This window comes from Bradyrhizobium sp. 27S5, assembly GCF_037217225.1.
GTDB lineage: Bacteria > Pseudomonadota > Alphaproteobacteria > Rhizobiales > Xanthobacteraceae > Bradyrhizobium > Bradyrhizobium septentrionale.
Window position 1 is genome coordinate 57,672 of record NZ_CP147716.1, and the last position, 101,983, is coordinate 159,654.

83 protein-coding genes and 15 pseudogenes (1 of these 98 running past the window's edge) are annotated in these 101,983 nt (G+C 61.1%); 60 read left to right on the forward strand and 38 right to left on the reverse strand.

Annotated elements, in window-relative coordinates; genetic code table 11:
* The 8 genes and pseudogenes from WDM24_RS43750 to WDM24_RS43785 all read left to right on the forward strand — a co-directional run.
* Positions 1 to 4,345 (forward strand): annotated as a pseudogene (locus WDM24_RS43750) (helicase-related protein) (it extends 756 nt beyond the left edge of the window).
* A 255-nt stretch (positions 4,346 to 4,600) separates the two neighbouring features.
* A complete protein-coding gene (locus WDM24_RS43755; protein WP_176396341.1) occupies positions 4,601 to 6,277 on the forward strand; it encodes a ParB/RepB/Spo0J family partition protein in 1,677 nt (558 codons plus the stop codon).
* A gap of 90 nt (positions 6,278 to 6,367) precedes the next feature.
* Positions 6,368 to 6,844: a hypothetical protein gene (locus tag WDM24_RS43760; RefSeq protein ID WP_176396342.1), complete on the forward strand. Its 477-nt coding sequence runs from the start codon at positions 6,368 to 6,370 to the stop codon at positions 6,842 to 6,844.
* Positions 6,841 to 7,707, forward strand: coding sequence for a DUF7007 domain-containing protein (locus tag WDM24_RS43765; protein WP_176396343.1), 867 nt, complete (start codon positions 6,841 to 6,843; stop codon positions 7,705 to 7,707). Before WDM24_RS43760 ends, WDM24_RS43765 begins: the two co-directional genes overlap by 4 nt.
* Positions 7,708 to 7,710: 3 nt before the next feature.
* Complete coding sequence (locus WDM24_RS43770; RefSeq protein WP_231169175.1) at positions 7,711 to 8,157, forward strand: hypothetical protein; 447 nt, start codon at positions 7,711 to 7,713, stop codon at positions 8,155 to 8,157.
* Entirely contained in the window at positions 8,154 to 8,480 is a 327-nt protein-coding gene (locus tag WDM24_RS43775; protein WP_176396344.1) for a hypothetical protein, read from the forward strand. Before WDM24_RS43770 ends, WDM24_RS43775 begins: the two co-directional genes overlap by 4 nt.
* 392 nt (positions 8,481 to 8,872) lie before the next feature.
* A complete protein-coding gene (locus WDM24_RS43780; protein WP_176396345.1) occupies positions 8,873 to 9,460 on the forward strand; it encodes a hypothetical protein in 588 nt (195 codons plus the stop codon).
* Between the two features lie 296 nt (positions 9,461 to 9,756).
* Positions 9,757 to 10,683 (forward strand): ArdC family protein, encoded by a 927-nt coding sequence (locus WDM24_RS43785; RefSeq protein WP_029083790.1) that lies wholly within the window; start codon positions 9,757 to 9,759, stop codon positions 10,681 to 10,683.
* Between the two features lie 136 nt (positions 10,684 to 10,819).
* Here the strand turns inward: WDM24_RS43785 and WDM24_RS43790 are convergent, their stop codons facing one another.
* Entirely contained in the window at positions 10,820 to 11,104 is a 285-nt protein-coding gene (locus WDM24_RS43790) for a hypothetical protein (protein ID WP_156928855.1), read from the reverse strand.
* A gap of 241 nt (positions 11,105 to 11,345) precedes the next feature.
* Between WDM24_RS43790 and WDM24_RS43795 the strand changes: the two genes are divergently transcribed.
* A complete protein-coding gene (locus WDM24_RS43795; RefSeq protein WP_029083789.1) occupies positions 11,346 to 11,657 on the forward strand; it encodes a DUF736 domain-containing protein in 312 nt (103 codons plus the stop codon).
* Between the two features lie 355 nt (positions 11,658 to 12,012).
* Here WDM24_RS43795 and WDM24_RS43800 read toward each other — a convergent pair whose 3' ends face one another.
* Positions 12,013 to 12,516: a type II toxin-antitoxin system YhaV family toxin gene (locus WDM24_RS43800; protein WP_176396346.1), complete on the reverse strand. Its 504-nt coding sequence runs from the start codon at positions 12,514 to 12,516 to the stop codon at positions 12,013 to 12,015.
* The gene (locus WDM24_RS43805; RefSeq protein ID WP_338832692.1) at positions 12,513 to 12,854 is read right to left on the reverse strand and encodes a type II toxin-antitoxin system PrlF family antitoxin; all 342 of its coding nucleotides are present in this window, start codon (positions 12,852 to 12,854) and stop codon (positions 12,513 to 12,515) included. Before WDM24_RS43805 ends, WDM24_RS43800 begins: the two co-directional genes overlap by 4 nt.
* A 205-nt stretch (positions 12,855 to 13,059) precedes the next feature.
* On the opposite strand from WDM24_RS43805, the gene WDM24_RS43810 reads away from it, so the two are divergent.
* Positions 13,060 to 13,338 (forward strand): DNA -binding domain-containing protein, encoded by a 279-nt coding sequence (locus WDM24_RS43810; RefSeq protein ID WP_166107013.1) that lies wholly within the window; start codon positions 13,060 to 13,062, stop codon positions 13,336 to 13,338.
* A gap of 266 nt (positions 13,339 to 13,604) precedes the next feature.
* Here the strand turns inward: WDM24_RS43810 and WDM24_RS43815 are convergent, their stop codons facing one another.
* From WDM24_RS43815 to WDM24_RS43835, 5 genes are all read right to left on the reverse strand, one after another.
* Positions 13,605 to 15,944: a S8 family peptidase gene (locus WDM24_RS43815; protein ID WP_338832694.1), complete on the reverse strand. Its 2,340-nt coding sequence runs from the start codon at positions 15,942 to 15,944 to the stop codon at positions 13,605 to 13,607.
* Between the two features lie 7 nt (positions 15,945 to 15,951).
* Positions 15,952 to 16,923, reverse strand: a complete 972-nt coding sequence (locus WDM24_RS43820; RefSeq protein ID WP_224497188.1) for an AAA family ATPase — start codon at positions 16,921 to 16,923, stop codon at positions 15,952 to 15,954.
* Between the two features lie 198 nt (positions 16,924 to 17,121).
* A complete protein-coding gene (locus tag WDM24_RS43825) occupies positions 17,122 to 18,258 on the reverse strand; it encodes an RHE_PE00001 family protein (protein ID WP_414645825.1) in 1,137 nt (378 codons plus the stop codon).
* A gap of 284 nt (positions 18,259 to 18,542) precedes the next feature.
* Positions 18,543 to 18,938: a type II toxin-antitoxin system VapC family toxin gene (locus WDM24_RS43830; protein ID WP_338832696.1), complete on the reverse strand. Its 396-nt coding sequence runs from the start codon at positions 18,936 to 18,938 to the stop codon at positions 18,543 to 18,545.
* Positions 18,938 to 19,183, reverse strand: a complete 246-nt coding sequence (locus tag WDM24_RS43835) for a type II toxin-antitoxin system VapB family antitoxin (RefSeq protein ID WP_166293522.1) — start codon at positions 19,181 to 19,183, stop codon at positions 18,938 to 18,940. Before WDM24_RS43835 ends, WDM24_RS43830 begins: the two co-directional genes overlap by 1 nt.
* 126 nt (positions 19,184 to 19,309) lie before the next feature.
* Here WDM24_RS43835 and WDM24_RS43840 point away from each other — a divergent pair.
* The 9 genes and pseudogenes from WDM24_RS43840 to WDM24_RS43885 all read left to right on the forward strand — a co-directional run.
* Positions 19,310 to 20,379, forward strand: a pseudogene (locus WDM24_RS43840) (hypothetical protein); the annotation flags it as partial.
* Between the two features lie 12 nt (positions 20,380 to 20,391).
* Positions 20,392 to 20,609 (forward strand): annotated as a pseudogene (locus tag WDM24_RS43845) (integrase); the annotation flags it as partial.
* 1,401 nt (positions 20,610 to 22,010) lie between these two features.
* Positions 22,011 to 23,225 (forward strand): plasmid partitioning protein RepA, encoded by a 1,215-nt coding sequence (repA, locus tag WDM24_RS43850; protein WP_338832697.1) that lies wholly within the window; start codon positions 22,011 to 22,013, stop codon positions 23,223 to 23,225.
* Positions 23,222 to 24,241 (forward strand): plasmid partitioning protein RepB, encoded by a 1,020-nt coding sequence (gene repB, locus WDM24_RS43855; RefSeq protein ID WP_338832643.1) that lies wholly within the window; start codon positions 23,222 to 23,224, stop codon positions 24,239 to 24,241. The genes repA and repB overlap by 4 nt, the downstream gene beginning before the upstream one ends.
* A gap of 197 nt (positions 24,242 to 24,438) precedes the next feature.
* The gene (gene repC / locus WDM24_RS43860; RefSeq protein WP_338832644.1) at positions 24,439 to 25,671 is read left to right on the forward strand and encodes a plasmid replication protein RepC; all 1,233 of its coding nucleotides are present in this window, start codon (positions 24,439 to 24,441) and stop codon (positions 25,669 to 25,671) included.
* Positions 25,672 to 25,773: 102 nt separating this feature from the next.
* Positions 25,774 to 26,193, forward strand: coding sequence for a hypothetical protein (locus WDM24_RS43865; protein WP_148221661.1), 420 nt, complete (start codon positions 25,774 to 25,776; stop codon positions 26,191 to 26,193).
* Between the two features lie 507 nt (positions 26,194 to 26,700).
* Positions 26,701 to 26,883 (forward strand): hypothetical protein, encoded by a 183-nt coding sequence (locus WDM24_RS43875; protein ID WP_338832645.1) that lies wholly within the window; start codon positions 26,701 to 26,703, stop codon positions 26,881 to 26,883.
* A 716-nt stretch (positions 26,884 to 27,599) separates the two neighbouring features.
* Complete coding sequence (locus WDM24_RS43880) at positions 27,600 to 27,911, forward strand: DUF736 domain-containing protein (RefSeq protein ID WP_338832646.1); 312 nt, start codon at positions 27,600 to 27,602, stop codon at positions 27,909 to 27,911.
* 62 nt (positions 27,912 to 27,973) lie between these two features.
* Positions 27,974 to 28,117 carry a hypothetical protein gene (locus tag WDM24_RS43885; RefSeq protein ID WP_338832647.1) on the forward strand — a complete coding sequence of 48 codons (144 nt, stop codon included), beginning with the start codon at positions 27,974 to 27,976 and terminating at the stop codon, positions 28,115 to 28,117.
* A gap of 18 nt (positions 28,118 to 28,135) precedes the next feature.
* On the opposite strand, the gene WDM24_RS43890 is transcribed toward WDM24_RS43885, so the two are convergent.
* Together WDM24_RS43890 and WDM24_RS43895 are read right to left on the reverse strand one after the other, a co-directional pair.
* A complete protein-coding gene (locus tag WDM24_RS43890; protein WP_338832648.1) occupies positions 28,136 to 28,441 on the reverse strand; it encodes an HU family DNA-binding protein in 306 nt (101 codons plus the stop codon).
* A gap of 105 nt (positions 28,442 to 28,546) precedes the next feature.
* Positions 28,547 to 28,807 (reverse strand): WGR domain-containing protein, encoded by a 261-nt coding sequence (locus WDM24_RS43895; RefSeq protein ID WP_338832649.1) that lies wholly within the window; start codon positions 28,805 to 28,807, stop codon positions 28,547 to 28,549.
* Positions 28,808 to 29,400: 593 nt separating this feature from the next.
* On the opposite strand from WDM24_RS43895, the gene WDM24_RS43900 reads away from it, so the two are divergent.
* The 9 genes from WDM24_RS43900 (at position 29,401) to WDM24_RS43940 (ending at position 38,367) form a co-directional block, all read left to right on the forward strand.
* Complete coding sequence (locus WDM24_RS43900) at positions 29,401 to 30,162, forward strand: ParA family protein (protein ID WP_338832650.1); 762 nt, start codon at positions 29,401 to 29,403, stop codon at positions 30,160 to 30,162.
* Entirely contained in the window at positions 30,152 to 31,129 is a 978-nt protein-coding gene (locus tag WDM24_RS43905) for a ParB/RepB/Spo0J family partition protein (RefSeq protein WP_338832651.1), read from the forward strand. The genes WDM24_RS43900 and WDM24_RS43905 overlap by 11 nt, the downstream gene beginning before the upstream one ends.
* 424 nt (positions 31,130 to 31,553) lie before the next feature.
* On the forward strand, positions 31,554 to 32,072 hold the full coding sequence (locus WDM24_RS43910; protein WP_338832652.1) for a MobC family plasmid mobilization relaxosome protein: 519 nt from the start codon (positions 31,554 to 31,556) through the stop codon (positions 32,070 to 32,072).
* Complete coding sequence (locus tag WDM24_RS43915; RefSeq protein ID WP_338832653.1) at positions 32,069 to 33,145, forward strand: relaxase/mobilization nuclease domain-containing protein; 1,077 nt, start codon at positions 32,069 to 32,071, stop codon at positions 33,143 to 33,145. Before WDM24_RS43910 ends, WDM24_RS43915 begins: the two co-directional genes overlap by 4 nt.
* An 84-nt stretch (positions 33,146 to 33,229) precedes the next feature.
* The gene (locus tag WDM24_RS43920) at positions 33,230 to 33,970 is read left to right on the forward strand and encodes a DUF2971 domain-containing protein (RefSeq protein WP_338832654.1); all 741 of its coding nucleotides are present in this window, start codon (positions 33,230 to 33,232) and stop codon (positions 33,968 to 33,970) included.
* Positions 33,942 to 34,814, forward strand: a complete 873-nt coding sequence (locus WDM24_RS43925) for a DUF262 domain-containing protein (RefSeq protein ID WP_338832655.1) — start codon at positions 33,942 to 33,944, stop codon at positions 34,812 to 34,814. Before WDM24_RS43920 ends, WDM24_RS43925 begins: the two co-directional genes overlap by 29 nt.
* Before the next feature lie 78 nt (positions 34,815 to 34,892).
* On the forward strand, positions 34,893 to 35,666 hold the full coding sequence (locus WDM24_RS43930) for a hypothetical protein (protein WP_338832656.1): 774 nt from the start codon (positions 34,893 to 34,895) through the stop codon (positions 35,664 to 35,666).
* A 221-nt stretch (positions 35,667 to 35,887) separates the two neighbouring features.
* Complete coding sequence (locus tag WDM24_RS43935) at positions 35,888 to 37,243, forward strand: anti-phage deoxyguanosine triphosphatase (RefSeq protein ID WP_338832657.1); 1,356 nt, start codon at positions 35,888 to 35,890, stop codon at positions 37,241 to 37,243.
* Positions 37,244 to 37,254: 11 nt separating this feature from the next.
* Positions 37,255 to 38,367: a DNA methyltransferase gene (locus tag WDM24_RS43940; RefSeq protein WP_338832658.1), complete on the forward strand. Its 1,113-nt coding sequence runs from the start codon at positions 37,255 to 37,257 to the stop codon at positions 38,365 to 38,367.
* Here the strand turns inward: WDM24_RS43940 and WDM24_RS43945 are convergent.
* Positions 38,364 to 42,614, reverse strand: a complete 4,251-nt coding sequence (locus tag WDM24_RS43945; protein ID WP_338832659.1) for a DEAD/DEAH box helicase — start codon at positions 42,612 to 42,614, stop codon at positions 38,364 to 38,366. The two genes, WDM24_RS43940 and WDM24_RS43945, sit on opposite strands and share 4 nt — an antisense overlap.
* A gap of 1,235 nt (positions 42,615 to 43,849) precedes the next feature.
* On the opposite strand from WDM24_RS43945, the gene WDM24_RS43950 reads away from it, so the two are divergent.
* Positions 43,850 to 45,259, forward strand: a complete 1,410-nt coding sequence (locus tag WDM24_RS43950) for a DUF2130 domain-containing protein (protein ID WP_338832660.1) — start codon at positions 43,850 to 43,852, stop codon at positions 45,257 to 45,259.
* Positions 45,260 to 45,495: 236 nt separating this feature from the next.
* Here WDM24_RS43950 and WDM24_RS44625 read toward each other — a convergent pair whose 3' ends face one another.
* Positions 45,496 to 46,107, reverse strand: a complete 612-nt coding sequence (locus WDM24_RS44625; RefSeq protein WP_414645823.1) for an XRE family transcriptional regulator — start codon at positions 46,105 to 46,107, stop codon at positions 45,496 to 45,498.
* Between the two features lie 21 nt (positions 46,108 to 46,128).
* On the opposite strand from WDM24_RS44625, the gene WDM24_RS43965 reads away from it, so the two are divergent.
* The 11 genes and pseudogenes from WDM24_RS43965 (at position 46,129) to istB (ending at position 61,800) form a co-directional block, all read left to right on the forward strand.
* Positions 46,129 to 48,816 (forward strand): AAA family ATPase, encoded by a 2,688-nt coding sequence (locus WDM24_RS43965; protein WP_338832662.1) that lies wholly within the window; start codon positions 46,129 to 46,131, stop codon positions 48,814 to 48,816.
* A gap of 27 nt (positions 48,817 to 48,843) precedes the next feature.
* The gene (locus WDM24_RS43970) at positions 48,844 to 49,173 is read left to right on the forward strand and encodes a hypothetical protein (RefSeq protein WP_338832663.1); all 330 of its coding nucleotides are present in this window, start codon (positions 48,844 to 48,846) and stop codon (positions 49,171 to 49,173) included.
* A gap of 591 nt (positions 49,174 to 49,764) precedes the next feature.
* Positions 49,765 to 52,212, forward strand: a complete 2,448-nt coding sequence (locus tag WDM24_RS43975) for a TerB N-terminal domain-containing protein (protein WP_338832664.1) — start codon at positions 49,765 to 49,767, stop codon at positions 52,210 to 52,212.
* Entirely contained in the window at positions 52,209 to 53,540 is a 1,332-nt protein-coding gene (locus WDM24_RS43980; RefSeq protein ID WP_338832665.1) for an ATP-binding protein, read from the forward strand. The genes WDM24_RS43975 and WDM24_RS43980 overlap by 4 nt, the downstream gene beginning before the upstream one ends.
* A complete protein-coding gene (locus tag WDM24_RS43985; protein ID WP_338832666.1) occupies positions 53,509 to 55,749 on the forward strand; it encodes a DEAD/DEAH box helicase in 2,241 nt (746 codons plus the stop codon). The genes WDM24_RS43980 and WDM24_RS43985 overlap by 32 nt, the downstream gene beginning before the upstream one ends.
* A gap of 301 nt (positions 55,750 to 56,050) precedes the next feature.
* Positions 56,051 to 56,848, forward strand: a complete 798-nt coding sequence (locus WDM24_RS43990) for a type IV toxin-antitoxin system AbiEi family antitoxin domain-containing protein (RefSeq protein ID WP_338832667.1) — start codon at positions 56,051 to 56,053, stop codon at positions 56,846 to 56,848.
* Positions 56,835 to 57,755, forward strand: coding sequence for a nucleotidyl transferase AbiEii/AbiGii toxin family protein (locus WDM24_RS43995; RefSeq protein ID WP_338832668.1), 921 nt, complete (start codon positions 56,835 to 56,837; stop codon positions 57,753 to 57,755). Before WDM24_RS43990 ends, WDM24_RS43995 begins: the two co-directional genes overlap by 14 nt.
* A 226-nt stretch (positions 57,756 to 57,981) precedes the next feature.
* Entirely contained in the window at positions 57,982 to 58,272 is a 291-nt protein-coding gene (locus WDM24_RS44000) for a WGR domain-containing protein (protein ID WP_338832669.1), read from the forward strand.
* A 128-nt stretch (positions 58,273 to 58,400) separates the two neighbouring features.
* A pseudogene (locus WDM24_RS44005) lies at positions 58,401 to 59,125 on the forward strand (ISNCY family transposase); the annotation flags it as partial.
* Positions 59,126 to 59,428: 303 nt separating this feature from the next.
* Entirely contained in the window at positions 59,429 to 60,961 is a 1,533-nt protein-coding gene (istA, locus tag WDM24_RS44010; protein ID WP_422389058.1) for an IS21 family transposase, read from the forward strand.
* On the forward strand, positions 60,958 to 61,800 hold the full coding sequence (gene istB / locus WDM24_RS44015) for an IS21-like element helper ATPase IstB (RefSeq protein ID WP_176535476.1): 843 nt from the start codon (positions 60,958 to 60,960) through the stop codon (positions 61,798 to 61,800). The genes istA and istB overlap by 4 nt, the downstream gene beginning before the upstream one ends.
* A 447-nt stretch (positions 61,801 to 62,247) precedes the next feature.
* On the opposite strand, the gene WDM24_RS44020 is transcribed toward istB, so the two are convergent.
* Positions 62,248 to 62,592: a hypothetical protein gene (locus WDM24_RS44020; RefSeq protein ID WP_166308656.1), complete on the reverse strand. Its 345-nt coding sequence runs from the start codon at positions 62,590 to 62,592 to the stop codon at positions 62,248 to 62,250.
* Between the two features lie 689 nt (positions 62,593 to 63,281).
* Here WDM24_RS44020 and WDM24_RS44025 point away from each other — a divergent pair.
* Positions 63,282 to 63,527, forward strand: a pseudogene (locus WDM24_RS44025) (IS21 family transposase); the annotation flags it as partial.
* Positions 63,528 to 63,830: 303 nt separating this feature from the next.
* On the opposite strand, the gene WDM24_RS44030 reads toward WDM24_RS44025, so the two are convergent.
* The 5 genes from WDM24_RS44030 to WDM24_RS44050 all read right to left on the reverse strand — a co-directional run bounded on the left by WDM24_RS44030 (position 63,831) and on the right by WDM24_RS44050 (position 67,064).
* Positions 63,831 to 64,496 carry a hypothetical protein gene (locus WDM24_RS44030; protein ID WP_166217296.1) on the reverse strand — a complete coding sequence of 222 codons (666 nt, stop codon included), beginning with the start codon at positions 64,494 to 64,496 and terminating at the stop codon, positions 63,831 to 63,833.
* The gene (locus WDM24_RS44035; RefSeq protein ID WP_207841029.1) at positions 64,493 to 65,086 is read right to left on the reverse strand and encodes a histidine phosphatase family protein; all 594 of its coding nucleotides are present in this window, start codon (positions 65,084 to 65,086) and stop codon (positions 64,493 to 64,495) included. The genes WDM24_RS44030 and WDM24_RS44035 overlap by 4 nt, the downstream gene beginning before the upstream one ends.
* Positions 65,087 to 65,893 carry a CbtA family protein gene (locus tag WDM24_RS44040; RefSeq protein WP_338702102.1) on the reverse strand — a complete coding sequence of 269 codons (807 nt, stop codon included), beginning with the start codon at positions 65,891 to 65,893 and terminating at the stop codon, positions 65,087 to 65,089.
* 42 nt (positions 65,894 to 65,935) lie between these two features.
* On the reverse strand, positions 65,936 to 66,145 hold the full coding sequence (locus WDM24_RS44045; RefSeq protein WP_166308653.1) for a CbtB domain-containing protein: 210 nt from the start codon (positions 66,143 to 66,145) through the stop codon (positions 65,936 to 65,938).
* Positions 66,146 to 66,473: 328 nt separating this feature from the next.
* Positions 66,474 to 67,064, reverse strand: coding sequence for an ABC transporter permease (locus WDM24_RS44050; RefSeq protein WP_176535528.1), 591 nt, complete (start codon positions 67,062 to 67,064; stop codon positions 66,474 to 66,476).
* A 415-nt stretch (positions 67,065 to 67,479) separates the two neighbouring features.
* Here WDM24_RS44050 and WDM24_RS44055 point away from each other — a divergent pair.
* A pseudogene (locus tag WDM24_RS44055) lies at positions 67,480 to 67,665 on the forward strand (transposase); the annotation flags it as partial.
* Here the strand turns inward: WDM24_RS44055 and WDM24_RS44060 are convergent.
* Positions 67,621 to 68,016 (reverse strand): annotated as a pseudogene (locus tag WDM24_RS44060) (site-specific integrase); the annotation flags it as partial. The pseudogenes WDM24_RS44055 and WDM24_RS44060 sit on opposite strands and share 45 nt — an antisense overlap.
* Before the next feature lie 1,006 nt (positions 68,017 to 69,022).
* Between WDM24_RS44060 and WDM24_RS44070 the strand changes: the two are divergent.
* The 3 genes and pseudogenes from WDM24_RS44070 (at position 69,023) to WDM24_RS44080 (ending at position 71,220) form a co-directional block, all read left to right on the forward strand.
* Entirely contained in the window at positions 69,023 to 69,322 is a 300-nt protein-coding gene (locus WDM24_RS44070) for a hypothetical protein (protein WP_176535512.1), read from the forward strand.
* Positions 69,323 to 69,464: 142 nt separating this feature from the next.
* A pseudogene (locus WDM24_RS44075) lies at positions 69,465 to 70,740 on the forward strand (IS256 family transposase).
* Positions 70,741 to 70,953: 213 nt separating this feature from the next.
* A complete protein-coding gene (locus tag WDM24_RS44080; RefSeq protein ID WP_173644004.1) occupies positions 70,954 to 71,220 on the forward strand; it encodes a hypothetical protein in 267 nt (88 codons plus the stop codon).
* Between the two features lie 1,079 nt (positions 71,221 to 72,299).
* Here the strand turns inward: WDM24_RS44080 and WDM24_RS44085 are convergent.
* From WDM24_RS44085 to WDM24_RS44110, 6 genes are all read right to left on the reverse strand, one after another.
* Positions 72,300 to 74,093, reverse strand: coding sequence for a di-heme-cytochrome C peroxidase (locus WDM24_RS44085; protein ID WP_338832670.1), 1,794 nt, complete (start codon positions 74,091 to 74,093; stop codon positions 72,300 to 72,302).
* 625 nt (positions 74,094 to 74,718) lie between these two features.
* On the reverse strand, positions 74,719 to 74,940 hold the full coding sequence (locus WDM24_RS44090) for a hypothetical protein (RefSeq protein ID WP_176396393.1): 222 nt from the start codon (positions 74,938 to 74,940) through the stop codon (positions 74,719 to 74,721).
* A 1,055-nt stretch (positions 74,941 to 75,995) separates the two neighbouring features.
* On the reverse strand, positions 75,996 to 76,208 hold the full coding sequence (locus WDM24_RS44095; RefSeq protein WP_207841036.1) for a hypothetical protein: 213 nt from the start codon (positions 76,206 to 76,208) through the stop codon (positions 75,996 to 75,998).
* Between the two features lie 626 nt (positions 76,209 to 76,834).
* Positions 76,835 to 77,095, reverse strand: coding sequence for a hypothetical protein (locus WDM24_RS44100; protein ID WP_338832671.1), 261 nt, complete (start codon positions 77,093 to 77,095; stop codon positions 76,835 to 76,837).
* 285 nt (positions 77,096 to 77,380) lie between these two features.
* Positions 77,381 to 77,611, reverse strand: a complete 231-nt coding sequence (locus WDM24_RS44105; RefSeq protein WP_224944563.1) for a hypothetical protein — start codon at positions 77,609 to 77,611, stop codon at positions 77,381 to 77,383.
* 203 nt (positions 77,612 to 77,814) lie between these two features.
* Positions 77,815 to 78,435: a phasin family protein gene (locus tag WDM24_RS44110; protein WP_176396395.1), complete on the reverse strand. Its 621-nt coding sequence runs from the start codon at positions 78,433 to 78,435 to the stop codon at positions 77,815 to 77,817.
* 2,987 nt (positions 78,436 to 81,422) lie between these two features.
* Here WDM24_RS44110 and WDM24_RS44120 point away from each other — a divergent pair.
* The 3 genes and pseudogenes from WDM24_RS44120 to WDM24_RS44130 all read left to right on the forward strand — a co-directional run bounded on the left by WDM24_RS44120 (position 81,423) and on the right by WDM24_RS44130 (position 85,282).
* Positions 81,423 to 82,283, forward strand: a complete 861-nt coding sequence (locus tag WDM24_RS44120) for a tyrosine-type recombinase/integrase (RefSeq protein ID WP_338825483.1) — start codon at positions 81,423 to 81,425, stop codon at positions 82,281 to 82,283.
* Positions 82,284 to 82,303: 20 nt separating this feature from the next.
* Entirely contained in the window at positions 82,304 to 83,530 is a 1,227-nt protein-coding gene (locus WDM24_RS44125) for an IS91 family transposase (RefSeq protein WP_338832672.1), read from the forward strand.
* 415 nt (positions 83,531 to 83,945) lie between these two features.
* A pseudogene (locus tag WDM24_RS44130) lies at positions 83,946 to 85,282 on the forward strand (IS701 family transposase).
* A gap of 76 nt (positions 85,283 to 85,358) precedes the next feature.
* On the opposite strand, the pseudogene WDM24_RS44135 reads toward WDM24_RS44130, so the two are convergent.
* Positions 85,359 to 86,693: pseudogene (locus tag WDM24_RS44135) on the reverse strand (IS1182 family transposase).
* A 424-nt stretch (positions 86,694 to 87,117) separates the two neighbouring features.
* Between WDM24_RS44135 and WDM24_RS44140 the strand changes: the two are divergent.
* The 4 genes from WDM24_RS44140 (at position 87,118) to WDM24_RS44155 (ending at position 89,001) form a co-directional block, all read left to right on the forward strand.
* Positions 87,118 to 87,312, forward strand: coding sequence for a cold-shock protein (locus WDM24_RS44140; RefSeq protein ID WP_371821856.1), 195 nt, complete (start codon positions 87,118 to 87,120; stop codon positions 87,310 to 87,312).
* Positions 87,313 to 87,385: 73 nt separating this feature from the next.
* Positions 87,386 to 88,114: a hypothetical protein gene (locus tag WDM24_RS44145; protein WP_224944560.1), complete on the forward strand. Its 729-nt coding sequence runs from the start codon at positions 87,386 to 87,388 to the stop codon at positions 88,112 to 88,114.
* A 15-nt stretch (positions 88,115 to 88,129) separates the two neighbouring features.
* Entirely contained in the window at positions 88,130 to 88,798 is a 669-nt protein-coding gene (locus WDM24_RS44150) for a hypothetical protein (RefSeq protein ID WP_224944558.1), read from the forward strand.
* Entirely contained in the window at positions 88,753 to 89,001 is a 249-nt protein-coding gene (locus tag WDM24_RS44155) for a hypothetical protein (RefSeq protein ID WP_224944555.1), read from the forward strand. The genes WDM24_RS44150 and WDM24_RS44155 overlap by 46 nt, the downstream gene beginning before the upstream one ends.
* A gap of 169 nt (positions 89,002 to 89,170) precedes the next feature.
* On the opposite strand, the gene WDM24_RS44160 is transcribed toward WDM24_RS44155, so the two are convergent.
* Positions 89,171 to 89,392, reverse strand: a complete 222-nt coding sequence (locus WDM24_RS44160; protein WP_176396401.1) for a hypothetical protein — start codon at positions 89,390 to 89,392, stop codon at positions 89,171 to 89,173.
* Between the two features lie 633 nt (positions 89,393 to 90,025).
* Between WDM24_RS44160 and tnpB (WDM24_RS44165) the strand changes: the two are divergent.
* A pseudogene (gene tnpB / locus WDM24_RS44165) lies at positions 90,026 to 90,298 on the forward strand (IS66 family insertion sequence element accessory protein TnpB); the annotation flags it as partial.
* On the opposite strand, the gene tnpC reads toward tnpB (WDM24_RS44165), so the two are convergent.
* The 4 genes from tnpC to WDM24_RS44185 form a co-directional block, all read right to left on the reverse strand.
* The gene (tnpC, locus tag WDM24_RS44170; RefSeq protein ID WP_176534836.1) at positions 90,274 to 91,752 is read right to left on the reverse strand and encodes an IS66 family transposase; all 1,479 of its coding nucleotides are present in this window, start codon (positions 91,750 to 91,752) and stop codon (positions 90,274 to 90,276) included. The pseudogene tnpB (WDM24_RS44165) and the gene tnpC sit on opposite strands and share 25 nt — an antisense overlap.
* A gap of 122 nt (positions 91,753 to 91,874) precedes the next feature.
* On the reverse strand, positions 91,875 to 92,231 hold the full coding sequence (tnpB, locus tag WDM24_RS44175) for an IS66 family insertion sequence element accessory protein TnpB (RefSeq protein ID WP_176529066.1): 357 nt from the start codon (positions 92,229 to 92,231) through the stop codon (positions 91,875 to 91,877).
* On the reverse strand, positions 92,228 to 92,686 hold the full coding sequence (gene tnpA, locus WDM24_RS44180) for an IS66-like element accessory protein TnpA (protein WP_176396411.1): 459 nt from the start codon (positions 92,684 to 92,686) through the stop codon (positions 92,228 to 92,230). Before tnpA ends, tnpB (WDM24_RS44175) begins: the two co-directional genes overlap by 4 nt.
* Before the next feature lie 171 nt (positions 92,687 to 92,857).
* On the reverse strand, positions 92,858 to 93,118 hold the full coding sequence (locus WDM24_RS44185) for a hypothetical protein (RefSeq protein WP_338832674.1): 261 nt from the start codon (positions 93,116 to 93,118) through the stop codon (positions 92,858 to 92,860).
* On the opposite strand from WDM24_RS44185, the gene WDM24_RS44190 reads away from it, so the two are divergent.
* From WDM24_RS44190 to WDM24_RS44200, 3 genes are read left to right on the forward strand one after another with little or no spacing between them, the layout of a single operon-like run.
* Entirely contained in the window at positions 93,117 to 93,431 is a 315-nt protein-coding gene (locus WDM24_RS44190; RefSeq protein WP_224944552.1) for a recombinase family protein, read from the forward strand. The two genes, WDM24_RS44185 and WDM24_RS44190, sit on opposite strands and share 2 nt — an antisense overlap.
* Positions 93,347 to 94,057: a recombinase family protein gene (locus WDM24_RS44195; protein WP_338832704.1), complete on the forward strand. Its 711-nt coding sequence runs from the start codon at positions 93,347 to 93,349 to the stop codon at positions 94,055 to 94,057. Before WDM24_RS44190 ends, WDM24_RS44195 begins: the two co-directional genes overlap by 85 nt.
* Positions 94,054 to 95,208 (forward strand): zinc ribbon domain-containing protein, encoded by a 1,155-nt coding sequence (locus WDM24_RS44200; RefSeq protein WP_338832675.1) that lies wholly within the window; start codon positions 94,054 to 94,056, stop codon positions 95,206 to 95,208. The genes WDM24_RS44195 and WDM24_RS44200 overlap by 4 nt, the downstream gene beginning before the upstream one ends.
* Here WDM24_RS44200 and tnpB (WDM24_RS44205) read toward each other — a convergent pair.
* From tnpB (WDM24_RS44205) to WDM24_RS44215, 3 genes and pseudogenes are all read right to left on the reverse strand, one after another.
* Positions 95,194 to 95,388: an IS66 family insertion sequence element accessory protein TnpB gene (tnpB, locus tag WDM24_RS44205; RefSeq protein ID WP_207841044.1), complete on the reverse strand. Its 195-nt coding sequence runs from the start codon at positions 95,386 to 95,388 to the stop codon at positions 95,194 to 95,196. The two genes, WDM24_RS44200 and tnpB (WDM24_RS44205), sit on opposite strands and share 15 nt — an antisense overlap.
* Complete coding sequence (locus tag WDM24_RS44210; RefSeq protein WP_166294297.1) at positions 95,385 to 95,552, reverse strand: hypothetical protein; 168 nt, start codon at positions 95,550 to 95,552, stop codon at positions 95,385 to 95,387. The genes tnpB (WDM24_RS44205) and WDM24_RS44210 overlap by 4 nt, the downstream gene beginning before the upstream one ends.
* 32 nt (positions 95,553 to 95,584) lie before the next feature.
* Positions 95,585 to 95,848 (reverse strand): annotated as a pseudogene (locus tag WDM24_RS44215) (transposase); the annotation flags it as partial.
* Positions 95,849 to 95,905: 57 nt separating this feature from the next.
* Between WDM24_RS44215 and WDM24_RS44220 the strand changes: the two are divergent.
* Positions 95,906 to 96,121 (forward strand): annotated as a pseudogene (locus WDM24_RS44220) (IS110 family transposase); the annotation flags it as partial.
* Here WDM24_RS44220 and WDM24_RS44225 read toward each other — a convergent pair.
* Positions 96,089 to 97,793: pseudogene (locus WDM24_RS44225) on the reverse strand (recombinase family protein); the annotation flags it as partial. The pseudogenes WDM24_RS44220 and WDM24_RS44225 sit on opposite strands and share 33 nt — an antisense overlap.
* Here WDM24_RS44225 and WDM24_RS44230 point away from each other — a divergent pair.
* Positions 97,777 to 98,052 (forward strand): hypothetical protein, encoded by a 276-nt coding sequence (locus WDM24_RS44230; protein ID WP_207841041.1) that lies wholly within the window; start codon positions 97,777 to 97,779, stop codon positions 98,050 to 98,052. The pseudogene WDM24_RS44225 and the gene WDM24_RS44230 sit on opposite strands and share 17 nt — an antisense overlap.
* A 77-nt stretch (positions 98,053 to 98,129) precedes the next feature.
* Here the strand turns inward: WDM24_RS44230 and WDM24_RS44630 are convergent, their stop codons facing one another.
* Together WDM24_RS44630 and WDM24_RS44235 are read right to left on the reverse strand one after the other, a co-directional pair.
* Positions 98,130 to 98,339, reverse strand: a complete 210-nt coding sequence (locus tag WDM24_RS44630) for a transposase (RefSeq protein WP_234633927.1) — start codon at positions 98,337 to 98,339, stop codon at positions 98,130 to 98,132.
* Between the two features lie 303 nt (positions 98,340 to 98,642).
* A complete protein-coding gene (locus tag WDM24_RS44235; protein WP_338702136.1) occupies positions 98,643 to 98,852 on the reverse strand; it encodes a transposase in 210 nt (69 codons plus the stop codon).
* Positions 98,853 to 99,691: 839 nt separating this feature from the next.
* Here WDM24_RS44235 and WDM24_RS44240 point away from each other — a divergent pair.
* Positions 99,692 to 100,474 carry a hypothetical protein gene (locus tag WDM24_RS44240; RefSeq protein ID WP_338832676.1) on the forward strand — a complete coding sequence of 261 codons (783 nt, stop codon included), beginning with the start codon at positions 99,692 to 99,694 and terminating at the stop codon, positions 100,472 to 100,474.
* Positions 100,475 to 100,490: 16 nt separating this feature from the next.
* A complete protein-coding gene (locus WDM24_RS44245) occupies positions 100,491 to 100,700 on the forward strand; it encodes a hypothetical protein (RefSeq protein ID WP_176396403.1) in 210 nt (69 codons plus the stop codon).
* Between the two features lie 245 nt (positions 100,701 to 100,945).
* On the opposite strand, the pseudogene WDM24_RS44250 reads toward WDM24_RS44245, so the two are convergent.
* A pseudogene (locus tag WDM24_RS44250) lies at positions 100,946 to 101,962 on the reverse strand (IS256 family transposase); the annotation flags it as partial.
* Positions 101,963 to 101,983: the final 21 nt, after the last annotated feature.

The following is a 101,983-nucleotide window of genomic DNA, read 5'->3' on the forward strand; positions in this document are numbered from 1 at the left end:
TTCGATCTCGCCGTCGGCAATCCGCCGTTCTCGGACCGAACCGTGCGCTCGGATCGCGCGTACGGGTCGATGGGCCTCCGGCTGCACGACTATTTCATCGCGCGAGCAATCGACCTCGTGAAGCCCGGCGCCCTCGCCGCCTTCGTCACGAGCTCCGGCACGATGGACAAGGCGGACGCCTCGGCGCGTGAGCACATCGCGAAGTCGGCCGATCTGGTCGCGGCCATTCGCCTGCCCGAGGGCAGCTTCCGCGCCAGCGCCGGCACCGACGTCGTCGTCGACATCCTGTTCTTCCGCAAGCGCAAGGTCGGCGACGCGGAAGGCGACCTGTCGTGGCTCGACCTCGACGAGATCCGGCCGGCGGCGGAAGACGAGAGCGCGATCCGCGTGAACCGATGGTTCGCGCAGCGGCCGGATTTCGTGCTCGGCGCGCACGCGCTCGCGTCTGGTCGCTTCGGCGAGGCCTACACCTGCCTGCCGCGCGAGGATGAGGATCTCGAAGCGGCGCTCAAAGCCGCGGTCGGCCTTCTTCCGGAAGGCGTCTACGACGGCGAGCCGGAGGTGATTGATCCCGTCTTGGAAGAAGCCGGCGATCCATCTGACGGCGATTGGCCTGCCGATCGCCGCGTGCGCGAGGGCAGCTACTTCTTCGACAAGGCCCACGGCTTGATGCAGGTCGTCGACGGTAAGCCCGTCGTGGTGAAATCGCGCAAGGGTCGCAGCGCCGAGGGCATCCCGGAAAAGCACGTGCGCATCATCAGGAAGCTGATTCCGGTCCGCGACGCCGTGCGCGAGGTGTTGAAGGCGCAGGAGCTCGACCGGCCCTGGAGGGACGCGCAGGTCAGGCTGCGTATCGCCTGGTCGAACTTCGTTCGGGACTTCGGCCCGATCAACTTCACGACGGTCTCGACCGCCGAGGACGAGGAGACCAGCGAGGTGCGCGAGACGCACCGCCGGCCGAACATGCAGCCCTTCCTCGACGATCCCGACTGCTGGCTCGTCGCCTCGATCGAGGACTACGACCTCGAGACCAACACCGCGAAGCCCGGGCCGCTCTTCACCGAGCGGGTGATCGCGCCGCCGGCTGCCCCGGAAATCGCCAGCGCGGCAGACGCGCTCGCCGTCGTCCTCAACGAGCGTGGCCACGTCGACATTGACCACATCGCCGAGCTGCTGCACCGGGACCGCGACGACGTCGTCGCCGAACTCGGCGGCGCCGTCTTCCGCGACCCAGCGGACGGCTCGTGGCAGACGGCGGACTCCTACCTGTCGGGACACGTCCGCGAGAAGCTGAAGGCTGCTGCCGCGGCGGCCGCGCTCGACCCCTCGTACGAGCGCAACGTCACGGCGTTGCAAGGCGTGCAGCCCGCAGACCTCAAGCCCTCTGACATCACCGCGCGTCTGGGCGCGCCATGGATTCCGGCAGTCGACGTGGTCGCCTTCGTCAAGGAGACGATGGACGCCGACATCAAGATCCATCACATGCCCGAGCTCGCCTCCTGGACCGTGGAGGCACGTCAGCTCGGCTGGATGGCGGCCGGCACGTCGGAGTGGGGCACCGACCGCCGGCACGCCGGCGAGCTTCTCGCCGACGCGCTGAACAGCCGCGTCCCACAGATCTTCGACACGGTCAAGGACGGCGACAGCGAGCGCCGCGTCCTCAATATCGTCGACACCGAAGCCGCCAAGACCAAGCTGCAAAAGATCAAGGACGCCTTCCAGCACTGGATCTGGTCCGATCCAGACCGCACCGACCGCCTTGCGCGCGTCTACAACGACCGCTTCAACAACATTGCGCCGAGAGCTTTCGACGGCTCGCACCTGAAGCTTCCGGGCGCCTCTGGCGCTTTCGTTCTTTATGGGCACCAGAAGCGCGGCATTTGGCGAATCGTCTCGGCCGGCTCGACCTACCTGGCGCACGCGGTGGGCGCCGGCAAGACCATGACGATGGCCGCCGCCGTCATGGAGCAGCGCCGGCTCGGCCTGATCGCCAAGGCGATGCTGGTCGTGCCCGGCCACTGCCTGGCGCAGGCCGCACGCGAATTTCTCGCGCTCTACCCGAACGCCCGCATCCTCGTCGCCGACGAGACCAATTTTACCAAAGACAAGCGGCACCGGCTTCCTCGCGCGCGCTGCGACCGCGACCTGGGACGCGATCATCATCACGCACAGCGCGTTCCGCTTCATCGCGGTGGCCTCAGCCTTCGAGCAACAGCTGATCCAGGACGAGCTGGAACTTTACGAAACCCTGCTGACCAAGGTCGAGAGCGACGACCGGGTCTCGCGCAAGCGGCTCGAACGGCTGAAGGAAGGCCTGAAGGAGCGGCTGGAGTCGATTTCGACCCGCAAGGACGACCTGCTGACGATCTCCGAGATCGGCGTCGACCAGATCATCGTCGATGAGGCGCAGGAATTCAGGAAACTCTCCTTCGCGACCAACATGTCGACCTTGAAGGGCGTCGACCCGAACGGTTCGCAGCGCGCCTGGGACCTCTACGTCAAGTCGCGCTTCATCGAGACGAAAAACCCAGGCCGCGCGCTCGTGCTCGCCTCCGGCACGCCGATCACCAACACGATCGGCGAGATGTTCTCGGTGCAGCGCTATCTCGGCTACGCGGCGCTCCTCGAGCGCGGGCTGCACGAGTTCGACGCCTGGGCGAGTACATTCGGCGATGTCACGACCGAACTTGAGCTGCAGCCCTCCGGCAAATACAAGCCGGTGACGCGCTTCGCCACCTTCGTCAACGTGCCCGAGCTCATCGCCATGTTCCGCTCCTTCGCGGACGTGGTGATGCCGGAGGACCTGCGTCAGTACGTGAAGGTGCCGGCGGTGTCGACCGGCAAACGGCAGATCCTCACCGCAAAGCCGTCGCCGGCGTTCAAGCGCTACCAGACCCTGCTCGGCGAGCGCATCAAGGCGATCGAGGAGCGCGACCGCGCACCGGAGCCCGGCGACGACATCCTGCTGTCGGTCATCACCGACGGCCGCCACGCTGCAATCGACCTTCGTCTGGTTGTTCCGGATAGCGACAACGAGGCCGACAACAAGCTGAACTTGCTTGTCGGCAACGCCTTCGGCATCTGGAACGAGACGGCCGAGAGCAGCTACACGCGCACGGATGGCAAACCCTTCGAGTTGCCCGGTGCCGCGCAGATGATCTTCTCCGATCTCGGCACCATCAGCGTCGAGAAGAGCCGCGGCTTCTCCGCCTACCGCTGGATCCGCGACGAGCTGGTCCGCCGCGGCGTGCCACCGGGCGAGATCGCCTTCATGCAGGACTACAAGAAGTCGGAGGCAAAGCAGCGCCTGTTCGGCGACGTGCGCGCCGGCAAGGTCCGCTTCTTGATCGGCTCGTCCGATACGATGGGCACCGGCGTCAACGCGCAGCTTCGGCTGAAGGCATTGCACCACCTCGACGTGCCCTGGCTTCCGTCGCAGATCGAGCAGCGGGAGGGCCGGATCGTGCGGCAGGGCAACCAGCATGACGAGATAGACATCTTCGCCTACGCGACCGAAGGCAGCCTCGATGCGCAGATGTGGCAGAACAACGAGCGCAAGGCCCGCTTCATCGCTGCCGCGCTTTCCGGCGACACCTCGATCCGTCGGCTTGAGGACATGGGAGAGAGCCAGGCCAACCAGTTCGCCATGGCAAAGGCCATCGCGTCGGGCGACCCGCGCTTGATGCAGAAAGCTGGCCTCGAAGCCGACATCGCCCGGCTCGAACGGCTGCGGGCTGCGCACATTGACGATCAGCACGCGGTGCGGCGGCAGATGCGCGATGCCGAACGCGACATCGAGCTCTCCATCCGTCGCATCGGCGAGATCGGCCGGGACATCGAGCGTCGTATCCCGACCGCCGGTGACGCCTTCACCATGGCGGTGACGGGAGATCCTCATGTCGCGCGCAAGCTCGCCGGCCGCGCGCTGATGAAAGAGATCCTGACGCTGGTGCAGCTTCAGCAGGAAGGTGAGACCGTCATCGCGTCGATCGGCGGCTTCGACGTCGCGTACAGCGGAGAGCGCATCGGCCGGGACGGCTATCGCTACACCACGATGCTGCTGCGGACCGGCGCCGAATACGAGATCGAGTTGCCGGTGACGGTCACGCCACCCGGTGCGATCGCTCGCCTCGAGCACACCCTCGATAACTTCGAGGGCGAACGGGAGCGCTACCGCCAACGCCTGGCCGATGCGCGCCGACGGCTTGCGTCTTACGAGTCCCGCGATGGCGGGGACTTCGCCTTTGCCACCGAGCTTGCCGAAAAGCGCCGGCTGTTGGCCGAGGTGGAGAAGGCCTTGGCGGAGGACAGCGAAAGCGCTGGTGAGCTGGCCGCGGCCGCATGAAAAAAAATGAGGAGAGAGGAAGGGAGAAGGCCCGCTCGCAGATCGGGCAGGCCGTCGACGCTGGCGCTCAACCGCCGCCTGCGCGATCCCTGCCCGTCGCCCTGCGCAGGGCTTTGCCCCGCTGGGCCTGCCGGCCAGGGATGCTCGGCCGCAGTTGCACCGGCCCGTCCGCTCCGCAGGGCCCAGGGGTGTCTTCGGGAAGAAGACGAGAGGTGGCCGGCAGCGCCGGTCCGCAACCCCACAAGGAGCCTTCCCATGCAACTCATCAAGGTCGATCCGCGCGCGCTGAAGGAGAATGCCGACCGCATGCGTCAGACGAAGTCGACGCCCCAGGCTGACGCCCTGCTGCTGGCCACGATCAAGGCCGTCGGCATCGTCCAGCCGCCGGTGATCACCCCGGACACGGGCGGCGGCAACGGCTACGTCATCAATGCCGGCCACCGCCGCGTGAAGCAGGCGATCGCCGCGGGCCTCGAGGAGATCGACGTGCTCGTCGATGAGGCGGCGAACGACAACGGCGCCATGCGCTCGATGGTCGAGAACATCGCGCGCGAGGCGCTGAACCCGGTCGACCAGTGGCGCGCAATCGAGCGTCTGGTCGCGCTCGCTTGGACGGAGGAGGCGATCGGCGTTGCGCTCGCGCTGCCGGTGCGTCAGATCAGGAAACTACGTTTGCTGGCTAACGTGCTGCCGGCGATGCTCGACCACATGGCCAAGGGCGACATGCCCGACGAGCGACAGCTCCGCACGATCGCTGCCGCATCGCTCGACGAGCAGAAGGAGGTCTGGAAGAAGCACAAGCCGTCGAAGGCCGATCCGCAGGTCTCGTGGTGGAGCGTCGCCCAGGCGTTGCAGAAGACCCGGATGTTTGCTCGTCACGCCAGCTTCGGCGACGACCTCGCGAAGGCCTACGGCATTCATTGGGTCGAGGATCTCTTCGCTCCCGCCGATGAAGATAGCCGCTACACCACAGAAGTCGAGGCTTTCCTCGGTGCGCAGCAGGAGTGGATGACGGCCAACCTGCCGAAGAAAGGCATTATCGCCGAGACCACCAACTACGGCGAGGTGAAGCTGCCGCCGAAGGCCGAGCGCGTCGACGGCAAGCCGGTGAAGTCCAACTGCACGGCGATGTATCTCGATCGCGACGGCCGCGTACAGACCGTGCACTACCGCATGCCTGCCGCGAAGAAGCCAAAGGGTAAGACCGGCTCAGGTTCTGACAACGCTCCGGACGATGTTGGCGAAGTCTCGAAGCCACGTCCCGACGTGACCCGCAAGGGCATCGAGATGATCGGCGACTACCGCACCGACGCGCTGCGCGAGGCGCTCAGCCGCGCGCCGATCGAGGACGACACGCTAATGGCGCTGCTGATCCTCGCCTTCGCGGGCCAGAACGTGTCCGTGACGACGGGAAGCGGCGGGAGCTATTGCGGCCACAGCCGGCTTGCGAAGAACGCGGCGGCACTGTTCGACGGCGCCGGCAAGCTCTCCTTCGACATGGACACGCTTCGTGTCGCGGCGCGCACCATGCTGGTCGACGTATTCTCGTGCCGGGAGAACGCTACTAATAGTGGCATCGTCGCCCGCGTCGCCGGCGCGGTGGTCGGCGCGGACACCTTCCTGCCGAACATGGGCACGGAGGACTTCCTCTCGTGCCTGTCGCGCACAGCGCTCGAGGCTTCGTGCAAGGACACGCCCGTTTTGCCGCGTCAGCGCGTGAAGGACACGCGCGCCGCACTCGTTGAGCATTTCAAGGAAGGCCGCTTCGTCCATCCCGCAGTGCGCTTTGCGCCTGACGCCATGAAGCTTTCGCAATGGTTGTCGTCGAGCGAGACGACGGCAGACGCCGACGAGGCTGACGAGGACGCCGGCGGCATGGGGGATGACCTCGCTGACGAAGAAACCGAGGCATTCAGGGAGGCGGCGGAATAGAGGAACGCGCCATTTTTTCGAACGATCCACCGCCGCCGGCCCAGCCGGCGGCGGTTTTGTTTCCACGCACATGCAAATAAGGAGGACACGATGTCCGCGCACACGATCTTCGACAACGCACCCATCGGCTCGATCGTCGCCTGGTCCGACGGAACGCCGCAGCCGCCGACGCGCTTCAGGAAGAAGCTCGCCGCCTGGCAGTCCAGCAACAGCAGGGGCCGCCTGATCCGAAAGCAGGGCGGACGAGGCGTCGCCAATGTCTCGCTGTCGGCCTGTTTCACCCTGCACGAGGTCGACTATGGCGCCGGCGGCGTCATCGCCATCCGCGTCCACCGGACGTTTTCGCTGGAGTCGAAGCTCCACTTCACCGTCATCGAACGTCCGGCCATCGGCTCGGTCCGCGTGCTCGACCGTGCCGGTGATGACGCCGAACTCATCCATCTCGCCACGAATGAGGCCGACGCGAAGGAGTGGCTGACGCGCCACGGTTATCCGCACGCAGTGCTGGAAGAAGTGACGGCCGACGAGGCTGGCGCCGACATCATCGAGGGGAGGACCGCGGCATGAACGCGTCATTTCCCGTATCCGACAAAGCCCGTGGGACCCCAGGCATCTCTTTTGGCCGCAGCGCGGACGGCCTCCTCGTCGCGCTTGTCGGCGAGACGGCTTTCGCCATGGCGCCGGCCCGTAACGGGCAGCATTATCTCGTCACAGCTTGGCGCATGTCCCGTCCGATGGGCGAGTGGACGCGCGGCGATTTCTACGGACATTCCGGCGAGCTCTCCGACGAGGCGGCGTTTCGTAACGCTGTGCTCGAAAACGCCGAGCATCAACGCGAGCGCAGGATGCTCGGTCGCGTCGAAGTCCATTCGCGCGACCACACGCCTTGGGGCGCCTCGCAGGGCGCGACCGTCTACGCTGAAGGCGTTACGGCGCATTCCACGGCTGGTCACGGTGGTTTCAAGCTCTCGGCCGAGCAAAACAGCAAGGTCCACCCCCTGCTGCGCTCGAAGGGCGGCTGGTACGAGGAAGATGCCGAATGGGCGATCGTGGCGATCACCTTCCCGCATCCCTTCACGGCGTTCGAACGGCGTTGCGCCGAGAGAACGATCAAGGACAGTTGGCCGGACGCCTGGGAAACGATCTTCGGCGCGATCCTCAAGCCGGGCGAGTCCTACGAAAAGGACCGCCGCGCCTTTGAGCAGGCGCACGCGCGGGACTGGATCGTCGTGTCGGCTATCACCTCGAAGCACGCGCCCGGCTTCGTCGAAACTGTCGCCACGCCCGGCGGCAAGCGCGGACCGGGGACTGAGGAGCGTCGCTTCCTCGTCCCTTCCGACGAATATCAGATGGGCCGCTTCGGCTTCGTAATCGACGAGGCCCGCCATCAGCTCTACGGCGGCCCCTCCGACTTCGTCGGCTGGAGGTGACCCATGCCCTGGCGCCTCATTGCCAAAGCCGTCGGCTGGCGCGCGGCCACTGACGAGGATGGCGAAACGCCGGTCCTCGTCGTCTGGCATCCGCGGCTCAGACGGCATTTCACCGGCACCGACGCTTGGAGGCGCGCCGCGCGCATATCCATCCACGCGCCGAAGCCCTACCCGGCTGAACAGAAAGGAGATCCAGCCATGAAGGCCTACCTCTGCACCGTCAATCTCCTCGTGCACGCGCACCATCATCCCAAGAGCGCCATCGCCGACGGCCTCGGCTGCAACCTCGCGCCTGACATGCACAACCACGCCGGCGCCAATTCGGCGCTCGTCGACGGGGCGGTCTCCGGCGACGACATCGCCTCATCCATCGCCGCTGTCTCTCTCCCGGACGACTGCATGCCGGACGAGTCCGCGTCCCCCTTGTGGCCTGTGGGGACGGAGCGATGATCGAGCCCCAGGATCGACGTCTCCTCCTCACGCGCATGGAAGCCGCGCAAGCCGAGACGCAGCGCCATCTCGGCGTCATCGAACGCCAGATCGCGGCACGCGCCGAACGGCTGACGATCACTGACCGGGCGAAGCGCCGGCAGCACGGCCGGAGCGCATCGAGCTGGACGAATGCGGATGTGCGGCTGTTTCAGCAGCATGTCGCGGAGCTCGCCTTGGCCCGTCGCGGCGAGATCGACGCTCTGACGCGCAAGCTCGATCGGCAGGAGACGGCGATCGCCGAGTTTCGAACGCGTCATCGCGTTTCCGCTGCGTGGCGGTGAGAGGCGAAGGACCCACCAATTGGAAGCGCGAGCCGCGCGCGAACACTTCATGTCGAGGCGGAGAGTTCAGCGGGTTTGGTCCAACCTCTCACGGTTTCGGGGGCGTGCTGACCCTTGGCCGTCACTCCCTCGGTTTGTGCTGCGGTCTGAACCGGCCGCGATCCGCTTCAAGGGCAAGTCGCGAGGCGATCGGCGGCCGCCGTCTCGCGATGGGGGGCCGCGTTCTTCGCAGGCCTGAAGGCCCCGCTCGCCCGCAATCCACCCATGCTCGCCTTGGCAGCCACCGCCCCCTGAAGCGGCCCGCTGAAGCCGGTTCTGGTCGACCGCACCCGAGGGAGCGACGGACAAGGGCCCGATCGCTTCCCAAGGCGAAACCGAGAAAGGATCTCATGATGACCAAGACCGCCCGCTCCCCCCGCTCCTCCGCCCGTGTCGTCCCGCTCCGCCGCGGCACGACGCTCGAAATGGTCCGCCTCGTCTGCCCCGACTCCGCACAGACATTGCGCATCTCCGAGAGCTTCGGCCTTGCGGTCCTCGACAGCGAAGGCATCCGCGACTTGCACGAGCGGCTCGTCATTGAGACCGCCGACGCACTCAAGGATGGCCTGAGTGAACGCGCCATGCAGATCCATCTGCAACGGATCGTCGGTGCTTATGTCGGGTCGGCCCACGGCGCCGGCCAGTTCTATACCCGGGCCGTCACTGAAGCGCGAGATGCGACCGCCAAGCTCGCCAACGACAGCCGCGATGAGGACCTCGATGGTCCGGTCGGTTTCGATAGCCAGGCACAGCGCAAGCGTGAATTCGCCGCCGACATGGGCGCGCAGGCTCACGCGCTTCGCATGGCCGCCGAGGGCGCCGTCGCCGCCTACGAACAGGTCGTGGGCGAGACCTGGAAGCCTTTCGAGCGTCCCGTCGACAACACGACCGACACCGTCGGCCGGAAAGCGGCCAAGGCGCAGATGTCGGCGTTCGACTGACCGCCGGCGCGGGGCCTCGGCCCCGCGCCTCTTCCACTGCCGCCACCTGATGGGCCGGTCCGCGAGACCGGCCCTTTTTTGTGTCGCCGCTGCAACAAAGGAAGCCGCCTCCGGTGCCCCTCGCCGTCGCGGGCCCCTCCCGGGCCGTGGTCCTGCGCCGGACCCGATGTCCGCGCAACGGCTTCGCCGTCCTTCGCGCTGCTTCGGCCCTTCGGGTGCGCGGACTTCGAGCCCGGCGGTGGCGGACCCCGCGAGGGGCCGCGATGGGCGCGGCCTCCCGAACGGAGGTTATTATAATGAGCAGGAACAGGGAAAAGTCGCGAGGCGACCTGTACGCCCGCATCACGGACCGCATCATCGCCGAGCTCGAACGCGGTGTGCGCCCCTGGGTTCAACCCTGGACCGCCGCGAATATAGCGGACCGCATCACCCGACCGCTGCGACACAACGGCCAGCCCTATACGGGCATCAACGTCTTGCTGCTTTGGTCAGAAGCCATCGCGCGCGGCTTCTGCTCGCCGATCTGGATGACGTTCAAGCAGGCCAGCGAACTTGGCGCGCATGTCCGTAAGGGTGAGACCGGCAGCACTGTGGTGTATGCAAGCCGCTTCACCAAAACGGAGACCGACGCTCACGGCGACGAAATCGAACGGGATATCCCCTTCCTCAAAGCCTACACCGTCTTCTGCGTCGATCAAATCGATGGCTTGCCCGCGCATTACTACGGTCGGCCGCCCGTCGTCACATCAACGATCGAGCGCAACGCGCACGCCGACGCTTTCTTTGCCAACACCGGGGCGATTGTTCGGCACGGCGGCTCGATGGCGTTTTACGCGCCTTCGTCCGATCATATTCAGATGCCGCCGATCGAAAGTTTCCGCGACGTGGCCTCCTATGTTGCCGTCAGAGCCCATGAGACCGTGCATTGGACCGCTCCCGCTCACCGCGTCAATCGCGATCTCAGCCGTTACGGCAAGGATCGGAGCGAACGCGCGCGCGAAGAATTGATTGCGGAACTCGGCAGCTGCTTCCTCTGCGCGGATCTCGGGATCTCTCCCGAACTCGACCCGCGGCCGGATCATGCGAGCTATGTCAAGTCGTGGTTGGAGGTCTTGTCGAATGAGAAGCGCTTTATCTTCTCGGCTGCCGCGCATGCGCAACGCGCCGTCGCTTATCTGCACGACTTGCAGCCCAAAGCAGCTGACGTCGAGGAGGCAGCATGATGAGCGCACAGCGTGATTGGGGCCGGCGCGTACCGGCCCGCACTTATCCGGCGATCAGCGCAGGGACCGCGGCCCCTTTGCTTGGCCGCCACGTCGAGGCCCCTTTATTCCTCATGCTGCGCGACCTGACAGGGATCTAGCTTCCTTCGAGGGCGGCCGCCGTTCTGGCTTTGCACAGGTCGTCGGCTTTGCCGAGCAAATCTCGTTCGCGGCCTGCGGGTTCACTTTGCGGGTCGCGTGATTCTTGACGGCTGAGCAGCGTGCTTACCTTCCGGGTTCGGGCCTCGACCAGCAAGCTTGAGGAATTGTCAGATGTGCGGTGAGCGGTGATCGGGTTCTTTCCTCGGTCAAGGTTTCGATGATCGCAGTTCGTGTTCTTGGCCGTTTCTTCTGGCACACCCACGTCGTCCTTGATTGGCATGTCTGACCGAAGGGCGGCGTCGCTTAAGCGCCGCCTCGCTCTTATCCCCGCAACAGCCGGTTACGACTTTCTTCCCCTGGACCGCTGCGCGTCCATTCCTCGCGCAAGACAAGAAAGTCGTGCCCTGGCTGCCCTCTACTGCGTGCCGGCCCCTTCGGGGTGCGGGTCGACCGCCTCCGGTCTGTCGCCAGCCATCGAGGCCGCGATGGGCGCGGCCCGGAAACTGAAAAAGGACACCACAATGGCGACCATCGGCACCTTCACCTCGACCGGCAACGGCTTCACCGGCACGGTTCGCACCCTCGCCCTCAATGCCAAAGCCAAGCTGGTGCGGGTCGAGAACCCCTCCGACAAGGGACCACACTTCCGCATCTTCGCCGGTAATGTCGAGCTGGGAGCGGCTTGGCAGAAGACCGCCAGGGACACCGAGCGCGATTACCTCTCGGTCAAGCTGGACGACCCGAGCTTCCCGGCTCCAATCTATGCCACCCTGATTGAGGTGGAAGGCCAGGAAGGTCTTCAGCTCATCTGGTCCCGCCCCAGCCGGGACTGAGGGCCCGCGAGAGCGGCCTCGCCGAAAGGCGGGGCCGCGTCTGCATTGACACCAGCAGATGTGCGCACGCTCAGGGCCTCAGGCGCGGGTATGGAGCTGTTTAGCTTATTGCTACGAGGGTATGAACCGACCAGTTTGAAACTCGAGGCCAAAGTCGTAGTTGGAATACGATAACGAACATTAATCTAAGCGAGGAGAGTGAGCTTTATCGATCCCGCACCAGGAGCACGATTAGCCCTGCGAGGCCTAGCTCCGCGACGAGATCCTGCGTCGCGTCGGGGTGGCGAGTTGCTCCGCGACCATCCGCCGAGCCGCCCAAACCTCAGCGAACGCTCGGTTGCTGGCCGAGCGAGAGCTATGTCTTGGGAGCGGCGCGAGCCAGCCGTTGCTTCGCCGAATCTGCGCTCGCCGCCGCGAGCAGGTCCGGCCAGCTGTCGGGCGGATTGCCGCGATTGAGCATCCTGCGAAACGCCGCGTAGGCGTCGTCGGCGCTCTCATAAGCGCGCAACGTCGTGTCGTCATTGACCCAGGCCAACACTATCACCTTCGCGTCCGCGGACTGCTGGTAGCGAAAGAACAGCCGGAACTGCTGTAGGAATTTTGCCCGGAACCAATGCTTGTACGCGTCGCCGAGCGTGCCGCCCTGGCGGTAGGCGTCGCGCGTCGGGTCGCTCGGAATGTCTTCGAACGCGACCTTGAGAACGGCTGCGAGTAGTTTTGTAGCGCGCTTCTTCTTGTATCCTTGCGGGTCTTTCTTCCGCGCTTTTTCGACGGCGCCGATCATTGCCTCAAGCTGGTCGAGAAACAGCGGGTGCGCGTAGATCGTCCAGCCGTTGATTTCGAGCGTTTCGTCGCTCACGCCTCGTCATCCGCAAGCGGCGCGTCGAGATCGACTTTAACGCCCTTGACCAGGTCCTTGCCGCGGGACACGAGTGAGCGCGGCACCGGCCGAATCCGCGACGGCTCATTCGCCATGTCGCGCGCGAGAAGCGAGAGAAACTTGCCGATCACGGGATCGCCATCCTCGACCTGGGCCACTTTCTTCGCGATCACGACGGTGCCATCCGCAAGCGCGCGAAACACCACCTGATCGTGCTTGCCGAGCGCGAGCATCTTCCGGATTGCCGCGGGCACGGTCGTCTGGCCACGCTCAGTGATGGTGGCGGGGATTTCGAGAATTTCAGCCGTTTTCGCCATGGCCGGCTCCGGGGGTCGCACACTCTTCGATGTAATGCATTTGCATTGTATGTCAAGCCGCCACCGGCGCGATCGAGACACAGCAGCAGCCAGGGCGCCCGGGGATGCCGGTGATGCACCACGTGGTGCGCATTTGGGATCTATTCGCCGGTGCAGCATCTAGCCTACGCTCCGGTCGCCAGAATCTCGCCCGCGAAAGTCGCCCATGCAGAAGCCCCTGCTTGACCAGGATGTCGCCGACGAAGCACCGACCGCCTCCGTTCTGACCGGCTATGACGAAGAGCACCTGGTCACCTACCTGCGCCTGCTCCATGCCGAAGCCGACGGCGCCGATTGGAAAGAGGTTGCGCGGATCGTGCTGCACCTTAATCCGGCCCAAGAGCCTGAGCGTGCTCGGCGCGCCTGGCAGACACACCTAGCTCGCGCTCGCTGGATGACTGAGTACGGCTATCGGCATTTGCTTCGCGGCGGGGCGCCGCATTGATCGCGTCTGGGCCTGCCACCTGCTCGAGCAACGCGAAGTCAGCAAGGCCGCGGCCTCAATCAAGGGGATCAAGTCTGAGTTTGACGTTTCACGTTGGCAGCGGCTAATGCCGGTGCATCGTGTCGGCATGCTCTTGTCTCGCCGTTTCCTGCGGCAGGCTTGCGGCGATCACGCGTTCGAGGATTGCGCGTCGCTCGCTCGGCCCCTCGTGGCGTCTCGCTATCCTTGAATTCCACACCGAATTGTTTAAGCATTCCGCCGGTGCGTCACGCCTGAAGACGCAGCCGCTGCCGCACTCTTTCGTAGAGCTGCACTTCGGCCTTCTGCAAGAGTTCGATGACGACGGCGAATTGCTGCCGATCGACATGGGTGGCCCAGCCGCTTTCGCAGCGCACGACAAGATAGTAGCTATCCCCATAGTCCTCGATGCCACGTTTGAACGTGACGGTGGCGGATTGGACGGTCCCCTTCTCCCTCGCCTGGGGACCGGGAACGAGATTGCAATTGTATCTCCCGGCGAGCTCCGGAAATGGACCATCGTCCTGCTCGCGCTTTCGGTAGTGCTCGAAGATCAGATCAGGTTGGCAGCCCCGAATCAGCCGGAAGCTCATGCCGACACCTGCATAATCGGTTCGCGTGTGTCGCACCGGTGGATCAAACGCCAGCGTCACGCGAATGCAGCGTTCCCCATTTCCCGCTTGAAACGCTTCGGGAATTGGAATGCGATAGACGGCAAAATGGTCGAGGGCGAGCTCGTCTTCTGCGTAGAGCGTGACGCGCGCGTCGTCGGAGAAGGCCGCGCGTTCCAGATCGACGAGGCCGTGCCCGCAGATCGCGCGCGTCGCGTCCACACCAAGCAGCTGAAGCCGCTCCTGGGCTGGCTGCGGGATTTCCGCGGAACCCACGATGAGCGCGCGCACCAGATTGGCTGAGGCATGCGGGAAGCGCGTCAGGATCTGAGCGGCGCTGAACGCAACTCGTGGGGCGGCATAGGATGTGCCCGAACCCGCCGTGAACAGGCGATCAAGATAGCTGTGATACAGCGTCAGGACGCCAGCGCTGCCGACATCCTCCCCGCCCCGCAGACGCGCGACGATGGGGTCGAAGATCAGCGTGCCGCCAATCTCGACCACGTCAGGCTTCGTGGCCCCGCCAGGCCCCGGTCCGATCCGGGAAAACGGCGCCGGCTCGTGCAGGAGCGTGATCGGGCGCACGCCCACATCCTCGGCCCGATCCGGATCGAGGCCCTCGCCATGCGCGAGCGCGCCGACGGTGATCACATTCAATGCGCCCGCGGGCTCGAAGAATCGATTGGCGTCCTCCAGAAGATAGCGCGGATATTCGGTCACCGCCTGTTCCAGGCGATTGCCGCCTCGCGGGCTGCGGTTTCCGGAGGAGACGATGATGACGACATCGAGCTCACGCGCCAGTTCATCGAGCGTGGCCGCCCACGTCCCCACCTTGCCGCCGTCGAAAACGCGTCGGCGGTCGGCCAGGGCAACGACGAAGATCCGACAGCCGAAGCGCAGGTTCAGCGTCGTGATCGCCTCGCGCATCTGGGCGGGCACGAGGCGGCGATCGTCAAAGTCACCCCGGTCGTTCACGACCTTCGCCGCACAGATACGGGCGCCGCGTTGCAATGCGCCGACGGCAAGCTGTGCGCGCAGGTCACCAAACGCGGCGACGCCGGCGACCCGGGTGCCGTGACCCCAAACGTCCGCCGTGCCGAGATCGGCGGGAACGCCGATCGCGCCGGCGACAATATCCGCCAAGAACGGGTGATCGTTGACGCCGCTGTCGATGATGCCGATGAGCGGCGCGTCCTCGGCAAGCGCGTTCAGCGCGGGAGCATCGGCCAGCGTCAGGTCGAGCGCTTCCGCCGTCGTCACATCCGGCGCAGGTGGCAGATCGATCGTCGCCACCTCCTCGATTGTAAGTAGGGTGCGAATGAGTTCGCCCGTCAGGCGCGCGCGAAACATGCTGATCGAGGGACCGATGTAGCGATCCAAGACCTCACCGGCCCGGGCCTCGACGTAACGGATGACCTCCTCGATCTTGCGTTCCCGCAGACGGCGCTCGCCAAGGTCCCAAAGCTCGATATCGACCAGGTAGGATGTTTGGGGCACAAAGTCGTTGAGGTCCGCAAACCCTTCCTCCTGAAAGCGCGAACCAATCCGGTCCCGGGGTTCGACTGACCCAATGCTCTCGATTCCTGCCACGAAATTGTTGTACGGCGCATGCTTCTGGCCGGGCGGCGCGCCGCGCTGGTAGGCATCGAGGCGGGCGCGGAAGTCCTGCATGTCTTCGTTCGAAGCGAACAGCACGAGCGTGCGGTCTGCATCGCTCGACAAGACCGTAAGCCCCAAACGCTCCCAGTCCTCCTCAAGGAGGGCGCCCGTCATTTGCACGCGCAGGATCAGAGAGGGATCGACGAATTCAGGCTTGCGCCGGCCTCTCTGCGCCTGCGTCGCCGCATTAAGTTCATCGCGCAGTTTCGTGCTGTGCTGGTCGCGATCGCGTGCCGGCGGAGGCCCGCCGCCGCCGAGCTTGCGGCGCTCGAACTGTTCGGGCAGCCGGACAAGCTCAAGATGATCGTAGCGTGCCACGATGCGCCTAGCTCGTCGGCGCGAGGCGAGACTGTCCTGCTCGGCGCCGCGCCTCATCTTCCAAGGCGCGATTGAAATCGCGTTCCTGCACCTGCTTGCGGCGGTCGATGATCATCGACTTGACCGCCTGCGTGCAGACCCGCTCGATCTCGGCGTAGGAATAGCCTTCCAGCGCCGCGGCATGCTGCATCGGATCGAAGGCGAGGGCGACATTCTTGAACCTCAACCGCAAGAATCGCCCGATCATCGACCGGCCAGGTTTGTCGAACCAGACGACCTCGTCGAACCGCCGCCAGACTGCGGGATCGAGCGATCGGTCCAGGTTCGTCGCGGCGATCAAGAAGCCCTTCGGCTGGATATGGTCGATGAACAACAACAAGCTGTTGACGACGCGGCGTAGCTCATTGTGCTCGCTGCTGTCATCGCGCGAGCGCGCCAGCGCGTCGAATTCGTCAAAAAACAGAACGCAAGGTTGCTTGCGGGCGAACTCGAAGATCTTGCGGACATTGCCGGCCGTCTCGCCCAAGTAGGACGAGATCAGCCGGTCAAGCTTGACGAGGAAGAGCGGTAGTCCAAGCTCCGCGGCGAAAATCTCCGCGCACAGCGTCTTGCCGCAGCCCGGCGGCCCGCAGAACAGCAGTTTCGAGCGCACCTTGAGGCCGTGGCGCCGGATTTCATCGGCGCGGCGAAACTCTTTGACGAGGCCAAGCAGTACGCGCACGTTCGTCGCGCCCAGGACGATGTCGTTCCGGCTGTGGCGTGGCTCAACCCGCTCGATAAAATCCGCCGCCGCCTCGGGAAACGGAATGAGGGGCGCGAGCGCCTTGGGACCGCTCGGCCGGCTCGGGCCAGCCTCGAGCGTCTTGCGCAGGCTGCGCGCCAGAACGCGATTATTCTTCTTTTCCTCCTCGTCGATGATTTGCTCTGCCACGGCGCGGAACTCATCGTCCCGACCGTAGCTGGCCAGCAATTTCTTCATCAACTCCCCGCGGGCCATGGCTCTGCTTTACTTTCCCCTGTGGGACGAATCATAACCTCAATCGAACCGTTTCACGATGGGGTTACTGCCCGATTTAAACAACGCAAATGGCCGACGGGTGGCCACAGATGGCAAATTGGATGTCCGAAAGACATATACTGACTTCGGACAAACCCGATCCAACCAGCGCGCGCCTTTTCAGAGAATCCCCCACGCCCGGTAGCGTCCCCGGCCGGTCGCCTCGCGGAGGCCGAGCTCCGCGACGAGGTTTTGGGCCGCACGGGGCGTGATCCCGAGCTCTTCGGCGATCATGCCGGCCGAGACGATCGGCCGGGTCAGCACGTAATCGAGGAGCGCCGGCAGTTTTGAAGTGGTGCGACGGCCGGCGAGTTTGCGGGTGAGCAGGTTTCTGGTCATCAGCCAGCGGTCGTGGTCCTTGCGGCCGGCCTCGGCCGCGGCCGTCATCGCCTCGAGCTGCACCGCGAGCCGTGCTGCGGCGTCGCGCGGCCGCCGGCGCTCACGCGAGATGCTTTTCAGCCCGGCATGCAGGCACGGTAGATGCCAGCGTGTCTTGCCGCGCGCGCGCAACACGCCAGCTGCGAGCAGGCGGCCGAGCCAAGGCGTGTGCTCGAGCGGTTCGATCGCGTCCCAGGCATCCGCGGCGATCGCCGCCGCCAGGGTCGGCGGCAGGGTGCGGGTCTCGTCGACGACGGTGCGCCAGTCGTCGAGGCGGCCGTCTTCGTCCCAGTCGGGATCGTAGACGAGGGAATCCCGCTCCGGCCGCGACCGAGCCTCGTCGGCGAGCCTGCGCTCCGCCCTGGCGTTCGCGGCATCGACCGCGGCGAGGGCGGCGGCCAGATGGGGATCGGTGTTGATGGCATCAAGCGGCCCTTCGAAACCCACCTCCTCCCGCTCCGCGTCCTCGTCGACCCCAAGACTTCCCTCGACTTCCTTCCGGTTGCCCGTCCCCTCCTCTCGCTCGCTCCGCCCGCGGAGGCCAGCGAGCCCGGCAACGGACTGCGCCCAATCGGGCTTCGCCTCGGCGATGCGCCGACGGGCGCGCAGCACGGCATGAGCCCGGGTCAACTCGTGGGTCGGGGCGCGGACGTCCATGCCGGCGTCGTGGAGGACAAGGTCGTCGAGGTGGACAAGTTCGCCGTCGAGCCACAGACTGGCGCAGGAGTCGGCGAAGTGCATCCGGCTGATCGCGCCGTCGCGTATTGGGCTTTTGGCCAGCCGCTCGTCGAGGCGGGCGAGCGCATCCTCGGCGGCGGCGAGCGGCCCGGCGAGCTGGGCCCAGGGCAGCGGTTCGGGGATTTTGTAGCTGGGCAGCAAGGCCTTGATAACCTTAACAGGAAGCGGCGAACGGAAGCTAACACAGCTTTGGCTTCCGTCATAGCGGGGCCTGTTCCCGGCCAGTCCTCACTATCGATAACCACCCCTTATCGATTGGGTTGGACGTCACGGCGCAAATCATTGATTCTGAGCTCTGGGAGCCCCGGACATCGCATCGTCTGGGCATCCGATCGGCCTTTGAGCCCGCCATGCTGAGGCGCTTTGCCCTTCCGGAAGACAAAGTCCCCTGCCCTTCCGGTTGCAGGGACGGCCTGGCGGCTGCCTCAGGCGGCCTCGATGTCGGTCTGCGGAAAGTCGCCGCCCTTGAACATCAAGGGCTGGCCCAGATGCCGGGCACAGGCATAGGCAAAACAGTCCCCGAAATTGAGGCTCGCCGGATGCCGGCCCTTGCCGAACCGGTCGAAGGCGTCGAGCGCGATCCGTGCCGTCTCCGGCGGCACCGCGACCACGGCGATCTCCATCAGCGCGAGATAGTCTTCGACCGCCTCGGTGGCGGCGCTGACCGAAAGTCTCAACACGCGCGCCACCGCGACCGCCGCCTCCCACACCGCCAGCGGCGAGGTCAGACGCGTTCCGGTCTGCTGCAGGCGGGCCAAAAGCTCGCGCGCCTCGTCCTCGTCGGTCAACAGCGCAGTCAGCGCCGAGGCGTCGATGAACATCAGGTGTCCTCATACAGGCTGTCGCGGAACGCCTTGTCGGCGGGCTGGCCCTGCTCCGGATTGCCCTTGGCGCGCAGATCCCGGCAGAACTGGACGCCGAGGTCGACCAAAGACGGCTTGCCCTGCTCGCGCTCGAGCTCATGGGCGAGTGCCGCGTGCACGGCTTCGGTGAGGCCGATTTTTTTCAGCGCCGCCACCTTGCGGGCCAGCGCATCGGTCTCCGGGTTCTTGATGTGGAAAGCCATGCGCATTCCTCTAGATCGTACCGTGTATCCGTATATATCACCTCGGATACACAGAAGGAAGGGCCGGTTGCCGCTAAAGCGCGCGGCCCTCGCGGCGTGTGAGGTGGCTTTTATGGTTAATGGTCAATGAACGCCTCCCCTCTCCGTCTCCCTCACGCTGGTTCCATCGAGGCCGTCTTGGCAGACCTCGATCCGGCCTCGGCTGACGACGCCCTCGTCCCAGCCCTCGCCCACGCCTTCCCAGGCTTTCAGTTCAGCGTCGCGCGGATCGACGATGACTACTGGCGCGACACCCGTTCGGTAATTCGACCGGATGGCACGCGGATTGGCGAACTGCGGCCCTGGATGACGGCGGCGCTCGCCAAGGACGGCGGCGCTATCGCCGCCTGAAAGAGACGGACCTGCAGATCACGGAGTGGCGCGGCACCAGCGCGTTTGTCTTCGCGCCGACCGGGCCAGGCGCAGCCGACTATGTTCAGGTCGCGCTCGGGCGAGAAATCGAATGGCGGGCCGGCCCTATCGTCAATCCGAACTACCGCCCGTTTGGCCAAGAGGAACTGCTCGATCCGAGTTGGCCCCGCACCGATCAGCCGCCTCAGTCGGACCGCCTGGCCGGTCCGGTCTATCGCCTCCTCGGCCGAGCCGGCGGCGCGGTGATCCACGTTCGCAGTTTTCTCGATCGTTGCGGCCGCATCGAACGCGAGAAACGCGAAGCCAAGCGGCCCGAGATGGAGGGGCGTGTCATTCGCGAAGTCGGACCTTGGGGGACGCGCGAAACCCCGTTTCTCGAGACGGTCCCCGACTGGTTCGACTACGCGCCTCGGGAGCTACGATTCTTTCGGGACTGGGAGGACTCGAGCGCCAGGCCGCATCGCGTCTTCGAACATTGGGCGCTCGATGTCCGCGATTATACGCACAAGGGAGAGCGTGAAGTCGGCTTTGTCCCCCGGCCGCTGCAGCCGCTGGCCGAGCGCCTCGCGCCGCCAAAGGAGGCGTCCATTCATATTCTGATGGACCGGATCGAGGCCGTGGACCGCGAGATCGGCCTGCCCTTCGGCTGGTTCTTCCTGATGACCCACGGCCACTGGGTCGATCCCGACGTCGGCCTGGCGATTGCGCAAGGCCTGAAGGAGCAGCGCGTGCGCCTGCCCGACCCCGATGCCCGCGTGCTGCTGCGCTGGGCGGATCGAACTTACCGAGCAACGCCGGTGAACGACATCACCTCCCGCGCGCTGATCTCCGACCCCGAAACCCGGCGGGCGCTGCAGCTCGATTCGCTCTCGGCGATCCTGCCGATGGAACGGCGCGACCGGCTCGCTGAGCTCCTGACCGACGATGACGTCGAAACGCTCAAGCAGCGCGCGAGGGCATGGGCGAGAATAGTCTGCGGGCGCTGGCCTTGGACCTCGCCTATCTCGAAGCTTGGCGCGAAGCTCGTCCGAGGCCGAATTTTTGAGGTTAGCATTTTATGAATGCCACCCGTCCTCTTTGGTGCTTCCCGCGAGCCTGTGCTGAATGGCATTGGGAGCCAGCGCAACAGGGAGATGTTGTCAGCTGACAACATCCATCCCAGGCAAGCCCCCTGTTGTCAGCTGACAACAACCTCTTCCCGGGGTGCTGTTATCTGGCAAGAGTTCCGCCCGTCGATGTCGCTATGTTGGAGTGGCTCGCAGCTCGGACCTCGGCGGATTTCCCATCGGGCCGAGGCTCGGTGCGGCTGCTTTGCTGCTTGCTATCCAAAGGAGCGACTGGCCTTCGGCACTGGGCGCCTCGTCCTGTTGAACTCGACAAGGACCGTCCGCCGCGAGGCGGGTCTTCCCAATGTCGCATGTGATGGCCCCATCTCTAACTCCAGCGATGCCGCGCCCCTGCGTGCGAATGGGCCGAACCAAGCGCATCTCAAGCTTGGCGATGGACGTCGCCTCGGCCGACTGTCCGAAGCCGGGCCAAGTCACTGCCATTACGATTGAGCCGGGCGAGGCCAGTTCTCTGCTGCTTGGTCGTGCCCGGCCGAGGTGGAGAACCGAGTCCAGGTAGCGGTCGCGGTCGCGAACGGGATGGCACCCAGGACCCGCCGTTGGCGGCACGCGGGGGAACGCGGCGTCGCCGCGGAAAGTCCCCCGTTGCAAGAAGCGTTTAGTCAGCGTCGTGAATTCGCGAGGCTCCGGCGACTATGGTATTATAATACCAATGGAAGGTTGCCTCGAATATCCGCTCGCCGCTCGCCGGGCGGGGCATGTTCAGCAGATCCGGACCGAAGCATCGACAGCGTGTTTGCCCGGCGGGGGTACAGCGTAGGGCGAGGAAGCCCTCGATTCATCTGCGACGGCTCGGGAATAGCGAGCCGTCGTTGCCGACTCTTCGCCCGTCCAACGTGGGCGCCGAAAGGCCCGTGTCGCTGACGAGGCGGCTGAAGCGGGCTGACAGGGGCTGGATGCAGCGTGCCACCGTCAGCGGTGAATAATGTCGCGGCGGCGCGCTGGCAAGAGTGGGGGAAGGGGGGACGGTTCGGAGCACTTTGCGGAGCTGCGCGCGAGGATCTCTTTGATCCGAGACGATGCACAATGGCGGCACCTTTCGATGCAGCGGCGGGAGCGGGGGGGGCCGACTCATGCTAAAGTAGAGTTCGGCCGGGTCGCTGGAGGCTTTGTTGTCAGCTGACAACAGCCGCACGACGCACCGAAAAATGCCGTCGCTTGTCGTCAGCGCGCCATTAGGCGTTAACAACTCGTTAACCCTTTAATTCTTGCTCAAATCACAGAATCGTGGCCATCTCTCAAGACGGAAATCAGGCGTCTGACGCGCAGAAACCGTTTTGAGAAAGCAAATGCCGAGCCTAGCGGAACAATCGGTTACCATGAGCGAGACTGCGTCGGCGCGGATCACTCGCCACGCCGGCATTCTTTCCGGCCAGCTTCGCTCGCTCGCTACAACGCTTTTCCCGCCTTCAGCCAGCAAGTCTCTCCGCTCGTTCACCTCAGGGGAGGTTGCGCGAATTGCCCGCGTCTCCGACGGCTACCTTCGACAGCTCTCGCTCGACGGACTCGGACCGACCCCAGCGACCGGACTTGGGGGACGCCGATCCTATACCCTGGCTCAGATTCATGAGTTGCGCGCGTATCTAGCCACGGCGCGGCCCCGAGAAGCGTTGGACTTTCTCCCGCGCCGCCAGCCGGACGACAAGCTCCAAATTATCACCGTCGCGAACTTCAAGGGCGGGTCCGCCAAGACGACGACGGCATTGTATCTTTCCCAATACCTTGCCCTTGCCGGCTTCCGGGTCCTTGCGATTGACCTCGATCCGCAAGCGTCGCTCTCCGCAATGTTCGGGTACCAGCCCGAGTTTGATATCGGGGCGAATGAAACTCTCTACGGTGCCATCCGGTATGACGAGCACCGCCGGCCGATGCGCGACATCGTCCGGCCGACCTACTTTGACGGGATAGGTCTTGTTCCTGGCAATCTCGAGCTGATGGAGTTCGAGCACCACACGCCTCGCGCAATGATCGAGCGGCGTGAACGCGGACACGACCTGTTCTTTCGCCGCGTCGCCAGCGCCATCGACCAGGTTGCCGACGACTACGACGTCGTCGTTATCGACTGCCCACCCCAACTTGGTTACCTGACCATGGGCGCGCTAAACGCGGCCACCGCGATGCTCGTGACCATCCATCCGCAGATGGTCGATGTCGCATCCATGAGCCAATTTCTCCTCATGACGTCGGATCTCATGTCCGTCATCGAGGAAGCCGGCGGGCGACTCGACCACGATTTCATCCGGTACGTCATCACGCGTCACGATCCCAACGACGTGCCCGAAGCTCAAATCGTGGCCCTCCTTCGTAATCTCTTTGGATCGGATGTGCTCCAGGCCACTGTTTGGAAATCGACTGCAATCGCCAATGCTGGCCTCACCAAGCAATCACTTTATGAGCTGGAGCGCGGCGCGGTAGGGCGGGGTGCCTACGACCGCGCGTTGGAATCAGTCGACGCGGTCAATGCCGAAATCGCGCAACTTCTTAAGAAGGTGTGGGGTCGATGAGCAAACGTACTGACACTATCAAGAGCCTTTTCACGGCCCCGCAATCAAGCACGTTGTCAGCTGACAACGTGCCCGCTGCCTTGCCGCGGGTCTCGTCGGGCTCGGTTCGCTCGTTGAAGGATTCTTTTTCCGAAGTCGAGAAGGAGAACGAGGAGCTTCGCGAAAGAATCGCATCTGGGGCTGTGATCCTTGAAATCGACCCTTCGCTTATTGATCCATCACCTTTGTCCGACCGGTTTCGCGACAATGACGATAGCTCATTCGAAGCACTCAAACAGTCGATCGCACAGCGTGGCCAAGAGGTGCCCATTCTCGTTCGGGAGCATCCTGAAGCAAAAGGGCGCTATCAAAGCGCCTATGGTCATCGCCGCGTCCGCGCCACGCGCGAACTAGGTATTTCCGTCAAAGCGATCCTGCGATCGTTGTCAGATGAAGCGCTTGTCGTGGCGCAAGGACTCGAGAACGCACCACGCGAGGATTTAAGTTTCATTGAGCGCGCCAGCTTCGCGATGCATATCGAAGATGCCGGGCATAGCCGGTCAATCGTGCAGGATGCGTTGTCGATCGATCGGGCTGAGGCATCGAAACTTCTTGCCGTCGCTCGATCGGTTCCACCCGAAGTCGTTCGAGCAATCGGGAAGGCTCCGAAAGTTGGCCGCGGCCGCTGGCAGTCCTTCGCTGAATTACTCAAGGATGCCGCGGCGCTCAAACGTGTCCGAGCGGCGATCGCTGACCCGAAATTTGCAGAGCGAGAAACCGACGCTCGATTTCTCGCAGCATTCTCAGCGGCAAGCCGTCCATCTCCCGCAGGGACATCGAAGGCACCGGACGAGAAGCCAGTCTTTTCCGCATCCGGGGACAAGATTGCGCACGTGCGTCAGGTCGAGCGCGAATTGAAGCTTACCATCGACAAGAATGTCTCGGCGACATTCGCGGCATTCCTTGTGGAGCAACTCCCGGCCATCTTCGACGCGTTTTCCAAGACGAGTGGTGGCCAGGAAACTACCGAGGTCTGACGGCCTCGTCCCGTAAACACTAACCAGGAGCAGACAAGGGAAAAGAAAAAAGGCCCCCGAAACGGAGTTCCGGAAGCCTTCTCTTCAAGTTTGGCGACTGACAGAGAATCACTTTCGCGAATCGCAGTCAAGAGTTTCTACGCGATTTTATCGCCGTTTCGGCGAGCAGGTTTTCTTTGCCCAGCTGAGGCAAAGACATGCAGTCACACTCCCCAACGACGCCCTTTGGGCGGCGATCGCTGACGCTTGCCCACGTGGCAAGCCAGATGGTCGCAACGGAACGTCCTCCCGAAAAGATCGTGCACAAATGGAAGATCTTCCACGCCATCTGCACGGCACGGCCGCGCCTTGGGGTATCGGAGCGTTCGCTCTCTGTATTGAACGCGCTCCTCACCTTCCATCCCGAGACCGCGCTCACCGGGGACGATGATTTAATTGTCTTCCCCTCGAACCATCAACTCACTCGGCGGGCGCACGGCATGCCGGCATCGACGCTTCGCCGTCACCTTGCTGTGCTGGTCGACGCGGGGCTGATCGTTCGGCGCGACAGTCCGAACGGCAAGCGGTATGCGCGAAAGGACAACGCCGGCGAAATCGAGCTTGCCTTCGGTTTCGATCTGTCGCCGCTCGTCGTGCGATCGGAGGAGTTTGAGCGCCTGGCGGCCGATATCGAAGCCGAGGCCCGCGCCCTCAAGCTCGTGCGCGAGCGGATCACGCTGTGCCGGCGCGACATCGCGAAGATGATTGCAACTGGCATCGAGGAAGCCGTGCCGACGCGAAGGGGAGGGCAGGGGCCTGCCGATTGGCAGGTCGTGCACGCCGCCTTCCGTGCGATCGTCGACCAGATTCCGCGCACGGCCACGCGCCAGCAGCTCGAGCCGATCGCCGATGAGCTGTCTCAACTCGCAGACGACGTGCTCAATCTTTTGGAAGCGCACATCAAATCCAAGAATCCGAGCGCCAATGAGTCCCATTCTGAGCGCCACATACAGAATTCAAAACCAGACGCCCCTATTGATCTTGAACCTGTCCTTCGAGAAGGCAGGGCGGCGGGAGCTGAGCCCAAACCTCAACCGTCACGAGTCGGGGAGGGGGCGTATCCGTTAGGAATGGTCCTGAGTGCGTGCCCCGACATCGTCGATTATGCGAAGGGTGGAGTTTCGAACTGGCGCGATTTCCTCGCTACCGCGGCCGTTGTGCGATCGATGCTGGGCATCAGCCCGAGCGCTTGGGAGGAGGCGCAAAAGGTTATGGGCGAGGTGCCCGCAGCCATCGTCGTCGCGTGTATCCTTCAGCGTGGGACGGCGATCAATTCCGCCGGCGGGTATCTGCGCGGTTTGACGCGAAAAGCCGAGGTCGGCGAATTTTCGCTTGGCCCGATCCTGATGGCGCAGATCAATTCTCGTCGGCGAGACAAGCAGCGGGCGTGAGGCGATGAGGCGCCTTCCCAGACCTTGCCTTTTTCGTGTGATCGAACTACCCGCACAGCCCGGCTGCTGCGTGTCGACGCAGAACCGTTCGGAGAGATCGTCATGGCAAAACACCCTCCAATTATCCTCACGCCGTTCTTCCAGCCTCGTGATGAAGGCGCCGCGGAGCAAGGGATGTACGTGGCTGGGTTCGCGGACGAGGAAGGCGAGGCCTGGGGCACGCTGATTCCGTTGGATGCGGAGGCGGTCGAGCGCGCCGTTCTTGGACATCAGTCGTTCACGGTCTGGTGCAACTCCGACGGTCGCATTCAACCGCAGCCGAGCAGCGATAGTCTGTTTGAAGAACTTCTGGAGAAAGGCCAATTGAAGGAGACGCCCCTCGATGAGCTCGTCGCCGAAGCGATCGAGCAGGGCAAGAATGAACCCAATGATGACATCCTCGATATGTTCGAGACCCTACACGAGCGGCTAGTGCGAGCCGAGGGCATGGTCGCTGACGAGATCGCGCGGCGCAGGCGATGACTCCTCGCGCCACGGTCAGCAGGGTTCAGTGCTGTAGGGCCAGCTTGTACTAACGCGAGCACCGCGACCGCGGGCGGCCGACACCCGGACCGGTCGGCGAACACTCGTCGCGGTCGATGAAAATATAGAAGACCGATGACCGGGCCGCGCGCTGACAGTCTTAAGCTTCGCCGGAGCCGGAAAACAGCGCCGTCGGTGGCGTCGCGCGGCGGCGGGAGGGTCCGACCGCCCGGGGCTCCCGGTCTGCTCTTGAGATCGTATCGCTGGGCCAGGTCGAGTGGCCGCCGCTTGGTGAACGGGTCCGCGTTCTCCGCCAGATCGCGGGCCCGCTGCGCGAAGCCCCTGTAAAATTCTTCCACGACGCCACCCCCGCAACATCACTGAAAATCGGATTTCAGTGTGAGACGCGCTCCGCGTCAAGCGGTCTGGTGCATACGGACAATTTTCGTCGATCTACTTGTGCTCGCGGCGCACGCGGAACTAAGCTGGTCCCGGCAGGCAAAAACCATGACTCCGCTCTACCTCAGCCGGAAGCTGTGCCCGAAGTGCAGTAAGCCAATGACGGCCGTGCCGGACGACGTCGCGCCCGGCCGGCCGCGCTACGTCTGCTCGGTCTGCGAGGACGATCCGCTGCGCGATCCCGCCGCCCGGAAGTGGGCGGAAAGCCCGCTGCGAGCGCCGGCCAAATAACGTTCGAGTTTGAAATCGAGCCCGGCAGCCGGATTGCTGCAAAGCCGATTGTGCTCACAACCCTCTCCAACGCTGTGGAGTTGCAACCCGAACGCCCAGCTTCGTTCCATCGCGCGTGCCGGCGGAATCGTCCCGGCCTCGGAGGCCGGTATGTCCAGCGAGGCTACCATCTGTTTCACGGCTCGCAGGGCGGTCGGTCGATGGATGCGGAGGGCGGGGTTGCATCCACATGGCGAGTACGTTGCCAGCCTCGTTATCGATCTTTGCGATCGCGAGTTCGACAGGTGCGCCGACGTTGCTGACAGCGACGGTTTCCATTGCGGGTGATGACGCGGCGCTTAGGTGGCCTGCTTAAGTTGAACTACGTTTCGCTGCGACGCCCGTTGCCTTGAAGATGCGAATGGCCGAACCGACTAGGGCCGCCTGTCTTCATTCCGTGTGTTTTCGCAACGGGCGCACCCATCTGCGTCCTCGATAGAGGCTGGTCTGACCGAAGGCCGATCCCGCTTTGCGGGCTCTCGATCTTGTCCCTGCAACGTCCGTCCTCGACTTTCTTCCCCTGGCGCTGCGCACCATTCCTCGCGGTCCAAGAAAGTCGCTGCCGGCCGCCCTCCATTTCATTTCGGCCCTTTGGGTGCAGGTCGATCGCCTCCGGTCTCACGACCGCCATCGAGGTCGCGATAGGCGCGGTCCGAGAAAACCAAGGGAACGAGACAATGGCTACCATCGGCACCTTCACCTCCACGGGCAATGGCTTCTCCGGCGCCATCAAGACGCTCAACCTCAACGTCAAGGCAAAGCTGATCCGCGTCGACAACCCTTCCGACAGGGGCCCGCACTTCCGCATCTACTCCGGCAGCGTCGAACTGGGCGCCGCCTGGCAGAAGACCGCCAAGGACACCGAGCGCGACTACCTCTCCGTCAAGCTGGACGATCCGAGCTTCCCGGCTCCGATCTACGCCACCCTGATTGAGGTCGAAGGTGCGGAAGGCCTCCAACTGATCTGGTCGCGGCCGAACCGGGACTGAGGCTCCAGAAAGTCGGCTCCGCCGCAAGGCGGGGCGGCTTTCCTTCTACCGGAGATGCGATCATGACCGTCGACACCATTGAAGAATTGCGCGCCGAACTGCGCGAATGCGTGTTCACGCCAGCGGAGCGCAAGGCGCTCGAGGTCGAACTGGCCGAACTCATCCGTCAACGCGACGAAGCGCTCGTAGCCGAGGAGGCGGCATAAGCCCCCTCGTCTTGCATCTTACGATGCAACGTCGTTAGGGATCGTTCCTCTGTTGAGACTCTCCTTTATGGCTTTGGCGGGCGTAAAAGTCAGCTTCCTGGAAGCTGCGATCGCAATCGTTGCGCCGGTCGATGGATTGCGGCCCTCACGAGCGGGGCTATCCTTGACCTTGAACTTGCCGAACCCGGGAAGGCTCGTCTCGGCTCCGCTCACGGCCGCATCAGCGATCGCCTTGAACACGGTATCGACGATGGTTTTTGCCTGAACCTTTGTCAGGTCGTTCTCGGCTGCGATCTTTTCCGCGATCTCATTGGCAGTTGTCATGGGACGAGCTCCGTCTTGTTTCGATTTTGCTCGTCTGACATCAAGGCCGTGGAACAGATAGAGCCGGCATCACAGGCAGAGCCGGAATCCCGAAAAATTGTCAGACTATGACGGTTTTTTGTCCGCGACAGTATAACCGCGCCTCCGCTTGGCACGCTCCAGGCGTACGAACGCTACGACCGCCTCCGCACTGCCATCGAAGGTCTGCACCATGGTCTTGCCACTCGTGCCGATCCGGCCCCAATTGCGGATCAGCGAGATTTCTCCAAACAAGGTGGGCTGCGTGGACAGCGCATAAAACCGCCGCATATTGCGCGCCGCATCGATGCGGCGCAGATGAAGCGGTTCTGGTTCGGGTTTTGGCACGGACAGATTCTCGCTTCCCAGGGAAGCGGCGTCCAATGAGTTTTATGAATCGACCGGGCAGATCGATTCATTTTATCGATAGGTCAATTGCGCCGGAAACCCGCGACCCGTCCTATTTGCCGGATTAAATCTTTCCTCGATCTAGACTTCGCCATCGGGACGCGCGCGTCGTAATGCCTAACTTGCAATTGCGCCGGTCCTGATCACAACGGCCGCCGCAAGAGATCGGCTCTTAATTCCGGCGGCCCTTACAGCCTTGCCTGCTTGGGCGAGCCCTTCGGGGACGGCTCTACTCGCGCCGCCGCGGCGACCCTCCCGGAGCCCACAAGCGGTCTCCGCGCCTTCGCGTGACGATCCTCTCGCGACCGCGGCGCAGAGCGCCCAGGAACGAGCACAGTTCCAGTCTCGCGTCTCAGAATTTCCCTCGATGGCTATGGCTGACCTGACTCTTCTGGCAGGGGATTCGTCGGGTGAATTCCGGGATCGTTCCAGTGATCGGATTCGCAACCGCTGTTGGTTCAAACCAACATCCGCCACGACATGTTGGACGAGGAAATGCCGCCCGTGCCGTTAGACCCATTTGGGACCTTAAGATGAAGACCATTGTCATCAACAATCAAAAGGGCGGGGTCGGCAAGACGACGCTTGCTGTGCATTTGGCCTGGTTCATGGCGGAAGCGGATCTCCGCGTTCTCGTGATCGATGTTGATGCGCAGAGCAATGCGTCAGATACGTTGAGGCACTATGCCGGTTCAACGTTAGCCGCGGATCTGTTCAAGCCGGGGATGCGGGTCGTACCTCGGGAAGACGAAGGCCTAACGCTCGCGCCGGCCGACAGCTCGCTGACTGATCTCGACCGCAGCAATGCGGCCGCCATAACGACTCTGCAAGAGAACCTCGCTATCGCGTCGGATCAGTTCGACGCCTGCGTGATCGACACGCCGCCATCATTGGGACTGCGCAGCGTCGGCTGTTTGGTTGCGGCCTCCCATGTGCTTGCTCCTATTTATCTGGAGGACTATTCGATCAAGGGCGTCAAAGGTCTGATGCAGACCGTGATCGGCGTGCAGAGGCGCTATGGCCGCCAGGATACGAAGTTCCTCGGGTTGCTGCCTTCGAACTTCAACACGAAGTCGCCCCGTCAAAGGGCGCATCTTGAGCAACTCTTGCGCGAGGCTGGCAAATACGTGTTCCCGGGCCAGATCGTTGCAAGGGACGGCTACGCTGAGGCCGTCGCCGAACGCCTGCCGGTCTGGAAGCTGAAGCGCCGCTCTGCGCAGGAGGCTGGTCGAGAAATCCGCGAGGTTCTCGCCAAGATCGTCGCGCAAATGGACGAGCCGACACATGGCGCTTGATCTCAGCTTTAAGCAGCTCATCGACGCCGCGGAAGATGGTGCTGCAATCGGGCAACCGACTTGCATCTCCATCGACCGTATTGACGAAGATCCGCACCAGCCCCGTCGCAGCTTCGACGAACAGAAGCTCGAGGAGCTTGCGGAATCAGTCCGTCAGCATGGCGTGCTGCAACCGATCGTGCTGCGGCAAGCGACGGTGGAAGGCCGATACGTGATCGTCATGGGTGCGAGGCGGTATCGTGCTGCTAAGCGCGCCGGGCTCCGTGATATCCCGGCTTTCATTCATGCCGTTGGTTCTGCGGATCGTTACGTTCAGATGATCGAGAATATCCAGCGCGATGACCTCAATGCCCCCGAAATTGCGGCGTTCATCGCGGATCGCTTGGAGCAGGGTGACAACCAAGCTGACATCTCGCGTAAGCTCGGCAAGCCCAGGGACTGGGTGTCTCGCTACGCGTCGGTCCAGAGCATGCCGGAATTCCTCCGGTCGAAGCTTACCGGCTCATCAATCCGTGCTGTGTATGAACTCTACCAGGCTTGGCGCGAACAGCCCAACGCCGTCGAGACCATATGTGCAGCGCAGGAGAGCTTCACCGATGCACACGCCCGTCAACTGGCCCGCAAAATTCGCACCGAGGTCCGCGGTTCCTCCGCTGTCGGCGAGGGGCCCCCTAGAGTTCAACCGGCACGAAGTCCGATCGTACCGCAAGTGGCATTGCGACCCATGGAGAGAGACCGCGTGACGGCGATCGCGGAAAAGCCTCCCAACTCTCCGGTCGATCGGGCCGCGCGAATGAGCCCATCACTGACGATCAGAGTGCGTCACCGGGATCGCACGGGCTGTCTTCTGGTCAATCGACTCGCGTCTCAAGGCTCACGGCACGCAGTACTGTTGGTTGATGGCGCGGAGGAGGCGGAGGAGGTTCCAGCATCGACCATCACAATCGAAGAGATCCTTTTCGCATGAAGCTGGTCTTAAACAGCCTCCTCAGAAACACTGCTACAGTTGGTGCGCCGGTGGAGCGGATTTCCCATCCGAAGGATGGCGCGTTAGCGCAGCAGCCGGAGGCCGAACGCGCCCCCCACAGCGCTGTAGAGAGGCCGGAGGCTGCTGGAAAGCCGCGGTCCACATGCTCGGTACCAATGTTGCCGATCTCCACGCGCGGGGTTCGTGAAGTACCAGCATTAGGGCCGATGGCTGCGTCATCCCCGGAGGAATTCTCCGCATCGATCGCCGGTCAGGTTGGATCTCACTTGCAGCAACTGCCGGGCTTTGAGTGCCGAGCATGTTGGTTTGAACCAACATGGAGGGGGTGGAAGGATTCGCGTTTTCTAGTGCAGGATAGGCTTCGCGCCAGCGATGTATTACATCGCGATTGGGATTGGAGTGCATGGCTCTGATCTCGCTTCGCGTCTCCGACGAGGTCGCGGCGGAGTTCTCAGCTTTTGCTGCGACCCAGGGCGGTAAGTCCGCGCTGCTGCGGCGTCTCATTGCTGATGCATTAGCGGCGCCAGCGCCGCGGATCTTGGCGTTGCCGGTCGGGCGGCCGGAGAAGGTGACGGTGCGATTTCGCGAGAGCGAGATGCGGCAGCTCGCGGAAGTTTCACATCAGCGTGGCATGACCCGAACTGGCTGGATCGTTGCGCTGGTCCGCTCACGATTGGGGTCGCCAGTGCAGCATTCCCCGAACGAGCATGAAGCGCTTCGCGCGATCGTTCGCGAGCTCAACCGGATCGGCGGTAACATCAACCAGATTGCGCGTGCCGCAAATACCAGTCTGCTGCAGGGCAGGGCGGTTGAGGTGGATCTGTCCGCAATTCAAGAGGCAAAATTGGTCATTGAAACTGAGCTTGCGCGGCTACGTGATGCGCTGCACGGGTATGCGGATTATTGGGACGGAAGGCGATGAGTCGGCGCTCATCCCCTCGGCCGGCCGACCTGGCCCCCGAACTTCCGCCGATCTCGTATGTCTGGGAAACGCCCAATCGACGCCCGAGGCGGGCCGAGTGGGACATCCCCGATCCGGCCGCTCCTGGCCGCCTCACGCCGGCGATGCGCGCAAAACTCGAGCGCGTCGTGCGCCGAGCACCAGAGGTGATGGTCAAGATCACTGGCCGCACCAAGGACGTAGCGCATCTCAGATCGCACTTGGCATACATCACGCGAAACGGCGAACTCGATGCGGAAACTGAGCAGGGCGCAATGATGACGGGTCGGGCCGGATTGAAAGATCTGCAGCAACAATGGGAGGATGATGCCGGTCTCGACGACAAGCGCCGCCGTGATGGATCACTTTCGATCAACATCATTCTGTCGATGCCGGCCGGGACCGATGCGGTCGCTGTCAAAGATTCAGCTCGGGCATTTGCTATCGAGACGTTCGGGGGCAATCACGACTACGTCTTCGTCCAGCACCTCGACGATAAGCATCCCCACGTCCACTTGACCGTTCGGTCGCTGGGCCATGACGGCAAGCGCCTGAACCCCCGCAAGGCGGACCTTCAGGTCTGGCGGGAACGGTTTGCTGGCGAACTCCGGCTTCGCGGGATCGCGGCGGAGGCAACGCCGCGTCGAACCCGCGGACGGGTTAGAAAGGCCGATCGCGGGGCGGTGCTCGCTTTGCGCAAACGAAAGATTGCGCCGGAGGTCGATCGGCTGGCGCGGGAGGAAGTTCTCCGTGAGGTGAGGGGAGGCAAGCCTACGGAACGACCCTGGGACGCCCGGATCCGGTCACGTCAGGACGCAATCCGGCAGCGATATCTCGATTACGCGGCCGAGCTGCAGCGCTCTGGGACGGCGCGCGATGACGCGCTCGCGCGACAGATCCGTCAATTCGTCAACGACATGCCTACCGTCGAAACCCGTCGGGATGCGCTGAACAACGAGCTTTCGGAGCTTGCCAATACCCGCCGGCGCGACGCGGAGCAGAGCGTCAATGCCGACCAGCGCGGCGATACGCGAGGCGACGAACGCAGCAAGTAGCCAACCGCGGGTCTGGGCCGGAAATCGGTCAACCACTTTGGGACTATGCCGTGCAACCTTCGATTCGCCTGGAATATATCCCAGTTGCTGCTCCAGAGCGACCAGGGCCTGGCGGGCTACCTCCAATGTCGTCGTGGCCTTGCTCAAGGCGTCTCACGCTTGGTGTGGTCTGGCTATGCCGAGAACCCCAAGGGCATTGCCATTCGGATCGAGCTCAATCTCGCGAAGGATTCCAAGTTTCAGCTATTCAAGCCAGTGGTCTACCGCGAGAAGCGGCCTCCGCTTTACGACGACACGCTGGAATTCAGCGCGGGCGGCTTGTTCGGCAATCTTGAGGCCAGATGCCGGGCCGCGCTCGACAAGATTGCCTATGCGAAGACCCTGGCCTGGCAGCATGAGGGTGAATACCGCCTCGTCATTCCCTTGAATCAGCGCGAGGAGCCGTGGAACACGTTGGCTTATCATCCCGAAGAGATTACCGAGCTCTATCTCGGCGCAGCCATAACAGACGCCGACAAGCAGGACCTCGTCGCCAAGGCGAAGGGACTCAACCCGAAAATCGCGGTGTTTCAGGCGACGCGGGACGGATCAGCTTCGACGGGGTATGACGCTGCGCTTGCCCGCCCCACTCTTCGATCAAGGGGCGACGGGGAGCCATTGTTCACGGGCATAAACGGCAAATTCGCTGTTGTTTGCAGGTCCAGGGGCTTGAAAGATGTGAGGCCCGCAGGCCACACTAATAGGTTGAGATACCAAAGAGCCCGGGGGCCATTAGCCCTCGCTTCGGGGGGAGCAAATGAGTTACAAGCCAAGTTCTCTATTTAGGCTGATTGAAGAACTCAATCGCAGCATTTTTCTGCCGCACATCCAGCGCCCTTTCGTTTGGGAAGAGGACCAAATGCTGCGGTTGTTCGACAGCTTGATGCGCAATTACCCGATCCAGACTTTTCTATTTTGGCGCACCAAGGATGAGATCAAAGCACGCAAGTTCATGGAGCGTGTCGAGTGGGACGCCGACCTCAGCGACTTCTACGACCCCGGCAAGAGCAAGAAGGATGTCGAAAAGGTCTTTGTCCTGGACGGGCAGCAGCGGTTGCAAACGCTCTACGCGCTGTTTTGCGGCGCAATAACCTCGGTCGACAATCGAAGGGCGGAGGCCTACTTCGACATTACGAGCGGCATAGTCCCGGATGATCGCGGGTTGTTGCACCGGGTTCAGTTCTCGGCTGAGCCGCTTCAGCTTCCTTGGTACCGCGTTGCCGACGCAATCGCTCGAGACGGACAAAGGAACTCAGAGGAAGTCGCTGACCGCATTAACACTTCCATGGATAACCTGAACGCCACGGCCCCGCCGGATAAGCGGGAATCGCCTCCGCAAGCGAAGGAGCGGGAGAAGCGTGTGCGACGGAATTCCGGGCAGTTGCTTTCCTTGCTCCGCGAAGAAAAGCACTTCTGGATTCAGGAACTCGACGGCGTCGCGAATGAGTATCCCTACGACAGGATTCTCGACATCTTTGTTCGGGTCAACTCGGGTGGAACGAAGCTCGATGCCTCCGATCTCATGTTCGCGGCTATGAAGGAGGCGTGGTCGGATATCGAAGAGGTCATCGAGCAGACGACCGAGATGCTGAACGGGACCAATCTGCAATTCGATAAGACTTTCCCGTAAAAATGCCTTCTGGTGGCGCATGGGCGGGGCGCAGAAGCATCGCCCGAAAAATTTACTGGGCCCGATGGTGATGCGTTGATGACCGCCATCAACACGAACTGGGCGAAGGCGGAGCAGGCATTTCAGGAATTGCGCGACTTCCTGAAGAACGACCTCAAGATTTATGCCGACAAGGTCATTCGAAGCTACAACAGCTTTATTCCGCTGTTTGACTTCCTCTACAACAACCCGAAGCCGAATGAGGCGACCCGCACCTTGTTGAAGGCCTACCATTACAAGGCGCAGCTATTTGGTTGGTATTCGCAAGGCACCGACACGGTCGTGAATGCGCTTCATACGATTGTCGGAAAACCAAGCGAGGGTAGCTTTCCGATGACGGAAGTTAAAGAATATTTTCGCAAGCGAGGTTCTGCGACGGAGCTTACGCGCGCCCACATGAACGAGACACGCTTGCGATTCATTCTCCTGAATCAGGTTTACGTGGATCAAATGGGCACCTCTCCTTTCGACGTGAAATTCAAGGGCAACGATCCGCACGTCGATCACATTTACCCGCAGAGCATGCTGCGATCGAAGATGGGGTTATTGAGCGCGGACATTAATCACCTCGGCAATCTTCGGTTCATGGGCGCGACCGACAATATCCGCAAGCGCGCCGAATTGCCCGCCGAGTATTTCACACGCATGAAGTCGGGAGGGATGGATATCACTAAGCACCTTCTTTTGCCGGACTATGCCAGCGATCCCAAGAAGCTCGCATTCGATGTCGCGTCGTACAAGGAATTCAGGGATCTCCGTTTTGAGCGGATGTGGGACATTCTGTCGACGACGACAAACCCCGAAGTCTCGTGATCGACGGGCCTCTTGACCGGGATGCCCCGGCCTGCCGTTGACGGGCGGCGTTGCAGGCCTAACCAAAGGCAGGACAAGGCCTCACCCACCGGAAAGACAATTTGGGTCGGAATTCCGGTTGGAAGACGTGGGAGGACACATTACTGTTGTGCGGGGACACGGGTGCGTAAACGAGCGGTCCACGCGATCGCTGCCCCGTCAGGGTTGGGGAATACTAGAGAATGACAAGCACACAGGGGGATTGGAGCGAACGCCGGAGCGGATGGCAGCAACAGCCGGAAGACCGCCGGAGCCCTTCGGACGTGGATTACGCGCGCATCGTCCATTCGGGATCGTTCCGCCGGCTTCAGGGCAAAACCCAGATTCTGAATCTTGGAGACAGCGACTTCTATCGCACTCGCCTCACTCACTCGCTTGAAGTGGCGCAAATCGCGGGGAGCATCGCCAGGCAATTCGACGGCATATATGCGTCTCACCCAGCGCACCCGCACATTCCTCCTTTGAGCCTCATCCAGTCTGCGGGATTCAGCCACGATCTGGGCCATCCGCCATTTGGGCACGGCGGCGAAGTTGCTTTGAATTACTGCATGCGGGACGCGGGTGGCTTCGAGGGAAACGGTCACACCCTGCGAATCTTGGCTCGTCTTGAAAATTTCTCTAAAGCGCACGGCTCAGATCTTAGCCGGCGGGCTATGCTCGCCGTGCTGAAATACCCGGTCCCGTTCAGCCGCGCGGCTAATCCGAAGATTGTACCAGCCCTGTATGAGGCTGCGACCTCGATCCGCACGCTCAATACGAAGGTGTGTAAGCCACCCAAGTGCTACTTCGACGCTGAGAGTGACGTCGTCGAATGGATATTGAAGCCTCTCAACGGGGCCGACCGCGATGAATTCACGGTATGCAACGCAGTCGCCGAAGAGCACGGCAAGCCGAAACATAAGTCCTTTGATTGCAGCATCATGGATGTATCCGATGACATTGCCTACGGCGTACACGACCTCGAAGATGCGATTGCGCTCGGACTGATCCGTGAGAATCACTTTCGCGAGCACGTCTCCGAAGCCGACAGCGCCCCCTTCCTTGACGCGCTGAAACAGAAATATCCGGGAGAGGCCGATAACGACGTCTATGATCACTTCGTCGATCAACTCTATGGAAGCGGAAAGGAACGCAAACACTGCATAAGCCGATTAGTGCATCACTTCGTCACGAGCGTTGAGATACAGACGATTGATGTGTTCAAAGAGCCGCTCATTCGTTTTCGTGCAGTTCTCCCGGCCCCGCAAGATCGCTTTCTATCCGCACTCCAAAATCTTGTCGTTGAGAAGGTCATTCGGACCCCGAACGTCCAGCATCTGGAGTTCAAAGGCCAGAAAATGGTCGTTTCCGTGTTTGAGGCCCTCTGTTCAGACCCCGACGCGCTTCTCCCCGAGGACGCCCGTCAGGCCTACACTGACTCCGGCAAGGATCAGCGCGTTATCTGCGACTACGTCGCCGGAATGACGGATAGCTTCTTACTAAAGACGTACGATCGCCTGTTCAGCCCGCGCATGGGCTCCGTTTTTGACAAGCTTTGAGCGGGCGCAAAATGTCTTCTGCACTCGCGTACAATAAAGAGTTCGCATTCAATGCGATCTGCCCATACTACACGATGTTCCCGCTCGAATATCCGATGAAGATCATTCGGAAACATCGGGAGGATGATCCTGTAATCGTCGACCCATTCTGCGGCCGCGGCACGACCCTGTATGCCGCGCGCCGCCTTGGCTTCACGTCGTTCGGGTTCGATACGTCTCCCATCGCAGCTGCGATAGCGCAGGCCAAGCTGGCAAGTGCGCGGCTCGATGATATTGTTTCCTTGGGGCGGGATCTCGTGAGTACGCCATCATCGAAGATGCCTGACACGCAGTTTTTCAAGCGTGCCTTTTCCTCAAAGACGTTGAAGCAATTGTGCCGCCTGCGCGAAGGGTTGCTCGCCGAGTCTCGGCCCACGCATGAAAGCGCCATCCTTCGCGCCGCCGCCCTTGGTTGCCTCCACGGACCACTGGTAGGTGGCGATAGTCCAAGCTATTTCTCAAATCAGATGCCGCGGACATTCTCCTCGAAGCCGGCCTACTCGCTGAAATTCTGGCGCGAACGTGAGATGTTGCCCCCGGATGTCGACATCATGGACGTTATCAAGAAGAAGCTGGCGCGCATAAGCGATCTAAGCAGCGATCCCTTCGGTCGGCTCAGCAACGTCAAGTGTTCCGACGCGCGTATCGCAGCCTCGTACCGTAACATCCAAGATGCGTCACTGGTTATAACGTCGCCCCCATATTACGGAATGCGGACTTACGTGCAGGATCAATGGCTCCGCATGTGGTTTTTGGGCGGAAGTGAAGATGTTGATTATTCGGTCGACGACCAGATTTGCCACTCAGGTCACGATGCATTCGTCACTGACTTGGCCAAGGTCTGGAAGAATCTCTCTAAACACTGCCAGGACGGAGCCCACCTCTACGTGCGCTTCGGCACGCTTGCTTCCGCGAAAAGCGACGCAAAGGTTCTGATGCGTCGATCGATCGAGGAATGCGGCGAATGGAAGTTATTGTCCGTTCGTAGCGCCGACACGGCCCATGCTGGAAAACGGCAAGCCGACTATATGGGGCAGGACTCCACCGCTGCCGATGAGTTCGACTTTCATGCCATCTTGAACTAGTGCCAGCGAAGTTCCGCAGTTCTCGCAGTCTTGCCGAGCGCGATTGAAAGGACCTTACGCTTCCCACAAAATTCCTCAAGATATGATTTGAGCGCGATTGAAGTTTCCGCGGCCTTCTGATCCGTCGGGAGGTGGTACGCCAGCGATTTCGGCATAAGGATTATGCACTTGGCCCGCGCGCGTGACACGGCAACATTGGTCCGTTCGAGCTGCAATAAGAATTGCTCCTCGCCTTCGATAATTTCGGTATCGCCCACGCCATAGGAAACGATAATCGTGTTTCGTTCGCCGCCCTGGAATCGCTCCACGGTGTCGACGGCGGAAAACACGATTTCAGGATCGGCAGCTGGAAAGAGCTCGCGGAGCTTTCGAAGGACGAGTGCCTTTTGCGCCTTGTGGGGCGTGACAATTCCGAGGCCTTCCTTGAAGAAGGCTTCGTCTGTGAAATTCGTAAAGGCTTTCTGCGTTCCGTCATCAAGTTCCGCGGCCATCGTCTGGCGCAGCACATAGGCAAGGCCGGCAACAAGCCCGGCTTCAACCTCGTTGGCTTGGGAGGATGTCGGATCGTCATGGATAAGCGCGGTCACGCGTTTCTCAGGCAAAAGGAGCCCTTGATAAGCGCTCGTGCTCGGTAGAGTTGCTGGAAGTTTCGCGATAACCTGATCCATTGCGTGAAGGATGCGCAAATCCTTCTTTGGCGAGTGCGCGGTCAAAGCCGCTGGATAGTCGAGAGAGCGCGCATATTCGACGAGGTCTGCGTTGGAGCGATAATTAATGAGAAGCGGAACGGGCGAAATTCCAAACCGCTTAATCAGATAATTTTGAATGCTGTCGACCAAATACTCGGCATTCTTTGGCGGCTCGAGGTGCTGAATCGGAGGCATTTGCTTATGATCGCCTGCGACAACGACTTGCGCCTTCGGGCGCATAGCAGCGAGTGGGCGCAAAGCGAGATTCAGTGGAACCTGCGAGCTTTCATCAAGGACGATGAGATCGAATACAGGCCTGAGAATCGCGTCGGTCACATCACGCGTCAGCTGATCCACGATATGAGCGGTCGTTGCCACAATCACCGTTTTCTGGTCGTCTACAATGCTCGCCAAAAGCTCCGCATATTCGGCCGAAGCGTCGTCCCGGTTCACTGCTTTGAGATTGAGGTGGGGGACAGAAATGTCGATGTCGGCGGGCTTCCTTGTTCGAGCATAGAGCCAAAAGAAGTCACAGGCCGCCTTTTGGTCGCTCGCGAGATTGCGTGCAAGTCGAAGCGAGAGTTCTTCGACGGCCCGGTAGTTTGGCCCGGTCAAAAGTATCTTGCGGACTTTCCCTTCGCGAACGATCGCGTGAAGAAAGGCCACGAGTGTTTCAGTTTTGCCAGTGCCTGGCGGGCCCCAGACAATGGCCAATCGCTGGGTCGCGCACGCCCGGACGGCCGCTATCTGGCTTGTATTTAGGGGATGCTCATTTGAAGTGCTTGCAAAGGACGCCAATGCATCTGCGGCTTTGGCGTCGCGAACGGCCTCGCTAGCCACTTTATTACCTTGCCAAAGAATATCCGCGGCTGGTGTTACTGCATCAGTTCCTTTCTTCAGCTTTTTAGCTGCCGTGGTGCCAAGAGCGATTAATGCCTCTTTTGCGGGCGTCGCAATGCCGGGATCGCCGATGGCCTTCAGGATGGAGGTTACCGTGGGGGAATCGTCGTACGGCGCTCCTTCAAGAACGTAGAGGTGGCCCTTCCCGAACGGGATAACGCCCGACTTCATCACGGCCGCAAAAGCCGGCTGGAATTCCTTCCGGCGCGGAGCAATACGCAGAGTGATACGCTTTTTCGCCCGCTCGAACTTCTGGATGAGGACCAGGATCACGGTATGCATGGGGACGTACAAATTGTCGTCTTGGACCGTCAGTCCGAGGGACGCTGCATGCCGCAAGGGGAAGCCTGGTTGGTCAACGATGCCAATCGTGCAGTAATCGCCTTCTTCAATTTTAGCTTCGGTCGAATCGTCACTAACTTCAAATTCGTACTGGTTATTGCCAAGGTCCTCGACGAGAGAGGTCAGGATAATTGCTTTGTAAGATGCTTCGAGCCATTCGGGACGTGTCAAAAAGGCGTTCAGCCGCTCGGTGCGCACTACGGCGCTGGAGACCCGCGACCAGCGATCCCACAACTTTGAGTCGTAGGCCACGCCCTGCAGGCCCAACGGGATCGACATATTTAGTGGGGGAGCATTGCCTTCGATGTTCGCCTTCAAGTCCTCACGAAGCCGAGCCGTGATGCTCGCGAGAGCCCATGTATGGGCCTTGAGTACCGTTTCGTAGCGCTGAACGGCCTCCGTCACACTCTTTGGCTGGCCAAAAATGCGGACAGTTCCGGTCGTCGTTTTCCAAATCTCAAAAATCCGCTCGCGTGGAATGCCGTTCCCAAGCGGTTCGACATAGTAGTTATCGACCTTCCGCGGCGCCATCCGAGCGTGGGAATAGTGCTCGGCGGTGCCCAGCAGCGTTGCCGCGAAGCGTTGTGGCAGGCGCACCGACGCCGTGACGATTTCGCGGATGAATATGATATTCGGGCAGATCGCATCGGACTTTTCCATAATTTCATCGGCGGGAAATATCCACGCGAGCGCGCGCTGAGCTCGATTGGGAAGAGTCAATATTTCGAGCAAGTGGCGGCTAAAGGCGTTGCACAGTTCTTCATATTGCCGGAGCTCCCAAAAGCAGATCTGCGTCCTGACTGATCCGAATCCCTGCGCAGTAAAGAGCTTCTCGGACTCCTCCATCCAGCTTCCGAGCGTTTCAATGAACGATGAGAGCGCGGCCCATTCAGCAACCAGTTGGTCTTTGTTGATTGCGAATGCGGCCTCTCCAAATGATTTGAATGAGACGGGCTCGCCGCCTTCCACGGGGAATTTCTTCGCATAAGGCGCAAACAAAATTCCCCGAACCGCGACACCCGTCAGAAAGCCGGAGCCGGCATCGAAGTTGACGACGATGTCGTATTCGGCGTTTCGACCTCGGGCGAGGCCTGCCACTTTGGCTTTCTGATCCACCGTTACGGCGTTCTTCGAGATAGCGCTCGCCCGTGCTCCTATCTGCACACGATCCTTTTTCAGGAAAGCATGTCGGCGAAGCACGTCGGCTGAAGCGTCTATATCGACCACATTCGCAACCGTCTGGTGCCCACCGCTATGGAGAACGCGGCTCGCACCACGGCTGAGCGAAGGCATTTTTGAAAGGTGGTCGGTTGTCTCTGCGTTATGAAAGCAATAGTGCGTAGGATTGGCCGCAAAAACCTTCTTGTCCTCGACGGAGAGCCAGTTGGTGTTACCCAGCCAGTCACATGAGCCGCATCGCGGGTTGACATGATAGTCAACCGCGGCCCAGCCCTTTGCGTCCCCAACGCCGAGCACGCGCGGAAGATCTTCTACAAAAAACTTCCGTACGTTCGGCATGTAAATTAGGTAGGTGATCAGTCCTTCTTCGAGGTCCTTCCTCAGCGCATCAAGGCGTTTTTCGTGATCCTGTCCGTCCTTGGTGGCCTTCAACTTTGTGAACTGAGGCATTTCGACGTGACGCCATAGGTAGACGCGGTCAGATACGAAGAATCGTTTTGATAATTCGGCGCCTTCGGTTGACAGCCAATTGGCAAGGAAGATTGCGTAGAGACATACTTCCGCCGAATAACTAGCGTTTGCCTCCGTTACATTCTTCAGGTCGATGACACAAAGCGCCATCCGTCCGTCGCCGTCCTGCAGGCGACGGCGCTCGCCCGACGGCAATATTTCGTACTCGTTTGCTCGTCTCTGATCGGCGAAAATGATGTCGGGACGGAGCCCTTTGAACGCTGGAATGATAGCGGCGTGCTTGGGTGGCACACCGATGTTCGTGAAGAAGGCGTCTCTGAATTGCTGGGGCTCGAAGGCCGGTTGAAGGATGAGCGTCGGCTTCTTCACCGCCGCCAAAGCCGCCTTGAGCGGGACCGGCTTTTTCCCGCTGTCGGCGTGCGTTACGTGATTGGGTAGCGCCGTAGCAAGAATGTCGTATTGCTCGTTTTCGAACGCCACGCCCGACGCAGTGATGAATTGTACGCCCGGCCTTGATTTTAACGGGATCGGTATGCCTGCTGCTGCGAGTACCTTCGTTTCATCTGAAAAGAGTGAGAGATATAGTTCTCGATCACACTGCGTTCGCAGGAACATCGAAAACGTACTTTTCGAAACGAGGCGAGTTGGCAAATTTTGGAACGCCATTAAACAAATTCCTCGGAAAGCGGAGATTCGGACGGTGGCCGAATCCCACGCGACACAATATAGGCCCAACCTGCAATTGTTGGGAAAATCTAGCGCAACTGCCTGAGAATTCTTGAGAAAATTTGGCCTTTCGTTTCGATTTTGCACCGCAAACCAGCCTTAAACGACTGACGACCATCGCAAAATCCCCGGCTCGACCTTCAGCGTTTTGGTATGGGGTCGGGAGTGCTCACCCCTCGGATCAAAGTCCCTAACTTTATCGCTACGCCTCCTTAGAGAACGCCAAGTACCGAGCCGATGGCTCCAGGAACTGCTGCAACTCCGGTTAGCGCAGCGGCCGCGCATTTAGCCGTGAGGATTCGTTAAACGCGACGTGTCCACTCATTACGTGTAGCTCGGGAATGTCTGTGATCGAAGCTGCTGGGACTTGGATTGAGACACGGCTTGCCTTCAGCAGCGGCAATAGCAGCACCTAAGCCGGCAATAGCAAAGGCAATAGCGAACCCGTGGGCAATGCTTCATTCGAACCTCGTTTGAGCAGGAGCACGCGAAGCGGGTTGCCGCCATCCGGGCCGAGGTCTAGGCTCTGGAGAAGAAATCGCAAACCGAAGACGCTCGCTGGGATAAGGAGAAGGAGCGGCTGAAAGCTGCGCTGCGGCGAGCGCGGGGCTAGTTTCTATGGCGGGCCGACGCGTGAAGTCCCTTCAACCCTTTCGGTAATCTAGGACGCGTGCCGCGCCTCGTTCACGATGGCGCGGTCCCGTCGATCGCCAGGAGCGAGCTCCATGACGGCCCGATATAACTCGGCCGGTATGGTCAGATGACTCTCCAGGGGCTTGTTGGCCCTGCATCCAGCCATGGTACTCACACTCGTGGATCGCGCCTGCCTCCTGCAGCACAGCTATCGCCCACCCGCGTACCGTGCGGGTCGCCGTCCGCCTCTCCTTGGTCATCAGCATCAAGATCGTTCCTCAGCGGGACGAATCCTTGCAACCCTCGATTCGTTCCGGCTACAAACACAGAGCTGGGATCCCAGATCGTCGGGACGGATGCCGTCCCGCCCGTTTCTGAAAGTAGGGGATTGCCAAGGCAAAATGCGCACAACCGACTGCTTCTGGCTTGACCCACCAAACGGGCGCGTTCTAATTTTGTTCTGATGGCAGGCAGGCTGATTCCGCCAGCTCGTAGCCACGTTTTGAATAACAACAGCCGTTGACCCGATGCGGACAGGAAACATGCGCGAGATCATCTGTCCCCACTGTGACAAGGCCTTCAAGGTCGACGAGTCTGGTTACGCGGATATCCTGAAGCAGGTCCGTGACGCCGATTTTGCTCAGCAGCTCCACGAACGGTTGGAACTGGCCGAGCGTGACAAGCAGAGCGCTGTTCAACTGGCCAAGGCCCAGGTGAGCAACGATCTGCAGAAGACTGCGGCGGCCAAAGACGCCGAAATTCAGGAGTTGAAGTCCAAGCTTGAGGGAAGTGAGGTCGCTCAGAAGCTTGCTGTCACGGAAGCGCTCAGTGCCGTGGAAAAGGAGCGTGACACGCTCGCGAACGCGCTTGCCCAGTCCGAGCGGGAAAAGAAAGCGGCCTCGGAGCTTGCCGAAGCGCTCCTGGCCAGTGAGCAGAACAAAATCTCGGTCGCCAAGGAAAAAGAAATCCAAGAGCTCAAGGCCAAGCTCCAGGCTGTCGAGCTTGAAAAGAAGCTCGCGGTTACCGAAGCGGTCGGCGCCATCGAGAAGGAGCGCGATGAGCTGAAAAACGGGATCAAGCAGGTCCAGCTTGAAAAGCAGCTCTCCGAGCAATCGCTCAAGGACAAGTACGAAACACAAATCAAGGGTCGCGATGACGCGATCGAGCGGCTCAAGGATATGAAAGCCCGTCTGTCGACTAAGATGGTCGGCGAAACCCTCGAACAGCACTGTGAGACCGAGTTCAACCGGGTGCGGTCGATGGCCTTCCCGCGAGCGTACTTTGAGAAGGACAACGACGCGCGGACCGGCAGCAAGGGTGACTACATCTTCCGCGACTCCGACGAAGCTGGCACCGAGATCATCTCGATCATGTTTGAGATGAAGAACGAAAGCGACAGAACCGCCACGAAGAGCAAGAACGAAGACTTCCTCAAGGAGCTTGACCGAGACCGGAACGAGAAGGGTTGCGAGTACGCCATCCTGGTCTCATTGCTTGAGCCGGACAATGAGCTCTACAATGCCGGCATTGTCGACGTCTTCCACCGCTACCCGAAAATGTATGTCATCCGGCCGCAGTTCTTCCTGCCGATGATTACACTTCTGCGGAATGCGGCGATCAACTCGCTCAAGTACAAGACCGAGCTGGCGCTCGTGAAGGCGCAGAATATCGACATCACTCAGTTTGAAAACCAGCTTGAGACGTTCAAGATGGCGTTCTCGAAGAACTACGATCTGGCCTCAAGGCACTTCCAGACCGCGATCGCCGAGATCGACAAGTCCATCGATCATTTGCAGAAGACCAAGGATGCGCTGATCGGCGCGGACCGCAATCTGCGCCTGGCTAATGACAAAGCGCAGGACGTGACGATCAAGAAGCTGACCCGGGGTAATCCTACGATGGCCGCGAAATTTGCGGAGCTGAAGAGCCCTCCCGCTGAGGCCGCTGAGTGAGGCAAGAGCCGGCCTAGCCCTTCAAATACCTCGCGTACGCCCGCACATCGATCATCGGCACTGTCACGATGGCGTGAAGCCGGGCGATCAACTCCCAAGGAATGCCGTGGTCGCGCGTTTATCAACCTCGATCATGTGGCCCTCACCTTCCTTTATGAGATGCCGTGAAGGATGGGTTCATGCGCGGCCCCAGCTACGGTTGCCTTGAATGTCATGAACCCTCCCGTTCTCTCGCCTTAAACCGGAATAAGCGTGATCCGGCCAGCCTCTCCACGCTTTCTGTGCGAATCTACCGTTATTTCGACATCCTGATCGAACGCTGTCAGCATTCGCATCAGCTTTTCCATCGAAACCAGTTTGAAATGGCTCCGGAGCAGCTTGGACAGGGCCTGTTGCTTGATCTCGACCAGCTTCGCGGCATAGGTCTGCGTAATCTCCCGCTCCGCCATCAGCCGTTTCAACTTAACGAGGGGCAGTCTTGAGCTGGTGCTCCTCGGCATTGGTAGGCCGAGATTAGCGAAAAATGTTGCCGGTGCGCTGGCTATGGGCGGGCGGCTTTTTTGGTGCTCATCATCGGTCTCCCTTTGTTGCCTGATGGATCGCTTCGGCGTCTCGCAGAGCTGCCGCACTAGGCCAATGTGCCGCTGCGGTGTCGCAATGCCGCCGGTGGACTTTTTCTGAAACGTGTGCAGGACGTACAGGACGCCCTTTAGCCGTGTTGTGTAGACGGTTCGATAGGTATCGCCGGTATACCTACGAGTCATACGAAGGTGAGGGGACAGTCCGCTTGACAACGGAAACGAGCCGCCCTCCATTGTCACAATCAATGATTTTGTATTGCACTTCATGCAATTTCCCCCGGAGCCCCCATGGCCGGCGACGACGATCTGTTTGACTGGTGCGCTGCACGCCCGCTCTGGCAACAGGAAGCCATCCGTCTCCTGATCGCCAAACCGTCGCTCGACGCCGATGAACTCAACCAGCTTGAGCAGGCGGTTCGAGCCGCAGCTGGGCTTTCCAATGAAAAGCCGCCCGCTTGGCCCGCATTGACCAAGACCCACCTGAAGGCGGGTAACCGGTTCGCGCCGCTCACTGTTCTGGGGTCCATCGGTCCATTGCGCAACATCGACCGGCTGGCCGCCGAGCAGCCGCCGCTGAAGTTCGCGATCAATGGGGTGACGCTCATCTATGGGCCCAATGGTTCGGGCAAAAGCGGTTATTGTCGCATTGCCAAGAAAATCTGCCATTGCCTGCATGACGTGACGTTGCGGGGCAATGTGTTCGAGCCGGAATCGTCCGATCCCCGCGAGGTGACCCTGACCTTCCGCGTCGACGGCGACCAAAAGCGCACCGTCGTCTGGAATGACCGTAGCGCGCCGCCACCGGAGCTCGGCAGAATCTCCGTCTTCGACAGCGATGTCGCCGGCCTGTATATCGACGCCGAGCGCAATATCGAGTTTTTGCCGTTCGAGCTGGCCCTGCTGACTAATCTCGCTGAGGTGCTGCGCATCCTGGACAGCCGCTTCAAGGCCGAAGAATCGCGTCTGACCAAGGCACACCAGGCGCCCCTGCCGCTCGGATATGACAAGCGCACCAAAATCGCGGCGCTGTTGGCGAACCTGAAGCCGGATCAGCATCTGCCCAGCGAAGAGGCCATGCGGGCTTTGGCGACCTGGAGTGACAAGGACGAGGCCGACCTTCAGGTGATCAAGCAAGAGCTCGGCCGTGACCCGGTCCTCCTGACGCGGGTGAAGGAGGCCAGCCAGTCGGCGGTCCAAGGGTTGGTAGCCAATGCCAATGCGATCTTCGATGCGATCGGTAACGCGGGCCTGGCGAGGCTGAGGGAGGCTCAGCAAAAGGCGGCGTTGACACGCGAGGTCGCCAAGGCCGCCGCTGCCGCCCTGGCGGCAGAATCAGCCGTTCCACAGTTGGGCAGTGACACCTGGCGTCAGATGCTGATGTACGCGCGCGATTTCGCGGCCGAAGCATATCCGGCCGCCGAACCGCCGCAGCTGGCGACGGCCGGCACCTGCGTCCTCTGTCATCAGCCGCTCGACGGCCCGGCACAGGCACGCTTGGCCGCGTTTGACGAGTATGTCCAGGGCCGCGCCAACGCGGATGCCGAGACCGCGAAGAACGAGTTCGCGGAGATCGCCAAAGCGATCCTCGATCTGAAGATCTCTGGCGGTCAGGAAATCAAGGACGGGCTCGTCAATTTCGTTGAGGGCTCGAAGCCGCGTCAGGCCCTGGCCGACAGGATCGAGCGATTTTATGCGGCCAGCCAGGAGCGTCACATTCTGGTCTGTGCAGCCGTCAGGGCCGTCGACTACGCGCGTCTTGACGGTCTCGCGGATCTCGACCGGTCAGCGATTGACGAACTGCTGGGTGAAGTGGCTGTCCTCGTCAAGGAAATCGAAGCATTGAAGCCTTCGGCAGATGACACCTCCAAGCGCCAGCGGCGCCAGCAGGAGCTGGATGAACTGGAGGCGCGGAAGAAGTTCTCCGCCGACATCGAGACGTTCGCCGCCCGGCGCAACTCGCTTGACTTGCTCGTGAAGACCAAGGCGTGCGCGGCGGCCTGTGCCGTCGCCAGCGTCACGTCCCACATCACGCGCATCAGGCGCAAGGTTCTGACCACATCGCTGCAAATCAGCCTTCAGGACGAGATCGTTGCGCTTGATCTGCAGCATCTGCCGCTCAAGCTCACCGACCGTGGCGAGGTGGGCAAGAGCAAGGTTCATATCGGGCTAGAGGCCCAGCAGAAAGTCGGCAAGAACAGCGACATCCTGAGCGAAGGCGAGAAGCGGGCGCTCGCGCTCGCGGGCTTCCTCGCAGAGCTAAAGGAAGTTGGCGCTCGGCACGGGATCGTCGTCGATGATCCGGTATCGTCGCTAGACCACGCCCGCATGGAGGCCGTCGCAAGGCGACTGGTGAGGGAGGCCGCTGCCGGTAGGCAGGTGATCATCTTCACGCACAACCTGTTCTTCCACTACGCCGTCCTTGAGGCGGCCCACGAGCTGAAGGTGCGCGTGCGGGAGGAATGGATCGCCAAGCACGGTGATGGGCGGTTCGGGATCATCGACAACAACCAGCAGCCGTGGATTTCCATGGGAGTGACCAAGCGGCTGTCGATCATCGACGACCTGCTCCAAAAAAAGAAGGCAACGTATTCGGAAGCCGACGAAGCCAATCGTTCGTTTGTGACGGATGTCTACACCAAAATGCGCGAGACCTGGGAGCACGCAATAGAAGAGATCCTGTTCGCCGGCGTTGTCGGCCGCTTCCGGCCCAATGTCGCGACGATGAGGCTGAGGGCCGCCCACGTCGACAAGTCAGACTACGACGCGGTCTATGCCGGCATGACGCGATGCTCGAAATATTCCGGCCATGACCAGGCGGCGGGCGTGCCGGCTGATCTTCCCAAGTTTGTGGATATCAAGGCCGACCTCGATAAGCTCACCTCGTATGTCACTGCGGCGAACACCCGGCGGAAAACGCTGGAAAAAGAAGGCCAAGCCTATGAAGAGGGGCCGATGGCGGCCGACGTTCTTGATTGACCGTCAGCTGACAGCTCCGGTGCGGACATGAAGCTGCGGATATGGCTGCCCCTGCTCGGGCTTTGTTGCGGAACAGCAACGAGCCTTGCGGATGACGCCGGGATGTTCCTGTGCCGCTCTCCGGTCGTGGCCAATGACTTCTGGACCGACCCCAACCAGGCTGCTGGTGCTGGCGTGAAGTTGAATATGGTTATTGCGCGCAATATCGCGCAGAAGAATGGCTGCCCGTTCGTTTCGTCGTCGAATCTTAAGCCCGTTGATTTCACCGCCGGGCAAATGGCCATCACGGATGGCAAGGTCAAAGGCTGGGCGGCGCCGCAGCTCTACATCATGTACGTAAACCGGCCAGCAAATTGAGTACTGCTGTCTGGCAGTGGTCGACGGCTTTCTCGCGAGTAGTTGGCCCTCAGGTGGAATCCGGTCGCCGCAGATATCGCAATCTTTGTGGTCTTCAGCACGCGGGATCACTCGGAGTATCCGCGTTTGGACAGATCGGGCCTTCATGCCGGCCGGTACGAAAATCGGGTCCGGCTTCTTGACCTGCGGCCAATACTTGTAGCTATCCGGAACGAACCGAATATCCCGTTATTTCGCAGTCCTTGTTCGCATGCCAAATGGGCTAGAATCCTGGTTTGACTGGCTCCACTTCGCACGGCGCGGCCGCCCACCTCGGCTTTGACATTGGGCCCCCGACCATCAACGGTTGACCGTATCAATCGAAAGTACGCCTGGGGGCATAACAAGAACGGACAATGGCCGCGCTTACGGGGGGAATTATGTCGATCTCGGTCTGGCGGATGCAGGTTCCCGGGAGAGGGCACTACCGGAGGAGCCTGGACGCGACCTTCGACGATTGTACTTCGCTGCTGTCACACGCTATTTCTTGTCGAACGCGTGGTGGGGATCGACGGAGATATGGGGCGGCGCAAGGGCGGGTCTACGGCAGGAATGGGCTTGCTGCTCGTGTTGGGCGCGATCTACGCGGTCCTCAGCGCGGCTTATCGGTTTGTCGTGGAGAACTTGGCCGCGGTCGTGGCCGTCTGCACGGTCTCCGGTCTCGTACTGCTGCTCGGCTACCTTTCCTCAAAAGCTAAAAAACGAGACGAGATCGCGCCGGGCCGGTTGGACGTGCAACCCACTCCGCCGCCGCTGGTCGAGCCAAGGACAGCGGACCCGGAGCGGATCGCACCGGCCTATCGCAGGGGGCGGGCCCCGGCGCCGGCGAGGTGGGTGCCGCCGGGGGAGTCGGTCACCGTCCAGGGCATCACCATCGCGGCCGGTCGCTTCTATCTCGGCGAGGCCCTCTTCTTCGAAGGCCAGGAGATCGACGGCTATGTCATCAATCCCAAGCTTTCCGCGCGAACGTCGCGGCCGGACGTCGCCGGGGATTCCATGCCGTACTGGCCGTCCTACGCGGACGTGACGCCAGCGGCCCGCCAGGCGTTTCTCGATTGGATGTCGACGGGTCGGCGGGACGACTCCTACCGCATCGGGCACGTCTTCGTGTTCTTCTACGGGTTGGAGCACAGGCTCTTCGTCGATCGGGACATCGCGAGCGCGCCGGACTGCATCGCCGAGGTCGAGAGGCTTCTGGCGAGGCGGGTCGACAGCGAGTCCTTCCAGGGCTACGGGAAGCGGTTCGTGGACATCGCAAGATGCGCCGCCGGCATGCCGCTCGCCGTTCCGCAACCATCAGCGGAGCGGTCACACTCTCCAGAGATGGACATTCCGGTGCGCCTTCACCTCGGGCGGCGTCTGGCGCAATCATCGACGATCCTGTCCGAAGACGCTCTGCTTTGGGTTCTCGCGCTGCCGGACACGTATCTGCGTACCGCGGCAGTCCGGTGCTTCGACGAGTTCGTAGCCCTTTGGCATCTGCGTTTCCGGAGTACGTTTCCGGAAGGATTGAACGTCACCACTTCCGGCAACATCGATCTTTGGTACGAGGCAGCGAGCCGGGCCTTCCGGGTCAGGGTGGACGGCCCCCATCAGGCCTATCCCGACGTCGCGAAGGCGACGACATCTCCAGAACCGTTGAGGCGGCTCGTGCAGGAATGTACCGACGAACTCGACGGATTTAGCCGGCTTCTGGGTCGCCAGCCCGAGGCGCGCAACTCGGTGCAGGCGTCGCTTCTGTTGCCGCCGGACCTGTTGTCGGACGTCGGATTCGACGCGTTGCGCGCGTTCGAGGGGCGCCTGTCGGAGGTCATGGGCGGCCAGAGCCGGGCGAGTACGAAGATGGGCATCGTGCTGCGGGCGGCCGACTTCGACCTTCCGGAGAATGGCAAGGTATCGTCCGGGCTCGCGGACCAGCTCGGTCAGGTGCTCGATCGCCTTGACATCGCGATCGAGCCGGATCGGCGCTTCGGCGGCGCAGTCCCGCAGCCTGACGATCAGATATTCTTGTTCAAGGCACCCGGCGGCGGCCCGGTCGACCCGGAGCGTCAGGCCTATCGGGCGATGAAGGCCCAGGTCGAGGTCGCCGTGCTCGCGGCGGCGGCAGACGGCGATTCCTCGAACGACGAGATGTCGCGAGTGATCGCCGCGATCAGGGACGGGAAGGATCTCAGCGCGATCGAGCGTGCGCGTCTGATCGCGTTCGCCGTCACGATCTTCAACAACCCGCCCAAGCTATCGAGAGTCATGAAGCGCCTGGCGGAGCGCAGCGATGCCGAACGGGAAGCCATCGCCGACGCGGCGGTCGCAGTCGTCGGCGGCGACCAGAACGTGCGGCCCGATGAGGTCAGGTTCCTCGAGCAGCTCCACAAGGCACTGGGCCTTCCGAAGGAGCGGGTCTATTCCGAACTGCACAAGGCCGTGCCACGAGTCGACGAGCCGGTATCCTTGTCCGTCGAGAGACGCGAAGCGGGAGTGCCGATACCCAGGGAGCCACCGGTCGTCGCGCCGAGTTCCGTCGACGCGCCGAGTTCCGTCGACGCACCAAGTCCCCTCGTCGCGCTGGCGCCTGTCGCGGCGCCGGAGGTCGTCGCTGCGGCACCCGTCGCTGGCATCCAGATCGATGCCGCGCGCCTGGCGCGGACGCAGCGGGAGACCGACGCGGTCGCGGAACTGCTTGCGAACATCTTCGAGGAAGACACGACGCCGGTTCCGGTCGAGACACCGGTGGCATCCGCTGCAAACGAGGCCTCCTTCGAAGGGCTGGACGGACCGCATACGGAGCTCGTCGAGCTTCTCGAGCGGAAGGGATCCATCGCGCGGGCTGAATTCGATCAGCGGGCGCGCGCGATGAAGCTGCTGGCGGACGGCGCGATTGAACGCATCAACGACTGGTCGTTCGATCGCTTCGAGGAACCGCTGCTCGAAGACGGGGACGAGATAGTCATGGTCCCGCATCTGCGAGAGCGACTGGCTGAACTGAGAGAGACGACGGCATGAGCAAAGCGCCGAAGACGATAAAGCCGAAGGAACGGGACACCATCATCCAAGCGCTGAGCGCTGGCGTGGTCCCGCGCGTCGGACTTCCGCACATCCAGGTCGGCAGAGCCGCGGAGATCGGAGCGTTGGTTCGCGACGTCGACCGCATCGCGGACGGCGGGGCGGCCGTCAGATTCGTGATCGGCGACTACGGCGCCGGCAAGACGTTCTTCGCGAACCTCATCAGACTGATCGCGCTGGAGCGGAAGTGCGTGACCGTGCACGCGGACCTGGCGCCCGATCGCCGCATCCACGCCAGCGGCGGCCAGGCGAGGGCGCTCTATTCGGAAGCCGTCCGGAACATGGCAACACGCACGAAGCCGGAGGGCGGCGCGTTGGCGGCCGTGGTGGAGCGGCTCGTCACCGACGCCGTCAAGGAAGCCGGAGAACGGCAGGTCCAGGTCGAGAAGGTGATCGACGAGAAGCTCGCCCCGATCCAGGAATTCGTCGGAGGCTACGATTTCGCGACGGTGCTGAAGGCCTACTGGCGCGGCAGCGAAGCGTCGAACGAGGAGCTCAAGCTCGCGGCGCTGCGTTGGCTGCGCGGAGAATTTTCGACCAAGACCGAGGCGAACAAAGCTCTCGGCGTCCGGACCATCATCGACGACGACAGCGTGTACGATTCGCTGAAGTCCCTTGCGTGCCTGACGAAGGTCGCGGGCTACGCCGGCTTGCTGGTGATGTTCGACGAGATGGTGAACATCTACAAGCTCCAGAACGCCCAGGCGCGCAAGTCGAACTTCGAACAGATCCTCCGTATCGTGAACGATGCGCTGCAGGGAAACACGACCAACATCGGCTTCCTCATGTGCGGCACGCCGCAGTTCCTGATGGACACCCGCCGCGGCCTGTTCAGCTACGAAGCGCTGCAGTCGCGGCTGGCGGACAACCAGTTCGCCACCAAGGGCCTCGTGGACCTCTCGGGTCCTGTGATAAGCCTCCAAAGCCTGACGCCGGAGGATCTTCTGGTCCTGCTGTCCAACATCCGAGCGGTGTTCGCCGCGGGAGACTCGTCCAAATATCTGGTCCCTGACGAAGCGTTGACCGCCTTCATGGCTCACTGCGATCGCCGCATCGGAGAGGCATATTTCCGCACGCCGCGGACGACCGTGAAGGCCTTCGTGCAGATGCTTTCCGTGCTCGAGCAGAACCCGGGCACGAAGTGGCAGGATCTTCTCGGACAGGTCGACGTACCCGCCGATCTGCAAAGCCAGCAGGAAGCGGTGCCCGAGGGCGGCGCGCAGCCCGGAGACGACGATGAACTCACCAGCTTCCGGCTCGGGACTTGAAGCCGCCTACCACCTGCTGCATCCCAAGATCCGCCGCTGGATCCGCGACCAGGGCTGGGACGAGCTGCGCGAGATCCAGGCGCGCACGATCCTCGCCGTGCTCGAGGACGATCGCGACATCCTGATCTCCGCGACGACCGCGGCCGGCAAGACCGAAGCGGCGTTCCTCCCAATCCTGACGTCGATCGCCGAGCGCAGCGCGTCGGGCTTCTCGGTACTGTACATCAGCCCGCTCAAGGCGCTCATCAACGACCAGTTCCGGCGGCTCGAGGGACTGTGCGAGAGCATGGAAATCCCGGTGGTCAAATGGCACGGGGACGCGCCGCAGGCCGAGAAGAAGAAGGCGATGAACAAGCCGGACGGGATCGCCCTCATCACCCCGGAATCGATCGAGGCGATGTTCGTCCGCCGTCCGGCCGACGCCAAACGGCTGCTGTCGGCCGCCGAGTTCATCGTCATTGACGAGCTTCATTCGTTTCTGCAGGGGCCGCGGGGACTGCACGTGGCCAGCCTCTTGCGGCGGATCGACGCGATGGCAGCGCGCCCAGCCCGGCGCGTCGGTCTTTCCGCGACGATCGGCAACCTGGGCCAGGCACGCGCGTGGCTGCGGCCGCGAGATCCTACGAACGTCGAAGAGCTCGTGGCGAAGTCGGACGCTCCGGAACTGCGCCTTCAGGTCAGAGGCTACGTCGAGCCGCCGGATCTCGACGATCCGGATCATGCGGAAGGCGGGGGAGCGGGTCCGGAGCAGCAGGTGCCGCGCCGGATCGCGCTCGACGCGATTTCCGATCATCTGTTCGAGACGCTGCGGGGCGAGAACAACCTCGTGTTCGGCGGATCGCGGCGGACGGTGGAATCGACCGCCGACCGCCTGCGCAGGCGCTCGGAGAATGCCGAGGTACCCAACGAGTTCTACCCGCATCACGGAAGCCTTTCGAAGGTGCTCCGCGAAGAGCTCGAAGACCGCCTGAAGGAAGGTAGATTGCCGACGACGGCGGTATGCACCTCGACACTAGAACTCGGGGTGGATATCGGCTCGGTCAAATCGGTCGCGCAGATCGGCGCGCCGCGTTCGCTCGCCTCGTTGAAGCAGAGGCTCGGGCGCACCGGCAGGCGCCGCGGGACGCCGTCGATCCTGCGCATCTACCTGCGCGAACCGAACATCGACAACAAGTCGGGCTTTCTCGATCGCCTGCGTCTCAACACGATCAGGTCTGTCGCCGTGGTCAGGTTGTTGCTCGAAGGATTCGTGGAGGAGGCGCGCGCTGCGCCCGAGATCGCCTCGACGCTCATCCACCAGATGCTGAGCGTGATCATGGAGCGCGGTGGCATCGGGCCGAAGCCGCTTTATGACCTGTTGTGCGGCCCGGGCCCCTTTGTCTCGATTTCCACCGGCGACTTCGCTTTGCTGCTCCGGCATCTCGGCAGCCAGGCTGTCCGCTTCATCGAGCAGGCGGGCGACGGAACGTTGATGCTCGGGCAAGAAGGCGAGAAGATCGGCCAGTCCCGGAGCTTCTTCGCTGTGTTCGAATCGAACGAGGAGTGGCGGTTGACGACGGGCGGACGCACGCTTGGAACGTTGCCGATCATGCATCCCGTCCACAAGGAAGGACTCGTCGTCTTCGCGGGCCAGCGCTGGATCGTGCAGGACCTCGACGAACAGACGCTGACGCTGGTGGTCGCTCCCCATCCGGGCGGCGTCGTGCCGCGCTTCGAGCCAGCCGCCGGCGAGCCGGCCCACGACAAGCTGATCGCGGAGATGCGCAAGGTCTATCTCGCCGACGACGTCCCGCCCTATCTCGACGCTAGAGCCCGGGATCTGCTGGAGGAGGGACGCGAGATGTTCCGCGAGCTCGACCTTGAGAGCCGATCGCTGGTCGAGGAAGAGCGCGACACGCACGTCTTTCTCTGGCGAGGATCACAGGCGACCGCAGTCTTCAGCGCGGCGCTCGCGATGGCCGGACTCCAGCCGGGAGTGCACGAACTCGGCGTCACGGTCTCCAAGATCAAGGAGAGCGAACTGCGACCGATCCTCTCCAAGCTCGCCGAAACGCGAAATATCGATGCCCACGACGTCTCGGATTTCGTCGCGAACATCAAGGTCGGAAAGTTCCGGGAGCAGGTCCCGGAGAATCTGGCCAGGTCTCTCTGGGCCAGACAGAATGACGACAAGGTCACTGAAATTCCCGTCATGGCCGCAGCTCTGTAGCGATGTACTGCCTTCGAATGTTCGAAGGCGGAGGAAGGACGCGATACACAAGACGGGCGAACAGCTCAATCTCAGCATCGGCGATCTTCGTCGGTCACCTTGCCGGTATGACCGAGTCGACCTGGCTGTGGCGTACGGCCGGCTGGGCAAGCCGCACGTCTGGGTGGAAACGCGATCGACGGCGCGGGCGTCGCAAAGCTTTCTGAGGTTTATGTTAATGTAATTTTGCTTAGTTATACTGCGCAAAATAGTCGGCTTTGAAACCTTGAGGTTGGTTTGAAATGATGCTAATTTACTTAGTATGGCTGAGCAAAAGGACAGGAAGCTAAACAAACTTGAAAGAACCCTCCCGCAGGGACTTCTAGTCGATGCTGGCTGGATGGAGCGGCATGGATATTCCACCAGCCTGCGCAGCCAGTACGTATCGGCCGGCTGGCTCGTTCAGCCGGCGCGGGGAACCTTCAAGCGACCGCTCGGCGAACTCTCCTGGCAAGGCGTTGTCGTTTCACTCCAGCGACTGCTCGGCTCCGACCTCGTCGTCGGCGGACGTACCGCCCTCGAAGCGCAAGGCTTCGGTCACTACTTGAGCGAGAAGGGTCCTTCGACCGTCCAGCTATACGGAACGCGACCTGCTCCCGGCTGGCTCGGTAAACTCCCGCTCAGACAAAAATTCCGCGTTCACCGTACGCAAAGCCTGTTCAAAACGCACGGGAGCCTGCCCGAACCAAAGTCGGGTACGACGCGGGAAATACCAGCACCATTCGACTGGCCTCTCACGGTGTCGACGCCCGAACGTGCGTTCCTAGAACTGCTCGACGAATTGCCCCGCCACGAAAGCTTCCATCAGGTTGATGCGTTGGCGGAAGGCTTGAGGAGCCTGAGCCCCCGGCGGCTGCAAACGGTTCTGAACGACTGCAAAAGCGTCAAGGTCAAACGACTGTTCTTCTGGTTCGCGGAGCGACATCAGCACGCCTGGCTCAAACAGATCGACAAGTCGAAAGTCAATCTCGGCACGGGAAAGCGCATGCTCGTCAAGGGCGGCAAACTCGACACCAAATACCTCATAACCATCCCAGACGATCTCAATGCCCCTGTCTGAACAATATCGGCATCAAGTGGCCTTGTTGATCGAGACGATCCCGTTCGTCGCGGCGGAGCCCGATTTTGCGCTCAAGGGCGGCACTGCCATCAATCTCTTCCACCGCGACATGCCGCGCCTGTCGGTCGATATCGACCTGACCTATCTGCCAGTGGCTCCGCGCCCCAAATCTCTTGCCGCGATCGATGCGGCGATGAAGCGCATGGCCGCCGCCGTCAGGAAAGGATTGCCGGGCGCGCGGGTGACGGAAGTCGTCAACGCCAGTGAAAAGATCGTCACCAAGCTGACCGTCCAGAAAGCCGACGCGCAAATCAAGATTGAGGTCACTCCGGTGATCAGGGGCTGCGTTTTCGAGCCGGAGCTGCGCGATGTGTCGGCGAGCGTCGAAGAAACGTTCGGCTTCGCAGAGATGAAAGTCGTTTCGCTCGCCGATCTATACGCCGGCAAGCTCGTCGCGGCGCTCGACCGGCAGCATCCGCGTGACCTCTTTGATGTCCGCGATCTGCTCGCCAACGAAGGCATCACAGACGATCTCCGCAAGGCGTTCATCGTCTACCTCATCAGCCATGACAGGCCGATTTCCGAGGTCGTGGTTCCTCGTCGCAAGGACATCCAGCACGAATTCACGCACGGCTTCGAGGGCATGATCGCCGATGAAGTAAGCCTGGACGAGTTGCTCGAATCCCGGGAAACGCTGATCACCGAAATCGCTGGAAAAATGCCGCAAGCTCACAAGGATTTCCTCATAGGGTTCAAACGCGGCGAGCCGGATTGGAGCCTGCTGGGCGTCCCTGGCGCGGCGGAGCTGCCGGCGGTGCGCTGGAAGCAGATCAATCTGGACAAACTTCCTGCCGAGCACCGGGCGAAGCTCGTGGCGCAGCTCGAGCAAGTCTTGCGCAACGCCTGAGGTCGGTGGAGGGGATCTCCATCGAGTACGCGCGCGGCATCTTGTTCAGAGAACATCTCCAAGGAGGCGCCGCCACCCAACGAGCTTGGAGCTTGCGGGCTTCAGTTGAGCCGGTTATCGCCTGACCTCGGCTGTCTCGGAGCCTGCATAAAATTTCTGAATCGTTGGCCCTGATCGATTCATTTATTTAATTGGACGGTCGATTCGGTAATTGCGATTCTGGCGCATGTCCGAACTCACCGTGCAATACCTCGTGCTCGAGCGTCGCGATCCGGCCCGCAACATGGCGCGGTTCTATGTGCTCACGATCGAACCGACGCTCTTTGGCGATACCGCATTGGTGCGCGAATGGGGCCGTCTCGGTGGGCGCGCCCGACGGCGGCTCGATCTGTTCGATGGTCAGGTGCAGGCCGTCGAAGCCCTCGAGTCCTGGCTCAGGCGCAAAAACCGTCGTGGCTACGTCCAGCGGCATTTTTCGCGCGCGGAGCCGGCGTGCAACGCGCCGCGAGCCGGCTGATCTGGACAAAATGCCAGCGCAAGTATATCAAAGTAATTCGAAGTCATCTTCGGTCATATTCCAAGAATTGCAAAAATATTCCATAATCTATGTTATGCGAGCAATAGACCACCGTTAGAAGAGCTGCGACGCGCGCCTATTTGCAGCGCTACGGCAAGCCGGTCGCATTCTACTCGGATAAGCACGCGACGTTCCGGGTAAACAAGGGTCGGGGCGCCCGGGGGTGACGGCATGACCCAGTTTGGCCGGGCGTTGCACGAGCTCAACATCGATATCATCTGTGCCAACGCTCCGCAGTCGAAGGGTCGCGTCGAACGAGCCAATGGAACGCTGCAAGATCGTCTGTTGAAGGAGATGCGGCTGGCCGGAATCTCAACCATCGAGGCCGGCAACGCATTTTTGCCCGCGTTCATGGAAGGCTACAATCGGCGGTTTGCGAAGCCTCCCTTCAGTGACAAGGACGTGCATCGACCGCTGACTGAGCACGACGTCGTCGATGATGCCTTTGCCTGGAAGGAAGAGCGCACGGTATCGCAGAGTCTGACGCTGCAATACGACAAGATGCTGTTCATCCTCGAGCCGAACGAGATTACGAGCACCCTCGCCCGCCAGCGCGTCACCGTGTTCGACCATCCGGACGGGCGGCTTGTGATCAAGCACAGGGGCCGTGCGCCGCCCTACCGGACGTTCGACAAGGTGCGACAAGTCGACCAGGCGGAGATCGTCGAGAACAAGCGGTTAGGGTCGGTTCTGGCGTACACTTGCCGAGCAGCAGAAGCTGCTCGACTTCAGCCGCAGCCAGAAGGCTCCGCGAAGACGTGGCCAAGGTCCGAGCTTGTTCAAGGCGGGCTAAAACCCGCAAGTCGACCAGTCGCCGTCGCTGGCATTGGGGCTCTCATCCGGGCGCCCGGCCGCTGCGCAACCCCGGCCAGCTTCGCGTCCGTGCGCCCTCCTCGCCGGGGCTGCGCGGCGGCGATCAGGGTGAGACTCCAGCGACAATCAAGGTGAGACTGCGCCGATGGGGACGGACCGAAGGGAGGGCGCAGCCCGACCGGAGGACCGTCCCCATCGGCGTCGCGCGTTTTTGGACCCGTCTGGCGGCCGGGTGCGGCTGGTGCAAGCTGTTGGTTCGTCTCGACAAGAGGGAATCGATGCCTTGCCTGGCCTCCACATCACCGACCACCAGATGAGGCTGTACATGACGTACCGACTGACACTGTCCCCCGAGGCCGCCGCGGCCAAGGCGGGGTTCTCGAAGGCAAGCGCGTATCGAATCGAGGGCGATTGTCGCCCGCCATCGCAGAAGAAGACGCCGAGGGGCCGGCGCCGGTCCGATCCGCTCGGGCAGTATTGGGACGCCGAGATCGTTCCGATCCTGAAGGCTGCGCCCGGCATCCGCGTGATCGGCGTGCTGGACGAGCTGCGCCGACGGCATCATGACTTGAACCCGAACATCCGCCGCACGCTGGAGCGGCGCATCAACGCCTGGCGGGCGCTCAACGGCCCCGAACAGGACGTGATCTTCCGCCAGCAGCACGAGCCCGGCCGCCTGGGTCTGTCCGACTTCACCGACGTGAGCGCGCTCGGTATTACCATCGCGGGTGAGCCGCTCGATCACCGGCTCTATCACTTCCGGTTGGCGTTCTCCGGCTTCGAGCATGTCCATGTCGTGCTCGGCGGCGAAAGCTTCGTCGCCCTGGCGGAGGGCTTGCAGAACGCGCTGTGGGCGCTTGGCGGCGTGCCGCGGGAGCATCGCAGCGACAGCCTGTCGGCAGCATTCCGCAATCTGGCCGCCGACGCACGGGGGGATCTGACGCAGCGCTACGCCGGGCTGATGGGCCACTATGGCATGGCGCCAACGCGCAACAATGCGGGCATCGCACATGAGAACGGCTCGATCGAGAGCGCGCACGGCCATCTCAAGCGGGCACTGGAAGATGCGCTGTTGCTGCGGGGGACGCGCGAGTTCGCCAGTCTCGATGCGTACCGGGCTTTTGTCGACGAGATTGTCGGCCGGCGCAACGCCAACCTCGCCAAGCCGATCGCGCTCGAGAAGGAGGCCTTGGCGCCGCTGCCAAAAGGCCGCACGACCGACTTCGAGGAGAAAGTGATCCCGGTGACGTCGTCAGGCGGCTTCATCCTGCGGCGCGTATTCTACACCGTGCCTTCAAGATTGATCGGCCATCGCCTGCGTGTGCGCATCTTCGACGACCGGCTCGAATGCTTCCTTGGCGTCACGCCGGTCGTGACGCTGCGGCGCGGTCGGCCTGTGTCCGAGAGCCAGGGCGGTCATGTTGTGGATTACCGGCACGTCATCCATGCCCTGCGGCGCAAGCCGATGGCGCTCCTCAATCTCGTTTATCGCGACCAACTCTTCCCGCGTGCAGCTTACAAACGTCTGTTCGAGACCTTGCGGGAGCATGGTGATGACCGGCGCGCCTGCAAGGTGACGGTCGAGCTTCTGGCGCTGGCTCACGAGCGCGCCTGCGAAGCAGAACTCGCCGAGGTGATCGCGATGGATCTGGACGCCGGACAGTTACCCGATCTTGCCGCGCTGCGCGACCGCTTCCGACCCGAGGCGGCCTCGATCCCGCGTGTCGCCGTCAAGCTGGCGCCGCTCGACGTCTACGATGAACTCGCCTCCGTCAGCGTCATGTCGGGCCGCTCGAACCTGGGAGAGGCAGCATGACCGGTATCGCTACCTCCGTCGATGCTGCCCGTGTCGAGCTGCTTCTCAATGAGCTCCGCCTGCCGGGCGTCAAGGCGATCTGGCCGAAGCTCGCCGCACAGTCGGACAAGGAAGGGTGGCCTGCCGCCCGCTTCCTCGCCGCCCTTGCCGAGCACGAGGCGGCCGATCGCACCCGCCGTCGGATCGAGCGACACATGGTGGAAGCGCGTTTGCCCGCCGGCAAGACGCTCGCCACCTTCGACTTCGAAAGCGTGCCGATGCTATCAAAGGCACAGGCGATGGCGCTCGCCGCTGGCGACGCCTGGTTGAAGGCCGGCGCCAATTTGCTCTTGTTCGGTCCACCGGGCGGCGGCAAGACCCATCTCGGCACGGCGATCGGCCTGGCTCTCGTCGAGAACGGTTGGCGCGTTCTCTTCGCGCGCACCACTGATCTGGTGCAACGGCTGCAGGTCGCGCGGCGCGAGCTGGCGCTGGAGTCCGCGATCGCCAAACTCGATCGCTATGACCTCCTGATCCTCGACGACATCACATATGTGAGCAAGGATCAGGCGGAAACCAGTGTGCTGTTCGAGTTGATCGCCGCCCGCTACGAACGACGCTCGCTGCTGATCACGGCCAATCAGCCATTTGGCGAATGGGGGCGTATCTTCCCGGACCAGGCAATGACGTTGGCTGCCATCGATCGTTTGGTCCACCACGCCACGATCCTCGAGATGAACGTCGAAAGTTACCGTCGAAAAGTTGCCCTCGATCGCAAGCGCGGTCCAGGCCGGCCACCTGTTCACACGACCCCCAACGAACTCGACAAGACTGTGATTGACGCTGGCAGCGCCGCTTGATTGTCGCGCAGCGTCAATCAACGCTTGCCAAGTAGGCGGCCAGCGTCAATTATCTCCTGACTCGGCCGCCTCGTCTCATCTTGATTGACGCGCCGCTCTCATCCTGATTGTCGCGCTATACCGGGCCTTGCGGTGACATTTCTAACGAGCGCAATCAGCGACTTGTCTATCGAGTTCCAACATGATTTTGCTGCACTATCAATTTCTTAAGAGCGTTGCGCATTCTCCGCGAGACACTTCGGCCGCGCGCCGGGCCGAGCATCGTGGTTGCCTCAGGAATGCGAGCAGATCGGAGGCGCCGCATTGTCCAACGGTCGAGCAGCGAAATTGACGTACTGACGCGATAGACCCCGCTACATTGCGGGCTCAACTTTCAGATGCCCGCTCGCGACGCGAGCCATCCAGATCTTCTCCGTCAGTTCACGACAGTGCTCACGCAGCCGTCATCTAAATTCGATTTGCTGTCGCCGGAACATTTGGAATGTATCCGAGCTGCCCCTCGAGAGCCGCCAGGGCCTGGCGAGCTCCCTCTAACCGTGCGGTCGCCTCATCCAAGACCTGCCGCGCCTCATTCAATCGAACGACCGCTTTCGCACCGGCATCAAACAGCTTGCTCCGTATTGATGGAGATCGATCCTCGAGAACTGCGCGCTCGAGCTCGGGCAGCATGTTCATGAGCGCTCGATGTGCGAGCGCTTGCACGGTTTCAGACTTCTCGGCAGCGGTAAGAGCCTCTCGGTAAAAGAGTACCGCCTCGATGGCTTTCTCTTCAAGATGGAGATCGTCGCTCAATCACTCATTCTCGCTACTTGCATCGTGAAATAACCAGCCGTTTCTTCTGTTCTACGGACGCTGGCGGCCTGTGAGCTCGCGATAACAGGCATCCAGCTCACCGAGCTCAATCGCTCGCGCCGCCGCGCTAGTAAGGCTAAGTGGATCTCCATTTGAGAATCGAAGCATTTTTACTCCTCGATGAACGGCTCTAGGGCCGTTCGCAAACACCTATGATCGTACAACCTGACGCTACGTGCGCTTCAAGCCGTTTGTGCTCATGCTCAGCCGACGGGCGTGGCCACAACCAGTTCGCGGGGCCTTCTCGTAGCGTGCCGAGACCGAACGTTGGTCGTGTCCTCAGTGATGGTGTAGGTCGGTAGAGCAAAGCCGCCCGCACGCGCGCCTCAAATAGCGCCGTAGCGGGCGGGCGGCTTTGCGGTGGTCACCGGCAGTTCTCCGGTAGGATCGGGTTGCGACACGCCAACGCAACCGAGGAACCACCGATGACCGACGATATGATGAACCTGCGGACGCTCGTGGAGAAGACCCCTGATGCCGATCTGTTGCGCGAGATGATCGGCTTTGCCGCCCAGCGGTGTGTTTCGGCATGGAATAAGGACCCCGTTTTCGGGGTGATCGGCATCCAATCGGGACCCCGGGATAAGGGCCACAGTGGCTTCCATCGAGTCATGGAAGCCGAGGTTGGGATGCTGGTGGTGGAGACGATTGGTAAGATCCGTCGCGCCTACTTTGTTGATGGTCGTCCGATCAAGGCGATCTGCCGAGAACTTGGCGTATCGCGGAAGGTGGTTCGCAAGGTCATTCGTTCTCAAGCGACGGAGTTCCGGTACGAGCGCGAGACGCAGCCGCTCCCGAAGATGGGTGCCTGGAGTGCCGAGCTTGATCGGTTGCTGGCAGGGAATGAGAGCAAGGCGCATTTGGTGCGGGCGACTGGGTGACCATTGCATTAGCTGGGTTGTACGGGTGGATTGGAAATTCGAGCGACGTTTGAGATCACGCTCGCAGGTCTTCGCGGAACGCACTTGAAGTCATTCCCGCAAACAGAGGACGATTTGCCACAACGCCGCCGAAGGTTAGAGGGAATCATTGGCGTGGCGTGAACGTCACGCTGATCGATCTCCACGTCAATGCTCTTGGTCATCGTTTCTATCGCGGCCGTCATTGTGCTTGTCCGGAAAACATCGGTTTCATTCGTCGATGATGGCAAGCTGAGCGATCTCCAGTCTGCCCACAACTCAAAAGGGGATTAGGTTCGAGGCACGCGTCGCCCTTCTTTTCAGATTGAAGATAAAATGAAGACTCCAGAGTCCAATGACGGCGAGCGCCGACAAACCGGAAAGCATCAGGACGGTGGGCGAATGCGTGAATGCAATGCCCCAGTCCGGCCAAACGATGACGCCGCTATCGAAGGTTTCGGCACTGTTCGAGCAGATGGCGCCAAAGGCGGGGTCACTGCTGAGCTCAGTGTTGATCCGTTCTTGAAGAGCCTTCGCAGCCGATTGACCGTCACTCATTTCTGCCATGTGCGCCAAGAGCGCACGTGCGCCTGCGAGATAGGCGTGCGAGCATTCATTGAAGGGACTACCCTCATCGGTCAGACTGCCCGGAACAAGGCCCCAAACACACGCAAAGTATTGCAGGCTGACGAAACCCGCGAGCCGGAGGAAGATCGGATCCGTTTGCAGATGGTGAGTGGCCTGATCGAGGATCGTGGCACGATATTTGGCAATGACGAGCATTTCTCCATGAGCAATAGCAGGAATAGCAATCCCGACCACAGGGCCTTTTCGCACAATTTGATGATGTGCCCAGGCTGGTGCGCAGACCGCGAGCCAAGAGGCGACGGTGAAGAGCCATACGCACCCCGCATTGGCCAACATTCTCTCGAGCCGACTGGTCATCGCACATCCTTCAAGGGCACCAGCGCCGAGAATGTCCAGCGCTCGCCAAATGCTGAGAGTTCGGCTCGCGTCAACGGCGCGATGTCGATGTGCCGAAAAGAGTCAGGGCCGACTCCAAGAGCATGCACGATTGCTGCGCGGATGACCGACGTGTGCGAAATTACAAGGATTGACCGAGGATTGGAGGACAACCCGTCCATCCATTGGCCGACGCGCCTCACCACATCCACGAACGACTCTCCTCCGTGCGGTGCGGCACGTGGATCTCGTAGCCAGACGGCAAGACCCTCAGGGGCCTTTAGTCGAACTTCTTCAAGGGATAGCCCTATCCAGGAGCCGAAATCGCAGTCCCGCAACTGCGGCAGGACTGCTGCCTCGAGGCCAAGCATCTCCGCAGTCTGGCCCGCGCAAAGTGACGGGCTGCGCAAAACAGCATTGAAGAAGGAGAGATGGCCGGGAAGCTTAGACAGTCCCTCTCGAACGCTAGAATCGAGAGAACCGTCGGATGCGAATGCAACAGCATTGCGTGAGCATGTGGAGGCTGAACACAGCAGATGAAGGCGGATCGTGCCGGTCCGGCGCGCAACCATTCATACCATCGCGTCGCGTAAAGGTAGTCGCCGCTCGACAAGCGCTCGCTCGGCCGCTACGCCAAACAACAGACCCAGCGTTGCCCACATGACGATTTGGCCACCAAACGACGCGATGCGAAACTGCCAAAGTAACGTGGCCGGGAAACCGTCGGGTACTTCATCGAGTGCGGGCATCGCTAGCGAAATAAAGATCATCACGACGACATAGCCCCCCCCCGCGATTAGCGCCGAATTCCACTCGCCAAAGCGGCTATTGACGCGCCTCCGCAGCACTCCCGCCGCGATCATCGCTGCAAGCGAGATCAGGACCATTGCAAAATAGAGGCTCGTTCTCATGTCGATCGTCTCCGGCAGGCCGACAGACGGCGGACTGGCCGGATATTTGAGCATCGGCGTCACGTAAACGCTGATGAATCCCGCAGCCGCAAGCAAAGCCGACGTAGCTCGAGGACTAAAATCGCCCATGCGTCGATAGGCTAGCGCAAACGCGAGGGCAAAGAGACCACCGCAGGCCGCGCTGTAGACGCACAAGCCAACCAGCAATCCGATGCCAGACTGAACGCCCCGGCTAACGAGTTCCGGTTCACTCTCGCCCGCCGGCGGTAGCGCCCCTTCGTGAGCGGCCTGTTTCGCCGCGGCCGCCTCCATCACCTTTTCGAAGGCAATCGCCCGCTCGATCGACGGCTCACCAAATACCTTGAGAAAGCCAAACGAGAGAAGCGCGGCGACGAGGCCGACAATCATCCCGCGCGCAAGGAGCTTTCCCATCATCGATATTCGCTTCGCCAGGCGAACGTTGCCCAAATCCGACGAGCATCCTGGAAACTCGTCGGACGAAAGCGATGCTCAGTGGCAGGGGAAGCCGAGGAGGTGACGCCCGTCGTGGACAAACTCATGCACATAGGTGCCGTTGAACAATGCTGTCGCGCCCTGCTCCACGCCGATGAAGTAGATACCGAGAACAAGCAACAAGCCTCCGAAGACAGCCCAAGGCAAGATTTCCCGCAGGGGGATCGCGACGGGACGAGCAATCGGAAGTGAAGTAATCGCGGCCATGATGAAGCCTCCAACCATGTTCGAGCCTCTTCAATTCTAGTTGAGTGGAGCATCCCCTACTAGCCTGCAAGCGCCAAGTTCACTTGTCCGTACGCGCCGCCATCCGCTGTCTTCGCCGTCCCTCGGAAGTCGCCCGAGACAGGATCGCTCGAGTGTAAGCAATATATTACCTCTCATTCGTCACCCACAGCCGGCGGTTATGTTGGGGGACTTCAGCAATGGTGCTGGGAAGGCTCATAGTCGTTTTTCGGAAGGTGTTGCTGATGAACCGTCAAGCTCGTCCTCTCCACGCCTAAGTGGGCGCCCGCCGATGCGACTTTCTCGGTCGTCAACCCCTCGCATCGGAACCAGTCGATTGCTCTGCCATGCGAGAGTTCGTGAACGGCAGCAGCGATTTGACCGGAATTCTGCGGATCGAGGTCGCCAAGACGATTGTTGCGGCCTGAACGAGCAATTGCTGAGCCGGTCCCGCCCCGAGCGCGAGCACCATCTGTCCCAGTTGCGCCATGAACAAGGCTGCGGCGCCACTTGCGATCACGCTTCCACGACCGCCTGTGAACGGAGTGCCTCCCACGACGACTGCAGCAATGCTTGGCAAGAGGTAGTCGCTTCCTGCGGTAGGCGAGGCGTAGCCGACAAAGCCTGCAAGAAGAATTCCGGTGATCGCGTAGCAAATGGCCGCCGCCACATATGTACCAATCTGATACCGCAAAATCTTGATGCCGGATGATTGCGCCGTCGCTGGATTGGCACCTACCGCGATATAGCGCCGCCCAACGATGGTGCCATTGATCAGGATCGAAACCACCGCGACCAGACCGGCCGCAATAAGGACGCTGAACGGAACGGCCCCAATCTTGAAGTTAGAGAAGTTCTGCAGCGACTGAAGAACTGGAAGAGCGCTGCCGCCCGTAATCATCAGCGGCGCTAGCCTGGCGGAGGCCGGCGAGCGCGCGATGGCCGAGCTGCTGCAGCTGGTCTGCGTGGACAGGCGGATGGCGCCGCCGGCGGACGGCGCAGCAGCGTCGCGCTTCCTGCTTCCGATCCGGAGGACGGCGTCATCTGGGTTTACGGCATAGGTGACGAAGGCGTCATGGCGTTCACCGGCTTCGGCATCGAAAACCTGATGGAGCTCATCAGGATACACAAGGAAAACCCGGAACCCCTCAAGCGGTGAAATCGGGGATCCACTGTCCGCGGCCTAGCTCGGACTAGCCCGTCTTATTCATCAGCGGCTTGTTGAGAGGCTGGCGAGCGTGGCGTAAGCCGCTGAGATGGCGTAGGATTCGGTTGCTGACACCCACCCTCCGCGCATCCGGGCCGCCACACTCGCCATGACCGACGATACGAGTCTGCCGTTCTCATTTCCAGCCGTTTCCCGCAAGAAGATCACAGCCTCGTTCGACGGCGGCAAGCTGACGTCGGATGGCGGCGTCATGCTTCTGGCCATGGCGGACCGGCGCCTCGGCTTGGCCGCGAAGTTGTCCTGCGTATTCCCCGAGCGGCGCGATCCGGCTCGATACCGCTTCAAGAAACTGAACCACTTCGTCGGCGCTGAGAACGACCGGCAGCTTGCGCGGTTCTCGCGCATAGGGAATGCGCTCTGGGATGAGCGCCTCGCCGAGCGTGACGCCGTAGAAAAACCATAGCGCACAGACGATCTGGTTCAGCGCCGGCCATGAGATGCCGGTCGAGACCAAATGCACCTGGAAGGCGCGGACGTCTTCCAGCTCTAACCGGTCAGGCGATCGGCCAAAATAGCGGCTGAACTTCGAAACCGCGCTGATGTAGGATCTTTGCGTCGCCGGCGACAGATTGCGGACGGTCATGTCTTCGATCATGCGGCGGCGAAGAGGGCTCAAATCGGCCATCTCGATACTCCTGTCTGAGGGGGTGGGCTCCAACACCCACATCCTCTCAGCCAGGAGGCGATCTATGCCACCTTGCCCCCTACGCCGCGGCAGCGGCTTCGTTCAATCCAGTTTCGCCGATCAATCGCCAAAATCTGCCAAAGTAGTGCTAGTCAGGCGGAGCGAAAGAAACGGCGCGGAGCGCTGGTCGGAGAAATACTCTCCGTCGCCATAACAAGCGAGGCGCTGGACGCGTACGGATGGCGGATCGCGTTTCTGCTCGGTGCCGGTACGCTGCCGTTCGGATTTTGGTTGCGCAGTGTCCTGCCCGAAACGTCCTGCAAGTTGCCGCCTCTCGCCTTTGCGAGCACGGTCGTCAGCAATGCAGTAGGAATTGCTGCTGCACCCTTGGGCGGTTGGCTCGGAGATCGAGCCGGACGCCGGCCCAATGATATGGCCACAGATCGCCGCGCTGCTGCGGCATCTTACCATCCGGACCGCGGCCTCGTGACGCGCACAACCGACGTGACCGCAGAGGTTGCCCTGGCCATGCCGAGTCCTTTCGGTGCCTATGACTTCGCCGGATGGGCTTTGGCAGCTCCATGCTGGACGTGATCGGAAAATGCTCTGGTTGGTGCACGCTGTGGAGATCATGCCATGACCCGTGAAGGGGCGTTGAAGATCGCCATTGAGGCGCTCACACAATGGTCTCAACGGAAGGTCGCAACGGCCGTCGTGCTTGCCGCGATCGCGAAGCTCGAAGCGCGTAGGCCGACACCTAGGCGGCCTCCAAAACGGAAGCTCTCTTCCATAACGCGGATGCGCGCGTTAAAGTTACGCCCTAGCAATGTCAGGCCCCTGGGGTCGCGCTGCCATCCTCCGGATATCGAGCAGGAGTACACCGAAGTATTCGAAGAGCGCGAGATCGCTGCATATCACGAGGCGGGTCATGCAGTGATTGCTCGCGCACTAGACATAGAGGTCGCGTGTGTTGCCATCATTCCTTTTATGGGTCGCACATGGGCACATGTGGCACGAGAAGGCCAGCCCCAAGACTGAAATCTTGATCACGATGGCAGGGCCATTCGCGGAAGCTCGCTTCACCGGCCGGCTGCTTTGTGCTGGCGATGACGAAGCCAACATCACCAGCGCAATGACGCAATTGCCGGAGCCGCGCGAGCACTATGAGGCGAAAGCAAAGACGCTCGTGGCGGAAAGCTGGCGCGCTATCGAAATTGTCGCGGAAGAACTATTGATCGGAGCCGGCAGGCTGTACGGCCCGATGCTTGATTTGGCTATTTGCTGCGCTGCCCCCGGCGCCCCCTAGCGATCGATGATCCCGGCGAGGATGGCTTTGGCGCGCACGGAGACGAGCTATCGCTGAAAGTTGGTGACGGCGGGAATCGGGAAGGCGGCATATCGTGGGGGTGCTTGACGCCTCCACTTCTCCACCGAAGGAGCGATATGCCGTGTCCAAAGATAACATCATCAAGTTGATTCAGCCAGGAAACGTCGACGATCAACTCACCGAAATCTTGCGCAATGGGGCGCGTGCTCTGTTGGCCCAGGCGGTCGAGGCCGAGGTCGCGGACTTTCTCGGCAAGCATGCCGATTTGAAGACTGCGGACGGCCACCAGCGCTCGTGCGCCACGGTCACCTGCCGGAACGCGAGGTGATGACCGGTATCGGTCCGGTCGGCGTCCGCCAGCCGCGTGTACGCGATCGCGAGGCGGAGGCTACCGATCCCGACCGCATCCGGTTCTCTCCGTCGATCCTGCCGCCCTACATGCGCCGCTCGAAATCGATCGAGACGCTGCTGCCGATCCTTTACCTGAAGGGTATCTCCACCGGCGACTTCTCCGAGGCTCTGGCGGCGCTGCTCGGCAAGGATGCTGCCGGGTTGTCGGCATCGGCCGTCTGAAGGACGGTTGGCTTGACGAACACACCGCGTGGCAGAGGCGCGATCTGTCGGCGAAGCGCTACGTCTACATCTGGGCCGATGGCATCCATCTCCAAGCACGCCTCGAAGACGAAAAGCATTGCATCCTGGTGCTGATCGGCGCGACGCCGGAAGGCCGCAAGGAACTGGTCGGCTTCACCGATGGCGCCCGCGAGAGCGCGCAGGACTGGCGCGATCTGCTGCTCGACCTGAAGCGGCGCGGGCTCGGCGTGCCGCCGCGGCTCACCATCGCCGACGGCGCGCTCGGGTTCTGGAAGGCCGCCGGCGAGGTCTGGCCGAAAACGCGCGAGCAGCGCTGCTGGGTACACAAGACCGCCAACGTGATCGCCAAGTTGCCGAAGAGCCAGCAGCCTAAAGCCAAACGCGCGTTGCAGGAGATCTGGATGGCCGAAACCAAGGCCGCCGCCGAGCTGGCGTTCGACGCCTTCATCGAGAGCTACACGCCCAAATACGAGAAGGCGGCCGACTGCCTGAGCAAGGATCGGGACACGCTACTGGCGTTCTACGACTTCCCGGCCGAACACTGGAAACACCTGCGGACCACCAATCCCATTGAAAGCACCTTCGCTACCGTGCGCCACCGCACGATCCGATCGAAGGGCTGCCTGTCCAACAGAACGGCGCTCGCGATGGTCTTCAAACTGCTTGAGGCCGCGCAGAAAAGCTGGCGTCGTCTCGATGGCCACAACCAGTTGCCAAAACTCGTTCTCGGTGTGACATTCAACGACGGGATCGAGGTCATCGCCAAACCGACTGACCGTCAGCCCATAACCGCCGCCGCCTGACCGGCCGCGCGACAGTGTCGATCCGCTCAAACTTGCTCGCCACTGCGGCGTTCCTCCAAGTCGCAGTCCAGCGCAGCTCGCGCCACGCATGGAAGAGAGTCCCGTGATCTTGCGGACTGGGCCGCCACGGATTTGCAATCCTGCCGTTATTGGGAGGTGGCTGCTAGGGGTGAATGCGTAGAGTAACCGCCTGTCTTGAATATCGGAGGAGTGATGGCAGCAGGATGGATGGTTACGATCGGCGTCCCCAAAGACGACGGCAAGCTTCGATATGTAACCTATGCGGTCGCAATCGCCGATGCGGCAGAAGCAGTAAAGGCTTCATTGGCGGCCAGCGCGGGCGAAGCAGCGATCTCGAATTCCGAACTCCGCGAAGCCGACTTGAAGGGCCTTGGCCTAAGAGCCGGCGAGCTTGTGACCATATACGATGATCGGATTGATCCGCTGATCTCGCGGACGTGGCGTCCTGATACCGGCTAGGATCGAGCCGCCCCAATCCTCAAGGCACGGCTGACCAGAGCCTTTTCGGGCCGCGTGCGATTGTTTGGCACGCTAGTTGCTGGGCTTGGTTGCTTGGCCCCGATGTCGCGGGACACTAACGTCAAAGTGAGAACTAGCGCGGGCGGTCCGCTCCAACCCGCCCGCGTATCGTGTTGCCAGCGACCCAGCATAGGTTTCTCTCGGCAGAGATCGCATGGTCTAAGGTACACATCCGGGGAGAACGTGCATGACCAAACACCGGAGGCTTTTCAAGCTAACAAAGCCCCTTACTGACCGCCTGTTGGAAGAGGCGGCGCGCTTAAGGAGCCGCGCTGACCAAATGCCGGCATGCGCAAAGCGCGACGCGATATTGCGCAAAGCGCGCGAGTATCAAGTGACCGCTCACCTGGCAGATTGGATTAGATCGTCCGTGCTTAGGCCCCCGACTTAGCCGGCGGCCCTCATCGTACCCCGTGGAAGCTTCAACCCGAGAAGCTTGAACACGTGAGCGCTGATCTTCTCTTGCGCCTCGCGTAACTCAGTCGAGCGCAGCATGGCTAGCTCGCCGATATAGCGCCCGCTGATGCCGGGCACGGCGTGGCCTAGCAGTCCTGACAAGGTCGACCTGCTCCGGCGTCATTGGTCACACCAGCAGGCTCGTAAAGAATGGTCTTGTGATCTCTGCGGCTGAGGGCTCCCTCTCATCTGAAGTGACGACGGAGACAAACTGGTGTTTGCAGTTCCAGCAGCGCCAAAGATCTTGAGCTTCATTCGCGTTGACGAGCTCGTGCCACTCAAGGGTCACTAATCCAGAACCACAGCGAACGCATTCTTTGTGATGCACTGTTGAGCTTGGGAGCATGTGGAACCTCTTTTTTTACACACAAGCGACGCGTACGGCAGAGGGGCAAACGTTGGTGGGCCATCACTTGTGCGACCTTGAGCAGCTGCGCTGGATCAGATGTCCACTCCAATGCTCGCGCGGGCAGCGAGAACTCGGTGAATGAGGGTCTTTTGCGCAAACGATACTGGAACCGGCAGCAGGCTGGAAGCCGGTCAAAGAGGGGCGCCTAAGCGGGTCACAGTGTCTTGAGGTATTCAAGCAACGCCTTTTTGTCCTGATCGCTCAAACTTGTCCCGTACTCGTGGCCGCATCGGCTATTTCCAGAGTTGATATTGCTGCAGTCCGTCACGGATAGAGTGTCGCTCAGCGGCTCCTGGGTAGCAGCAAGACCAACGTTTTCAATGTCGTATTTCCGTCCGACGCTAAACTGCGATCTGCGCTGCCCTGATGGCTTGAGCAATTCCGCCAGCGTCGGGACCGAGCCGTTATGGAGATAAGGTGCGGCGGCCCAAATACCCTGCAGAACACGGGCCTCGTAGGAGCCCCACGGAGGGAGCTGAGCGTGAGACGCTCGTTCTGCTCCCTGCCGCCTGGCCTTCTTGATTGCTTCCGAGGTGCTGACAGTATCGAAAGCCGTTAGCAGATCCTGCAGCGTTGGCGGTAGCCGCACCAGCCCCAGAGACTCCGGTGTGTCCGACGAGCCCGGATCTGGCGCCGCTGCCACCCGGGCATTGGTTGAAGGGGCGCCGCCGGCCAACAGGTGTTCCGCGATCGAACCAATGACCGAGGTCGCAAGAATGTTAAGAATCTCATCGTTCTCCTTTAGGGGGGCGGTCGCGAAGGGAATGTACGCTCCCTTCAGCACGCCCGTATTCGCTTTCCAGGCGAGGATGTCGTATTCTCGTGTATCGGTACCAACGTTCTGGACCGGAGTTCGCCATGTTTTGACAAATGGAAAGCGTTGCTCTCCGTCTTCTATCCCGTGGCAACCGCTACATCCCGCTTCAGCGGAATCCCTTTCAAAAATCGCTTTGCCGCGCGCGGCTAAAGCAGCGTCAATCGTCCAGGGCCATTTCGGAGGGCCGATCCGCTTCACCAGGTTTTCAAGCTGGCTCAGGCCGTCGAAATTGGTGGAATTATTGTCAAGAAAATTGATGATCGCGCCCTGGCGCTTCGGCTCGAACGTAGCGAATACTCCCAGAACCTCGCCAACGTTCCGAGCCAGCCCCAAGATGTCATTTCCATTTTTTGCGAAGCCAGGCCATTGCGTCTTATCTTGCCGCGGCGAATTCCAGAGGAATGGGTATCTCACGGGAGCGTCCGCGGTTTTCATGTTTCCCGGGATCATGAAGTCGGGCGGCGGGCCTATGTCCAGTCCGGATATGCGGTTGAAAATCATCCCCACAGCGTCCAGACGGCCAACTCCCCAGCCGGTCTTGGGCAGCGCGCGCACAATAAGCGTGTGAAACCGCAAGTACCACCCCTCGACCTGCCGACGAAGATCCGCAACGTCGGCCGCGTCCGGCGTTGTGGACCGCAGGACAGCTGCAGCAAACGGAGCGAACGAGCTGTCACTGGCAATCACGTCGTCCACAGCCTTGTCCAGATCGCCAAGCAATGCGTAGAAGTCTACAAACGCCGGACCGCCATCCACCCGATACATCTTGCCATCAGCTTCGATCTGGCGCGTGTGACAGGCTGAGCAGGTCATTCCGACGACCTGGAAGTCTTGAGGGCCAGAAGCGTGAAAGCCGACGGGAAGATTGGCCGTGTTTGCAGGATTCGGTAGATAGCCGTACCGTGACAAACCATCCGCGAGGAATGGCTGTCCGTTCCTTTGCTTCAGCGCCTGCATCCAAGACAACGTAATCAAACGCGAGCCCTGATCGCGCGAATAGAAGTCAGCTCTCGCTGCCGCGGTCCAATCCACACCCTGGTCAAGATAGATGGGATTGGCGTCGGTGCCTTGAGCATCCGATTTTGTCGTGACGACAAACGTTAAGGCGATCAGAAAGAGAGTGCGGAGCATCGTGTGTCCTACCGCTTCCATTGTCGCAACAGCCCGAGGCAACTTTCGCCGGAATCCGCGCCTTTTCCGGCAAACCTGGGCTTGCCTTTCGGCCTGCAGGTTCGGCCTGCAGGCCATCGGATCATTGGTTATCAAAGGGCGCTATCCAACAAACTTCAACTACCAAGTCTTGGGGGAAGCAACTGCATTCGGAAAACGATCATCGCGTCGCCCTGGATTTGTCGGAGGCATACAGGCGTGCGGCATCGCAATTGCGGAGCCTCACTGCCACATTGGTTCCGAGAGATCTTCCCGATGTCGATCTGGAATGGCGCAGGATCGACCAAAACGCTCTTCAAGGCGCCGCTCACTGATCGACAATCTTCCGGTGAGAACGACGTGCAAACTAGGCCGGTGAAGCGCGCGAGCAATGACTGACGGGCTAAAGAAACGTGAGGCGTGACCGTAAAGACTTGCTCAGCGAATTGAACAGGAATCGCGGCCGCAATCTCGCTGCCGAAGAGTTTGAAGCGGTCGCGAACCTCACGCTTCGCCGAGGAGTTCGGGAGCGTCAAGCTGGCCCACAGCTTCGCGGTCGGTTCAAGGTATTTGACGGTGCGTGTCGAAGGGCTCGACGGAAGGCAACTCAGCGGCACGGAGGGCTAAAAGGCGAAACAGTGACCGATATCCACGAAGAAGCGTATTCTGGAATGATACCGTTCACGCCGAGATATTTGATTTCCGCGGCCAGGTTCATTTTGCCCGCTTTGATGGCTGCACCTTCGTGAAATGCACCATCGTGCTTGATAGCAGCGCCGAACAACTCGCCTTCACCGGCTGCACGTTCAAGGACTGCAACATCGATCATATCGACGCAGACGAGGCTCGCGGAATTGTTGTCCGTGACAACTTTTTCGATCGCCCCATTGCGGAGCGTAAGGCCGATTTCGAACGACGCTTGGCTGAAGCGCTGAATCGGCGCCTAAAGTCCTAAACGCCGAACGCTTAGCCATGGAGCTTCACGCCACCAACGACATGCGGGGCGATCTCCGCGCCGGCTCCATCAATTACCGCACTCGACTCGGTTACCATTGTCCGGGTCGCCCCGGCATAGGCTGAGGCCGGAGTAACTTAGTCGCCCGCGACCCTAGACCTCGCGGCACAGCTCCCCTACTCATTGGGGAGTACCGGAGTCATACGGATGGCGAAGGCGCGCCCCCTCATCCATACTTTGTCCAAGTCAGGAGTTTGCATACACCCTCCTGGGCTAGAGCCAACGCCGTCCGCATGTATTTCAAGCGGGCGGCGTTGGGCTGTGGATCGACTGTAGCGCATGCGATTAACTGCGTGCGCCCTCTCTGTGGTCGCCGATCTGGTACGATCAGCGGCTATTTTTGGGCATCGTGCGCCGGTCATGCTGCTCACTGGGCGCAGGCGCAAGGGAACCATCCGCTTGGACGATCATCTTGCGCGAAAGAGGCGCGCCCGACAGCGGAACAGCCGATCGCCCGACCTGCGGCGGACATGTGCGAGCAAACGCGGCGATTAAGCGCTGGCGGTGACGAGCTCTCTCCACGGCCGTCTCGACCGCCTTCTCTTGGGCTCGCAGCGCGGCGCGGTATGCGCGTTTACGCTGGCGGTTCCATTCTTGCACGTCTGTCACAAGCCAAGCTGCCTCTCCGGCGGAAGTGCTCGCGCATGGAAGTTGGGCCGTTCCGCCCAACGGACGATCGTTGCAGGTGTAATCTTGAAGTGCGCGGCCAATTGAACCGCTGTCATGTAATTCCGGTCAGGTCGATGGAAGGCGGTCCGACGTCCGGGATGATGTTGTCATTGCTATCTGTCATCGCTCGCAGCCACCCTGACCAAGTCATCAACGAACAAAGCGCGATTGTCGAGCTTACCGTTCATCGGCTTGCCCTCTCATGAGCGAGGCTCCTGATGCGCCGCGTCGCAGATGATCTTGATCGACCTAAAGAGTGTAAGCGGATGTTTGCGTACAAGCTCTGTGCTCGTCTTCGCGAACTCGTCCGGGCCTCCTTGCTGGCGGACGATCTCCCGAAGTGCGGCCAGCTTCTCAGGGTCGGCGGAGCGAATAGCTGCCTCGAAAGCCGGTATAAATTCCAGCCTGTCCATTGCAACACATTCCTTATGAAGAAAGCTCCGGCTTTGAAGGCGGCCTTGGTGGCGGCCTGGTCGCCATAAGCTCCGCAATCGCGGCAAGTACGACGCTCGTATCGGCCTTTCCTTCGGACCATCCCTTCAGCGCCTCTATCGCGTTCTTTAAAGCCTCATCACGGGTCACGGAACAATCTCCACAGCCCCCCTGTGGCCGGCCGCGCGGCCTGCGACTCCGAAAGAACGCGCGGGCATTTGGAGACCGCCCGCGCGGAGTTTGCTACGTCAAGCTTGGTCCGTGTTGCGTGAAGATAAACAGCCAAGCCGATAAGCCTCTCAACAACTCGCATGCCACGGCACCGTGCAGAAGTAGAGCCAAACGGCGCGGTATCGACAGAGCACAGTGAGGCCGACGCGACGGAAAAGCGTGCGGGCGACTGCTGACGACCGCCCGCACGCCGTCGCACCTCAAACAGACCTGGCCCTCACGAGGGTCAATCAATAAGCGGCCAAGCCATAGACTGCTCAGCAACGCGCGTGCCAGACGACCGGAGAGTAAACGGCGCAATCCCGGTGCACTTCTCGTGCGACTTTCAGACATGCACGCAGTCAACCCGACGCCGTTTGAACGAAACCAGACGTGGCTAATGACGCCGAGAGGGCGCGGGGATTGGATGATTGCCATCGTGTATCGCGATCAGTTCGCCGGGCTCCAAACCGAGCTTTTGTAACTGCTCTTTTTGAAGCGGACAGTTAAGCATTCCGGCCCTTGCGCCGCAGTCGGCTATCGTCATCCTCTCCGCTTCCGCCGGGTCAGCGACGGCAACCGCGTATACTACGTGTCTGAATTCTTCGTCGTCGCCATCTTCCTTGAAGACAGCAGCAGTCACTAACCAACCGTCCATCTTGCTGCGCTCCGGGAACGCGAAGTAGGCGTTGTCTTCACCTCATTGCATAAGTATTGCGACTACTATGATGCCGATGGAGACCAGGCCCATGAAAATCACGCAGCCTAGGTACGGTAGGTCGCCGCGCACTACACAGCTCCAGACGCGAGGACGGAGCGTGCACTCCGGGGACACGATCAACCTGCACAATTCGGCCCGCTGCGTTCGACAGCCTGACACGGCAATCCGAGTCCCAACAACTACTGGCTTGCATAGGTGCATGGCCCGGACGACAACGCCGCCCTAGCGAAGCTGGGCTTCAGCAACTTTGTCGAATTCCAAAGCGAACCCTGGATATCTGCAGCATTTGGATGCCGGACTGCCTCTGACTTTGAGGTAATCCTCGACTTTAGGACCAAACCGCGGCTTTATCTGCAGCACGTAGCGAATGTCGAATAGTAACTGAGCAGAGACCTCATTGGCTCGTTCGCGCAATTGACGCACGACGACGTCCAGCTCGAAACGGGTTTCCATCGGTTTCTCGATGACAGGAGGCTGCTTGCGGCCGCAAAGCGAATGACACCTCTCCAACGCCTTCCTCCGGAACGCAGAGGCGCGCTGAGCTTGGCGGAAACTCCCGGTCCTTCCAGGATCATCCGCCGCGAAGGTACGACTTCCAGCGCAAGCCGGCCACGATCGTCGGAACCGCGATTTGCGTTACTCGCTGTTTCGCAGGATTACTGTCCCGGTCGCACGTCTGTAGAGCGTGGCAGGTTTGTCTTGGGCCCTAACCCCTGCAAACGCATTATCGTCTGCTTGGCCAATTCCCCGTGGAGCCTATGGATCTTCTGAGAGCCAGCAATGAGAGTTTCATGAGTCTGTTTCAGGAAATCGGTTTGAAGCTCAAGAGCTTCGTAAAACGATCGCGCGCCCGCCAACTTCTCGAAAAACGACTTGGTGTGTTCGAAGGATTTTTTGACATAGTCAGCATAGGTTTTTGCGATTTCTTGATAGCTGACCGGCGTTGTTTCCGCTGATACGATCCGGCCGTTCGAAGAGGTGTCAGTCGAAGAGGTGTCAGTTGACGCGAACTGCGCGCCGATCTCCTTCGGCGTGTGCTGCAATTGATCTGGCGGCGGGCCCTCTTGTTGACCCGATTTCCGCCTCTGCTGTGCAGTTTCGTCGCTCTGCCGATCCGCGTTCGGGTTGCCCTTGCCGGATTTTCGTGGTGTCTCGCTCTGGTCTGGACTCATTGCTAAATCACTCCGTGGTTTGATATCAATCAAGTTGCAAACCTCCGCCATGCTCACGCTGGCATCATGATTCCGATCGGCTCCTTGTGCGGCGATTTGCTTCATTTTAGCGGACCTCTTCTACGCTGCCGCTCGGCCGGCTCCGAAAGCGGCGCGTCATAGTACGCCTGTCCTCATTGGACATCTCGCTCCCTCGCCCGCGCATTGCCGAAATCGCTCGGTCGTCCCACAGCAATTATCAACCGGGGTTTGCTCCCACTGCGATCTGCGAGAAGTTCCTATCCCTGAGAGCACTGGGAGTAAGGTTGGCATCGGCCGGTTCTCTCCAAGACCTCCCGACTTCGATCCACCTGCTTTTTCGAGCCAGCAAGGTGTCAAGCATCCTCCTCCAGCAATGCCCCAGGTTTGGGGGACCAAGTGCGCTACTTTCGAGAGCTTCGAGATAATGCGTTCGACGGTCTGTCCGTTCTGCGCTCGCCAGATCGATTTGACTTTATGGATGAGGGGATTGTCGTTGGCGCGAACACCGTTGCTTCTGAGGGCCGAGTCAGCCACACAGACCAGCAAGAGGCCGAGACAGAACCACAGCACGCGTTTTCTTGCCATTTTCACCTGCCGCCCGGATCCATCTGTTCTCTCTGTGAGGCACTAATCCTACGCGGATCACAAACACGCTGTTACGCAGCATTGAAAGTTAGCAGCGACGTGACAAGACGCCCGTCGGTATCGGCCGAGCAGACGCCGTCCTTGGCTTATGTCACGCGCCGCTAACCTCACTGGCCAGCCACGGCCTCAACTTGCGATGGTAGCCATGCCTGAGGGAGGGTGCCCTCGGCACGTCGAGGGTCAGCATTCTTCGTGCCAGGCAATAGTCGACAGTTCGTACCGTATTTGTGTTGGCTTTGTCTGCTTTGCGACTTACTCAGGTTGTGGTCCTTGCACTCAGGCCTGGCCGCGGCGGCGTCATGTTGACCTTATCCTCTCCGCAATCATCGACCCGTGCAAGCGACTCTTTCGCTGCAGCTCAGACATGGATGAAATCCCTTTGGCGCCGTCATCGACACTGTTTCAGTCGGCGCCGTTGCCGCAAGGCCGACGCGATCGAAGCCCGCACCAGCGAGGCACACCTTTTCTATCGCCATTGAGCATTCACTGCGCAATCTTCGTTGGCACACCCTTTGCTCGTCAAGAAATAGCAATAGTGGTCTTTGTGGAGGCCAAAGCTCCCTAATCAGTTGCTGCGGTCGAAAAGACAAGGTCGATTCGACGGCGGTGCTGAGCGCTGAGCGGGCGGATGCTTTGGCGCAGTTCGTCACACTTTCCAGATTGAGATGTGCTTGAGCTTATATCGAGAAGAAGTATCGGGTGAATTAAGACGTCGAGAACGAAGCCATTGTGATTGACAGCGCACCAGAGCCAATGTTGTCCGCCCGCGATCGAGAGCGCGCTGGCGGACGCGGTCAGAGAGCACGTTGCCGAATTTCCGTCCCCAGCGGCGCGTGGTTTCATAGCTAACCTCCAATGCCACGCGGCGACACTTTGTCGGGGAACGCATTCCCAGGCTCTCTGACGCGATTATATCGGACTCTAATCCCGCACAACCTTGACGCAAAAATGGCGACCAAAAGTAGCGCGCTGGCAAGCGCCCTACGCGCTGCGCAGGATTCTGTCTCGTTCACCGTTTCCCGCTTCTTCGCGATGTACTCGGCGATCTCGGCAAGATCTTCGCGCCCGGACATGTAGGCAGGGACCATGTCCTGCAGATGCGCCAGGATTCGGAAGAAGGTCGGACTGACGCAGGAGGGATTTGCCCTGCGCTTCTCTGTAAAGCTGGCCGATCCTGCGAGATCGGCAGCAAGGGCAATATGCTCCTGATCAGACCGAGCGCGCCTATTTGACGATTATCGACCGTGATCCGGTCGCGGTGGAGCGCCCGCTCCCGCAAGAGTGTGAAGCCGCCTGAGTGGCAGGCACAGCGGCCGACTCAGACACCCGGCAAACCATACATCCGAGCCTGCCGGCTATTTTTCGTTGACGGTCGAAGTGTGGCCATCGAGGCCGATCGCCGCGTGCTCGGCCTTCACGGCATAGCGCCAAACCAAATCGCAAGCGCGAAGACGACCAAGAGGGAGACAGCGATGATCGCTTCACGGGCCGACATTCGCTTCATGGGCGTACGCCTCTCCGCGGGGATCAAAGTCCCGGCAGGTTGCACACCCCCGCCGAGGGTTGCAACCTACCGAAAGCGGTAGACCGAGCGGACATGGCCCGCGCGGCCCAGCTAATGCTCAAATGAAAAAGGGCTTATACTGTTACTTCACCTTACCGCCTCTCGGCTCAATGTGTCGCAGCACGGATGCTCCGAGTTCCTGGGTTTGCTTGTTCGATAGCTTGCTCGGCGTGGCCGTCGCAACGCCTGCAAGGCGCTTGATCTTCGATGAAGTGATTGGGTGTACGGTCTTGAAGGGCGAGGTAGACGGTGGCTTTTTGGCCATCTGGCATTCTCCGACTGGGTTGAACGAATCGTCAGAGTATACCTTCTCGCGAGCACAATCGGCAGTCATCCCGCAGCGGCCTGCAACGACCGGGACCGGAAAAAGCCAATATGGCGTCGGCAACTCTACTGCCAGCATGCTGGGTCGGAAGACGCGTTGCTCACTCTCGCACCCAACCCTCGGCTTGCCCGCGCCCTCGACTGTCACATATTGCGGGACGTTGTTGACCGCACCGAGACACTCACCGGCTGTGCAATCGAGCGCGCTTATTACGAAGCGGGTGACCCAAGGCGTGGCTGAGTGCAAGCGAGCCTTGGCCCTGGATCACAATCTGGCTGATGCTCACGAGATGATGGGCATCGCGAAATCCTGTATGGGTTGCAGCGCCGGTACCGAGTCGCACGTCAACGAAGCATTCACAATCGATCCGTCATTGAAGGGACCTAGTATATTAGCGGTCGGCAGATTGCTCGCAAGCAGCCACAAATTGATTGAACGAAGCCGCTGCCGCGGCGTAGGGGGCAAGGTGGCATAGATCGCCTCCTGGCTGAGAGGATGTGGGTGTTGGAGCCCACCCCCTCAGACAGGAGTATCGAGATGGCCGATTTGAGCCCTCTTCGCCGCCGCATGATCGAAGACATGACCGTCCGCAATCTGTCGCCGGCGACGCAAAGATCCTACATCAGCGCGGTTTCGAAGTTCAGCCGCTATTTTGGCCGATCGCCTGACCGGTTAGAGCTGGAAGACGTCCGCGCCTTCCAGGTGCATTTGGTCTCGACCGGCATCTCATGGCCGGCGCTGAACCAGATCGTCTGTGCGCTACGGTTTTTCTACGGCGTCACGCTCGGCGAGGCGCTCATCCCAGAGCGCATTCCCTATGCGCGAGAACCGCGCAAGCTGCCGGTCGTTCTCAGCGCCGACGAAGTGGTTCAGTTTCTTGAAGCGGTATCGAGCCTGAAGAGCCGCGCCGCGCTCACCACCGCCTATGCGGCCGGGCTCAGGGCCTCGGAGGTTGCGGGACTGCGGATCGAAGACATCGACAGCGCCCGCGGCGTCATCCAGGTGCGCCACGGCAAGGGCGCGAAGGATCGCAACGTGATGCTGTCGCCCCAGCTGCTGGGCATCCTGCGCACCTACTGGCGGCTCGCCCGGCCGCGGCTTTATCTGTTCCCTGGTCGTGACGAAGATCATCCGATCGATCAGACCGTGCTGCATGCCGCCTGCCGGTCGGCGGTGAAGGCTGCGGGCCTGACCAAGCGCGTCACGCTGCACACGCTGCGCCACAGCTTCGCGACACATCTTCTCGAGAACGGAACCGATATCCGGATCATCCAGGGCTTGCTCGGGCACAATAATTTGTCGTCGACAGCGCGCTACACGCAGGTCGCCACCGATACGATCCGAGCGACGCAGAGCCCGCTCGATCGCCTGTCGCTGGAGGTGACGCCACCTGGATGACCCGCAGCGGGATGCGGGTCATGACCCGCTCCGACATCCGCTCCAACAGGCCCGCCATCGAGATTGCCGATATTCTGTGCGGGCATGGCGACGCCTATCGCCGTGTACATGCCGGTCATCTGGGGCGGGTCGAGCGGCGCGTGATGAGCGCGATCGTTGCGTGCCGGACCGAGGCGCTCGGCGGCCACATGCAGGCTTGCGACGACTGCGGCACGACACGCGTTGCCTATAATTCCTGCCGCAATCGGCACTGTCCGAAGTGTCAGGGGAGAGCCCGAGCCGCGTGGCTCGCCGCGCGTCAAGCCGACCTGCTTCCGGTTCCCTATTTCCACGTCGTCTTTACACTTCCCGCACCGATCGCCGCGATCGCTTTCCAGAACAAGGCCGTCGTCTATGCCATCCTGTTCAAGGCTGCCGCCGAGGCGATGACGACGCTCGCCGCCAATCCACGCCGGCTCGGCGGTGCGATCGGCGGCGTCGCCGTCCTCCACACCTGGGGACAGACGCTGATGCATCATCCCCACGTCCATTGCGTCGTTCCGGGTGGCGGCCTCTCGCCCGATGGCGCGCGCTGGACCGCTTGCCGACCGAACTTCTTCCTGGCCGTCAAACCGTTGTCCAGACTATTTCGCACACTTTTTCTCAAACGTCTGTCGGCAGCCTTCAACTCCGGTGCCTTGCGTTTCTTCGGCGATCTCGGAGCTCTGGCCGAGCCGGCTGCCTTTGCGGCCCACCTCGACGCCATGCGACGCATCAACTGGGTTGTTTACGCCAAGCGGCCCTTCGGCGGACCCGCACAGGTCCTGGCCTATCTCGGCCGCTACACCCATCGCGTCGCGATCGCCAACAGCCGGCTCGTCGCACTCGACGACGATCATGTCGCCTTCTCATGGAAGGACTATCGCCAAAACAGCGCGACAAAGATCATGAATCTCAAGCCCGATGAGTTCATTCGCCGTTTCCTGCTTCATACGCTGCCTGACGGCTTCCACCGCATCCGCCACTTCGGCTTCATGGCCAACCGCCATCGCGCTGCCAAGCTCGCCCTTTGCCGCGAACTTCTCGATCATGAGCGAACAGCCCCAAACGATGGCCAGCCGTCGCCTGTGGATTCGGAGGCTCAAACCTGGGCCGAGGTTCCTGCCGGTCCCGATTGTGGTGGCGTCATGCGCATCATTGAGCGCTTTCGACATAGCTTCAGACGCCCCAGCCCTCGAACATCACCGTTCCGATGCGACACATCGTGAGCCAAGTCATGTCGTGCACGACGATCATCATTCGTCATTTCGCTCCCAGCGTCTCGATCATCGCGGACGATGTCGAATCCGTGCTGTCACACTGCGCGACAACAACCGTCCGATGCAGCAAAAGGCCTATCGCGATCTCAGGCGAAGCGCGTCTGATCTCAACTCTTCCAGGATGCGCACTCCTGTGTCTCTGCCTCACGCGCCGAGCCAGCAGATCGGGCATGGCGATCTCGAACAATCCCCATAGCTGCAAAACCGCGAATAGCCTCCCGCGCCTTCGTTCAATCCGGCTTCAATGAGGTCGCGTCATAAGCGCCTGCCGCGCCCTCGCGTGAGCGCGACCTCACAGAACCCTCCAGATTCCCGAATCGGATTTTCAATGATTCATGGGCGGTCGGCTTTTGGAGGGCCGACCATGGTGAACACGACGCCGAAGTGGGAAGACGAGCTTGGACGCTGGCTCAAGCCATTCCTGGATCGCTTGGGTCACAGGGCTCGGCGAAGGATGTGTCCGCTTTATATCTCGGGACTGATTGGACCAGGCGATCGCACGAGCATCCAGCGGATGGCGGCGCGTCTGGCACCGGGTGACTATAACCAGTTGCACCACTTCATCGCTGATGGCGTCTGGGATGCGACGCCATTGGAGTCGGAATTGCTGGTTTAGGCCGATCGCCTGGTCGGCGGCAAAGATGCGGTGCTGGTCATCGACGACACCGCGATGCCGAAGAAGGGCGATCGTTCGGATGGTGTCGCTCCGCAATATGCCTCGTCTCTCGGCAAGACGGCCAATTGCCAAACATTGGTGTCGCTGACGCTTGCGCGGGGTGAAGTGCCGGTCATGGTGGCATGACGTCTCTTCGTTCCCGAGAGTTGGACGAGTAATCCGGTGCGTTTGAACCGCGCCGGTGTTCCAGTCGAGCATCGCGTAGCGCGAACCAAGCCAGAGATCGCGTTGGCCGAGATTGATCGCGTGATCGCAGCCGGTGTTCGCTTTGGCTGTGTGCTGGCAGATGCTGGATACGGTCTCAGCGCGCCGTTCCGTCAGGGGCTCACGACACGCGGCCTGGCCTGGGCCGTCGGTATCCCTCGTCACCAGAAGGTTTATCCGGTCCGGGTTAAACTGATCTGGCCGGTCGCCGGTCGAGGTCGTCCCCGCAAGCGGCACATTCCCGATGTATTGTCGACGGCGGCCGAAGACATGCTGGCCAATGCCAAGTGGCAAAATGTGAGTTGGCGAAACGGGACCAAGGGGAGGTTGGAAGCTCGCTTCGCCGCGGTTCGCGTGCGGACCGCGGATGGACCTCCGCAGCGGATCAAGGACATGGGCCAGCAGCATCTTCCGGGAGACGAAGCGTGGCTCATCGGTGAACACAGGGCGTCGGGAGAGACGAAGTATTATCTCGCCAATCTGCCGACCAAAACGGACCTGCGCACGTTAGCTGCCACGATCAAAGCCCGATGGAGTGGCGAACAGGCCCATCAGCAGTTGAAAGAGGAACTGGGGCTCGATCACTTCGAGGGACGGTCCTGGCAAGGCCTCCATCGTCATGCTCTTATGACCATGATCGCTTACGCATTCCTCCAGTATCGCCGTCTCGCACAAGCGGGGCGGAAACAAAGAATCAGCGGTCCTCCGCCTCAACCGAGCCTGCCGGCCGTGCGCCAAACCATCGTCGAACTCATCGTTCGACCACGACCTCAGCGATGCCCGTACTGCAGAAGACAAATAGGCGAAAAGCAACGGCGTGAATAAATCTGCCAAAGTAGTGCTAGGAGCCCGTCCAGATATGTTTTCGTGACGGGCATTTGTTGTAGAGTAGCAGGCTCAGGCTGCGTTTGCGAGGTTGAACAGCTTGAGGAGGTTATGGACGGTGCAGATCATTGTCCACTCGGCGCGCACTTTCTCGATGCCCCGCAACAGGAACTGGCGGAAGCCTCTTGCCTGTTTGATCTGTCCGAACACCGGCTCCACCACTGCTTTCGCAATCGGTAGGGTGTTTCGAAGCCGCCATCGTCGATCTTCTTTCGCATGGCCTGTGTCAGCGGGCCGCCGACTTTTCCGTTCGCTACTGTCGGGTGCTTGGCGCGTCCGGGCGCGACATAGCCATCGATGCTGCGTGTGTCGAGCGCTTCGAGATTGGCTTCGCTGCAGTAGCCGAAATCCGCTGAGGCCTGCCGCGGCTTGCGGCCAAGATTGCTCTCGATGGCCTCGATCAGGGGCACCAACTGGCCCTGATCGCTGCCGTGCTGGGTCAGTTCTTGCGCGACAATGATCTGGGCATGTGCATCGACGGGCCGCCTGGGCATTATAGGCCTGAACGAAGCTATCCTTCGACTTCATGATGCGGCTTTCCGGATCGGTGAAGTTGCGTTGCGCCTTGGGATTGGGTTCCTCCGATGGCAGCGCCGCCGGTTTGCCCGGCTTCTTGCGGCCTTCGGCCTGGCGCTGCTGTTCCTTTTCGGCCTCGATGCGGTGCTCTTGCTCCGCCGCCAGTTTGGCGTCCGCTTCCAGCGCCGCCATCGCTTGCTGGATCTTCGCCAGCAGTTTCTGCTTGTCGACGGTCCAGTCCGGCAGTTCGTCGCTGTTGCCGAAAGTCTCATCCTCCGAGGCATCCGCCGCCTCGGCGGCCGCCAGCATGCGAGCGACCTCGGCCTTCAATTCCGCCTCGCGCTTCTTCATGCGCTCATAACTCATCGCCTTGTGTTTCGACGCGTTCGCCTTGATCTTCGTACCATCCAGCGCGACATGACCGAGCTTGACCAGCCCGGCCGTCTCGCACAACTTCAGAACCTGCACGAATAGCGCGCCGAGCGCCTTCAAATGTCGCTTGCGAAAGTCGCTGATCGTCCGAAAATCCGGCGCATCCAGCGCCACGATCATCACAAAATCGTTCCGCTCCCGGCAGGCCTTGGCAATCCGACGCGACGAATACAGCCCACTCGCATAGCTATGCAGCAGCAGCGCCACCATCATCCGCGGATCAAACGGCGGCTGCCCAAGCCCGCTCACATAGCTGCCCATGATCTCCCTGAGATCGAGGCTCTCCCGCACCAGATCAACCATAAACCGCGAGACATGGCCTTTCGGCACGAAGTCCTGCACATTCGGCGGCAGAAGCAGCGTCTGATCGACGTTCCAAGGCCGAAAATACTTGCTCATCGCCCAATGTTGAATCAGACCCGACCAGATTTGAACAGCGACTATCCAGACAAGCTCCTAGCTAGGAGCCTTGCTCATCTCACGCATACGTGCGGCGAGTTGTCGTACTTCGTATGCAATGTCGAGCTCGCGACATCGTTGGCGGGCGCCGAACAAGTGTTGGCTTGCTTTCAGACAGAAAGCATCCACCGTGCGTGCCCCTTGCGCCGTGCGTCAAGTTTACTGCGCCTGCGCGGACCGTCAGGTGATTGGCTCGGTTTTTGCTGCACTACTTGCCAACAGCCTGCAGTTCCTCTGCTTTGTCGGATTGTCCACTGAAGCTCACTCATCTCAATAGAGACTCCGGTCAACAGCACTCCGAGCCGCCAACTGAGGCGGCTTAGCTTCGAGGGGAAGGAAGTTGAGATCAAGGCAATCAGGAATAGTGACGAAGTGGGTCGCCGATCGCGGCTTTGGGTTCATCAAGCCCGACTCAGGGGGCGACGATGTCTTCCTGCATATTAAAGCGCTGCCACTCGGCTCGGAGCCTCAGGAAGGCACGCGCGTAACCTACGATGTCACCAATGACGCCCGCAGCGGTAGGTCGCGGGCGGTCAACGTGCACACACGGTCGCAGTGAGATAGCAAAAACACGCTGATGCACAACTAGTCCCCAGCTGGAAGTTTATGATTTAAAAACCAAGAAAATCGCAATGACGGCCACAGCCGTTGCAGTTCACGCGTTACTCGCCACGCCCGGCCAGGCCATTGAAACCTACGATATCAGGGATTCGAACGGTGTGCCGTTCATGCGGGTGCGGATATTCGGTACCGGCGACGGCCCTTACTGTTGCGGTGAAACTAGGAAGCCTGAGGCTTCACTGCGCAATCTGTCGCGAGGGGAAATAGATCAATCACTGGCGGCAATTCGGGATTGGGCTGAAATCATCAAGGTCGTACATGGTCAATCGCCGGCCAGTGTCAATATCGGCGGGTTTCTCGATAACAACGCACATGCCTCTATCCATACGTCCAGCGATATACAGGGTGCCGGCACCAAGGTGCAGGCGGCACTCACCGGTCAGGATCCGGGCAAACCGATCTATGGGGCGCATGGCATGATAACAATCGGCGAGATGGGTGTTTCATCCGAGGCATGTATCCCATCGCAATTGTCGATGACGCCGCAGGCGAATCTGACAGCCGTTGTGTTTCACGAGGGCGCACATCAGCTCGGTATCGGCAGTAGTATTTTCGCCTATTTTGCACACTCACCGTATTTCCCTGACGCGATAAATGCTTGGACGAGCCATTTGTACGATGACAATGGCAAGCAGGCTAAGCCGGGACAGGCGATTTATTGTTCCGGCTGCGCGAACTCGCCAGCTGACGAGGTTTTGATCTGTGGCACGATCAAGGCTATTTCGCCGGGAAGCATGTGAATGAAGTGCTAGCCGGTGGCCATGCCCGGCATTCCGGTGCGAGCGATGAGGGAGAATGGTCAGCCGGATATACCGTTCGCGTCGCATACCGAGCATAAGAACAGTTTGATGAGCCACCAGAGATACCGGAACTACACCTATCTGATGGAGGCGGAGATCGCAACGTTGCAGGATCTCGGCTACATCATCGATCAGCGCAATTTCTTCAGTTACTCCATCTACGGCAACGGCCAGACTCTGGTGAATGATGACCCCTTCTTCGCCCGTAACGCTGACGGCACCGCCTATCTCGCGAATACCTACAACACGGCCACGCTCGGACTAGGATTGCACGTTTATGGCAGTAGCAACACCGTGGTTCAGCGCGCCGACCTGCTTTCAGGCGGAGCCGGGGGCTCTGGCATCCGTGTCGATGGCGGAAACAATTCGATAACAATCCTGCCCGGGACCCGTGTCTATGCGGACGGCGCCTATGCGCGCGGCGTCATGTTCGCCTATGGCAAGGATCACACATTCACCCAGCGTGGCAACGTGCAGGCTCTCGGCGAGGCAAGTTTCGACTTTGGCAACAACCCGCTGGCAATAACTTCGAATATCGTGGCTTGTATATTCGCACGATGGACAGCAAGCCGGCCCCGATGCTCGACGAAATCCACGGTCCGATCGTCAGCACGTTCGACCTGACCGGACGTCTGGCTGGCAGTTATGCAGCGATGTACATGTCAGAGAATGGTTATGCGAGCCAGATCAATGTGATGCATGGTGCGGCGCTGTCAGGGACATTTCAGGAGCAGAGCCAAATAATCAGGAACGCCATCGGGAGGCCGGCACCCAACGCGCCGCCGATCGTCAACGCAAACGCCGAAATCAAATTTGCATCGGCCTGAGGCTCACGCCCAGACACGCCGTTACTCCACGAGACCCCACGGGCATCGCGTTCAGCGCTGGCAGGTGAGCGAACCAGTGCTTTGGCAGCATCAACACGCGACGCTTTCTCAGCTCGCCACTGGTAGTCGTCAGCTAGGGCTTTAAGCTGACCCGCAATCGCTCGGTCGGTCATGGTTTGGGCAGCGCGGAGCAAAGTCTATGCGGTTTGTAAGTATTCCTTGCCTCGTTGTAAGCTGAAGCTCCCGCCCACGCTAGGTATTCCGCGCCCGCATCTGTCAGATAAACTTGGCCATCCAAGCCAATCACCGCATAGCCTACCGCCAGCGCGCTCCACATCGGCCCCCAGGACAAGGAGATCATCTCGAACAGCAATCCGGTGAAAATGGTCATGCGACGCGGCTCTCCTTGTGTCTGGAACATCACAGAGCCCTCGCGCGGTTCTCAGGCGCCTGGTCTAAGGCGATGTGGCGCCAGGGTAGCCAACCGCGGTCACTTGCCCGGCGCGTTCTGAAGCGATCGAAACACTACTTGGAACAAATGGGGCGCCATGAGTAGTACCGGACGAGACCACACGTGCCATCACAACCTGCGCATCGCGCGGCTCTACCAGATCCAAGATTATCGGAGCAATTGGGCATTGTAGTCTCCTCTTGGTATTATCGTCCCTGTTCGTCGATCGTCCGTTTTCACCTCCTACTTCATGAGCCTGTCCGCTTTTCCAACGCTGCAGCCTAGGACGATTGCGATCAGAGACTCAATTGAACGTAGGTAATCGTCGGGCATCCAAGGGGGCCACGGAACGATACGAAGGTTTACGGCGCGCGCCCTTAAAACCGACCATTTCCGCAATGGGGCGTAAGCGCCACGCTGAGCCGCTCAGGCAGCGTGAGCTATGCGGGAACCTGGGTGATGACGGAATGAGAGCTTGCGCGCCACCTCGGACACCTGGGCACCAGGTAATCGCGCGGCCGGTGCCGATCTGAAGATTTACATCGCGACGCGGCCGATCGACTCCGCTGTGGCCACGATGGGCTTGCGGCGAAGGTGCGGGAGATGCTTCGTCTCGACCCGTTCAGCGGCGCAGCCTTCGTGTTCCGATCGAAACGAGCCCAACGCCCGACATTCTGCATACAGTCTTCGAAGCGCGACAATTGCATATCCGTGGCTTCCCCGTTTTGGACGAACGCTTCAAGTCGCACCGTTCCGACGCGGCAAGGATTTGAAGTGCATCTACACGGAGGAACGCCGTGGGTTTATTGTAAGCGTCGTTCTCAGGCCACAGCTTTGAGGTCTTGACGACAATAGGCCCACGGAAGCAGCTGATCGATGTCGCTGTTTGGATGGCCGTTGACGATCCTGGTGAGGGCGTCGGTCAGGTAAGCGAGCGGATCGACGTCGTTCAGCTTACAGGTTTCGACCAGGGAGGCGATGGTGGCCCAGTGCTCGGCGCCGCCGTCGGAGCCTGCGAACAGCGCATTTTTCCGGTTCAGCGTGATCGGACGGATCGAGCGCTCGACGACGTTGTTGTCGAGCTCGATGCGGCCGTCATTGATGAAGCGTGTCAGGCCCTCCCAGCGTGAGAGCGCATAGCGAATGGCGTCGGCCAACTTGCCCTTTTGGCTGATCAACGCGAGCTTTGCGCGGAGCCATCGCTCGAAGGCTTCCGCCAGCGGCCGGATTTTCTGCTGCCGAACGAGACGGCGCTCCTCGGCGCCGCGACCACGGATGTCCCTTTCGATGGCGTAGAACTCGGCGATATGCTTGAGCGCCTCGCTGGCAATGGGCGCGGGACCGGGTGTGGCAAGTTCGTAGAAGTTACGTCGCATGTGCGACCAGCAGAATGCAAGTTGGACATCGCCACGCTCGGCGAGCTTGCCATAGCCGGCATAGCCATCGACCTGCAGGATCCCTTCGAAGCCTGCGAGATGGGCGATCGGCCGATCGGCTTTGCGATCGGGGGCATAGACATAGGCAACGCCCGGCGGATCGGCACCGCCCCACGGCCGGTCGTCCGCTGCATAGGCCCAGAGCTGACCGGTCTTGGTGCGTCCGCGGCCGGGATCGAGCACCGGCATCGTCGTCTCGTCGGCGAACAGCTTTGGCCGTTGCCTGAGCTTGCCGAGCAGACGGTCATGCAGCGGACGCAGGTGGAAGGCAGCTTGTCCTACCCAGTCCGCCAGCGTCGAACGATCGAGCTCAATGCCCTGGCGGGCGTAAATCTGCGCCTGCCGGTAGAGCGGCAGGTGATCGGCATATTTGGAGACCAGGACGTGGGCGACGGTGGCCTCGGTCGGCAATCCGCCCTCGATCAGCCTAATCGGGGCCGGCGCCTGCATGACCCCGTCCTCGCAAGCCCGGCAGGCGTATTTGGGACGCCTGGTCACGAGGATCCGGAACTGCGCCGGGACCAGGTCCAGCCGCTCGCTTCTATCCTCGCCGATCCGGTGCAACTCGCCCTGGCAACAGGGACAGGTCTTGCCCTCGATGTCGACGACGACCTCGATCCGCGGCAGGTGCATCGGCAAGGCGCCACGGTTGCCGCGGCGCGTGCGAGCCCGCGCCTCACGGCCTTCAGGTGCGCTCACGTCCTGTGCCGTCTCGTTGTATGCGGCAACCTGCTCGACGTCTTCCAAGCCCAGCAGCATCTGATCTTCAGGCAGCGTCTCTGCCCGCCGGCCAAACCGATGCCGCTGCAATTCCTTGATGATCTGACGCAGCCGTTCGCTCTCGCATCGTTCGGCAAGCAGCATCGCTTTCAGCGTCTCGGGATCGTCAGGCAGGGCGTCGCTCACACCCAATTCAGAGCATATTCGCCGCCATCTGGCGACGCGTCCGACGCTCCTGATTCATTTCGCCGCAGCGCTGCCAACAGCTATCCGGCCTGCGTTGGCGTCGACGTCTCCCGCGCCTCATGCACAAGCCGCCAGTCGAGCCCTTCCAGCAGCGCCGACAATTGCGCCGCCGACAGGCGCATCACGCCGTCCTCGATCTTCGGCCAGCGGAAGATCCCATCCTCGAGCCTCTTGGCGAACAGGCACAGACCCGTTCCGTCCCAGAACACCAGCTTGATCCGATCCGCCCGCTTGGCCCGGAACACATAGACAGCTCCCGAGAATGGATCTGCCCGCATGCTCTCGCGCACCAGGGTCGCGAGCCCTTCCATCCCCTTACGGAAGTCCACCGGCTTGGTCGCCACCATCACCCGGACCGCACCCGACGGACCGATCACCGGCTCGCCTTCAGCGCCTGGACAATCGACGCAACCATCGTCGTATCCGCACCACGACCGGCCCGGATCATGATGCCGTCGACTTCGATCTCGATAATCCCGGCATCGCAACGGCGAGCCCGGGTATCCGCTTTGGCCTTGCAGCGCACCGCTTTGCGCTCCCGGTCAACAGCGGGCGCCGGCACCGCGGCATCCACCACCGCCGGCACAAACTGTACTTCTTCTATTGCGGAATGACCGCCTGCTGCTTCTCGCAACTGACGTCGCCAGCCAAACAACTGCTGCGGTGACAATCCATGCCGTCGGGCTACCGAACAGACCGAGTCGCCGCTCGCCACGATCTCCGCAACGATCCGCGCCTTGTCCCCATCGCTCCACTTCCGCCGACGGCCGGCTCCGGTGAAGACTTCAAGCCGCCGCACCGGCTCCGTGATAGCACTATGCTCTGTGTCCATTCTAAGCCTAACGGTCCAAACCGAACCGCAGACTCGCAGATCACCCCGTCATCCGGAAGGTGGCCGCTGAACAGCGCTTACGGTTTATTCGTGAGGTACCCAACTGGATGTTCGACAAAAGCTATTGCTCCGGCATGGCGCTTGGACCGCCGTGGGTCAGTATTGAGGGGCTCAACGAATTTGCTGCTGTTCTGAAGCTTCTGGGCGCGACTCAGGCGTCGGGCGCACAATCCCGTCCTTCTTTGAAGAGGGAGAAAGGACGTGCGGAGAAAAAGCCAATATCGCGAGCCGATGCAACTGGGTCTGGATCTGCGTCTTCGGATTCCCCAGAACCCGCTGGGCGCCAATCCCAAAGGTCTGATCGAGGCGCTCGCCGATCTGTTGCTGGAAGCGGCTGGCGTCGAACCCGCTCAGATGTCGGGAGGTGACCATGAGTGTCAAGATCACACGTGATCACCTCGACCGCGCCGCCGTCGTCTATGTTCGCCAATCGACAATGTCCCAAGTTATGGGGAATCTCGAAAGCCAGCGGCGGCAATATGACTTGGCGCAGGCCGCGGAAACCGCCGGATTTAAGTCGGTGGCGGTAATTGACGATGATCTTGGCCGCTCAGGCTCTGGCAGCACTCAAAACGGCCCGGATTTGAGCGGCTTGTGGCGATGGTTTGTTCGGGTAACGTCGGTGCCGTTTATTGCATTGAGGCGTCGCGGCTGGCGCGCAATGGACGCGACTGGCATCACTTGATCGACCTATGCGCCCTCGCGGGCGCGTTGGTCATTGATCCCGACGGCGCCTATGATCCGCGGCTTGTCAACGACCGCCTGCTTCTCGGACTGAAGGGAACGATGTCGGAGTATGAGCTGAGCCTGCTTCGCCAACGTGGAATCGCCGCTCGGGACTCTAAGGCCAAGCGCGGCGAGTACCGCTTCATGCTTCCACCTGGATTTTGTTGGAGTGAACTCGGCAAGATCGAAATGGATCCCGACGAACATGTGGCGGGATTGGTTCGACTCGTCTTCACGAAGTTCCGCGAGCTCGGTAGCGCCCGGCAGGTCTTTCTTTGGCTGCGTGCTGCCGACATCAAAATGCCTGTGGTTCTAAAAAACGTTCAAATCTACAAGCTCAGCTGGAAGGCGCCGGCCTATCACACGGTGATGCAGATCCTGCACAATCCGCTCTATGCTGGCGCCTATGCGTTTGGCCGAATCGCCCAGAAGACACGGATCGTGGACGGTCGCGCCCGCAAGGTCAGCGGGTTCAAAAAGCCGCGGGAGGAATGGAATGTTCTCTGCGCGACAATCATCCCGGCTATGTCAGCTGGCAGGAGTATGAGGACAATCAGAGGCTGCTGCTGGAAAACGCCCACATGAAGAAGAACTGCTCGCGAAAATCGGCGCGCGGGGGACGCGCACTTCTGACCGGATTGATGCGGTGCGGCCATTGCGGGCGGATGATGCGTGTGTTCTACGGCCAGGCCAAGGGGAATGCCCATCGTTATCAATGCCGCGGCGATGACGCCCATGTCGGCGCTGGCCTATGTATCGGCATCGGCGGGGTGCGGGTCGATCGTGCGGTCGCGCTGCAAATCCTTGAGGCCGTCTCCGATCGGGCTGTTGAAGCAGCGATATTGGCGTCCGACCAGGTTGAGCGCTCAAGACAAGAGATCATCACGGCCGTCGAACGGGAGCTTGAAGTCGTACGCTACGAAGCGTCTCTTGCGGCACGCCGATACGAGCTTGTGGATCCGGCCAAGCGCCACGTTGCCCGCGAACTCGAGGCGCGCTGGAATGGCGCATTGGAGCGGGTTGCCGAGCTTGAAGGTCGTATAAAGGAGCTGCGCACCGCATCGGCGGAAAGTCCCAAGATCGACCGCGCCCTGCTTCTGCAACTTGCGCATGATCTTCCGCGGGTTTGGAATGCACCGTCCACGGACACGCGCACCAAGCAGCGGCTGGTTCACATTGTGGTCCGAGAGATTGTTTGCGATCTCGATGAGGACACCAACGAGGCCGTTCTGCTCATCCACTGGACCGGCGGCCGGCACACGGAGGTTCGCGTTGCTCGCGTTAAGACGGGCCGATATCCGGGCGACATGGCACCGACTGCCGTTGACGCACTTCGTAAACTCGCTGGTCATTGGCCTGATCGAGAGCTCGCCGTGTCGCTCAATCGGATGCGCTGCAAGACCGGCGACGGCGAGACCTGGACGACTGTTCGCGTGCGGGAAATGCGCGAACGCCTGGGCTTGCCGGAATACGACCCCGCATCGTCCGACGGCAAAATGATCAGCCTTGCGAAGGCTGCGGCACACTTTGGATTTTGCGTCGGATCAGCAAAGAGCTTGGTGCTGAAGGACATCTTGCCGGCCACACAAGCAATCAAGGGCCCGCAATGGTTGGTTCCTGTCGACGCGCTGAGCTCGGAAACAGTACGTATAGCGGTGCAGCGCGTGATCGAGCGTCGGCCGGGAAACTACATTGATTATCAATATGATAGAATGATCCGCCTACCCGGCATCTGACAAAGGGACGTACAATGAAACGAGCTGTCGGCGCTTGGAGCGGAAGACATAAAGTCCGCCGTCGAACGGATCGGCTCCAAAGGCCTCGCTCACCAGCATCGCCAGCGAGTCCATGCCGCGGCGGAAATCGACCGGCTGCGTCGCAATCCAGATCGACAACCCAGCTCGAAGCCCGATCATCGACCAACCGTCCCGACCGCCGCCAGCACCTCGCACAGTGCCTCCCGGTCCACTGTCCCCCTGACACGGATGCGAATCGCGCCGACCTCGATCTCGATCGCCGCCTGCTCCTCACTCGGGCGCCCACAGCCGGTGATCGCGACCGGCACAAAGCCAGGTGGCATGCCTCTGTCCCCGCGCTCGCGACCTGCGCCCGCGTAGCCTGGCGACGCCAGAGAAACAACAGGCTTGGACTGATGTCGTGTCGCCGCGCCACTGCGGACACGCTTGCACCCGGCGCAAAACTCTTCGCAACAATCGCCGCCTTCGCATCGGTCGACCAGCGCCGACGTCGGCCCGTCCCGGTGATGATCTCGACACGCTGCAGCGTGTCGGCGCCGTGTTCGAGGATAGGCATATGCCTATCCTTATCGCTATCCTTACGACTATCCTTTGACATTGTGACCTCGCGACAAACCATTCCGCGAGATCTTCCTAGCCGACCAGATCAACCCTCAGCGCGTGGTCTCCGCATGACGCTCACGTTGAGACGCTGCGGATCCACCGGCAGCAGGTGAGCGCCTTCATGCTCAAGCATGGCCGCAGCTACCCCCGCAAAAAGGGCTGGACGATGCGCTATTTGCGTTGGCTCCAGGAACAACAGTTCGACCACCCCGCACATCAGATCGCGCTACAAGAAATGGTCGAAGCAGTTCGCGTCGCCAGGGACCGGGTCGACCGGCTCGACGGCAGTGGGCGCCATGTCGCCCGGATATCGGCCCGTCTTAACGCGAGCAACGCGAACCTCCGTGTGCCGGCCGCCGGTCCAGTGGATGAGCAGAACGGCCTCGTTGGTGTCCTCATCGAGATCGCAAACAATCTCTCGGACCACAATGTGAACCAGCCGCTGCTTGGTGCGCGTGTCCGTGGACGGTGCATTCCAAACCCGCGGAAGATCATGCGCAAGTTGCAGAAGCAGGGCGCGGTCGATCTTGGGACTTTCCGCCGATGCGGTGCGCAGCTCCTTTATACGACCTTCAAGCTCGGCAACCCGCTCCAATGCGCCATTCCAGCGCGCCTCGAGTTCGCGGGCAACGTGGCGCTTGGCCGGATCCACAAGCTCGTATCGGCGTGCCGCAAGAGACGCTTCGTAGCGTACGACTTCAAGCTCCCGTTCGACGGCCGTGATGATCTCTTGTCTTGAGCGCTCAACCTGGTCGGACGCCAATATCGCTGCTTCAACAGCCCGATCGGAGACGGCCTCAAGGATTTGCAGCGCGACCGCACGATCGACCCGCACCCCGCCGATGCCGATACATAGGCCAGCGCCGACATGGGCGTCATCGCCGCGGCATTGATAACGATGGGCATTCCCCTTGGCCTGGCCGTAGAACACACGCATCATCCGCCCGCAATGGCCGCACCGCATCAATCCGGTCAGAAGTGCGCGTCCCCCGCGCGCCGATTTTCGCGAGCAGTTCTTCTTCATGTGGGCGTTTTCCAGCAGCAGCCTCTGATTGTCCTCATACTCCTGCCAGCTGACATAGCCGGGATGATTGTCGCGCAGAGAACATTCCATTCCTCCCGCGGCTTTTTGAACCCGCTGACCTTGCGGGCGCGACCGTCCACGATCCGTGTCTTCTGGGCGATTCGGCCAAACGCATAGGCGCCAGCATAGAGCGGATTGTGCAGGATCTGCATCACCGTGTGATAGGCCGGCGCCTTCCAGCTGAGCTTGTAGATTTGAACGTTTTTTAGAACCACAGGCATTTTGATGTCGGCAGCACGCAGCCAAAGAAAGACCTGCCGGGCGCTACCGAGCTCGCGGAACTTCGTGAAGACGAGTCGAACCAATCCCGCCACATGTTCGTCGGGATCCATTTCGATCTTGCCGAGTTCACTCCAACAAAATCCAGGTGGAAGCATGAAGCGGTACTCGCCGCGCTTGGCCTTAGAGTCCCGAGCGGCGATTCCACGTTGGCGAAGCAGGCTCAGCTCATACTCCGACATCGTTCCCTTCAGTCCGAGAAGCAGGCGGTCGTTGACAAGCCGCGGATCATAGGCGCCGTCGGGATCAATGACCAACGCGCCCGCGAGGGCGCATAGGTCGATCAAGTGATGCCAGTCGCGTCCATTGCGCGCCAGCCGCGACGCCTCAATGCAATAAACGGCACCGACGTTACCCGAACAAACCATCGCCACAAGCCGCTCAAATCCGGGCCGTTTTGAGTGCTGCCAGAGCCTGAGCGGCCAAGATCATCGTCAATTACCGCCACCGACTTAAATCCGGCGGTTTCCGCGGCCTGCGCCAAGTCATATTGCCGCCGCTGGCTTTCGAGATTCCCCATAACTTGGGACATTGTCGATTGGCGAACATAGACGACGGCGGCGCGGTCGAGGTGATCACGTGTGATCTTGACACTCATGGTCACCTCCCGACATCTGAGCGGGTTCGACGCCAGCCGCTTCCAGCAACAGATCGGCGAGCGCCTCGATCAGACCTTTGGGATTGGCGCCCAGCGGGTTCTGGGGAATCCGAAGACGCAGATCCAGACCCAGTTGCATCGGCTCGCGATATTGGCTTTTTCTCCGCACGTCCTTTCTCCCTCTTCAAAGAAGGACGGGATTGTGCGCCCGACGCCTGAGTCGCGCCCAGAAGCTTCAGAACAGCAGCAAATTCGTTGAGCCCCTCAATACTGACCCACGGCGGTCCAAGCGCCATGCCGGAGCAATAGCTTTTGTCGAACATCCAGTTGGGTACCTCACGAATAAACCCACGGCGTTCCTCCGTGTAGATGCACTTCAAATCCTTGCCGCGTCGGAACGGTGCGACTTGAAGCGTTCGTCCAAAACGGGGAAGCCACGGATATGCAATTGTCGCGCTTCGAAGACTGTATGCAGAATGTCGGGCGTTGGGCTCGTTTCGATCGGAACACGAAGGCTGCGCCGCTGAACGGGTCGAGACGAAGCATCTCCCGCACCTTCGCCGCAAGCCCATCGTGGCCACAGCGGAGTCGATCGGCCGCGTCGCGATGTAAATCTTCAGATCGGCACCGGCCGCGATCATCGTGACGCTCGCACTGCGCGGATCACCCGGGACAGCTGCTCGCCATCTATGGCTGTGTCCGTCGCAGCACGACATCGCCGATCGCGATCTCAAGCTTGATCGCCGGAACCTGACGCTCCTCCAACGCGCTTTCCACGACCAGCGGTGCGAATGTCGACTGCGATGCCTCGCACGGCGCCAACATGCCTCGCTGTCGAAAGCAGCGTCGCTAATCGTAAATATGCCAGCGCGTCGCTCCGTGCTTGCGCGCCACCTCGGACACCTGGGCACCGGGTAACAGACTCTCGGCGACGATCCGAGCTCTCTCGGCTTCCGAACGCATGCGGCGCCCCGATAGTCCTTCAAGAACCTCCAGCCGGCTCACCGACCCCGCCGATGAGCCGCCCAAATGGACGTCCTTTTTGCTGTCCAATCCCATCCAAACCTCCGTTCCAAGTTCCAAGCCGGAGGCTTCTTCGCACATTCATTCTAACTCTGAAGCCAGGGTATCGGCTTCGCGCTTACGAACGAGATCAGACGTGCCGCGTTAATGACGACGAGGGCGCGAAGTAATCGGACTGATCTCGTCATCGTTGCACGACGAGAAGCTCGCCGGGGTTCACGCCAAGTCTTTGCAACTGCTCCTCTTCGATCAGGCAGTTGAGAATTGCAGCCTTTGCGTCGCATTCCGCGATGGTCATCTTCACCACTTCCGCCGGACGGCGACCGCCACCACGTAAGTTATGTGCCTGAATTCTTCGTCATCGTCGCGGTCTTCGTTGAAGACAGCTGCTGCCGTCACTATCCAACCAACCATCCATCTTGTTGCGCTCCGTGTGCCGCGGGCCTTGAACTGCCGAACCCCTGAAGATCCGGAGGCATCGGACAAGGCGGCTCTACACGAGGGTCGGCCGCCTCATTGGATGAATATTGCGACCGCTAAGGCGATCTGGTCCTATCAAAATGACGCATGCGATCAACGGAAAGTCGCCACGCACTACACAGTTCCAGCACTTCACGGGGCGTCCGCTGCGAGGCGCGGCACACCTACTTGTCTGCATAGGTGCCAACCTGACGGCGAAGCCATTAGACGTTAGCACGCTCAACCTGCGGAATATCTCGTTGACGCATCGCGGGGAGAAGGTCCGTCCTCCCGCAACCAAATCCCAATACGGATCGGGCTGGAAGCCAGCTATTCAATTGAACCACCGTTTGGTGCAGCATCCTTAGATTGCGTTACTGGTACGGATAATGGCACCTCTCAACAGACGAGCGAGCATGAAGTTCCGAGTGCCCGAGGTTGTTATAGGTTGCTTGCTCACGGTCGCCGCTTTCGCGGTGGGAATGGTCTTCATGCCGTCTGCGAGAGCAGGCGAACCCTTGCTCAGTTGGTTCACCAAGGATGCGAGTGGCATTTTCACTTCGGTGCAAGTCGTTGTCGCGACAGTCCAAGCGGCACTCTTCTTCTATCAGCTTCGTGTGATCAAGCTCAGTTTGGATGACGCCAAGGTCGCATCTGAGGCGGCCACTCGGCAAGCTCGTGTTGCCGAAGACGCCCTCGCCAAGATCGAGCGCCCTTATGGCTTCGTCTTCAATGTGAGCTCTCTCAAAATCGTACGTTGGGAGGATTGGGAAAACGGGACCGAGGGTGTGAGGTTGTCCGTCACCTACTCGGTCGCAAACTATGGGAAGCTCCCTGCCGTCATCGAAGCTATGCAAGTAAGCCTGAGCGTGCACGCAGAGCCGCCAGCTCCGGTCAACTACGACCACAACCATCCCCCTGCGATCTCTGCTGTCCTCGTGCCTGGCGAGCCCCGCAACGATCTGGATGAGGGGCTTGCGTGGAATGATGTGGAGCTTGATGACTACGAAGGTGCCCCCCCCCCCCCCCCCCCCCCCCCCCCGGATTTCGGCGGCATGCGTCTGTTCTTCTGGGGCTTCATTCGGTATCGCGGCACGTTCACAAGCGGACACACCACCCGAGCGTGCTGGCGATACGATGAGCGAACACGCCGGTTCGTCGAGTTTAACGGTGGCCGCGAGTACAACAGTCAAACCTGAGGAGTAAGGAAGCGGGATGGCAAAACATGGTTCGATCATTGAAGAGTTGGAGCGAGAGCGAGCGAACATTGATCAGCTTTGGGCAGGTCTTGGAGGTCGCCAAGTCCGTGTCCATGCGGTGGGTGGCTCCGAGGCCGTTGTCACAACCGAATATGTGGACGGCCTCAAGCAAGCCTCGAACGCGCTCAACAAAGCAATTACGGCCCTAAGGAACATGGATATCTGAAGGCGATAGATTCACGATGTGCCGGCCCTCCATCACCTATGATGTGCCGATCAGCATCCTCTACGGGCTTGGCGCGATAGCTACGCGCAACCACCACGGCTTGAGCTGATTGGGGGTACGAGCCCAGACGACCGCGCCGCGTGAAGGTCGAACTGTTGACAATCGATGCGAACGTCCGGAAATTCGGCGTGCGTTGCGCGCTGCGTGTCCCCCGAACATCGGCGCGCATGGCGCTTGTCTCGTGGACGAAGCTCCTTCGGCAGCTTCAACCGGACGACAGTCAGGATTTCGTCGAGGCCTTCGAGGATGCTGGCCGCTACGCCGGGCCATTGCTTGTCGAGTCGACGCGCGAGATTGCGGATCAATTTTTCAGCCTTGTCGGCGTCATCGAGCTGCCAGGCCTGGCGCAGCACCCGACGGGTGGCCGCATGATGCTCTTTCGGCAGGCGTTCCATGATGTTGCGTGCCTTGTGGATCTGGCAGCGCTGGATCGCAGCGGCCGAATCGAGGGTGCGGCGGATCGCCTTCGACAACGCTTTCGCGCCGTCGGCGATGAACAGTCTTGGCACCGTCGGGTCGAGCCCGCGCGAGACCAGGTTGTCCAGCAGGGCCTGAACCGTTGCGGCATTCTCGGTCGCCCCTTCCACCAGCGCCAGCGGATGCTTGCTGCCTTCGCCGTCAACTCCGATTGCGGCGACCAGCACGAGATCGTCGCCGAGATGCAGCCCGTCGATTTGGACCACCAGAAGGTCGAGCGTGGACAGATCGGCAGCCATGAAGTCAGCCAGCCGCGCCGCCGACAGCGCTACGAACCTCCGCGAGGCCGCCGACTTCGAAACCCCCGATCCGGGCGGTACCGGCACGTCACCTTCGGGCAGCCGGACGGCGCGGCTGAACCGGCGCGTCGACACATTGATCCGCATCAGGTTCATCGCCCCGCGACCGAGCCAATCCTCCTGCGCCGCCGTTTCCCAGCTCGGGATCGTGACCTCGCCGCCATCCACGCCCCGGACCCGCGGGCGCTCGACCTCGATCTTGCCGCCGTGGAAGCCGATCCGTCCCCGCGTTCGGCCCAAGGTGCGTCCGCCGCGCCGCCTCGCGATCGTGGCGCGGCCCGCCACAACATCCGCCTCCATCATCGTGCCGAGCGCCTCGATCCCTGCCGCAAGGCAGAACCGATCGAAGCTCGCCCGTACTTCTGCAAACGCTTCGTCCACCGCCCCGGTCGCCGGCCAACCAGCCGGTGTGATATCTCTCGTCATGGCGCTGCTCTCCTTTATGTG

What these genes read in the sequence shown, in the direction of transcription:
- WDM24_RS43985 (WP_338832666.1), top strand. Translation starts at nt 53,509, where the DNA reads ATGAACTCACCAGCTTCCGGCTCGGGACTTGAAGCCGCCTACCACCTG.
- WDM24_RS43915 (WP_338832653.1), top strand. Translation starts at nt 32,069, where the DNA reads ATGAGTCGGCGCTCATCCCCTCGGCCGGCCGACCTGGCCCCCGAACTT.
- repC (WP_338832644.1), top strand. Translation starts at nt 24,439, where the DNA reads ATGCAGTCACACTCCCCAACGACGCCCTTTGGGCGGCGATCGCTGACG.
- WDM24_RS43940 (WP_338832658.1), top strand. Translation starts at nt 37,255, where the DNA reads ATGTCTTCTGCACTCGCGTACAATAAAGAGTTCGCATTCAATGCGATC.
- WDM24_RS43770 (WP_231169175.1), top strand. Translation starts at nt 7,711, where the DNA reads ATGCCCTGGCGCCTCATTGCCAAAGCCGTCGGCTGGCGCGCGGCCACT.
- WDM24_RS43760 (WP_176396342.1), top strand. Translation starts at nt 6,368, where the DNA reads ATGTCCGCGCACACGATCTTCGACAACGCACCCATCGGCTCGATCGTC.
- WDM24_RS44120 (WP_338825483.1), top strand. Translation starts at nt 81,423, where the DNA reads ATGGCCGATTTGAGCCCTCTTCGCCGCCGCATGATCGAAGACATGACC.
- WDM24_RS44200 (WP_338832675.1), top strand. Translation starts at nt 94,054, where the DNA reads ATGAAGAAGAACTGCTCGCGAAAATCGGCGCGCGGGGGACGCGCACTT.
- WDM24_RS44070 (WP_176535512.1), top strand. Translation starts at nt 69,023, where the DNA reads ATGTGGCACGAGAAGGCCAGCCCCAAGACTGAAATCTTGATCACGATG.
- WDM24_RS43785 (WP_029083790.1), top strand. Translation starts at nt 9,757, where the DNA reads ATGAGCAGGAACAGGGAAAAGTCGCGAGGCGACCTGTACGCCCGCATC.
- WDM24_RS44210 (WP_166294297.1), bottom strand. Translation starts at nt 95,552, where the DNA reads ATGCCACCTGGCTTTGTGCCGGTCGCGATCACCGGCTGTGGGCGCCCG.
- WDM24_RS44100 (WP_338832671.1), bottom strand. Translation starts at nt 77,095, where the DNA reads ATGGACGGTTGGTTAGTGACTGCTGCTGTCTTCAAGGAAGATGGCGAC.
- WDM24_RS43995 (WP_338832668.1), top strand. Translation starts at nt 56,835, where the DNA reads ATGCCCCTGTCTGAACAATATCGGCATCAAGTGGCCTTGTTGATCGAG.
- WDM24_RS43970 (WP_338832663.1), top strand. Translation starts at nt 48,844, where the DNA reads ATGAAGCTGCGGATATGGCTGCCCCTGCTCGGGCTTTGTTGCGGAACA.
- WDM24_RS43805 (WP_338832692.1), bottom strand. Translation starts at nt 12,854, where the DNA reads ATGGCGAAAACGGCTGAAATTCTCGAAATCCCCGCCACCATCACTGAG.
- WDM24_RS44160 (WP_176396401.1), bottom strand. Translation starts at nt 89,392, where the DNA reads ATGACCATTTTCACCGGATTGCTGTTCGAGATGATCTCCTTGTCCTGG.
- WDM24_RS43880 (WP_338832646.1), top strand. Translation starts at nt 27,600, where the DNA reads ATGGCTACCATCGGCACCTTCACCTCCACGGGCAATGGCTTCTCCGGC.
- tnpA (WP_176396411.1), bottom strand. Translation starts at nt 92,686, where the DNA reads ATGGACACAGAGCATAGTGCTATCACGGAGCCGGTGCGGCGGCTTGAA.
- WDM24_RS44145 (WP_224944560.1), top strand. Translation starts at nt 87,386, where the DNA reads ATGACGGCCACAGCCGTTGCAGTTCACGCGTTACTCGCCACGCCCGGC.
- WDM24_RS44090 (WP_176396393.1), bottom strand. Translation starts at nt 74,940, where the DNA reads ATGATCGATGTTGCAGTCCTTGAACGTGCAGCCGGTGAAGGCGAGTTG.
- WDM24_RS43830 (WP_338832696.1), bottom strand. Translation starts at nt 18,938, where the DNA reads ATGTTCATCGACGCCTCGGCGCTGACTGCGCTGTTGACCGACGAGGAC.
- WDM24_RS44125 (WP_338832672.1), top strand. Translation starts at nt 82,304, where the DNA reads ATGACCCGCTCCGACATCCGCTCCAACAGGCCCGCCATCGAGATTGCC.
- WDM24_RS43910 (WP_338832652.1), top strand. Translation starts at nt 31,554, where the DNA reads ATGGCTCTGATCTCGCTTCGCGTCTCCGACGAGGTCGCGGCGGAGTTC.
- WDM24_RS44000 (WP_338832669.1), top strand. Translation starts at nt 57,982, where the DNA reads ATGTCCGAACTCACCGTGCAATACCTCGTGCTCGAGCGTCGCGATCCG.
- WDM24_RS43905 (WP_338832651.1), top strand. Translation starts at nt 30,152, where the DNA reads ATGGCGCTTGATCTCAGCTTTAAGCAGCTCATCGACGCCGCGGAAGAT.
- tnpB (WP_207841044.1), bottom strand. Translation starts at nt 95,388, where the DNA reads ATGATCGGGCTTCGAGCTGGGTTGTCGATCTGGATTGCGACGCAGCCG.
- WDM24_RS43775 (WP_176396344.1), top strand. Translation starts at nt 8,154, where the DNA reads ATGATCGAGCCCCAGGATCGACGTCTCCTCCTCACGCGCATGGAAGCC.
- WDM24_RS43950 (WP_338832660.1), top strand. Translation starts at nt 43,850, where the DNA reads ATGCGCGAGATCATCTGTCCCCACTGTGACAAGGCCTTCAAGGTCGAC.
- WDM24_RS43900 (WP_338832650.1), top strand. Translation starts at nt 29,401, where the DNA reads ATGAAGACCATTGTCATCAACAATCAAAAGGGCGGGGTCGGCAAGACG.
- WDM24_RS43945 (WP_338832659.1), bottom strand. Translation starts at nt 42,614, where the DNA reads ATGGCGTTCCAAAATTTGCCAACTCGCCTCGTTTCGAAAAGTACGTTT.
- WDM24_RS44235 (WP_338702136.1), bottom strand. Translation starts at nt 98,852, where the DNA reads ATGGGATTGGACAGCAAAAAGGACGTCCATTTGGGCGGCTCATCGGCG.
- repA (WP_338832697.1), top strand. Translation starts at nt 22,011, where the DNA reads ATGCCGAGCCTAGCGGAACAATCGGTTACCATGAGCGAGACTGCGTCG.
- WDM24_RS43765 (WP_176396343.1), top strand. Translation starts at nt 6,841, where the DNA reads ATGAACGCGTCATTTCCCGTATCCGACAAAGCCCGTGGGACCCCAGGC.
- WDM24_RS44625 (WP_414645823.1), bottom strand. Translation starts at nt 46,107, where the DNA reads ATGAAGTGCAATACAAAATCATTGATTGTGACAATGGAGGGCGGCTCG.
- WDM24_RS44085 (WP_338832670.1), bottom strand. Translation starts at nt 74,093, where the DNA reads ATGCTCCGCACTCTCTTTCTGATCGCCTTAACGTTTGTCGTCACGACA.
- WDM24_RS44185 (WP_338832674.1), bottom strand. Translation starts at nt 93,118, where the DNA reads ATGGTCACCTCCCGACATCTGAGCGGGTTCGACGCCAGCCGCTTCCAG.
- repB (WP_338832643.1), top strand. Translation starts at nt 23,222, where the DNA reads ATGAGCAAACGTACTGACACTATCAAGAGCCTTTTCACGGCCCCGCAA.
- WDM24_RS43810 (WP_166107013.1), top strand. Translation starts at nt 13,060, where the DNA reads ATGCAGAAGCCCCTGCTTGACCAGGATGTCGCCGACGAAGCACCGACC.
- WDM24_RS44050 (WP_176535528.1), bottom strand. Translation starts at nt 67,064, where the DNA reads ATGATTACGGGCGGCAGCGCTCTTCCAGTTCTTCAGTCGCTGCAGAAC.
- WDM24_RS43790 (WP_156928855.1), bottom strand. Translation starts at nt 11,104, where the DNA reads ATGCCAATCAAGGACGACGTGGGTGTGCCAGAAGAAACGGCCAAGAAC.
- WDM24_RS44110 (WP_176396395.1), bottom strand. Translation starts at nt 78,435, where the DNA reads ATGAAGCAAATCGCCGCACAAGGAGCCGATCGGAATCATGATGCCAGC.
- WDM24_RS44080 (WP_173644004.1), top strand. Translation starts at nt 70,954, where the DNA reads ATGGCAGCAGGATGGATGGTTACGATCGGCGTCCCCAAAGACGACGGC.
- WDM24_RS43795 (WP_029083789.1), top strand. Translation starts at nt 11,346, where the DNA reads ATGGCGACCATCGGCACCTTCACCTCGACCGGCAACGGCTTCACCGGC.
- WDM24_RS44245 (WP_176396403.1), top strand. Translation starts at nt 100,491, where the DNA reads ATGGCAAAACATGGTTCGATCATTGAAGAGTTGGAGCGAGAGCGAGCG.
- WDM24_RS44045 (WP_166308653.1), bottom strand. Translation starts at nt 66,145, where the DNA reads ATGGCCGCGATTACTTCACTTCCGATTGCTCGTCCCGTCGCGATCCCC.
- WDM24_RS43885 (WP_338832647.1), top strand. Translation starts at nt 27,974, where the DNA reads ATGACCGTCGACACCATTGAAGAATTGCGCGCCGAACTGCGCGAATGC.
- WDM24_RS43930 (WP_338832656.1), top strand. Translation starts at nt 34,893, where the DNA reads ATGACCGCCATCAACACGAACTGGGCGAAGGCGGAGCAGGCATTTCAG.
- WDM24_RS44630 (WP_234633927.1), bottom strand. Translation starts at nt 98,339, where the DNA reads ATGCTTCGTCTCGACCCGTTCAGCGGCGCAGCCTTCGTGTTCCGATCG.
- WDM24_RS44095 (WP_207841036.1), bottom strand. Translation starts at nt 76,208, where the DNA reads ATGGACAGGCTGGAATTTATACCGGCTTTCGAGGCAGCTATTCGCTCC.
- WDM24_RS43780 (WP_176396345.1), top strand. Translation starts at nt 8,873, where the DNA reads ATGACCAAGACCGCCCGCTCCCCCCGCTCCTCCGCCCGTGTCGTCCCG.
- WDM24_RS44195 (WP_338832704.1), top strand. Translation starts at nt 93,347, where the DNA reads ATGGTTTGTTCGGGTAACGTCGGTGCCGTTTATTGCATTGAGGCGTCG.
- WDM24_RS44035 (WP_207841029.1), bottom strand. Translation starts at nt 65,086, where the DNA reads ATGGTTGCGCGCCGGACCGGCACGATCCGCCTTCATCTGCTGTGTTCA.
- istB (WP_176535476.1), top strand. Translation starts at nt 60,958, where the DNA reads ATGACCGGTATCGCTACCTCCGTCGATGCTGCCCGTGTCGAGCTGCTT.
- tnpC (WP_176534836.1), bottom strand. Translation starts at nt 91,752, where the DNA reads ATGCTGCTTGCCGAACGATGCGAGAGCGAACGGCTGCGTCAGATCATC.
- WDM24_RS43890 (WP_338832648.1), bottom strand. Translation starts at nt 28,441, where the DNA reads ATGACAACTGCCAATGAGATCGCGGAAAAGATCGCAGCCGAGAACGAC.
- WDM24_RS43820 (WP_224497188.1), bottom strand. Translation starts at nt 16,923, where the DNA reads ATGAAGAAATTGCTGGCCAGCTACGGTCGGGACGATGAGTTCCGCGCC.
- WDM24_RS43925 (WP_338832655.1), top strand. Translation starts at nt 33,942, where the DNA reads ATGAGTTACAAGCCAAGTTCTCTATTTAGGCTGATTGAAGAACTCAAT.
- WDM24_RS43980 (WP_338832665.1), top strand. Translation starts at nt 52,209, where the DNA reads ATGAGCAAAGCGCCGAAGACGATAAAGCCGAAGGAACGGGACACCATC.
- WDM24_RS43990 (WP_338832667.1), top strand. Translation starts at nt 56,051, where the DNA reads ATGGCTGAGCAAAAGGACAGGAAGCTAAACAAACTTGAAAGAACCCTC.
- WDM24_RS44105 (WP_224944563.1), bottom strand. Translation starts at nt 77,611, where the DNA reads ATGGAAACCCGTTTCGAGCTGGACGTCGTCGTGCGTCAATTGCGCGAA.
- WDM24_RS44240 (WP_338832676.1), top strand. Translation starts at nt 99,692, where the DNA reads ATGAAGTTCCGAGTGCCCGAGGTTGTTATAGGTTGCTTGCTCACGGTC.
- WDM24_RS43835 (WP_166293522.1), bottom strand. Translation starts at nt 19,183, where the DNA reads ATGGCTTTCCACATCAAGAACCCGGAGACCGATGCGCTGGCCCGCAAG.
- WDM24_RS43975 (WP_338832664.1), top strand. Translation starts at nt 49,765, where the DNA reads ATGGGCTTGCTGCTCGTGTTGGGCGCGATCTACGCGGTCCTCAGCGCG.
- WDM24_RS43875 (WP_338832645.1), top strand. Translation starts at nt 26,701, where the DNA reads ATGACTCCGCTCTACCTCAGCCGGAAGCTGTGCCCGAAGTGCAGTAAG.
- WDM24_RS43935 (WP_338832657.1), top strand. Translation starts at nt 35,888, where the DNA reads ATGACAAGCACACAGGGGGATTGGAGCGAACGCCGGAGCGGATGGCAG.
- WDM24_RS43865 (WP_148221661.1), top strand. Translation starts at nt 25,774, where the DNA reads ATGGCAAAACACCCTCCAATTATCCTCACGCCGTTCTTCCAGCCTCGT.
- WDM24_RS44155 (WP_224944555.1), top strand. Translation starts at nt 88,753, where the DNA reads ATGCTCGACGAAATCCACGGTCCGATCGTCAGCACGTTCGACCTGACC.
- WDM24_RS43965 (WP_338832662.1), top strand. Translation starts at nt 46,129, where the DNA reads ATGGCCGGCGACGACGATCTGTTTGACTGGTGCGCTGCACGCCCGCTC.
- WDM24_RS44030 (WP_166217296.1), bottom strand. Translation starts at nt 64,496, where the DNA reads ATGACCAGTCGGCTCGAGAGAATGTTGGCCAATGCGGGGTGCGTATGG.
- WDM24_RS43755 (WP_176396341.1), top strand. Translation starts at nt 4,601, where the DNA reads ATGCAACTCATCAAGGTCGATCCGCGCGCGCTGAAGGAGAATGCCGAC.
- WDM24_RS44190 (WP_224944552.1), top strand. Translation starts at nt 93,117, where the DNA reads ATGAGTGTCAAGATCACACGTGATCACCTCGACCGCGCCGCCGTCGTC.